Annotated in this window: 73 protein-coding genes, 1 rRNA gene and 2 pseudogenes; 53 read left to right on the forward strand and 23 right to left on the reverse strand. The window is 37.0% G+C overall.

Translation table 11 applies throughout. The annotated features are described in order from the left end of the window. A pseudogene (locus EZ449_RS22735) lies at nt 1-471 on the forward strand (IS4-like element ISBthe3 family transposase); the annotation flags it as partial. A gap of 740 nt (nt 472-1,211) precedes the next feature. Here EZ449_RS22735 and fcl read toward each other — a convergent pair. Beyond that, nucleotides 1,212-2,138 (reverse strand): GDP-L-fucose synthase, encoded by a 927-nt coding sequence (fcl, locus tag EZ449_RS19280; protein ID WP_131561994.1) that lies wholly within the window; start codon nt 2,136-2,138, stop codon nt 1,212-1,214. Nucleotides 2,139-2,459: 321 nt separating this feature from the next. Here fcl and EZ449_RS19285 point away from each other — a divergent pair, with 321 nt between their 5' ends. Beyond that, the gene (locus EZ449_RS19285; RefSeq protein WP_131561996.1) at nt 2,460-3,743 is read left to right on the forward strand and encodes a nucleotide sugar dehydrogenase; all 1,284 of its coding nucleotides are present in this window, start codon (nt 2,460-2,462) and stop codon (nt 3,741-3,743) included. Between the two features lie 144 nt (nt 3,744-3,887). Here the strand turns inward: EZ449_RS19285 and EZ449_RS19290 are convergent, their stop codons facing one another. Both EZ449_RS19290 and EZ449_RS22740 read right to left on the reverse strand, forming a co-directional pair. After that, on the reverse strand, nt 3,888-4,772 hold the full coding sequence (locus EZ449_RS19290; RefSeq protein WP_131561998.1) for a transposase: 885 nt from the start codon (nt 4,770-4,772) through the stop codon (nt 3,888-3,890). A gap of 201 nt (nt 4,773-4,973) precedes the next feature. Further along, a complete protein-coding gene (locus EZ449_RS22740; protein WP_165499813.1) occupies nt 4,974-5,120 on the reverse strand; it encodes a hypothetical protein in 147 nt (48 codons plus the stop codon). A gap of 880 nt (nt 5,121-6,000) precedes the next feature. Here EZ449_RS22740 and gmd point away from each other — a divergent pair. From gmd to EZ449_RS19410, 24 genes and pseudogenes are all read left to right on the forward strand, one after another. Then, nucleotides 6,001-7,137 (forward strand): GDP-mannose 4,6-dehydratase, encoded by a 1,137-nt coding sequence (gmd, locus tag EZ449_RS19295; RefSeq protein ID WP_131562000.1) that lies wholly within the window; start codon nt 6,001-6,003, stop codon nt 7,135-7,137. A gap of 293 nt (nt 7,138-7,430) precedes the next feature. Then, nucleotides 7,431-8,171 carry a tyrosine-protein phosphatase gene (locus tag EZ449_RS19300; RefSeq protein ID WP_131562002.1) on the forward strand — a complete coding sequence of 247 codons (741 nt, stop codon included), beginning with the start codon at nt 7,431-7,433 and terminating at the stop codon, nt 8,169-8,171. 144 nt (nt 8,172-8,315) lie between these two features. Continuing rightward, the gene (locus EZ449_RS19305) at nt 8,316-9,155 is read left to right on the forward strand and encodes a polysaccharide biosynthesis/export family protein (protein ID WP_225872376.1); all 840 of its coding nucleotides are present in this window, start codon (nt 8,316-8,318) and stop codon (nt 9,153-9,155) included. Between the two features lie 12 nt (nt 9,156-9,167). After that, entirely contained in the window at nt 9,168-11,519 is a 2,352-nt protein-coding gene (locus EZ449_RS19310) for a GumC family protein (RefSeq protein WP_225872377.1), read from the forward strand. Between the two features lie 2 nt (nt 11,520-11,521). Continuing rightward, nucleotides 11,522-12,553 carry a ferredoxin--NADP reductase gene (locus tag EZ449_RS19315; protein ID WP_131562004.1) on the forward strand — a complete coding sequence of 344 codons (1,032 nt, stop codon included), beginning with the start codon at nt 11,522-11,524 and terminating at the stop codon, nt 12,551-12,553. A gap of 9 nt (nt 12,554-12,562) precedes the next feature. Further along, nucleotides 12,563-13,339: a glucose-1-phosphate cytidylyltransferase gene (gene rfbF, locus EZ449_RS19320; protein WP_131562006.1), complete on the forward strand. Its 777-nt coding sequence runs from the start codon at nt 12,563-12,565 to the stop codon at nt 13,337-13,339. A gap of 1 nt (nt 13,340) precedes the next feature. Next, entirely contained in the window at nt 13,341-14,423 is a 1,083-nt protein-coding gene (gene rfbG, locus EZ449_RS19325; protein WP_131562008.1) for a CDP-glucose 4,6-dehydratase, read from the forward strand. After that, on the forward strand, nt 14,423-15,466 hold the full coding sequence (locus tag EZ449_RS19330) for an NAD-dependent epimerase/dehydratase family protein (protein WP_131562010.1): 1,044 nt from the start codon (nt 14,423-14,425) through the stop codon (nt 15,464-15,466). The genes rfbG and EZ449_RS19330 overlap by 1 nt, the downstream gene beginning before the upstream one ends. 7 nt (nt 15,467-15,473) lie before the next feature. Beyond that, nucleotides 15,474-17,309, forward strand: coding sequence for a thiamine pyrophosphate-binding protein (locus EZ449_RS19335; protein WP_131562012.1), 1,836 nt, complete (start codon nt 15,474-15,476; stop codon nt 17,307-17,309). 10 nt (nt 17,310-17,319) lie between these two features. Then, nucleotides 17,320-18,195: an acetaldehyde dehydrogenase (acetylating) gene (locus EZ449_RS19340; RefSeq protein ID WP_131562014.1), complete on the forward strand. Its 876-nt coding sequence runs from the start codon at nt 17,320-17,322 to the stop codon at nt 18,193-18,195. An 8-nt stretch (nt 18,196-18,203) separates the two neighbouring features. After that, nucleotides 18,204-19,214, forward strand: a complete 1,011-nt coding sequence (gene dmpG, locus EZ449_RS19345; protein WP_131562016.1) for a 4-hydroxy-2-oxovalerate aldolase — start codon at nt 18,204-18,206, stop codon at nt 19,212-19,214. Continuing rightward, nucleotides 19,214-20,266 (forward strand): NAD-dependent epimerase/dehydratase family protein, encoded by a 1,053-nt coding sequence (locus EZ449_RS19350; protein WP_131562018.1) that lies wholly within the window; start codon nt 19,214-19,216, stop codon nt 20,264-20,266. Before dmpG ends, EZ449_RS19350 begins: the two co-directional genes overlap by 1 nt. Nucleotides 20,267-20,278: 12 nt before the next feature. Next, the gene (gene rfbH / locus EZ449_RS19355) at nt 20,279-21,580 is read left to right on the forward strand and encodes a lipopolysaccharide biosynthesis protein RfbH (RefSeq protein WP_131562020.1); all 1,302 of its coding nucleotides are present in this window, start codon (nt 20,279-20,281) and stop codon (nt 21,578-21,580) included. An 11-nt stretch (nt 21,581-21,591) separates the two neighbouring features. Then, nucleotides 21,592-22,941 (forward strand): lipopolysaccharide biosynthesis protein, encoded by a 1,350-nt coding sequence (locus EZ449_RS19360; protein WP_131562022.1) that lies wholly within the window; start codon nt 21,592-21,594, stop codon nt 22,939-22,941. After that, complete coding sequence (locus tag EZ449_RS19365) at nt 22,942-23,862, forward strand: glycosyltransferase family 2 protein (protein ID WP_131562024.1); 921 nt, start codon at nt 22,942-22,944, stop codon at nt 23,860-23,862. Nucleotides 23,863-24,303: 441 nt separating this feature from the next. Beyond that, nucleotides 24,304-24,462: pseudogene (locus EZ449_RS23215) on the forward strand (DapH/DapD/GlmU-related protein); the annotation flags it as partial. Nucleotides 24,463-24,469: 7 nt separating this feature from the next. Beyond that, the gene (locus tag EZ449_RS19375; RefSeq protein WP_131562026.1) at nt 24,470-25,642 is read left to right on the forward strand and encodes a glycosyltransferase family 4 protein; all 1,173 of its coding nucleotides are present in this window, start codon (nt 24,470-24,472) and stop codon (nt 25,640-25,642) included. Continuing rightward, on the forward strand, nt 25,639-26,835 hold the full coding sequence (locus EZ449_RS19380; protein WP_131562029.1) for a hypothetical protein: 1,197 nt from the start codon (nt 25,639-25,641) through the stop codon (nt 26,833-26,835). Before EZ449_RS19375 ends, EZ449_RS19380 begins: the two co-directional genes overlap by 4 nt. Before the next feature lie 23 nt (nt 26,836-26,858). Continuing rightward, nucleotides 26,859-28,160 carry a right-handed parallel beta-helix repeat-containing protein gene (locus EZ449_RS19385; protein WP_131562031.1) on the forward strand — a complete coding sequence of 434 codons (1,302 nt, stop codon included), beginning with the start codon at nt 26,859-26,861 and terminating at the stop codon, nt 28,158-28,160. Next, entirely contained in the window at nt 28,157-29,143 is a 987-nt protein-coding gene (locus EZ449_RS19390; protein WP_131562033.1) for a glycosyltransferase family 4 protein, read from the forward strand. The genes EZ449_RS19385 and EZ449_RS19390 overlap by 4 nt, the downstream gene beginning before the upstream one ends. Nucleotides 29,144-29,151: 8 nt before the next feature. Then, a complete protein-coding gene (locus tag EZ449_RS19395) occupies nt 29,152-30,072 on the forward strand; it encodes a glycosyltransferase (protein ID WP_131562132.1) in 921 nt (306 codons plus the stop codon). Nucleotides 30,073-30,077: 5 nt separating this feature from the next. Then, nucleotides 30,078-31,052, forward strand: a complete 975-nt coding sequence (locus EZ449_RS19400) for an NAD-dependent epimerase/dehydratase family protein (protein WP_131562035.1) — start codon at nt 30,078-30,080, stop codon at nt 31,050-31,052. A gap of 340 nt (nt 31,053-31,392) precedes the next feature. Further along, on the forward strand, nt 31,393-32,784 hold the full coding sequence (locus EZ449_RS19405) for an undecaprenyl-phosphate glucose phosphotransferase (protein WP_131562037.1): 1,392 nt from the start codon (nt 31,393-31,395) through the stop codon (nt 32,782-32,784). A 1,694-nt stretch (nt 32,785-34,478) separates the two neighbouring features. Beyond that, nucleotides 34,479-36,107: a gliding motility protein RemB gene (locus EZ449_RS19410; protein WP_131562039.1), complete on the forward strand. Its 1,629-nt coding sequence runs from the start codon at nt 34,479-34,481 to the stop codon at nt 36,105-36,107. Between the two features lie 640 nt (nt 36,108-36,747). On the opposite strand, the gene pssE is transcribed toward EZ449_RS19410, so the two are convergent. The 3 genes from pssE to EZ449_RS19425 all read right to left on the reverse strand — a co-directional run bounded on the left by pssE (nt 36,748) and on the right by EZ449_RS19425 (nt 38,724). Continuing rightward, nucleotides 36,748-37,230 (reverse strand): PssE/Cps14G family polysaccharide biosynthesis glycosyltransferase, encoded by a 483-nt coding sequence (gene pssE, locus EZ449_RS19415; RefSeq protein WP_131562041.1) that lies wholly within the window; start codon nt 37,228-37,230, stop codon nt 36,748-36,750. Further along, entirely contained in the window at nt 37,230-37,706 is a 477-nt protein-coding gene (gene pssD, locus EZ449_RS19420; protein WP_131562043.1) for a PssD/Cps14F family polysaccharide biosynthesis glycosyltransferase, read from the reverse strand. Before pssD ends, pssE begins: the two co-directional genes overlap by 1 nt. A 223-nt stretch (nt 37,707-37,929) precedes the next feature. Beyond that, on the reverse strand, nt 37,930-38,724 hold the full coding sequence (locus tag EZ449_RS19425; protein ID WP_131562045.1) for a sensor histidine kinase: 795 nt from the start codon (nt 38,722-38,724) through the stop codon (nt 37,930-37,932). Between the two features lie 370 nt (nt 38,725-39,094). On the opposite strand from EZ449_RS19425, the gene EZ449_RS19430 reads away from it, so the two are divergent. From EZ449_RS19430 to EZ449_RS19480, 11 genes are all read left to right on the forward strand, one after another. Beyond that, on the forward strand, nt 39,095-39,742 hold the full coding sequence (locus EZ449_RS19430) for a response regulator transcription factor (protein ID WP_131562047.1): 648 nt from the start codon (nt 39,095-39,097) through the stop codon (nt 39,740-39,742). A gap of 134 nt (nt 39,743-39,876) precedes the next feature. Continuing rightward, the gene (locus EZ449_RS19435) at nt 39,877-41,286 is read left to right on the forward strand and encodes an exopolysaccharide biosynthesis polyprenyl glycosylphosphotransferase (protein ID WP_131562049.1); all 1,410 of its coding nucleotides are present in this window, start codon (nt 39,877-39,879) and stop codon (nt 41,284-41,286) included. Nucleotides 41,287-41,424: 138 nt separating this feature from the next. Next, nucleotides 41,425-42,204 (forward strand): polysaccharide biosynthesis/export family protein, encoded by a 780-nt coding sequence (locus EZ449_RS19440; protein ID WP_131562051.1) that lies wholly within the window; start codon nt 41,425-41,427, stop codon nt 42,202-42,204. Nucleotides 42,205-42,210: 6 nt separating this feature from the next. Further along, nucleotides 42,211-44,577 (forward strand): GumC family protein, encoded by a 2,367-nt coding sequence (locus EZ449_RS19445; RefSeq protein WP_131562053.1) that lies wholly within the window; start codon nt 42,211-42,213, stop codon nt 44,575-44,577. Between the two features lie 55 nt (nt 44,578-44,632). Beyond that, nucleotides 44,633-45,928 (forward strand): O-antigen ligase family protein, encoded by a 1,296-nt coding sequence (locus tag EZ449_RS19450; RefSeq protein ID WP_131562055.1) that lies wholly within the window; start codon nt 44,633-44,635, stop codon nt 45,926-45,928. Further along, on the forward strand, nt 45,918-47,399 hold the full coding sequence (locus tag EZ449_RS19455; protein ID WP_131562057.1) for a lipopolysaccharide biosynthesis protein: 1,482 nt from the start codon (nt 45,918-45,920) through the stop codon (nt 47,397-47,399). Before EZ449_RS19450 ends, EZ449_RS19455 begins: the two co-directional genes overlap by 11 nt. A gap of 110 nt (nt 47,400-47,509) precedes the next feature. Continuing rightward, nucleotides 47,510-48,061 (forward strand): serine O-acetyltransferase, encoded by a 552-nt coding sequence (locus tag EZ449_RS19460; protein WP_131562059.1) that lies wholly within the window; start codon nt 47,510-47,512, stop codon nt 48,059-48,061. Between the two features lie 88 nt (nt 48,062-48,149). Beyond that, nucleotides 48,150-49,214 carry an acyltransferase family protein gene (locus tag EZ449_RS19465; RefSeq protein ID WP_131562061.1) on the forward strand — a complete coding sequence of 355 codons (1,065 nt, stop codon included), beginning with the start codon at nt 48,150-48,152 and terminating at the stop codon, nt 49,212-49,214. Nucleotides 49,215-49,266: 52 nt separating this feature from the next. Further along, on the forward strand, nt 49,267-50,331 hold the full coding sequence (locus tag EZ449_RS19470; protein WP_131562063.1) for a glycosyltransferase family 4 protein: 1,065 nt from the start codon (nt 49,267-49,269) through the stop codon (nt 50,329-50,331). 41 nt (nt 50,332-50,372) lie between these two features. Further along, entirely contained in the window at nt 50,373-51,479 is a 1,107-nt protein-coding gene (locus EZ449_RS19475; protein WP_131562065.1) for a glycosyltransferase family 4 protein, read from the forward strand. A gap of 16 nt (nt 51,480-51,495) precedes the next feature. Further along, on the forward strand, nt 51,496-52,563 hold the full coding sequence (locus EZ449_RS19480; protein ID WP_131562067.1) for an endo-1,4-beta-xylanase: 1,068 nt from the start codon (nt 51,496-51,498) through the stop codon (nt 52,561-52,563). A 9-nt stretch (nt 52,564-52,572) separates the two neighbouring features. Here EZ449_RS19480 and dxs read toward each other — a convergent pair whose 3' ends face one another. Both dxs and EZ449_RS19490 read right to left on the reverse strand, forming a co-directional pair. Further along, a complete protein-coding gene (gene dxs, locus EZ449_RS19485; protein WP_131562069.1) occupies nt 52,573-54,501 on the reverse strand; it encodes a 1-deoxy-D-xylulose-5-phosphate synthase in 1,929 nt (642 codons plus the stop codon). Between the two features lie 179 nt (nt 54,502-54,680). Then, on the reverse strand, nt 54,681-55,487 hold the full coding sequence (locus EZ449_RS19490) for a sensor histidine kinase (RefSeq protein ID WP_131562072.1): 807 nt from the start codon (nt 55,485-55,487) through the stop codon (nt 54,681-54,683). Nucleotides 55,488-55,832: 345 nt separating this feature from the next. On the opposite strand from EZ449_RS19490, the gene EZ449_RS19495 reads away from it, so the two are divergent. From EZ449_RS19495 to EZ449_RS19555, 13 genes are all read left to right on the forward strand, one after another. Continuing rightward, nucleotides 55,833-56,486, forward strand: a complete 654-nt coding sequence (locus EZ449_RS19495; RefSeq protein ID WP_131562074.1) for a response regulator transcription factor — start codon at nt 55,833-55,835, stop codon at nt 56,484-56,486. A 290-nt stretch (nt 56,487-56,776) separates the two neighbouring features. Next, a complete protein-coding gene (locus EZ449_RS19500) occupies nt 56,777-56,968 on the forward strand; it encodes a hypothetical protein (protein ID WP_131562076.1) in 192 nt (63 codons plus the stop codon). A gap of 114 nt (nt 56,969-57,082) precedes the next feature. Next, nucleotides 57,083-58,681, forward strand: a complete 1,599-nt coding sequence (locus EZ449_RS19505) for a hypothetical protein (RefSeq protein ID WP_131562078.1) — start codon at nt 57,083-57,085, stop codon at nt 58,679-58,681. Nucleotides 58,682-58,801: 120 nt separating this feature from the next. Beyond that, a complete protein-coding gene (locus EZ449_RS19510; protein WP_225872378.1) occupies nt 58,802-59,416 on the forward strand; it encodes a serine acetyltransferase in 615 nt (204 codons plus the stop codon). A 327-nt stretch (nt 59,417-59,743) separates the two neighbouring features. Further along, nucleotides 59,744-60,109, forward strand: a complete 366-nt coding sequence (locus EZ449_RS19515; protein WP_225872379.1) for a response regulator — start codon at nt 59,744-59,746, stop codon at nt 60,107-60,109. Next, complete coding sequence (locus EZ449_RS19520) at nt 60,109-61,185, forward strand: sugar transferase (protein ID WP_131562082.1); 1,077 nt, start codon at nt 60,109-60,111, stop codon at nt 61,183-61,185. The genes EZ449_RS19515 and EZ449_RS19520 overlap by 1 nt, the downstream gene beginning before the upstream one ends. 25 nt (nt 61,186-61,210) lie before the next feature. Beyond that, nucleotides 61,211-61,888, forward strand: coding sequence for a TolC family protein (locus EZ449_RS19525; RefSeq protein ID WP_131562084.1), 678 nt, complete (start codon nt 61,211-61,213; stop codon nt 61,886-61,888). 9 nt (nt 61,889-61,897) lie between these two features. Beyond that, nucleotides 61,898-64,036, forward strand: a complete 2,139-nt coding sequence (locus tag EZ449_RS19530; protein ID WP_131562086.1) for an exopolysaccharide transport family protein — start codon at nt 61,898-61,900, stop codon at nt 64,034-64,036. A gap of 20 nt (nt 64,037-64,056) precedes the next feature. Then, nucleotides 64,057-65,337 carry an O-antigen ligase family protein gene (locus tag EZ449_RS19535; protein WP_131562088.1) on the forward strand — a complete coding sequence of 427 codons (1,281 nt, stop codon included), beginning with the start codon at nt 64,057-64,059 and terminating at the stop codon, nt 65,335-65,337. A gap of 101 nt (nt 65,338-65,438) precedes the next feature. Next, nucleotides 65,439-66,614, forward strand: a complete 1,176-nt coding sequence (locus EZ449_RS19540) for a glycosyltransferase (protein WP_131562090.1) — start codon at nt 65,439-65,441, stop codon at nt 66,612-66,614. Between the two features lie 11 nt (nt 66,615-66,625). Continuing rightward, nucleotides 66,626-67,822, forward strand: coding sequence for a glycosyltransferase (locus tag EZ449_RS19545; protein WP_225872380.1), 1,197 nt, complete (start codon nt 66,626-66,628; stop codon nt 67,820-67,822). Next, nucleotides 67,819-68,673, forward strand: coding sequence for a beta-1,6-N-acetylglucosaminyltransferase (locus tag EZ449_RS19550; RefSeq protein ID WP_131562094.1), 855 nt, complete (start codon nt 67,819-67,821; stop codon nt 68,671-68,673). Before EZ449_RS19545 ends, EZ449_RS19550 begins: the two co-directional genes overlap by 4 nt. Nucleotides 68,674-68,687: 14 nt before the next feature. Next, complete coding sequence (locus EZ449_RS19555) at nt 68,688-69,779, forward strand: acyltransferase family protein (RefSeq protein WP_131562096.1); 1,092 nt, start codon at nt 68,688-68,690, stop codon at nt 69,777-69,779. Here EZ449_RS19555 and EZ449_RS19560 read toward each other — a convergent pair whose 3' ends face one another. The 12 genes from EZ449_RS19560 to EZ449_RS19615 form a co-directional block, all read right to left on the reverse strand. Next, nucleotides 69,780-70,559, reverse strand: a complete 780-nt coding sequence (locus tag EZ449_RS19560; RefSeq protein ID WP_131562098.1) for a glycosyltransferase — start codon at nt 70,557-70,559, stop codon at nt 69,780-69,782. Nucleotides 70,560-70,576: 17 nt separating this feature from the next. Further along, nucleotides 70,577-71,440, reverse strand: a complete 864-nt coding sequence (locus EZ449_RS19565; protein ID WP_131562100.1) for a glycosyltransferase family 2 protein — start codon at nt 71,438-71,440, stop codon at nt 70,577-70,579. Nucleotides 71,441-71,462: 22 nt separating this feature from the next. Continuing rightward, nucleotides 71,463-72,812: a lipopolysaccharide biosynthesis protein gene (locus EZ449_RS19570; protein ID WP_165499814.1), complete on the reverse strand. Its 1,350-nt coding sequence runs from the start codon at nt 72,810-72,812 to the stop codon at nt 71,463-71,465. A 70-nt stretch (nt 72,813-72,882) separates the two neighbouring features. Further along, nucleotides 72,883-73,908 carry a CgeB family protein gene (locus EZ449_RS19575; protein ID WP_131562104.1) on the reverse strand — a complete coding sequence of 342 codons (1,026 nt, stop codon included), beginning with the start codon at nt 73,906-73,908 and terminating at the stop codon, nt 72,883-72,885. Nucleotides 73,909-74,125: 217 nt separating this feature from the next. Further along, entirely contained in the window at nt 74,126-74,980 is an 855-nt protein-coding gene (locus tag EZ449_RS19580) for a cupin-like domain-containing protein (protein ID WP_165499815.1), read from the reverse strand. Nucleotide 74,981: 1 nt separating this feature from the next. Further along, nucleotides 74,982-75,710, reverse strand: coding sequence for a 4'-phosphopantetheinyl transferase family protein (locus EZ449_RS19585; protein WP_131562108.1), 729 nt, complete (start codon nt 75,708-75,710; stop codon nt 74,982-74,984). Next, nucleotides 75,703-79,773: a non-ribosomal peptide synthetase gene (locus tag EZ449_RS19590; RefSeq protein WP_131562110.1), complete on the reverse strand. Its 4,071-nt coding sequence runs from the start codon at nt 79,771-79,773 to the stop codon at nt 75,703-75,705. Before EZ449_RS19590 ends, EZ449_RS19585 begins: the two co-directional genes overlap by 8 nt. 3 nt (nt 79,774-79,776) lie before the next feature. After that, nucleotides 79,777-86,310 carry a polyketide synthase gene (locus EZ449_RS19595; protein ID WP_131562112.1) on the reverse strand — a complete coding sequence of 2,178 codons (6,534 nt, stop codon included), beginning with the start codon at nt 86,308-86,310 and terminating at the stop codon, nt 79,777-79,779. A gap of 292 nt (nt 86,311-86,602) precedes the next feature. After that, complete coding sequence (locus tag EZ449_RS19600; RefSeq protein ID WP_225872381.1) at nt 86,603-87,634, reverse strand: UDP-glucuronic acid decarboxylase family protein; 1,032 nt, start codon at nt 87,632-87,634, stop codon at nt 86,603-86,605. Between the two features lie 6 nt (nt 87,635-87,640). Further along, entirely contained in the window at nt 87,641-88,984 is a 1,344-nt protein-coding gene (locus tag EZ449_RS19605) for a UDP-glucose dehydrogenase family protein (RefSeq protein WP_131562114.1), read from the reverse strand. A gap of 167 nt (nt 88,985-89,151) precedes the next feature. Then, complete coding sequence (locus EZ449_RS19610) at nt 89,152-90,318, reverse strand: glycosyltransferase family 2 protein (protein WP_131562116.1); 1,167 nt, start codon at nt 90,316-90,318, stop codon at nt 89,152-89,154. 132 nt (nt 90,319-90,450) lie between these two features. Further along, nucleotides 90,451-91,368 carry a glycosyltransferase family 2 protein gene (locus EZ449_RS19615; RefSeq protein WP_131562118.1) on the reverse strand — a complete coding sequence of 306 codons (918 nt, stop codon included), beginning with the start codon at nt 91,366-91,368 and terminating at the stop codon, nt 90,451-90,453. A 134-nt stretch (nt 91,369-91,502) separates the two neighbouring features. Here EZ449_RS19615 and EZ449_RS19620 point away from each other — a divergent pair, with 134 nt between their 5' ends. After that, the gene (locus tag EZ449_RS19620) at nt 91,503-92,246 is read left to right on the forward strand and encodes a segregation and condensation protein A (RefSeq protein WP_131562120.1); all 744 of its coding nucleotides are present in this window, start codon (nt 91,503-91,505) and stop codon (nt 92,244-92,246) included. Nucleotides 92,247-92,806: 560 nt separating this feature from the next. Further along, a complete protein-coding gene (glyA, locus tag EZ449_RS19625) occupies nt 92,807-94,078 on the forward strand; it encodes a serine hydroxymethyltransferase (RefSeq protein ID WP_131562122.1) in 1,272 nt (423 codons plus the stop codon). A 414-nt stretch (nt 94,079-94,492) separates the two neighbouring features. Here glyA and EZ449_RS19630 read toward each other — a convergent pair whose 3' ends face one another. The 3 genes from EZ449_RS19630 to EZ449_RS23220 form a co-directional block, all read right to left on the reverse strand. Beyond that, a complete protein-coding gene (locus EZ449_RS19630; RefSeq protein ID WP_131562124.1) occupies nt 94,493-95,866 on the reverse strand; it encodes a hypothetical protein in 1,374 nt (457 codons plus the stop codon). A gap of 52 nt (nt 95,867-95,918) precedes the next feature. Then, nucleotides 95,919-96,035 carry a ComF family protein gene (locus EZ449_RS23555; RefSeq protein WP_394347147.1) on the reverse strand — a complete coding sequence of 39 codons (117 nt, stop codon included), beginning with the start codon at nt 96,033-96,035 and terminating at the stop codon, nt 95,919-95,921. A 159-nt stretch (nt 96,036-96,194) separates the two neighbouring features. Further along, nucleotides 96,195-96,614: a ComF family protein gene (locus EZ449_RS23220; RefSeq protein ID WP_225872382.1), complete on the reverse strand. Its 420-nt coding sequence runs from the start codon at nt 96,612-96,614 to the stop codon at nt 96,195-96,197. A gap of 885 nt (nt 96,615-97,499) precedes the next feature. On the opposite strand from EZ449_RS23220, the gene EZ449_RS19640 reads away from it, so the two are divergent. Then, nucleotides 97,500-97,622, forward strand: a 16S ribosomal RNA gene (locus tag EZ449_RS19640); the annotation flags it as partial.

A 97,622-nucleotide genomic window follows, 5' to 3' on the forward strand; every position in this document is an offset into this window, starting at 1 on the left:
CAAGCTAACCAGTGTATTGGATGGTACAAGAAAAGATGGTTAATAGAAGAACTATTTAGGGTTATAAAAACAAAGGGTTTTGGGGTAGAATCTAGCCAACTGGGCACTGGTGCCGGTTTAAAGAAAATAATCGCCATGACCTTACAGGTTGCACTGAAGATAATGCAGCTAAAACTTGCGCTAAACGACCAGATGATGCAGGTGGAAGAAGTATTCACACCTCACCAATTGGATTATCTAGACGTAGTAAGGCAGCGGGTAGAAGGCGCAACCGAGTTGCAGAAAAACCCCTACAAAAARCATACGCTTGCCTGGGGAACTTGGTTATTAGCCAGATTGGCGGGATGGAGCGGATACAAATCTCACGGTCCACCTGGATACATTACCATCAAAGATGGCTTCGATAAATTCAACCTACAATTTGTAGTGTATGCCGAAATAATGAAATATAAAGATGTGTGTAAAGATTAGCTCCTTAAGAGAGGGGATGAAAGGGTGCAGGCTTAGCAAGGCGCCAAAAGGTATTTGATGGGTAAGTGCAGTAGTTGGTGGTCCAACCACCAATCGTCATTCCCTTGTAGACGAGAATATTAATACTTTAGCTGTTTTTGAAACGGGTGCTATGCCCTTCTTTGGAGGGAGTGAGTTGGGATTGAGTGATGGGAGGGGGGAGGAATTTAAATTTCGCATTTCTCATCGCTGTATGTTTGTTTAAATAATAGCACAAGCGGTATTGCATCAATCGATGAAAAATCGATTTCGCAATTACGGAAAATAAGAACATCAATTGTCGGATAACGACCTTATGAAACACTCGTAATAAGACTAAGCGAGAGCTGACATAGTCATTTCAACTGTTTTAATGTTGCAATTCCAAGAGGGGCAAGGTGCATAACTAACAAATTGCCATAAGGTGTTTTATTTGCACATGACCTGGTCAGTGGTACATCCACTATTCGTTATTCCGTGCAGAAATGAATATTAATGCTTTGGTTATTTTGAAAAGATCACTATATCCCTCTTTGGAGGGGTGAGTTGGGATCAAGTGATGGTAAGGGGAGGAATTAGAATTTCATGTTCTTATCCCTGATTGATGGCTTACCAATCCTTTCGATGCTCTGAATTCTAATTATGCTTTTACAGCCAACAAAAATGGCTTAAAATCTGATTTTGATCAATTTTAGGCCCTTATTATTTAATAGAATACCCTATTAATACCTGCTTTCGAAATCTTGATAAGCCAGTGCAATGCCTTCAGGTAATTCTATCTTGTGTTTCCAACCAAGGTTGTGCAATTTGGTTACATCCATTAATTTTCTTGGTGTTCCATCAGGTTTGCTGGCATCGAATACCAATTCGCCCTCAAAACCTAAAACATCCTTAATTAATAAGGCCAGGTCTTTAATGGTTAAATCTGTTCCAGTACCAATGTTGATTAAATTAGGCTCATTATAGGTTTGCATTAAGAAATAACAAGCCTCAGCCAAATCGTCAGCAAAAAGAAACTCACGCATTGGCGATCCTGATCCCCAAACCACTACTTCCTTTTCGTTATTCACTTTTGCTTCATGCACCTTGCGGATTAAGGCTGGTAACACATGAGAATTTTGTGGGTGGTAATTGTCGTTAAAACCATATAAATTGGTTGGCATTACCGATATGAAATTACAGCCATATTGATCGCGATAAGCATCGCACATTTTGATGCCTGCAATTTTGGCAATGGCATAAGGCTCATTAGTATGCTCCAAGGTTCCGGTTAATAAATAATCTTCTCTTAGGGGTTGGGCAGCCATTTTTGGATAAATGCAACTCGAACCCAAAAACATTAATTTTTTAACATCATATAAATAGGCATTGTGGATCACGTTGTTCTGAATTGTTAGGTTTTCATAAAGAAAATCTGCCCTATAGGTATTGTTTGCTACAATACCACCCACTTTAGCGGCGGCTAAAAATACATAGTCAGGTTTTTCTGTAGCAAAAAAATCAGCAACAGTCTGCTGGTTGCGTAGATCCAATTCGGCTGATGTTTTTGTTAGCAGATTAGTGTAACCCTCTTTCTGTAGTTTACGATAAATGGCAGAACCCACCATACCCCTATGACCAGCAATATAAATTTTAGCGCTTTTTTCCAATGATTAAAGATTTGTATTACAAAAGTACGATAGATTTAACAAAGGACTGGAAACGAGATGAAAAAACTTGTTTAGTAACATGGAATGCTTTTTCGTTTGTTACTTTATAGTGCGACAAATTGAACTTTATATTAGCTTTATGCGTCACTTGAAGCTATGGGTCGTAAATTCTTTTCTATTTGGGAGGGCAAGAGGAGGTAAAGTGGTAATGCCATCTTAAATGAACAACTTGTAATCATGTGCATGCTATAACAATGATTATTTCTTCACAGCCAAGAGTGATATCCATTTTATATATCTTTGCCCATCAAGCATTCAAAGATGAATATAGAAAGGCAAATTGCGATTATTGGTTTAGGTTATGTAGGTTTACCATTAGCCATAGAATTTGCCAAATACTATCAGGTGATTGGATTTGATACCGATGAGGATCGAATCGCTGAACTCGATCAGTTAAAAGACGCTACACAGGAAGCTGACTTGGAAGCGCTTGCTTTAGTTACACAAAAGACGAGTCAAGAAAAAGGACTAAGGCTCAGTGCAAACCTGCCTGATATTGCAAATTGCAACATTTACATCGTTACGGTACCCACACCAATAGACCAACAAAAAAGCCCAGATTTAAGGCCTTTGCTGGAGGCTAGCAGAATGCTCGGCATCGTGTTGAAAAAAGGCGATACGGTAATTTATGAATCTACTGTATACCCGGGTTGTACTGAAGAGGATTGTGTGCCCGTGCTCGAAAAAATATCGGGCTTAAAATACAACGTTGATTTTTTCTGTGGCTATTCTCCAGAGCGCATTAATCCTGGCGATAAAATCAATACCTTAACGAAAATTAAAAAAGTCACTTCGGGTTCTACCCCAGAAATTGCAATGCAAATAGATGAACTTTATGCCTCCATCATCACCGCGGGTACGCATCTAGCGCCTAGCATCAAGGTAGCTGAAGCTTCGAAAGCTATCGAAAATGCCCAGCGGGATGTTAACATCTCCTTTGTAAATGAATTGGCACTCATTTTCGATCGGATGGAAATCGATACAACTGATGTATTGGCAGCCGCCGCTACCAAATGGAATTTTTTAAATTATAAACCGGGTTTGGTGGGTGGTCATTGCATTGGTGTTGATCCCTATTATTTGGCGCATAAATCAGAAGCTTTGGGTTATAAGCCTGAAGTCATATTATCAGGCCGCCGAGTAAACGACAACATGGGCATGTTTGTGGCCAATAAGGTCATTAAAATGATGGTTGCAAAAGGCAAGGCGATCAATGGTGCTAGGGTTTTAATCCTTGGTTTTGCTTTTAAAGAAAACTGCCCCGATACTAGGAATACGCGTGTCATCGATATTTATAAAGAACTCAAATCTTTTAGTCTCCAAGTAGATGTGTACGATCCTTGGGCAAATAAAGATGAGGTAGTAAAAGAGTACGGGTTTCAATTAGTTCAAGATCATGATTCTGAGGTTTATGACGCTGTGATATTGGCAGTAGCGCATCAGCAGTTTCTAACCCTAGATTATGCGAAATTTAAGCACAACGGCGCAATTATTTTTGATACCAAATCTTTTATAGATCGGACTTTGGTTGATGCAAGGTTGTAGTATAATCGAAATCCTCCATATATCGTCGTCCTACCATTGACGTTATTTTTAACTGGCTATACCTCAATTATTGCATTTTGAGTTCATTTGCTTTTTTATTAAGAAACATGATTTGTTGCTGCTTGATTTTTTCTTCATATTTTGCTATTCCTGTCTCAACTCCACCATACCCTTATCAAATATTCTGTAGTATAGTTCAGCCAATTTTCGTGCCGTTGCCTTCATCGCGATGCCTGAGCCCTTTCTAGCTTTTAACCTTCGGGAAAACGCGCCTAACCTAGGCTGCTTACTAAGGATGAGGCTCTGTGCAACTTGTTTGGATATTTGCCCGGCTCTTGTGGCAGCCTTTTCCCTGCTCCTCTTGTTCATCTTACCGGATTGGTGTTTTCCGGGCGAAAGCCCAAGCCAGGGAACGTAATTTTTAACAGATGGCCACTGTTTGATATTGTTCCCTAATTCGGCAGTGAGTCGCATGAGATTATAATCGGTTAGGCCGGGTAGAGTGGTTGGATTGGCGCCATGAATACCCAAAAGCAGATCATGCAAGTGATCTATTTTAGGTTTGTTATGGCGAATTGGTTTTATTGGATGGTTGTCGCTGTAATTCTTGTTGGATGAGCTACTATATTCCTCAAGTATTTTCTGGGTCTCGGTATCACATTTGGAGACTTGGCTGAGGTAAAACATATAACTCTCATAAGACTGCAGAAGTTCGAAGATATATTCCTCCCTGTAATTACCTTCCAGGGCCAATAATATATCCCTGCCCTTGTTTTTGATCAAACTTGTTGTACAATAGCCTAAAAGCCTTTCAGGATTTCGCTCTCCTGCCAGAATAGCCTCTATCATGGCCAGGCCACTGGCTCCGTGGGTTTGTGAAAGCACTTCTGGCATGCGCATATTCATGAGGATCAACGCTTTTTGCATATGCTGAACATGAGTGGATGCCACTTGTAGTTTATCCTCCCTCATCCGCGTATAGACCCTTAGTTTTCGTGCAATATCCTCGGGGACAAAACTCTCACGCAATAGGCCTTAACTAAATAGCTGCTGAATCCCTTGACAGTCTTGGACATCGGTCTTTCTAACGGGAAGGTTCTTGCCGTCAGAGGGATTTACGAGTGTTACATCAAGGCCATCGGCTTCCAAGACATCATAAAGGGTGATCCAATAGCACCCCGTGGCCTCCATCGCTACATGGGTTATCGAACATTCCCTTAGATATGCACTTTAATGCTTATAACTTGCAGTAAAGGTGCGAAAGTTCCTGACCGATTGGTTCTCTACGGAAACATAAACTTTTTCACTGCCAATATCGATACCGGCACTGTTGGGATAAATTTTGCTTAGAATATCGATAATAACAAACGAGTACATTTTTAGAATGAGCTTAGGGTATATAAGATAAAGATATTACTACCATACGGGATATCTTTCGATTCACCAATATTGATTAATAAAATACCCTAAAACAAGACTCAGATTCAGGTTGAAACACTAATGATACGACTGTTATGATGCTCATTTAATACTCAACATAAAGGTAACGTCATTTATATTGATTTTTATGAAATAAATTAACCCTCAGCTTGACTGGGGATCTTAATTGCTCTTTCGCCTCATTGGTGGCGGCCTAGTCCTTTTGGCTTGGCCCAAAATGGACCAAAAGTCCAAGGCTTCCCGAAGACTCGGGACAGGTGGATTTGATGGCGGATAAATTCGTCAAAGCTTCATTTCGGCAACACAAGTGCCGATGAAAAATCGGGCGCTTGTGTTGCCTTGGGCTGTGGTTGCTTGATCGATCGTTCAAAAGCTTTAACGTTTTCTCCTTCCATCATTTCCTATGCCGGATGCAGGGTGACTATAGCGAGGGTAATAGCGTGTCATCCTCATTGCGAGGCTGGACAGGAGCGAGCAGCTTAGCGAACTGCTATACTTACAGAAACAATTATTGATTATTATCGATCGATTGTGCTGAAAAATTGAGGTAGAGGATGAATGGTTGGATAACCATGATCTTTGCCGACTCTTTAAAGTTATGGATAAGACAAGTTACCGTTGGCTCAAGCCAGGATTACTAAAGTCCTATGTGATTGTTTGTAAATGTTACTATTCTAAGAACAAAATTGCTGAGCTATTTGATAAACAGACAATTTGGCTTTTGAGAAATATTTTTAGGTCTAATTTATCTAATGTGATCCTTTATTAATCAAATAAATTATTCTGTATGTTTGTGGCTTAGAAAATTTAGTACGATATGAAAGTTGCTTTAATTACAGGGGTTACAGGCCAGGATGGTGCTTACTTAGCAGAATTTTTGTTAAAGAAAGGATATTTTGTTCATGGAATTAAGAGGCGTTCTTCTTCTTTCAATACCGATCGTATTGATCACTTATACCAAGATCAACATGAAAAGGATGTTCAGTTCAAATTGCACTATGGCGATTTGACTGATTCTACCAATTTGATTCGAATTATCCAGGAAACACAGCCCGACGAAATATATAATTTGGCGGCAATGAGCCATGTCCATGTAAGTTTCGAGATGCCTGAATATACAGCTAATGCTGATGGGATAGGTACTTTAAGGTTACTAGAAGCGGTAAGGATATTGGGTTTAACTCAAAAAACCAAGGTTTATCAAGCCAGTACCTCTGAGCTTTATGGTTTGGTCCAGGCCGTTCCGCAAAGTGAGTCTACACCATTTTATCCACGTTCTCCTTATGCTGCGGCAAAGATGTATGCCTACTGGATTACTGTAAATTACCGCGAAGCTTATAGCATGTTTGCTTGCAATGGTATTTTGTTTAACCATGAAAGCCCTTTACGTGGCGAAACTTTCGTTACCCGAAAGATCACAAGAGCAGCGGCTAAAATTGCTTTGGGCTTACAGAAGTGTTTGTACTTAGGAAACCTATCTGCGCAAAGGGATTGGGGTCATGCAAAAGATTATATAGAAGCAATGTGGCTCATTTTGCAACAAGAAAAAGCAGAGGACTATGTAATTGCCACCGGCGTAACCACTACCGTTCGCGAATTTGTGCGAATGAGCTTTTTAGAACTGGGCATTGAGATAGAATTTTCAGGTAAGGATGAAAATGAAAAAGGCGTGATCATTGGTTTAGATGAGGAAACCCTAACTTCTTTAGGCTTAAATAGTGAACAACTATTTTTAGGTAGTACCATAGTACAAGTAGATGCAAAGTATTTCAGGCCAACAGAAGTTGATTTATTATTGGGTGATCCAACAAAGTCGAAAACACAATTGGGTTGGGAGCCTAAATTTGATTTACTAGCGCTAGTGAAAGATATGGTGATCTCCGATCTTCATTTGATGAAAAAAAACGAGTACCTTAAAAATGGAGGTTTTAAAACATTAAACTATTTTGAATAGTTACAGCATAATTGGTATCGAATATTTTAAATGCTCCGAGATGTGTTAAGCTAAAATTTAATCTTTAGAAACGATCTACTTTTTGCCTGTTTTGATCAACTATTTTAATCTAAAACCCTATCTTTAGATTTTATTAGCTTAATAGATTACATATTGTAGCTAATTTTATTTGAATTACCTAATTAAAGTGTCTATCCTTATTGAAAAATGATCGAGTTACTATTGCTTGATTAAAATTAAATTATTTATCAAAACTTATTTAATAATCATTTCTTATTGTTCATTAAATTTTTATGTTGAATTTTTTTAGTAAAAAACAAAAAGTAACCGATATCGCTTGGTTAGGTATAGATATGCATTCACATATCCTACCGGGCATAGATGATGGCTCGCCCGATTTAGCCACCTCTATTCGTTTTGTTAAAGCCCTACAGGAATTAGGTTATGATCAATTGATTGCTACATCACATATCTTCAAGGAACTCTATCCTAATACCTACGAAACCATAAATGCTGCAAAAGATTTGCTGCAAGTTGAGATGGATAAACAAAATATTTCCCTTAAACTAAGCGCTGCGGCTGAATACATGGTGGATCCGGATTTCAATTTAAATGAATCAATGTGTACCCTAAATAATAAACACCTATTAATTGAAATGTCATATCTAACTGAAACACCTAATTTCAGTAAAACGATATTTGATATTGAAATTAACGGATACCAACCCATATTGGCCCACCCAGAACGTTATACATTTTATTTTAAGGATCGAAGCCGTTTAAAAAGATTTAAAGAAAAAGGTTGTCTTTTGCAATTGAATTTGTTGTCTGTACTAGGCTACTACGGAAAGGATGTGAAACAATTAGCGGATGTTTTGATAAAAGAAAAAATGTACGATTTGGCTGGTACCGATCTGCACCACGATAAACATTTGAGAACACTAACTGATTCAGTGCAGTCTGGAAAACTTTACGATTTGATCGGAAACTATAATTTTAAGAATCAAGAGATTTTTGGTGCGGTTATGGCGTAGGGGCAGGGAGTTATTATACCGAAGTTGATTAGTTATGAGGGCAGTAACATTTAACATACTCTTATCAGCCTAAGTTTTTTACAAATCCGCATTTTTGACTTTTCTATTTTACAATTAAATGATTAAGTTTGCAAGCTGTTCAAAATGCTCAATTTCATTTTAGACAGATATACTCCTATGAATAAACGAAACAATGTGATTAAAGGGATTGGTGTTTTAGCCATTTTTATTACAATATCCCTAACCTCTTCTTGTGTAAGCAACAAGAAAATAGCTTACTTTCAAGATATACAAACTGTTAATCAAGCCCAACTTGAAAATGCGGTGAAATTTACAGAACCAACTATCCAGCCAGATGATATTTTAAGTATTAATATATTTACGCTCAATCCTCAGAGTGGTGCGATTGTCAATCAGGCTGCTTCGACTCCGACACTTGGTGGTAACACAAATGCTAGCTTAGCGGCACAAAATACTGGCTTTCTAGTGGATAAAAATGGGGAAGTTGAACTTTCCTTAATAGGTAAAGTGAAAGTAGCTGGCTTAACGACTTATCAGGCCCGCGAATTAATTAGAGATAAGACAAGCGAAGTTTATAAACAGCCTAATGTACAACTTCGCTTTGCGAATTTTAAGGTAAGCGTTTTAGGTGAGGTAAATGCCCCGTCTGCCTATACTTTGCCAAATGAAAAAGTAAGTATTTTGGATGCCTTAAGTTTGGCAGGTGATTTGACTATTTATGGAAAACGTGACAATGTTTTAATTGTTCGAGATAATAATGGTAAGAAAGAGTTTGCACGGTTGGATTTAAATTCTTCAAATATCTTTAACAATCCGTTCTATTATTTGAAACAAAATGATGTGATTTATGTGGAACCGAATAAACGTAAAGTTTCCGCATCCAATTCGGCTCAAATCCAAACCATTGGTGTAATCGCATCTGTCATCTCTGTAATTGTCTTGGCCATTTCTAGTTTTAAATAGTACACAAACCAAATGAATAACTTACCGGAAATAAATATGGTAAATCATACTGATGAAGAGGATAGCATTAATCTAAAAGAGATTTTTAATAAATTAATAGATAAATGGCTATTTTTTGCCTTAAGCCTGTTTATATGTTTATTGATATCATTTGTTTATATTAGGTACACTCCACCAACGTATCAAATTAAAGCCAAACTTCTTGTTAATGACGATGAAAAAGGTGGAGGACTTGGTAAGCAAGCTGGAGCGCTGATGGATCTTGGTAGTTTAATGGGCGCTAAAAATTCTGTTGATAATGAGGTTGAGATCTTGAGGACAAGGTTTTTAATGGAGCAGGTGGTTCGTCAAATGCAATTAAACATTGTATATACCAAAAAGATTGATTTTGTTAGCAGAGAACTTTATCAGCCCCCTTTTAGATTCAATATCATAAAAGGGGTTGATACCATCAAGGCAACCAAGTTTGATGTGCATAAGATCTCCAACCTCAAATTTAGAGTGACTACTAAGGGCTTTACAAAAGAGGTAACTTGGGGTGATCAATTCGTTGTGAATGGTGTTGGTGTGATTCAAATGGAACCCAATCAAATTGGGCTAGTGGACTCCGGTGAATATTTTGTTACTATTAGCTCAGTTGATGAACGGGTAGCTAACCTTATGGGTAAGCTTTCTGTTGGGGTTTCAAATAAACAAGTTTCCATAATAGACATAGGATTATCATACACACTGCAACAAAAAGGCGAAGATATACTGAACACTTTGATTAGAAAATATACAGAAGCTAATATGAGCGATAAAAATGCAATTGCTGATAGTACCTACCAATTTATCAAAGAGCGCTTGAACGTTATTGCTTCTGAACTTGGAGATGTAGAAGATAAAGTAGAAACTTTTAAGCAAAAGAATCAATTGGCTGATATGAGTGAGCAAGGCAAATTGCTTGTTCAAAACACGGGTGAATTTAGTGCAGATTTAGCTAAAGCCGAAACTCAAGTAAGTGTGCTCACAGACTTGGAAAAATACCTTAAAGATGAAAGCAATAATACGCGAGTTTTTCCTTCAGCACTTGTCCCTTCAGATTTGGTTTTTTCTAACCTAATGAGCCAATACAATGCTCTCTTGATTGAACGCGAGAAACAACTATTAAGTGATACTGAAGAAAGCCCTTTTGTTAAAAACATTGATAATCAGATTAAGGGTTTAAAAAGCGATATCTTATCGAATGTTCAAAGTTCAAAAAGCTCAGCACTTTTTACAAGAAATAAATTACGAGCTCAATTAAGTCAAGCTGAAGGACAAATTTCTGGGGTACCACAAATTGAGAAAAATTACCTGAAACTCGCTAGAAATCAGCAGATCAAACAAGAGCTATATATCTTTTTAATGCAAAAGGCAGAAGAAACCGCTATCTCAAAAACTTCAAATATTTCCATTGCAAAGACTATTGATCCTCCTAAGGCCGATGTATTACCAATTAGCCCCAAGAAAAGCATTATTTATCTTATGGGTTTAATAGCTGGCCTTATCATACCAATAGTTTTCATTTTTGTCGTTGAGCTCTTTAATAATACTATTAAAACCAAGGAAGAAATAAATGCACTTACGCAAGTCCCTGTAATAGGAGAAATCAGTCATAATGATAGTGATGATAACTTAGTTGTCGCAAACCAAAGTCGTTCTGCTATCTCTGAACAATTTCGAGCGCTGCGCACCAATCTCTCTTTCTATCTAAAAAACAAAGACGAAAAGGTTATCTTATTAACTTCTAGTATGAGCGGTGAGGGCAAGTCTTTCACTGCTATTAATCTTGGCAATATTTTGGCATTAGCAGGCAAAAAGGTTTTATTAATGGAGTTAGATTTACGCAAGCCGGGCTTATCAGCTAAATTAAGTGTTGACAACTCTGTTGGTTTTAGTAACTACACTATAACACCTAATTTAAAGGTTGAAGACATTATACAACCCTTATTGATTAATAAAAACATTTTCATTATATCGTCTGGTCCGTTGCCTCCAAATCCAGCAGAAACCTTAATGAGTGAGCATATGCCCAAATTGATGAAAGACCTTAAAGAGGAATTCGATTATATCATTATGGATGCACCACCCATAGGCGTTATTGCTGATGCACAGCTTTTGTCTGTATATGCTGATGTAACGCTCTATCTAGTACGACAAAAAGTAACCCAGAAGAATCAGATCACTACTGTTGAAGATCTTTATCGCAGTGGTAAAATGAAAAATTTAGGTATAGTGGTCAACGACATCATAAGTAAATATTATGGATATGGCTATGGCTATGGTACTTATGGTGAGGAAGCGAATACCAAATGGTATAGTAAACTTTTAAGGAGGTCATAATAATGAATTATACTCTAAAGGTTGCAGAAATTAGAAAGGAAACTGCAGATACAGTTACCTTGTGCTTTAAGCAACCTGGTCTTAAGAAAATTAAGTACTTAGCTGGTCAGTACCTCACCTTAATCTTTAGGATAAATGGTAGGCGTTATATTCGCCCATACTCTTTTTCCTCCTGCCCAGGCTTTGATGCTTTCTTAGAAATTACGGTTAAAAGAGTAAAAAATGGTATCGTCTCTAACCACATCAATGATATGGTTAGTGTTGGTGATTCGATTGAGGTAATGCCACCAATGGGAGATTTTATTTTTGAGGAAGAAAGTTTATTTACGGATGTATATTTTTGGGGAGTAGGTAGCGGTATTACGCCACTTATCTCGATCATGAAATATATCCTTTCTACGAAGCCAAATATAAGGGTGCACTTGAATTATGGAAACAAAAACCACGAGACTACTATTTTTAAAGACCAAATACAGCAATTAATTGCTCAATACCCAGTACATTTACTTGTTAGGCATTTTCACACTAAACTATTTGTCGATGAAAGTCATCCGCATTTAATCCAAGGAAGAATAGATCAAGACAAGGCTTTACAAATACTCGACGATAAACTAGATCCCAAAACATGTGCTCATTACATTTGCGGACCAGCAGGATTAAAAGAATCTGTAAAAAAGGCTATTGTAGTCAAATATGGATTTCTGGCTAATGTTTTTTCAGAGGATTTTGAATTGATTAAAGACCCAAAAGATTTTGAAGATGTACACACTCAAAATATCTTGATTAATTTCGAGGGCATTGAACATCGACTTGAAATTTCAAAAGGTAAAAGTATTTTAGAAGCCGCATTAAATGCTGATATTGAATTGCCTTATTCTTGCCAAACTGGCAATTGCAGTACCTGCAAAGGTAAATTGACGGTTGGGCAGGCCAAAATGATTGGATTAAGCAAAGAACGTGATGATCTTGCAGCAGATGAGTTTTTATTATGTTGCACACATCCTTTAACAGAAAATGTACAAATAAGCATATAACGTAAAAATATGAAAGTAGTAATACTTGCAGGTGGTTTAGGTACCCGATTAATGGAAGAGACAGAAGCTCGCCCAAAGCCTATGGTAGAAATTGGTGGCAAACCAATTTTATGGCACATCATGAAAATCTACGAAGCCTATGGCTACAACGATTTTGTATTGTGTTTGGGCTACAAAGCTCAAAGTATTAAAGAATATTTCTTAAACTACTATTTGTATAATTCTGACGTATCCATTGATATTGAGAAAAACAAGGTTGATGTACATTTTTCTAATTCAGAATCCTTTAAGGTAACTTTAGTGGATACTGGATTAAGGACCAATACGGCAGGCCGAATAAAAAAAATTCAAAAATACGTAGAGGGCGAAACATTTATGTTGACTTATGGTGACGGCGTTGCCGATATTAACATTACAAAACTACTTGAGTTTCACAACGGTCATGGTAAATTGGCTACGCTTACGAGCATCCAGACTCCCGGACGCTTTGGTAACATCGAGATGGATGAAGATGGAAGTGTAAATCATTTTGTAGAGAAACCACAAGGAGATGGGATGTGGATTAACGGAGGTTTCTTTGTATTAGAACCTGGCATATTCAAATATCTTGAAAGTGATATGGATGACATTCAATGGGAAAATGTGCCCTTAAAAGAGATAGCCAATGATGGGCAGTTAGCGGCGTACAAACATCCAGGTTTTTGGAAACCCATGGATGCTTTAAGAGATAGAATAGAATTAGAACAAATGTGGGCTAGTGGAGATGCTAAATGGAAAATCTGGTAACATGTTAAATAAGCTTAAACAAACATATTCTGGGAAGAAGATTTTTTTAACTGGTCATACGGGTTTCAAAGGGTCTTGGATGCTTAAAACACTTCATTTACTTGGAGCTGAGGTAAAGGGATATGCTCTTGAACCACAAACTCCTCATGATCTTTACCATCTGATTAATGGCGATCAAATTTGTGATTCAGTTATTGCAGATTTGCGTGATCGTGAAACCTTAAAAAACGCCCTATTGGATTTTCAACCCGATTTTGTTTTTCACTTGGCGGCTCAACCACTAGTAAGGTTATCTTATGAAATCCCATCTGAAACTTTTGAGGTTAATGCGATTGGCACAGCTAATTTGTTGGATGCTGTTAGGTTATTGGAAAAAAAGTGTTCAATTGTATTGATTACAACAGATAAGGTTTACCATAATAATGAGTGGGAATATCCTTATCGTGAAAATGATAGATTGGGTGGTTATGATCCATACAGCGCTAGTAAAGCTTGTACAGAATTGGTGATCGATTCCTATAAGAATTCATTTTTTAATAAGGAAAAAATAAGTGAACATCAAAAAGGAATAGCCATTGGAAGAGCAGGCAATGTTATAGGGGGTGGAGATTGGTCAAAAGATCGATTGATACCGGACATTGCAAAAGCTTTATCTAAAAATGAGGAAATTATCGTTCGAAATCCTAAATCTGTACGGCCTTGGCAGCATGTATTAGAACCAGTAATTGCTTATTTATTGTTGGGTATGAATCTGGATGTAGAACCAATTAAATTTGGTAAAGCTTATAACTTCGGGCCATATGCAACTGATGCTCTACCTGTAGAAAATATGCTAGGCTTAGCCATAAAATGTTGGGGATCTGGAAATTTTAAGGTAGAACAATCAAAAGATCAGCCACATGAGGCTGGTTTGTTGAAACTAGATATTAGTAAGGCAATTGCTGATCTAAAATGGCAGCCGAAATTAAATGCAGGCCTAGCGGTTCAAACTACCATTGATTGGTATAAAGCCTTTTCTGTAGATCCACATAATATGGATGAATTCACTGCTAAGCAGATTTTAAGTTATTTAAAATTGGCGTAATGATAAGCTATTTTGAAGATGATCTTTCTACCGTACTAAGTAATACTAAGGATTGCTGGGGTGAGTTTAGGGGTAAGACTTTATTTATAACAGGTGGTACTGGTTTTTTTGGAATATGGCTTCAAATGAGCTTTATTTACATCAATAGGGAACTGAATTTGAATGCTAAGCTTATTGTATTAACTAGAAATGAAGAAAGTTTCTTAAATAAATATGCTTGGCTAAAAGAGTATAAAGAGGTTACATTTTTAAAAGGGGATATTTTAGACTTTACTTTTATCGAGGAGAAGGTAGATTATATTATACACGCCGCTACAGAAGCAAGCGTTAAACTGAATTTAGAAGAGCCATTAACGATGTTCGAAACTGTTGTTAATGGAACAAAAAGGGTTTTAGAGTTTGCTAGAATTAAAAAAGTTAAATCTTTTTTATTAACTAGCTCTGGAGCGGTTTATGGAAAACAACCAGCAGATATCGAAAATATAAAAGAAGATTATCAAGGCGCCCCTAATCCCTCAGATGCAGCAGCGGTTTATGGCGAAGGCAAAAGGATGGCAGAAGTGTTGTGTGCTGTTTACCACAAACATTTCAATTTGCCTGTAAAAATTGCTAGATGTTATGCCTTTATTGGACCCTATTTGCCTTTAGATTCTCATTTTGCAGCAGGGAATTTTATTAGCAATGTAATTAAACAGGAAGACATAGTGATTCAAGGTGATGGTACACCTTTCAGATCTTATATGTATTCAGCAGATCTCGTAACATGGCTGTGGAAGATATTATTTAATGGTGAAGATAATAGGCCATACAACGTCGGTTCAGATCAGTCCATTTCTATAGCTGATTTGGCACAACTTATTGCTACAAGTGAAACTGAAATAAAAATAATGACACCTAAATCGAACCAACCTGTACTCAGGTATGTTCCAAATGTAGATAATGCGAAAAGAGAATTAGGGTTAAAAATTTATACAAATTTAGAATCCGCAGTATATAAAACCATTCGGTTTAATCAAAACACCTTAAATTTAAGCAAGAAATAAATATAGCATGAGTAACCTAATTAAAGTAAGTGATTTAATTGCAGATTTCTTGGCAGAAAAAGAAATCAAACATGTTTTTGGAATAATTGGAGCAGGTAATGCTCATATTTTTGATTCTATACACAAAAAAGGATATACAGAAATAATTTGTGTTCATCATGAGCAGGCTGCTTGTATGGCGATGCAGACTTACTATAGAACCTCGGGTAAGGTAACAGCTGCTTTACTAACGACTGGGGCAGGCTCTACGAATGGAGTTACCGGAGTAGTTAGTGCCTGGGCGGACTCAATTCCAGGTATTATTATATCCGGAAATGAACATTCAAAATATGTTGACATACATAAAAATTTAAGAATGTGGGGTGTGCAGGGATATGATAGTCCTGCTATGGTAGAGAAAGTAACCAAATATTCCAAACAGGTTTTAGAAACAGAAAATGTTAAATATGAATTGGATAAGGCATATTCAATTGCAACCCATGGCCGCCCTGGTCCCTGTTGGATTGATGTGCCGATGAATATCCAATCTGCTAATATTGAATTATCAGAAATAAATGATTTCAAACAAAGTGAGTTGGCTGAACTCCACCTAGACACTCCTGAACAACTAGAAGCTTCAGTGGAAAAGTTGACTAGTGCTTTAAAAAATGCCAAAAGACCTGTGTTTTGGTTAGGACATGGGATAAAACTAGCTGGAGCAGATCATTTGATACAAAGGCTAATTGAAAAATATCAAGTGCCATCACTTGTTACTTGGGCAGGAATTGATATGATAGATTCATATCATCCCTTAGTCTATGGCAGAGCTGGTACCTATGGACAGAGATGCGGTAATTTTGTAGTGCAGAACTGTGATTTGTTGATCTGCATTGGAACACGCATGGCGATTTCTCAAATTGGTTATGAAATTAATGAGCTGGCTAGAGAAGCGGATATTGCTGTTGTAGATATCGATAAATACGAATTGGAAAAATACACAGATCGTTACAAATATTCAATAAATGCAGATGCCAAAGATTTTATAACTGAACTATTGGCTCAACCTCTTGAGGGTGAATCTAAAAATGTTGAATGGGTTGCACAGTGTGATGCTTATAGGGTGAATTATCCATGGGTAAACGAAAATGATCATCCTGATCAAGATGGTTTCATTAATTCCTATCCTTTCATGGAAAAATTGAATAAACACTTTAAACCTGATCAGCATGTAACAACTGACATGGGTACAGCGTTATTAAGTGGACATCAGGTATTGAAGTTTACAAAGGGGCAAAGATTGATGACTTCAACGGGCTTAGGTGAAATGGGGTATGGTTTACCTGCTGCAATCGGCGTATCTATTGCAAGAAATAAAGGGGAGGTAATATGTTTAAACTGCGATGGGGGAATGATGATGAATTTGCAAGAACTGCAAACCATGGTACATTACAAGCTTCCAATTAAATTATTCATATTCAACAACGATGGTTATCTGATGATCAAACATACACAAAATGCTCTTTTCAATGGTAGAAGGGCAGGAGTGGATAGTAAATCTGGTGTTACCTGCCCAGATTTTAGCGCCTTGGCAAATGCTTTTGGTATCCCTGCATTTCAGATTAAAACGTGGGAAGATTTTGATCGGGTTATTCCACAAGTACAAGAATTGGAAGGACCAGTGATCTGTGAGGTGTTTATGCACCCAAATCAATTATTTGTACCAAAATTATCGCTATCAATTCAAAAGGATGGTACTTTAATATCGCCACCTTTAGAAGATCTGTCTCCATTATTATCAAGAGCAGAACTTAAGGCTAATATGGTTGCTGGCTTACATGCTAAGTCTGCAATGATGGATAATTAATGAAATTGATATGAAAAAATTAAGAGTAGCAATATTAGGTAGTGGAAATATCGGTACTGACCTATTGATAAAAATACAACGATCTGAACTTCTGGAATGTGTTCTATTCATTGGAAGAAATTTATCCTCTCCTGGTATGGCCAAAGCCATAGCGCTAGGGGTGAAGGTTTCTGATGAAAGTATCCATGCCATTGAAAAAGACCCGGATGCTGTTGATCTTGTTTTTGATGCAACTTCCGCCAAAGATGCTGCTCATCACTGGAGTATCTTAGACAAATTAGGTAAAATTGTGGTAGACATGACGCCTGCTAAGTTAGGTGGTTTATGTATTCCTGCAGTGAATCTTGATGAAGCGGTTAAACAGCGGAATGTTAATATGATTACTTGTGGTGGCCAGGCATCAATACCAATGGCTTATGTAATTGGAAAGACTCAAAAAGATGTGAAATATATTGAAGTGGTATCAAGTATTGCTTCAAGAAGTGCTGGTCCTGCAACTCGCTTAAATTTGGATGAATATGTTGATACCACAGAAATGGGCTTAAGCATATTCTCTAAAGTAGAAAAGACAAAAGCGATTTTAAACTTAAACCCTGCAGATCCATGTATTGATATGCAAACTACAATTTTTGCTCAAGTTGAAAATCCAGACATGGATGCCTTGAAAATTGAAGTTGATCTAATGATTGAATCAATTAGAGGGTATGTTCCAGGGTATAGTCTATTGGTTGCGCCAATTTATGAAAATGGTAGAATCGTGATTATGGTAAAAGCGCAAGGCTTAGGAGATTACCTACCTAAATACGCGGGTAATTTAGATATTATTAATTGTGCTGCGATTGCAGTTGCGGAACAATATTCAAAAGTTCAAAATCAGATTAATTAATCATTAAAATGTTAAAACATATTCTAATCACTGATTCGACCTTAAGAGATGGGAACCATGCTGTTGCTCATCAATTGAATGCGCATCAAATAGCTGTTTATGCAGAAGCTGCCGATAAAGCAGGCGTACCTATTGTAGAAGTTGGGCATGGTAACGGTCTTGGTGCATCTTCTATGCAAGTGGGTTTATCTTTGGTAGATGATGTAACCATGTTGGAGACAGCAAGGAAGCATTTGTCAAAAAGTAAGCTTGGCATACACGTTATCCCAGGTTTTGCCACAATTAAAAGAGATTTAATAAGGGCTTTGGATATTGGCGTTGATGTAGTAAGGGTTGCTTCGCATTGTACTGAAGCGGACATCACGCAGCGACACCTGGGTTTTGTAAGAGAACGAGGTAAAGAGGCTTATGGCGTATTGATGATGAGCCACATGGCATCAGCATCTGTTTTAGTAGAGGAAGCCCAAAAAATGGAACTTTATGGAGCTGAAGGCATTATTATAATGGATTCAGCAGGTGCGTATCTACCGAGCGATGTTGAAGAAAAAATTACAGCGCTTGTAAATGGATTAAAGGTTCCTGTAGGATTTCATGCCCATAACAATTTGGGCATGGCCATAGCCAACTCGATGACCGCAATAGCATCAGGCGCTAAATTACTTGATGCAACTGCTCGGGGTTTTGGAGCAGGTGCTGGTAATGCTCAAATCGAAGTTTTAATTGCTGTTCTGGAGAGGACAGGCTACATTACTGGTATTGATTTCTATGGCATTTTGGATGCCTCTGATCTTGCAGAAAAAGAAGTAATGCCAGTTGTACCCACTATTAAATCAGAAAGTATCGTTAGCGGGCTATCAGGTGTTTTTTCTGGGTTTGCTAAACATGTTACGCGTATATCGAAAGAATACGGAGTTGATCAAAGAGATGTATATCGGGAGCTTGGAAAAAGAAAAGTAGTAGGTGGACAAGAAGATATTATTATAGAGGTTGTGATGGATTTAGTTAAAAACAGGAAATAATGAGCGATGCAATTAAACACTTAATTACAGAAGACTGTAAAAAGTCATGTAATGATATTTCTATTTTTAGCGAATTAGCTAACCAGGTTATCCTTGTTACTGGCGGAACTGGTTTCATGGGAAAATGGATTGCTGAAATCGTATCATTTTTAAACGAAACGGAAAATTTAAATATTTCCTTGTATTTATTGGCAAGAGATACCGAAAAATTTAAAGATGAAGTACCGCATTTGGCAGCCAAGCAATTTATAAAACTCATTAATCAAGATGTTAGGAATCTACATGATTTGCCAGAAGAGGTCAATCATATTATTCATGCAGCAGGAACGCCTGACAATAGAGATCACGTGTCACAGCCACTTAGAACATTAGAAACTTTTTACAAGGGCACTAATAACGTGCTTGATGCTGCAACAAGATTGCCAGCATTAAGAAAAATTCTACATGTCAGTTCTCATACAGTTTACGGTAAAAATACCGATGAGGCGTATATAAAGGAAACTTATCTTGGCACGCTCGAGGTAAATAATGTGAACCATATATATGGAGAATCTAAAATTGTGGCAGAGACCCTTTGTTCTATTTTTAGAAACCAGTTCAAATTACCCATTACCATATTAAGGCCCTTTGCTTTTATTGGCCCTTACCATGACCTTGAAAAACCGTGGGCAATCAATAATTTTATACGTGATGGAATATTAGGCGGGCCGATCCGAATTTTGGGTAACGGCAGTACCATCAGGAGTTATCTTTATGCAAGCGACATGGCTGTTTGGGTTTTAAAAGCATTAGTAAACGGACAGGTAGGAGATGTTTATAATTTGGGCAGTAATGTGCCAATTTCCTTAAATGACTTAGCCACGAAAATACAAACCTCCATCAATCCAAACATTGAGATTTTGTCTAAATCTTCAAAGGAGAATTATTCTAATGTTTCAAGGTTAGTACCTGAAACCTCGAAAACGATAAAGGCTTTAGATGTGCAAGAAACCCACACTCTCGATGATGCAATAAGTAGGACCATTGTTTGGAATCAATTAAATAAGAAGTAACAAAACATAATAATGAATTTTAATAATATCACCCCGGAATTGAAGACCTTGTTGCAAGCAAGTATTCAAAAAAATATTAATAAGCCAATCATTGCAGGTGAAAACTACATTCCAGTTACTGGAAAAGTAATCGATGAAGAAGATGTACTGCTTGGCGTGGATGCTACTTTAGATGCATGGCTAACCGCAGGAAGATTTGCAAGTCAATTTGAGCATGAATTTGCACAATACTTCGGAGCCACTAAAGCCCTTTTGGTAAATTCTGGTTCATCTGCAAATCTTGTGGCTTTTTATGCGCTTACTTCTCCAAAATTAGGGGATAGGGCCATCAAGCCTGGTGATGAGGTGATCACAGTGGCTGCTGGTTTCCCCACAACAGTAAATCCAATAGTACAATTCGGTGCAATACCTGTATTTGTAGATGTGGATATTGCAACACACAATGTATTAGCTGAAGACATAGAGAAAGCAGTGTCTCCAAAAACAAAGGCCATTATGATTGCCCATTCATTGGGAAACCCATTTGATTTGGATGAGGTAATGCGTGTGGCTAAAAAATATAACCTTTGGGTTGTTGAAGATGATTGCGATTCTTTAGGCGCGACCTATAAAGGAAAGAAGACAGGTACATTCGGAGATATTTCTACATTTTCATTCTATCCTGCTCATCACATGACAATGGGCGAAGGCGGTGCAGTAGTTGTGAATAATCCTGAATTAGCAAAAATCGCGGAAAGTTTTAGAGATTGGGGTAGGGATTGTTATTGTTTGCCAGGGAAAGATGACACCTGCGGATGTCGTTTTGGGCAACAATTGGGATCATTACCTTATGGGTACGACCATAAATACACTTATTCCCATATCGGCTTCAATTTAAAAGTAACAGATATGCAGGCTGCATTTGGCGTATCACAATTTAAAAAATTAGATTACTTTATCCAAAGAAGACGTGAAAACTATGCGGCTTTGTATTCGAGAATGAAAGAATTAGAGGAGATTTTTATACTTCCAGAAGCCACTCCAAATTCTGATCCATCATGGTTCGGATTTTTATTGACGTTGCGTGAAGGTGATTCCAACGATCGCCACATGCTCGTACAACATTTAGAAGAGAAAAAAATTGGAACTCGCTTACTATTTGCTGGTAACTTATTAAGACAACCGGCTTATGCAAATATTGAGCACCGGAAAATTGGGGATCTTAAAAATACAGATATCATTATGAATCAATCATTCTGGCTAGGCGTGTGGCCTGGCCTAAATGAGAGCCACTATGATTATATGCTTGAAGTTATTAAAAACTATATAAAGTAGTGAACTATTTTATGAAGATGAAAGAGTTGGTCATATCCAAAGTAGGGATTGATAGAGCCATCGCATACACAATATTCAGTCGGATTATCCAAGCTGGTGGAGGAGTTTTTTCTGTAGTATTTATTGCTAAATTCTTGAGTGCTACAGAACAAGGGTATTATTATACTTTTTCTAGCATCATTGCTCTTCAGATTTTTTTTGAGCTTGGTCTTTCAAGTATTATTACTCAATATGCCAGTCATGAATTTGCACACCTATCAATAAGTGAGGGAAAAATAATTGGCGATGTGGAACATCTTTCGAGGTTATCATCTCTATTGCGATTTTCCTTAAAATGGTTTTCTTTGATCTCGTTAGGTTTATTTTCAGTTCTTTTATTTTGTGGCACCTACTTTTTTGATTCTTTTAATAACAATGAAAACGTCAATTGGCAAGCCCCTTGGATGATCTTATGTATTGCCACTGCTATTAATTTAATTGTTGATCCAATACTTGCTTTCTTGGATGGAATTGGATTCATTGGCGACATGTCCAGGACCCGCTTGATACAAAAAACTATTAATATAGTTTTGCTATTTATTCTATTATTTGGCGGGTTCGGACTTTATTCTGCTGCGATAGCATCCCTCGTAGCTATTACTTTCAATGCATTTCAAATAATATTTTCTAGTAAACTTTCTCTATTAAGAAAGCTTTGGCATTCGCTAGATAAAGCAGTCATCAAATATTCTACCGAAATCTTTCCATACCAATGGAAAGTGGCGATAAGTTGGATAAGTGGTTACTTTATTTTTTATTTTTTTAATCCAGTTTTATTTGCCACGGAGGGACCTGTAGTTGCTGGTCAAATGGGCATGACATTAGCTGTTTTAGCAGGGATCTCTTCAATTTCAATGAGTTGGATAAACACGAAAGTGCCACTATTTTCAACTTTGATCGCCAAGAAGCAGTTTAATGAGTTAGACTCAGTTTTCAAAAGTGTTTTAGTACAGCTTTCAACTATAAACCTCTTAGGTTTGGTTGCGTTCATTTTTGGTATAGTCATGTTAAGCAATTTTGGAAATAGCTATTCCATTAGATTTCTTCCCATCACGGCAACTATATTATTATCTCTCGTAACTTTTATTAATCAATTCATTGGCTCTTGGGCTACATACTTACGTTGTTTTAAAAAAGAACCATTTTTGGTGGCATCAGTTGTTGTCGCCGCATTGTGCGTAGCCTCGACGCTTGTTTTCGGCAAAATTTTTGGAGCTTGGGGAATGGTAGTTGGTTACACTTCAATCGTTGTCGTAGTAAGCTTGCCATGGGCATATATTATATTCAAAAACAAGTCGGTAGAATTTAAAATCAATAACTAAATGACTTTTAAACCTGAAGATATTACCATCGCGATTCCTGTATTTGAAAGATACGATTTTTTCGAAGATGCTGTCAATAGTGCAATATATCAAACTGTTGCTTGCAATATAATAATCGTTGATAATTGTTCTACCCATACTCTCTTTGAAGATTTTGTCGAACGCCAGAATCTACCTAATTTAAAATATTACAAGAACTCCACAAACCTTGGCGCAATCGGTAATTGGAATAAATGTATTGACTTAAGTGCGACTAATTGGGTAACTATACTTCATTCTGATGATACGCTTTCGAAAGTTTATATTGAAATGATGCTTGAAGTTATCAATGACAATGTAAGTGAAGTCGCAATTCTTTGCAAAGATGAGGCAGGTAAAAAACCAACGCTAATTTTAGATGGCGCGGAAAAGATTCGGTATCGAGGGCATTTAACTCCTATTCATTTTTTGTTTGGAAATCTTGCAGGATTTCCCGGTAATATCTTTAACAAAGATAGGATACAAAATATAAGATTTAGAAATTTACAAGGAGCTTCAGATTATGCATTTTGGTACGAACTTTCTTTAAAAAGGCCATTACTTCAAATTGATAATATTTTAGCCTTTTACAGGCAATCGAATGATCAAGACTCAGCATCAATGGACATCGAGGAAATTGTAATCAAACCTGCTTATATATTGCGTAAGGAAGAAATTGGCTTTAGAAATAAGTATCTCAAACTTTTGTCGATGTATGAACTCTATAAGTTAAATCAACATTATGTTGATACATATGGGAGGAAAAAAAATGACATCAATAATTTCTCTGTTGATGATATTAATGTCTACTTTAATTTTTTTAACAAAAAGATTTCCAAGATAATAATCCAGCCCTCGTTAAGAGTATTAATTTTTCTTACCAAGAAAATGTTTAATTTTTGATATATGGTTAAAAAAAAACATGCAATCAATTTAATTTGGTCATTATTGCTAGGGTTCATAAAATACCTGTTCAAGAGATGGAGGAATATATTTTCGAATCTTTATTTACAAAGTATATTTGATTGCACGATAGCTGAAACTGTTATCATAGAATATAATGAACTTGCTTCCTTAAAAATTGGGCGCTCTGTTAACATTGGTGCCAATACTGTTATTTATTGTACTAATGAAGATGCCAAAGATGGGCAATGTTCGTCAATTGAAATTGGATATAAAACATATATTGGCGAGATGAATAATATTCGTGCAGCAGGTGGTAAAATTTTAATTGGGGAAAAATGTTTAATTGCTCAGAATGTTAATCTTATCGGCAGCAATCATTCAATAGCAAAAGAACACAATATATTAGATCAGTCTTGGGACGATTCAAAACTGAACGTTATTATCGGCAACGATGTTTGGATCGGTTGCGGTGCTACTATACTACCTGGTGTTAAGATAGGAAATGGTGCAATTATCGCTGCAGGTTCTGTCGTTGTGCGTGATGTTGAAGAGTATGCAATTCATGGTGGCATCCCAGCAAAGTTCATAAAATTCAGAAGCTGAAATGAGGAAAAAAAAAGTGCTTTATGTTTTCGGTGGCGAATTTGCTTCAGGAGGAGAGTATGTGATTGAACGTTTAATGATCAATAATCAAGATGTAGAACCCACTCTTTTTATTGCGCCAGGTGCCTATTCTAATAGTCTCAAACAAAAATATAGTTTTGAGATTGTGGAATTGAATGCACTGAAAAAATTGAACAGATCTAGGGTAAACATTTTTCTTTTTTGTATGAGAGCAATATTTAATTATCTCATAGTTTCTAAAAAAGTTTTGTCTTACTCCTTTAGTAACGAAATTTCAATTGTACATGCTAACACCCTTGGGCCGGCATCATACTTACTTCCTGCAATTCTACTATCAAAATTATTTCGATTTAAAATATTCTGGTTGTGGTCTGATCATGACTTAATCCATCATTCGGCATTGGATAAGTTTTTACTTAAATTGTGTAGCAAATTTTATAATCTTACGCTGGTTGTTTCATATGCTGTCAAATCTAAATACAGTCCTAGTAATGATAAGGTAAAGGTCTTATATAATGGCTTAGATACTCGTAATTTTAAGCGTGACGATATAGCTAGGGAACGACTTAGGGATCTTTACTCTTTAGAAAAGGATTGTTTAGTTATTGGTATAGCGGGGTTTATCGCTCCAAGAAAAGGTCAAATACAATTAATAGAAGCAATTCAATCTCTTAATCTTTCCTCTTTGAGGCTAAAATTACTTATAACTGGTTTGCCTTTGGATGCAAACTCCTCATATTATAACGAATTTTTAGCTAAAGTAAACCAAAATAGTAACACTATTTATGTTGGCTCGAGTGAAGATATGGTTGCTTTTTATAATTGCTGCGATGTAGTTGTTAACAACAGTAGTATTAATGGAAGTGAACCTCTAGGTACAACTATTTATGAAGGCATGGCGTGTGAAAGAATTGTCGTTGCTGCAAGCGTAGGTGGAACACCAGAAATTATCTCTGACGGTATTGATGGATTCCTTTATCATGCAGAAAATATGACAATATTTCTTTCAATTGTAAATACCATACTTGACAGGAACTCTGATTTTAATATTATAAAAAATAATGCTAGACGAAAAGTGATTGAAAAATTTGATGTGAATGTTATGTCTAAATCTTATAATATTATCTTAAATCAATTAATCCAAAAACAATGATTGATGTAATCCTTATCATTGGTATATCATTTGTTATCCATATTGGATTTTATTTTTATGCCGTAAAAAAAGAGAAAAATTACATAAATGTTTTTTTTCCTTTTATGCTAAGCGTTATTCCAGTTAATTTTATTTTTGAACCACTTTGGTTATATTACTATGGCACTGCTGGTACTACATATGCGTATTTTTATGTATATTTTTGTAGCAATGTAACAATCAGTACTATGGTTTGGGCTTACATAAAATTTCCAAAAGGAATTATAATAGACTTACCATTCTCTCGTGTTTTACCAAAGGCCCGTCTACTCAGCTATTTCTTGATTATAGTCGCATCATTAGTGTATCTTCCTGTACTACTTGAATTCAAAGAATTTATTTTTGAGCCAAGGGAAATATACACCAGAACTAGAACAGGCTATGGGCTGTATTTCTTTGTTTCATCGTTCCTCGCAATGATTGGCTTTGTATTACTGTTATTTTCAAAGAACTTAACAAGATCTAACATCATTATAGTAACTATTTTTGAAGCGGTCTTTCTTTTCTTACATGGAAGTAAAGGTCAAGTGTTGATTTTGCTGTTAATACTTGCAATTTTTTTTACATATGTTAAAGATTGGAAAGTCAATGTAAAAAAAATGGTAGTTATGTTAGTTTCTGCCGGGGGATTAGTGGTAACTTTATTTATATTAACGACATCATATGAATATGATAATATTTTTAAAGTAATGCTGGGATATTCAGATTACAATCGAAATGCGATGATCGTTGTGGACAGGGATGATTCAAATTATCATGGACAAATAACTTATGAGTCTAATTTTTATTCACGGATACCACGGGCATTAATGCCTGACAAGCCAAAAGATTATGGGGTTTTTAAGTTAGCGAAAAAATATTTTCCAGAGTGGTATTATGCAGATACTGGTTCGCCTGCATTTGGATATGGCATTCAATACGCTGATTTTGGTATATTTGCTTTATTTTATTTGGCATTTTGGGGATGTTTGACTGGCGCTTTGTTAAAGATTTTTATAAATCGGCTACAGAAATTTAAGACACCTGGTGATTTTATAGTTGTGTTATTTCTGTGTGGGATCGTTCTTATTCCATTAGGGGATGGATATTTATTGCCAGAGCACCTACTGACAGCCCTTATTATTAACATGCTATTGAGTCTGAAATTTAAGTAGTCTTCAACAAATAATTTAATTATATGTATAATGCTTTTAGGTATTGTCTCATAATTCTTCTAAGTTTTTCAAACATTCTTAATTGTGAGCTAGCGCCTGAAAAAGATTTTGTTAATGTTAGGTCATATGGTGCAAAAGGTAATGCCTTAATTGATGATTATTTAGCGATACAACGAGCTATAAATACTGGTAAAAAGGTTTATTTTCCGAAAGGTAGATATAAAGTATCTAAAACAATAAGATATAAGGGGCGGATTTATTTGTATGGAGAAGGAATAGATTCTGTCATTATGGGAGATGGATTAGTTCTATCAATCTCTAACGGTAGTTATTCACAAATTAAAAATATTTCGTTCGAGAACATTAAAATACCAACCTTGCTTATCAGAAATGTGAGTAATTTACATAGTTTTGTAATTAAAGCTGCTTATAGTGGAAAAGGTTATCAGCCTACAATTAATGATCTTGATGCTTGGGATAGATTAGATTCATCGATTAAAAACCAAAAAATTGGACCGCATATATTTTTTGAAAAAGACTCTAAAAGAATTGTTATTAGCAATATTAATGGAAAATTTTTATCAATTCAAATAAATAATTCATGCGATTCTAAAATCCAAAATTGTATAATCAGGGGGAACAATAATGTGTTTGGTGCGATAGTGTTTTGTAACCTTGGCAATTATGGTTTGAGAAATGTTTCCGAAAACAATATTGTTGAAAATTCAAGTTATTCTGGAATAGTTTTTATTGGCAATAAGGCGGGGCTTATTAAAGCTAATCAATCGAATATGAATGGTGAATCAGGTATCAAATTGTATCAGAATACGTTGGATGGATTCGACGCTAGTTGCTATGGAATGACGATTGTAAATAACACATGCAATTACAACTTCTATGATGGATTTGATTTGCAAAGTAATTATCCTAGAAACGGCAAGGGTAAAATTTTCCATATAGTAAAAAAAAATTCAGCAAATTTTAATTTCCGTACTGGTTATATAACTGAAGGTATAGGTTTGCGATTTGAATTTAATTCAGCAAAAGGAAATTTTGACTCAGGTTTAAATGCTTTTAATAGTCAATCTTATTTTAGAAGTAATTATTTTAAGAATAATAATAGATCAAATACTACCATAGGTGTTCATCAAATGGCATTTAATATAGGTGAAAAGAACGTTATTGAAAATAATTACATTGAGCAGATATCTAAAGTAGGCTATTCTATTTATGATGAATCAGGTAAAAGTGTTATAAGAAATAATAGAATACCAAATGGTACAGCTTTCTCTGGTGGTAAAGTTATTAATCAAAAAAAGGAATGAATATATTAGCTGATAGTAGGTGGATGGGAAACACTGGTATAGGACGTGTTTACGCAGAACTAATAAGTAGGGTTCCAGAGGAATTAAGCATTGTAGGTATAGATAATAGCTTCCCACTTGGAAACCCTTTAAGTCCGATGTTTTTAACAAGGGAAATTGCATCTCGTAGTAAATTAGATGCCTTTTATTCCCCTTCATACATGCCACCTCTTTATAGTAAGGTGCCATTTGTTATAACGATTCATGATTTAAATCACCTTTATTTCTATAGTGCTTTTCATAAGTTTTATTTAAAAAATATTATTGGTTCATTAGCGAAGAAAGCAAGCAAGGTAATTACGGTCTCAAATTTCACAAAAAGGGAATTAGTTGAAAAGTTAGAACTAGATGCTAATAAAATTGAAGTAATTTATAATGGTGTTGATGGTGCATTTATTAATAATCAAGAAAGTTATAATTTAGCAAAGCCATATTTTTTATATGTGGGTAATAGACGTTCTTATAAAAACCTTGTAAGGACCATAGAGGCTTTCGCTATTGCAAAAATATCGAATGACTTTATATTTGCCATAACTGGCACGGAAGATTTGCTTTTAAAAGAGACTATAAATAGACTAGGCTTAGAAAAGCGGGTGGTTTTCCTCGGTTTTATATCAGAAGCTGATTTACCCAAGCTTTATAGGGGTGCTTATGCTTTATTGTTTGTTTCCTTGATGGAGGGTTTTGGTCTTCCAATATTGGAATCAATGGCATCTGGAACACCAGTGCTTACTTCAAATGTGTCGTCATTGCCTGAAATCGGTGGTGATGCGGTATTGGTAGTTGATCCATATTCCGTTAGTGAAATTGTGAGTGGGATTGAAACATTAGTAGATAAAGGCGATTTATATTTTAAGCTTGTACAAAAAGGCTATGAAAGAGTTAAGACGTTTGATTGGGCTGTAACTGCAAATAAAACATGGAATGTTATTAAAAATCAATAAGTTTGAAAATGTTTAAATTGGCAATTTTAATACCAACTTTGAATGCAGGTTCTACCTGGGCAAGTTTGTTAAAAAGTATTAGTGAACAAGATTATGCGGCATCACGGAAAATCATCCTTGATTCTGGTTCTTCAGATGATACTGTTGCGCTAGCAATAACGAATGGTTTCGAAGTGTTAAATATTCATAAAAAGGATTTTGATCATGGATATGCAAGGCAGGTTTTAGCGGATGCCGCAGATGACTGTGAAATCTTAGTTTACTTAACACAAGATTGCATCATTGCAACCAGCTCATCTCTTAAAAACTTGGTTAATTCTTTCTTCAATAAACATATTGGTCTTGCTTATGGTAGGCAGTTGCCTCATAAAGGCGCTACAGTATTGGAAACACATGCGAGACTATTTAACTATACCGATCAATCACGAGTTAAGCTGTTAAGCGATAAAGATGAGCTGGGAATTAAAACGGCATCTTGTTCAAATTCTTATGCTGCTTACCGAAGAGAGGCATTATACTCAGTAGGTGGCTTTCCCAGTCACACTATTTTTGCCGAAGATGTAATTGTTGGCGGTCAAATGCTATTAAAGGATTGGCAAATTGCCTATGTTGCTGAGGCTGAAGCTTATCATTCTCATGATTATAAAGTTTCAGAAGAATTCAAACGATATTTTGATATCGGTGTTTTTCATTCAACAAATCAGTGGTTGTTAAATGAGTTTGGAACTGCTGGAGGAGAAGGGTTAAAATATCTAAAATCGGAATTGAAATATGTGCTGAAACATAATGCATTAGTACTTCCTAAAATGATAATGTCTATTGGCGCCAAGTTTATAGGATATAAATTGGGTATGATGCATAAAAAACTATCGCCCAAACAAAGAAAAAGTTTTTCTATGCACAAAAGTTATTGGGACAAAAATAAATAAAATATATGAATCATTTAATATTTGGTGGAGCTGGCTTTATTGGTACTCATTTAAAACGATATATAAAGGACACATTATTACTTTCTGATGTAGTTTATAGTTATGACATCAAAAAAAAGGTTAGTGAAGATTTCACAGTAATTGATATACGCCAACCAATAGTATTGGCCCTACCAAAATTAGAAGATAGCGTAATTTATAATTTAGCCGCGGTACATACCACACCTGGTCATCCCGATCACGAATATTTTGAGGCTAATATTTTTGGCGCACAAAATGTATGTGATTTTGCTCGTAAGCATCACATTAAAACCATAGTTTTTACCAGCTCAATAGCACCTTATGGCGCATCAGAAGATTTTAAGACTGAAGAGACTTTGCCAATGCCCAATACACCTTATGGAATTTCGAAGTTAACGGCAGAATACATACACAAGTTATGGCAATCGGAAGATCCTCTAAATAGGAAATTAGTAATTGTTCGTCCGGGTGTAGTGTTCGGAAAACAAGAAGGGGGCAATTTTACGCGGTTATACAATTCGATGGCTAAAGGTTTCTTTTTTTACCCAGGTAGAAAAGATACCATAAAGGCAAGTGTGTATGTGAAAGATGTAGCAAGGATTTTGTATGAGGCAGGGCAGAAGGAATTGCCTGGACTCGTAACTTACAACCTAACCTATTTTCCCGCACCTACCATTGAGGAAATTTGCGTAACCATGGCAGAAGCGACCCACATTAAGCCGCCAAAGGTTTTAATTCCAGGCTGGGCCTTAAAATCAGCTGCGGGGTCTGCTTATTTTGGTGCAAGGGTATTAGGAAAAAATATTAGTGGCATCCATCCTGATCGGGTAAAAAAATTGATGATCTCGACTAATATTTCAGGTGAAAAATTGAGCTTATCCCCATATAAACTGCAATTTACTTTAAAAGATGCATTAAAAGATTGGTATTTGGATTGTGACACAAAAGGGTTATATTAGAATTGCTTTCAAAAGAAAAAAGCAATGATATCACTCTCTTACAATGAAGTTGGAACTTTTTCGAAATAGAGTTAGAGAAATTTAAAGTATTTTGGGCTTAAATTTATGTAAGCCTTTTTTGTGTCTATAAATTTATTACTGTCATCTACTAATTGTTAGTAAAACCATACTAAATTTAAGTTTATCGATTTATAGAATTATATTGAGCACTGGTTAGCAATTTTTATTTCGATAATGTTTCCTTAACTTTGAAATAACATTTTGGGCACTAATTTTGTGCATGGAGTGTGGTCTTTAAACAAAAGAATTTAAAAAAGTTCATGCCGCCCATTATAAGCCTATGCAAACACGTTACTTATTCATCCTAAAATATATCTTACCCATTACTGACCTGATCATGGTCAATATTGTGTACTTCTTCGCCTACGAATTTACAGCATATATGGGTAGGACTGTAAGTTTAGAATTACAATGGCATTACATTGTAGTCTGTAATTTGATTTGGATTGTAAGTACCACCTCTTTCAGTCTATATACAGAATATGGCTCTCGTAGAATTGAGCGAATTTATAGAGGTACTTGGAAAAGTGTGGTATTGCATGGTGTATTATTTGCAATTTATCTTTTCTTCTCTAAACAAAATGAATTCTCGAGATCTTTCTTGGTAATTTTTTATGGCATGCTGGCCATTCTATTTTTGGTGAATCGCTTTATTGGTACTTCATTTCAGTTCCTATTGTTTAATCATCTAAGGGGAGTGAAGTCGGTAGCCATTATGGGCAATAATCCAACTGGTTTACAATTGGCTACTTATTTTGAGAAACAACGGTACATAGAGTTCCATGGTTTTATTAATGATGTACCCCAAGATTATTTAGACCGCAATGGGCAGATTGCTGACGCAGTTGGACATCAATTTAAATTGGCAGTTGATAAAGGCATCAAAGACATTTATGTGACCATTGCACCGGAGCGCATGGCGGATATGACGCTTTTGACTGAAGAGGCAGAGCGACAGTGTGTAAGGTTAAAATTTATACCTGATATCAGTGGCGCATTATTGTCACCTTATACGGTAAGTTATTTAGGAAATGAATTTCCGGTAATATCTCTTAGATCAGAACCACTAGAAAAGATTAATAACCGTTTTAAAAAACGTGCGCTCGATGTGGTTTTTAGTGGTTTGGTGATTCTTTTTGTGTTAAGCTGGTTGTATCCAATTATCGCGATTCTAATCAAGATGCAAAGTAAAGGGCCCGTATTGTTCAAACAATTGAGAAGCGGGCGTGATGATGAACCTTTTTGGTGTTTTAAATTTAGGAGTATGCGCATGAATGCCGATAGTGATAAAAAACAGGCAAGCAAGGGCGATTCCCGCATTACACCAATTGGTCAGTTTTTACGCAAATCGAGCTTAGATGAATTGCCGCAGTTTTTTAATGTATTTATGGGGCACATGAGCGTTGTTGGGCCTAGGCCACACATGTTAATCCATACCGAACAATATAAAGGCATTGTAGATCAGTTTATGGTACGCCACTTTTTAAAGCCTGGGATTACCGGTTGGGCGCAAGTAAATGGCTTTAGAGGGGAAACTAAGGAAGATTACAAAATGGTTAAACGGGTAGAGTATGATATTTGGTATTTAGAGCATTGGACAGCGATGTTGGATGTGAAGATCATTTTTATGACGGTGATTAATATGGTGAAGGGTGAAGAGAACGCTTTTTAATAACAATTGAATATTTAGTATAATGCTCTTAGTTGGGCTTTTTTTAGGGCTCAATATTTTTCGGCTCTAGGGTTTCGAAAGTTATCTGTTATAAGCCTTTCTCTTTAAGGATAACTTGTGCCGATTTTACATCGGCAAAGATGCCGATAGGCGGATTGAGGTTTTGATTCGTTCTGATTTGCCCTAGTTTGTAAAAAGTGGTTTTTTTGTTGCGAAAAGGATGTTTTGTAGCGGCTCATTGCCGCCGGGCTAGTCCTTTTTCCTTGATGAAAAAGGGACCAAAAAATCAAGGCTTGGATCTTTTGTTGCATAAAGCTAGCGTAATCCTTTTTGCGGCAATTTGATGCCTGGACACGCTCAGTCTCTGCGGCTGCAAAATTTCCTTGGTCTATAGAAACTTGAAAGCTAGTGGATTTATTCCACTGCTTTCTACTGCCAAAATCTCCTTGGCCTGATAGCATGGTGGCTATAGCGAGGAGCCCGGTTACAAGTTCAATTTCTGCACTCGGCTTTTACAAATGTTTGTCACAAGCCTTTCTCTTTAAGGATAACTTGTGCCGATTTTACATCGGCAAAGGTGGCGATAGGCGGATAGAGGTTTTCCAAGACGCTCTATCTTGCCTCGGCTAGCCGCCGGTAGGCTTTTACTTTTTTTTCAGTTGTGTTTATGTTAAAGTTGGTCTTCAAGCTTGCTTCGCAGGTTGCTTGAGGAAAAAAGTAACAAAAAAACCGAGACCGATATTTCAATCGGGAGAGCTCATGAATGCCATTAAAACAACAAAAACTAATGAATAATCAGGCTTGGATCTTTTGTTGCATAACGCTAGGGGAATCCTTATTGCGGCAATTTGAGGTCAGGCCAAATCTCAGGCTCCTACGGCTACAATTTTCCTTGGTCTTTAGAAACTTGAAAGCTAATGGTTGGATTCCACTGCTTTCTACTGCCAAAATCTCCTAGGCCGGATAGCAGGGCGGCTATAGCAAATGAGCTCGGTTACAAATTTAATTTCTACACCATGCTTTTACAAATGTTTGTTACACCCCTTTCTTTGTAAGGATAAAAGTGCCGATAGGCGGATAGAGGTTTCTCTAGACGCTCAACCTGACCTCGGCTAGCCGCCGATGAGCTTTTACTTTTTTTTCAGTTGTGTTATATTAAAGTTGGTCTTCAAGCTGGCTTCGCAGGTCGCTTGATCAAAAAAGTAACAAAGAAAGCAAGGCTTAGACTAAATCTTGAATAAGCCTATCGAAGCTTTCTACGGCAACACAAGGCCCGATAAAAAATTGGGAAAATACGTACTGCCGCTATTTCGTTTAAAAGGGAAGTATCTTGAAAAGCTTATGGTGGTTCTTCGGCGATCATCCCCTAGGCCGGATAGCAAGATGACTATAGCGTGGAGCCTAGATACAAGTTTAATTTCTGCACTATGCTTTTATTAATTCTTGTTACAATCCTTTCTCTTTAAGGATAATCTTTGCCGATTTTACATCGGCAAAGGTGCAGGTAGGCGGATAGAGGTTACCTAGCACAAAGCAATAAGATTCCCTCCTGCGAGGGAATGACGATTGGTGGAGGCAATTCGTACTAAAGGTTAAATGGCCAAGTGTTACAGCACTTTACACTATTTCCCCATACCTTAGCGTTTTAAATATAATTTACGTTCTTTTGTAAGAATTTACGTCACATGTCCTATATGAAAAAACTAATACTCTTTCTTTTTTTAGTGGTCGCAATAACAAAGTTGAATGCCCAGGCGGTTTATCAACCTTATTCTTATCATTTCTATCAAAAACTAAGTGGAGAAATCTATAATCCCAATACTCGTTTTCACAGTTCTTTAAAGCCATTCTTTATAGATGACAGCTTAATCGTGAATAAGAGTGATAGTTTGTTAAATATGGGTGCAGACTCTAGTCGCAAATCATGGGGTGCAAGGAAACTATTTCAAGAGCATTTACTGGATGTAAGAAAGGATGATTTTACCGTGTATGCTGATTTTCTTCCTGATTTTCAGATTGGAAGAGATTTTACAGGAAAGAAGAATACCTATTTGAATACCCGCGGTTATCAAATTGGGGGTACCGTTGGTAAGAAATTCTCTTTTTATACAAGTGGTTATGAGAATCAAGGTCGTTTTGCAGATTACTACAGAAATTATATAGACAATACGGGAATTGTACCCGGTCAGTCTTACAATAGAATTGGTGGAAAATATGGGCAAGGTTATAATCCCGACATTAGCCCACTAACTGCAGATTGGTCTTACGTCACAGCGACTATCTCTTATACTCCAATAAAGTATCTAAACGTTACTGCCGGTTATGATAAAACTTTTATCGGGGATGGTTATCGTTCGATGTTATTGTCAGACTTTTCATCACCAGCGCCCTTTTTGAGGTTGACAGGAAATTTAGGGAATGTTCAATATATGGCCATGTGGACGATGATGGAAGATCCGGGTGCAAACAAGTTATCTTATGACGCAGGTTTTAGAAAAAAGGGCGGCGTTTTTCATTATCTAGATTGGAATGTGAATAACCGTTTGTCCATAGGTTTTTTTGATTCAATAATTTGGTCGCAATTCGATGATGCGGGTAATAGAAGAGGCTTTGATTGGGGTTATGCCAGTCCAATTATCTTTTTGCGTCCTGTTGAAGCTTCAAGTGGTTCTCCGGATAATGCCCTTTTGGGTTTTACAGGAAAATATAAATTCACCAAAGAACTAGTGGCTTATGGTCAATTCTCTTTAGATGAGTTTCAGGCAAAAGAATTTTTTTCTTCGCAAGGAAGCTCCCGAAACAAATATGGTTGGCAATTGGGGGTGAGGGGTGCTGATGTATTTAAGGTTGAGGGTTTGAACTATTTGTTGGAATATAATACCGCAAAACCTTATACCTATTCGTCAAGAACTCGTATTGGAAACTATGCCAATTATAATGAGCCCTTGGCGCATCCATTTGGTGCAAACTTCCGTGAGGTGGTTGGTTTGATAAACTATACATATAAACGTTTTGATTTCAGTGGAGAGTTATTGTATTCGAAATATGGATTGGATGTAGCAGGCCAAAACTATGGTAAGAATATATTCGAGCCTTATACGGATGCGGTAAAACCTGATGGTAACTTTACCACTCAGGGAATTAGAACCGATCTGGTTTATTTAGAGGGTAAGGTTGCTTATGTGATCAATCCGAAATATAATTTACGTTTGGAGTTGGGTGGAATTGTAAGAAGAGAAAGCAATACTTTGGGAACGAATAATTCCGGTCTGATTACATTCGGACTACGCAGTTCATTTAGAAATTTATATTCAGATTTTTAGTCGATTAAAAGATTTTTGAAGTTCAATTGTGTAAACAGTTGGGCTTTTTTATTGATAGATAAATGCGGGCTGGCCAATCGCCTGTTTAGATTTCATGGTTGTTGTTATTTAGATGTTTGGTTTTCTAGATATGGTTGACGAGCCACCGACCATGGGTATAGCGCCCTGGTCTAAAAGTATTAATTTCTGCACCATGTTTCTATGAATGTTACAAATGTTTTTTTAAGGATAACTTGTTCCGATTTTATATCTGTAAAACTGGCGATAGGCGGATAGAGGGTAATGCGAAAACGGTAGAGATGATGGATAAATTGTTTAATGTTTTATAGAGACCCCAACAATGGATGCATTAAAATGCGAAATTGTATTGTAATCAATTCTGTTCTAACATGGATTGTAACCCTGTTAGCCTTGGGCTTTTCTAAGCGTGGTTTAGGGTAATTTATTCTTAGACCTAGTTTTAACCCAGGGATAAATTGTTTAACGAGTAACCAACCATGGATTTCGTGCCGATAGGCAGATGGCGGTTACATAATTAAGCCCCAGTTAATTCAATAACGAGGGCTTTTTCTATTTGGTTAGAATAAATAATATGGGTAAAATAAATTACCGGGAAGAATAAATTATCAAATAGGTAAGATTAAGAGATCTGTTCGATGTAACTGATCAGGTATTGCTCTAAGTCTTGTTTGTTCGAGGCGTATGGAACTGGTGTAAAGCTTTTTGCCCGTTCCACCAATTCATTGAAGTTATCGTGCTCGTTCCAGGGAATGAGGTAATTGTGCTTAGCAAATTCTTCCAGGATATCGAGTTGATGATCATCAACATGCTCATGGTATTTATATAAACGTGGTATAGCGATTACCTTTTTCTTCATTTTAAAGGCTTTCAATATCGAGCCCACACCTGCATGAGTAACAATAATTTCCGCATCTTGATAGAGGTTATTTAATTCATCTGAATCTATAAATGTTCTGATGTTGAGTACATCAGATTTGAATGCCGTATGGCCAGCCTGTACAATTACCGCCTGATCATATTGATAGTCTATCGCAGCCTTTTCAATTGCAAACAAAGGCCTTGAAAAGTTAATTTTGAATGTTCCGAGTAAGACTAAAATCATTAGAATAAACTCCCCCTGTAGATCGATTTGTTATATAAACGCTGTGCAGATTCCCATTGCACTAAAAATAAGTTGGCAAATGGGTATATAAATGTAGCCGACTTCGCTTTTGAATTCACCCTTGCATAAGATAGAATGTATACCACCTTTATCCTTAGCATGTAAGCCAGCACGCACATTGGAAAAGCTGTGTGACTCCCAGTTGTGATGATAATGGTTGGCCTAAACTTCCATAAAATAGGAATGGAAAGATAGAAATTAAGCAGTATATTAATATAGTATGAAAACCCCCGGCCTTCCATATCTGGCTTGAGGTATTTCATGTTGTATTTATGCCCTAAAGACCTAGTGGTTTCCACGTCTTCTGTTACAATAAGGTGCTCATACTTTTCCCTAAGTTCTTTCATTTCTAGAACTTCAGCCAAATGCCCACCGGCAGAACTGATAAATAGGATGCGTTTGTTTGTCTTCTTCATTTTTTGAACGTTAAAAATGATTTGCAATAGCTAATGGTTGTAAGCGATTACAATAACGAATATCTGAATAAAGTTGAGCTAGGGCAATAGCCCTTTTACACTACAAACCTGTATAATTGTGTATAAATCGAGGTTTGCAGCGCCTGAATTAAGATCAGTAAATAGAAAAATGATGGAAAAGGTTATTGTTATGGATTGCGTTTAGGGTGATCTTTTGATGTGCTTAGTCTTTAAGGTTTCCGAGTGGAATGGTTAAGGTTACTCGGGTGCCATTATGATTTTCAATCAGTAGATCGCCATTAATTCGTTTGGCCCTCATTCGTAAATTGTCTAAGCCCATCCCTGTCTTTTTTATTAATTTTTCATCGAAACCTATTCCGTTGTCGGAAAAAGAAATGGTCATACAGTCATTTTCAAAAGAAACCAACAGGGTAACTTCTGTAGCTTTTGCGTGTTTTAGGGCGTTATGTGCAATTTCCTTTAATAATAAATAGCATTCTTTCTTGAAATCGCTACTTATTTCATGTTTTTGGATAAAAATTGGAATATTAGAGGTTAATTTTATGTTAGAATGTTGTAAAAGTTGTGTTAATTGTTCCTCAATATGGTAAATTAATTGCTCTAAACTATTTTTTTCTGAGTTTGTGGTCCAAATAATATCATTTATTTTCTCTGAAATTGCTTTAATCATGAGATTTAATTGTGATAATTCTGAAATATCCTGCCTTTTTTCTGTAATTAATTCTGCAAAAAGTTTGATAGCAGTAAGGCCCGATCCTACTTCATCATGTATTTCTGAACTAATGCGTTGTCTTTCTAGTTCTACAAGTTGTGCGTTCGCATTCAATTGGACGATTTGTTTGCTGGCAATGATCAGTCTTTTATATAAAAAAGCAATCAAAATTAAACTTAAGAGCAATAAACCAATACTAATTTTTGCAAGCATAAAGTTAGATTGATCATCGAGTTTGATGGCGCTAATGTGAAAAGTAGATGGGAGAGACGTTAAGTTTTTCATAGGGATGGCAATTTTGTTTGTATCCTATTTAATACCGATGTATTAAAATGTATTGTAATGTTATACTACTCATTTTTAATTTATTTATGTAGTATTTGATCGCTTCATATTGCCCTCCAATATACACTAACTATGTGATTTAAAAGGTCATGCAAAAATTTTTTATCTGATAAATTTCAATATATATTTGCAGCAGATCAAATAATCGTCCCAGAATTATTTATTCAATTGTTTTAGTTTTTGCAGGATTCCAGAATTGCAAACCGATTTAAAGATATAAAATTGGTTGACATTTCGGAATAATTTTTCTCCTCTTCGGAAGAGACTTTGATACTTGTAATTATAAATTAACATCCCAAACCAATTGATTATGATCTCCGTTTCTATTGTTGAGGACCATCCTCACTACCGCCAGTCTCTGGCGAAGGCTATTAATGATAATAGCATCTTTACACTGCTCGGTGTATATGCATCAGCAGAAGAGGCACTGGCCTATTTACCTACCAGCTCTCCAGACATTTTAATCGTCGACATCAAGTTAAAAACCAAATCTGGAATAGAGCTTGTGAGGCAGATTAAGAACACGCTTTTATTCACGCAGTTTTTAATGTGCAGCAGCTACCAGAACGATGAGTATGTTTTCGATGCACTTAAGGCGGGTGCTGCAGGCTATATTCTAAAAGGCGCTTCATTCTCAGAAATTCATAACGCTATTATCGATCTGCACAATGGTGGCTCACCCATGAGTCCGTTTATTGCCCGTAAGGTTATTGGCGCATTGTATCAAGATAAGAAAAGTGTAAACAGCATGGGATTAAGTGAGCGTGAAATTGAGGTACTCTCGCTTTTGGGTAGGGGTCATCTGTACAAGGAAATTTCACACATGCTAGAAATTAGCCCGAATACGGTTAAGAACCATTGCAAGAACATTTATAAACGTTTACATGTGCAGAATAAGGTGGAGGCGCTGAACAAGTTCGGGGGCTATCAATTCAAGGGACAAAGCCTTGTTAATTAATCTGTAAGGGGGCCGTAGTCCTAAGGGGCTATTGATTATGATCCCTTAAGTCAGCAATTTAGCCCTGTCGCTTTTAGGATTAAAGCGGTAAATGTCAATTATCTAATTTATGTTTTTTAAGTTATCTCAAGCTTATGAAAAGTCGCCACGTTCTAATTCTCATCTCGTTCCTGATCATCTTTGATGCATTGGCCATTAACATCGCATTTGGAGTTATTTTTTTAGCTGATATTGTAAATGGAAGTGGCATAGGTGTACACGCCGCCTTGATGATTTTAGTAAATGCCACCTGGTTTGCCTCTGCATTGGTAAATAAAACCTATGCCTACCGCAATGTTCAGTTTACGGAATTGCTCTACAGGAAAAGTGCCTTTACCTTTATCGGCCAGATTTTAATGTTAGGCGCCATCTTTAGCCTTTTCTCACAAAAAATTGCCTTTAATGAATCATTCTTTTATTTACTCATCACCGAGTTCGTTGCGGTAACCATAGTAAGGTATGTTACTTATCTTTCTGAACGCTTTTACATCAAAATGGATGGCTATAAGAAGAACGTTGCTTTTATTGGTGGTGATGATATTGGCTTAAAACTGGAGCAGTTCTTTTTAAACAACAGGCTTTCGGTAAAATTTGCAGGTTCTTTTCAGGAACTGCCAACGCCATCAACCTCTATTGGTACCACACAGGTAGATGAGTTAAGAAAAGACATCAGCTATGCAATAGAGAACCATTTGGATGAAGTATATACTACTCAGTTTCCTGGTCATAGCAAGGCAATGGATCAATTGCTCGAACTTGCAGAACGCAATTGCGTAAGGGTAAAATTTGTAGCCTCGCCAGCAAGCTACTTACAGGATAGTGATAATTTCGCCAGTGCAAACTACTTGCTAAGCAATTTTTACGATGGCATCCCAATATTAACCAACAGACCAGAACCCCTTAATTTATTGAGCAATAGGGTGGTAAAAAGAGCATTCGACATTGCCTTTAGCCTTTTTGTGATTGTATTTATTCTTTCTTGGTTTGTACCCTTAATGACGATCCTCATCCGTTTAGAATCTAGGGGATCAGCCATTTTTCGTCAACTGAGATCTGGTCGCGATAACAAGCCCTTTTACTGTTATAAGTTTAGAAGTATGAGGATAAACGACCAAAGCCATCACAAGCAGGCCTCGAAAGGTGATCCTCGGATTACCAGAATTGGCGCCTTTATAAGAAAAACCAGTATTGATGAATTGCCTCAGTTTTTTAATGTATTGAAAGGCAACATGAGTATAGTTGGCCCAAGGCCTCACATGCTGAAACATACAGAGGAGTACAGTAAAATCATCAATAAATACATGGTGCGTCATTTCCTAAAACCTGGAATTACCGGTTGGGCTCAGGTGAATGGCTTTAGGGGTGAAACTAAAGAACCGGCACAAATGCTTGGAAGGGTTAACCACGACATTTGGTACATGGAAAACTGGTCGCTTTTTACAGATATTAAGATCATCTACAAAACAGTTAGAAACGCACTAAAAGGTGAAGACAACGCCTTTTAATACCTATTATAATATCCTAACCATCAACTTATTAACAATTTATTTAAATGCGTAGCCCCATTGGGCTATTGGTGAAGCTTGCCATTAAAATGATCTTTGAGCAATCAAAAGCGTCGAACATATTTGTCCCAAATTTATATGAAGAAAACTTTACAAACCCTACTATCCGTTTACGCCGTTACGTTAATTTTCTCTTGTGGTTCTTATAAAAAGATACCTTATTTTCAAGATTTAAATCCAACAACGCCCTTAAACGAACAAATTAGCAACTACGTTCCATTACTGGTTCAGCCAGGTGATAACCTTGGAATTAACGTAAGTAGCAGAAACCCAGAATCGAGTTCGGTATTCAATTACAACCTGAACCGGGCGAATGGAAACAATTTTGATAACTCTGCGGAGAATCCGGTTACGGGTTATTTGGTTGATGAAAAAGGCGATATCCATCTTCCACTTTTGGGCAACCAGAAAGCCGCAGGCCTAACTACCTCTCAGCTAAGGGAGCAGATCAGCAAAAAACTGGAAACCTTTTATAAGGATCCTGTAGTAAATATCAGAATCCTAAATTTCAAGGTAGCCATATTTGGTGATGTACAGCGCCCTGGTGTGTACGCGGTTCAAAATGAGCGGGCAACCATTACCCAGGCCTTAACCTTGGCGGGCGATTTAAATATCACTGCGGTAAGGAACATCACCTTGATTAGGGAAGAAAACGGTAAAAGAAGTTTTATTCCCATCGATTTGAAATCAAAGAAGATTTTCGAATCGCCATATTATTATTTAAAGAATAATGATGAGATATACGTACAGCCCGACAGAACAAAATACGCAACTGTTGATCGGGGTTACAGAACTGCAACCCTGGTGCTTTCAGGATTATCTATCATCGCAATTGTGCTGTCCAATTTATACCGATAAAAAACTATGATCGCTCAATCTATCCATTATAAAGAAAGCAGACCTCGAGCAAAAGTGCTTGAGTTTGTTAACCTGAAAGATTTATTCTCGAAATATCTTTTTCATTGGCCACTTTTTTTCATTGTTTTATCTATGGCGCTTCTGGCCGCAATCTTTTATACCAAAGTAAGCAAGCCGACTTACGAGATAAAGGCTACCTTATTAATCAAGGATCAAAAAAAGGCACCTGATCAGCAATCAGCACTACACGAGATCGACATGTACAACTCTTCAAAGATTGTAGAGAATGAGATTGAGATCTTGAGTTCGAAAAAGTTGAGTCAAGAGGTGGTAAACGATCTTCGCCTGTGGATCGGTTATGAAAAAGTAAATGGTTTTATGTCGAGCACTGATCTTTATAAGGCTAGTCCGGTTAATTTCAACTTGTTAGGTGCATCGGGTAACTATGCGCCAGAAGGTTTGGATATTGTAATCAAGAACGATAAAACCTTTCTTTTAAAAATGCCTAGTGGTGAGCTGAAAGAGATGGGTTTTTCCAAAAACTACACCACCGAACTTGGTGAATGGCGATTGGATGCTACGAACAATCTTAACCAGTATATTAACAGTACGATTAAGATTAAGGTGATGGATCCCGATCAGGTGGCAATACAATACCAAAAAGGCATTAATGTTATTTTGCCAAATAAGCTGGCCGCCGCTATCGATCTTTCGCTAAATGATACAAATGCCGAACGTGGAAAGGATGTATTGAATCGTTTAATTTACCACTATAACCTTGCTGAGGCTGTAGAGAAAAATAGGGAAACGAAATCTACGCTCGATTTCTTAGATAGGCGTTTGGCTTCGCTTACTGGTGATTTAACCAATGCAGAGAAAGGAATTGAGGATTTTAAGAGTACACGCGGTTTAACTGATTTAAGTTCTGATTCGAAGATTAGCCTAGAGAATATGCAGGCTAATGACCTAAAACTGATGGAAGTAAACATTCAGTTAAACGTTATTGAGGGCGTAGAAAGGTATGTAAATTCGCCTCAAAACCAGGGTAAGGCGCCTGCAACATCTGGCATAACCGATGCTGCGTTGAGCAGTTCTATTGAAAAGCTTTCGGTTTTACAACTACAAAGAGAGAAACTACTGGCCACAACGCCTGAAACCAATCCAGATTTTGAGGCCATTAACAGACAGATCTCCAGCACAAAAATGGCCATAAAGGAAATTGTGGAGAATATTAAATCTGCCTTATTGATTACCCGCTCGAAACTACAAACCTTCAATTCACGTTTCGAATCATCGATCAAAAATGTTCCTGTAGATGAACGCCAATTCATTAGCATTAAAAGGCAACAGGCCATAAAGGAAAGTTCGTATAACTATCTGCTTCAAAAGAAAGAGGAAGTTTCCTTGAAATATGCGGCTACCTTAACTGATGATCGCATTGTTGATCAGGCTTATGCCAATCAGGCAAAATTTCCTCAAAAACCAATTGCATTTGCCTTGGCCTTATTTATCGGCCTTGCTTTGCCTACCGGATTAATTTACGGGCGTGATGTTTTAAAGAATAAGATTACCACTATAAAGCAAATTAAAGATGAGGTTAATGTACCTGTGATTGGTGAGATCCCTTATTACAGATCGAAAAATGCCATTGCCATAAACGATTTTGATATCAACTCTACCACGGAACAGTTTCGGGCATTGAGAACCAAATTACATTATTTGTTTGCAGAACAGAAAAAAGGCAGAGTAACAATGGTAACCTCGAGTATTGGGGGCGAAGGAAAAAGTTTCATCAGTGCTAACTTGGCCTTATCACTTGCGCATATTGGCAAGAAAACCGTTGTGCTGGAGCTTGATTTACGTAAGCCAAAAATTGCGGATATATTTTCCATCGATAAGCAAAGCATAGGTATTACCGATTTTTTAACGGGCAATGTACCACTAAAGAATATTATCAAAACCTCTGGAACCAACACCAATCTGGATGTGATTACCTGTGGTACCGAAGTTAAAAGCCCCGCAGAAATGCTGGAGAAAGAGGAACTGAAAGACCTTATCGATCAATTGAAGTTAATGTATGATGATATTATCATCGATACGGCGCCAGCACATTTGGTGCCCGATGCGATGATATTAGGCCGTGTAACCGACATTACTTTGTATGTGATTAGACAGGGTTTCACCGGAAAATCTGAATTAAGTTTTATCAGCACCCTCGCCGAAGAAAAGCAATTACCAGAATTACACATTCTCTTTAACGGTATTAACAAGGCTAAGTATGGCTATGGTTACGATTATAGCAACAACTATTACAACACGGAAAAAGGAGCTGGTGTATTGTCGATTTTTCAGGATTTTAAAAGCAGGTTTTAATGCGAAGTCGTTTTAATCACTGGCTTTTTAATACAAACGACCCGCAAATTTAAACATGAAGATTGAACACATACTTTCCTTAATTACCTTATTTTCTTTTTTTGCGTACCTCGTTAAGCGTGGAGCAACAAGGAAAGATTACCTGCTTTTTGTATTGTATGTTATCCCTTTCATGGATTTGCCGGTAACGCCAGTAGAATATGGGAGGCTAAGGATTTTTGATATCATCACCTACATCAGTCTCTTCATTATGTTTAGGGATGTGGTATTGGTAAAGATAAAAAATGCCTACAATGTGTATTACGTTCTTTTCTGTTGCTTAATTGCAGCAGTTTTCTTTAGTGCCTTAAATGCCCTTTTCATTCGGCAGTCGCTAATGGCCATCATTTCTATTTTGCCCATTTTTATTTATGCAAAATCTTTGATAACAGAATGTACGGCAGATGATGGTTTTCAAAAAGAGGTTATTAAAAGCTTAAAGGTTGGCGCACTAATTTCTATTGGCTTCTTGGTTGTGCAGCTTGTTATTGGCTTAAAGTTTAATTTCTATCCAGCACTGAATATCAATACTACCTTGTATGGTGCAAATCGATATCCAAGCTTTTTCCACGATCCACAGAAATATGGGCAGTATTTAATGATGCTGAGCTTTCTTTTTCTGGTGAACTATAAAAACGATAAGCGACCTGAATTGGTTAATTATCTGTTTTTTGCCCTTATCCTTTTTGGGATACTTCAAACTGGCGGACGAACTGCGTTAATTGGCTTATGTGCCGGAATGGTAATCTTATTCTTTGTATTGGGCACGAAGTATCGAGTAATTTTTTTATCCCTTTCCTTAGCTGGCGTTTTGGTTATCGCTTTTTTCTCTGATTCGCTTTTGGTGTTTAACCGGGCAAAAAATATTGATGACGATTACCTTTTTAGGGCAGCGCTTTGGGAAGAGGCCTACAAATACTGGGCAGATAAACCTATGTTGGGCATCGGCTTGGGGAACTATGAAAAATATGCCGTTTCCTTTTCCAATAACTATTACAAGGATCCAGATAACGAGATTATATTCTTTGATCAGCCAGAAAGCGGCCCATTAATGATCTTATCAGAAATGGGTGTTTTGGGCGCAACCATTATTGCCTTGTTTTTTCTTATTCCTGTGTTCAGTGGAATAAGGAATTACATTTTCAACAATCGTAACGTGATCATATTCTTATTTATCGCCGGAATTTTGGGTTGGCTTTTAACATTTGTGCCCATTTATTCTTTAGGCGATCGAAGGATCATGATCGTAGTCGTCTCTTTGTTAAGTATGCTCATCGTAGAAAGCAATAGAAAGGAAGAATATGAAGTTTAAATCCTATGTAAATAAGGTTAACAGTTCGAGTTTTATTAGAAATAGCTTATGGGGTCTTGTGGCTACTTTCTTTCAAACGGTTTTTCTCAGTCTTTTCTTCATCATTCTTTCTAGAAATTACAACATAGTCGATTTTGCAAATTTTTTAGTTTCCAATACCATTTACCAACTGTTGGTAGGCATATCATCAATGGGCCTTGGGCATTGGTTTATTCGGGAATATGAGCACACGGAGAAGGGTCGATCGGAGTTGATCTACAGGTTTCTAAAAATCCAGATTATTATGGGTGTGGTTTTCTATATCGCAAACATTTTTTTCGCCTACCTACTTTACAGTGAGGATCAGATTCGATTGCTGGCCATTATATTGGGTACGAATATTATATTCGATAACATTATTTATGCTATCAAACACTTAAATATTGCGCAGTTCGAGCAAAAGAAATCTGCCTTAATTATGGCTTTGGATGGTTTTTTAAGACTATTAATCGCAGGGTTATTATACCTTTCCCCATTTTCGCTCATTGTAGTGTCGCTGCTTTTAGTTGCCGTTAGGTTAGTTACGGTAAATATTTTCATCACCATGGGTTCTAGCGGGTCGGTAAACCTGATGAAACTTTTGCGATTTAAAATCACTTGGGATGACCTTAATAAGAATGTATTTCAGAATTGGAAGTTTATACTAATTGTAGGCTCCTCCATTCTTTTTTGGCGAAGTGCTACGCTGATCATCTCCAAAACATTATCGCCAGCCGATATTGCAAACTATGAGGTTTGCTATAAGATATTTTCCATTTTTACCATGGTGGTGGTGGTGGCATCAACTACGGTGTATCCAAAATTTGTTCAGTTTTTCGTTAAGAAAGACATGAAAAAGATCAGAAAGTTCTATAAGCTTACTTTTTTGGTTTATACCGTTTTTGGTGCGGTATCTTATGCCATTGTTCAATCGTATGCAAGTGAGATCATCTTTATCATATTCGGAAATAAATTTCAATTTGCAGCCGACTGTCTTAAGGAAATGTACCTCACCTTATTAATTTTCCCAACCATTCTTTTACAGGCCAATTTAATTGTGGCCATGAAAATGGAAAAGGTAGATATGTACCTTAACTTTCTGGCGCTAATCATTAATTTGTTGGGCTGTATGATCGGCCTTTACTTCTATAAATCGTTATCTGTAATCAATTACTCTATATTTGGATCGTTTTTGATCTTCCACATCTCTCAGAGTTACATGCTGGTTAGGTTGAAGGTTAGTACCGTTTTGAGTACCTTAAGTTTTTATTTATTGATAGGATTGCTCGTATTTGGTTACCACTATGGGCTTAGCAAATTTAACCCTACTGCAGTATTTATCTTGTTTTTAGCGTTAAGCATGCCACCATTAATACTCACGCTCTTAAAGGATATTAAAAGTTACGGCTTAAACAAGGAAGAGGAGTTTCCTGCTGGCGTTGGGCTAGAGTAATAATTTACCAAGCATATTTATTTATAATATTTCGACTATTTACAAATATATATTTTAGTCGCAAACCACCTAGTTAACTGAATGATAATCTACAATATAACAAATTAAGTATGGGTTTTTTTAGATTTATCTTTCAGGATTGGAAAGCCAATAAACAGAACCTGAAAGGGAAAATATTTCTGATGTTATTTCGGATTGCAAATTTTTTTGCACGAAACCGATCTTATTATATTCTCGGCATTCCGTATCTAATTTTTTATAAGGTTTTTATTCAATGGATATTTACCCTCGAAATTCCATGGACGGTTACTATTGGTAAAAACTTTTCGCTTTACCACGGGCAACTGGTGATTATGAATAATGATGTAGTAATCGGCGATAACTGTACCATACGGCATTGTACCACCATTGGCGTGAAGCAAAATGCAGATGGAACAAGCGGCAGGGCTCCTATTCTGGGGAATAATGTTGATGTAGGAAGCAATGTGTGCATTATTGGGGCAATAACCATTAACGATAATGTTAAGATTGGAAGTGGTGCAGTGGTGGTTAAGGATGTAGATGAGGACTGTATCGCTGTCGGAAATCCTGCCGCGGCGAAGAAGATAAATCACAAGATGAACATGAAAGTAATGGTAGGCATGTTTAGCGTAGCCTTATAGGGCTATTGCTAAGTAGCGCTTATAATGGCATTTTAGCGTTGTCTCTTTCTCTCCAAAAGATGGAGGCCTTTTAACGCTATCATGGTTTATGAACACAGCATTTAAACTCAACAATTTTGATCTATTAAGGCTTTTTGCGGCGACTGAAGTATTACTCTTGCATTCATTTCTAAGGCTAAATATCAACTTTCCTGTCTTCTTTAAGGTAATGTCTTGTTTCCCTGGGGTAAACATGTTTTTTGTAATGAGTGGGTTCTTAATTTCCGCCTCGTTAGAAAGAAATAAAAACTTACCTGAATATGCAAAGAATAGGGCAATCAGGATCTTTCCAGGGCTTTGGGTTTGTTTAATTGTTACGGTAATTGCCATTCCTATATTTTCTGATATTAGTTTTTTTAACCGGGAGTTTTTCCCTTGGTTGTTGGCGCAGTGCGTAGGCTTAATTTATACTCCAAACTTTTTAAGTGGCTTTGGCTTTGGCTCATATAACGGCAGTTTGTGGACAATTCCCCTGGAACTTCAATTTTACATTTGTTTACCCATCATTTACTATGTTATATCCAAATTAGCCAAAAGTGAGCGCAGTAAAACCGTCCTCATTGCAGTACTTTTTTTATTCTTTTGTTTTTTATCCTATTACATCAAGATTAATTATTCGCCCGTGGGTACAGCGGCAGAAACCACTTTGGAAAAAGTACTTCGTTATACCTTTATACCTAATATCTACCTCTTTCTTTTTGGGGTGTTATTACAACGCTTAAAAATCTATAAACTTAGCTTATTTGTTGGTAAGGGCATTGTATGGGTTGGTTTGTATTTGGTTGTATGTTATTTCTTTCCAACAGATTCTTCTGCCTACCTGTTCAAGTTTCTCCTATTAGGCCTTACAACCATATCAATGGCCTATACTTTCCCAAATCTTTCGAATAAGTTGCTAAAAGGGAACGATATTTCTTACGGCGTTTACATTTATCATGGATTGGTATTGGGCATATTTATGGAAACCAAACAGTTTAATAATCCATTTGGTGTTTTTCTAATTCTTGTGATTAGTTACTCATTGGCAGCCGTATCGTGGAATTATATCGAAAAGCCGTTCTTAAAACGAAAGAAACAAAGCATCCACAAGTTAAGCGAGCTGGCTGCTGTGTAGTTTAAAATATTAGTGATAGTTAATTTGATATTTAAATTTAAACCATAGGATTTTGAAAAAAGTAGTCATAATTGGACCCAGCATTTCAAGAACAAAAGGAGGAATGGCATCTGTACTTAAGGGATTTATGGATAGGGCGGATGATTTTCGCGGATTCGAACTTACACTTTTAACTTCTCATGTTGAGGGATCGGCAGGGGAAAAGCTTCAGTTCTTTTTTAAATGTTTAATTAAGTTAATGTTTACCAAGAGCGTTAGTTTAGTTCATGTACACACCGCCTGCGATGCCAGCTTTTACCGAAAAGCCATATTTACCTTTGTTTGTAAGTTGAGGAAAATCCCCGTATTTATTCATATTCATGGTGCAGATTTTGATTCTTTTTACCTAAACTCTAATAAGTTTATTCAAGGCATCATTAGCAAAACCCTAAAAAGTGCTACCCGTGTTATTGTACTCTCCAAATATTGGCAAGATTTCTTCTATGAGAACATGAAGCTCGAAAATGTAGTGGTACTCTTTAATGCCGTTAATTGCGAACTTTTTAATACCTGCGTAACCGTTCCCAAAAATATTTCCAGCTTTTTGTTTTTAGGCAGGCTGGGAGAACGAAAGGGAACTTACGATTTAATCAACGCGATAGATAAACTTTCAAAGGATATAGAATGTGAAAACCTAAGCTTTGTTTTTGCTGGCGATGGTGAAATTGATAAGGTTAAGGAAATCATCTCTGATAAAAACTTGGGCAAATACATCGATGTATTGGGATGGATTGACGAAAAAATGAAGTTAGAAGCTTTATCAAAATCAGATACTGTTGTGCTGCCATCTTATAATGAGGGTTTGCCGGTTGCTTTGTTAGAAGCCATGGCGGCGGGCAAGGTAGTGCTAAGTACACCTGTTGGCGGCATTCCCGATCTTGTTTATGAGGATGTCAATGGGTTTTTGATTAAGCCTGGAGATGTTGATGCCTTGGCGAGTCGGATCAAATATATTGCACACAACCCTGATCAAATGCGGATTATTTCGGAAAAGAATATGCTGAAGATTAAGGAGAATTTTGATGCCGTTGCCATTAATGGGCAGCTTTTGGAACTGTACAATTTAGAGGCAAGGTAACAAGAAGCCCCATAAAGAATAACAAAACATAATTAACGAGTATGACAATTTATTTTCTCTCCACAACCTTTTTTAGTGATGTTGATATTAATTTACTAAAGCACTTGGCCAAGGAGCACAAAATAATTTATGGAGTAATTTTCTCAAAATTAGATAGCAATTATACCATTGAGGAACTGGAAGACCTTTGTGGAAGATACAATATCGAATTTGTACCAATAAACTTAAAATACAGGCACCGAAACCCCAGGAACCTCATTACCTTTTATAAGGTTTTAAGATCGATAAAAAAAAGCAAGGCAGATTTACTATACACGCTAGATTTTAATGAACTGTACCTAAATACGATGATGTTCTTTTTACGCAGTGCGAAAAGCACCATTGTAGGCTTTCATGATGTAGAGAATCACAGTGGCACAAAGAATGCTTTTTTTGCAAATTTTGCGAAACACCTGCTGTTTAAGAAGTTTAGGTTTCTGCAAACTTTTTCCAATGTACAGAACAATCTGTTAAGGGATATGTATCCTAAAAAAAATATCTTCTCTATCCCAATGACGTTAAAGGATTTCGGAGAAAAACCACTCATAGAACCTACCAAACAAGTTTGTTTCTTGTTCTTTGGCAATATCTTGCCTTACAAAGGGTTAGATAACCTAATGAAATGCGTAAACCGATTAGCAGAAAAACGTTCGAATTTTAAGCTGATCATAGCTGGAAGATCCAACGATTGGAATGAGGTTTATGAGCCCTTGATCGAACACCCAGAAGTGCTCGAAACACACATTGGTTTTATTGAGAATAAGGAGATTCCTGAATATTTTACAAGGGCAAACTATTTGGTTCTACCTTATCGGGATGTAACGCAAAGCGGCCCGATGTCTATTGCGTACCATTATAATGTGCCCATAATCGCAACAGATTTGGAGGGTTTTAGAGAGTTTATTGCAGAAGACGTTTCTGGATATTTATTTGATGGCTCGGATGTAAATGGGCTTTACGCCGTATTGGAAAATGCCATTATGCGAAGCGATGAAGAATATTCAGCCTTAAAAGACAGGTTAGCCAGCTTTGTGGCAACCGAATTTTCTAGTGAAAGTGTAGTAGAAAAGTATAACCGAATGTTTGATTTTGTTAAGGAACATGCTTAAATAAAACACCAGCAAGATGAAATTTTATTCATTATCCATAGTTTTTGTTCTCTTTGTATTTTTGGCTTGTACAAAAGGAATCTCCGATGGGGAAGTTGCAACGACTACTGCTGATAGCTCTTTGAAACAACTTCCTTTCCCATTTGGTGCAGCAATAAGCGCAGAATTACTCCGAACTGATCCACGATATAAAGCCTTAATCATTCGTGAATTTAAAAGTATATCTACCGAAAACGCAATGAAGTTTGGGATCATCCATCCATTGGAAAATACGTATAATTGGACAGATGGAGATGAAATTGTAGCCTTTGCGCAAGCCAATTGCATTCGTGTACATGGCCATACCTTAAACTGGTACCAGGATGCACCAGACTGGCTTAAAAATTTCGACGGGGATAAGAATGCTTGGGAAAATCTTTTGAAAACACATATCCAAACCATTGTCAAGCATTATAAGGGTAAGGTAACTTCTTGGGATGTTGTGAATGAGGCTTTTGAGGATGATGGTCGTTATAGAAATTCGATATGGGTACAAAAACTTGGTACAGACTATATTGCAAGGGCTTTCCAGTATGCACACGAGGCAGATCCTGTTGCCTTATTGTTTTACAATGATTATGGGCAGGAATACGGATATGAGTACAAAGGCTTGAAAAGAAATGCAATATTGGCGTTGGTGAACGAACTCAAATCTAGAGGTGTACCCATTAATGGCATTGGTTTACAAATGCATACCAAATATACCCAATCTGATTTCGATATTTCCCTAGCCATTTCTACGGCTGCAGAAACCGGACTAAAAGTTCACATTTCTGAACTTGATGTAGCGCTTAACCCTAATTTTGATGCTACGCTTACTTTTTCACCTAGTTTGGATGAGATGCAAGCCTCTAAATACAAGGCCATTGTTAAACTTTATAATGCAATTCCAAAGGCACAACAGTTTGGTATCACCACTTGGAATGTAACCGATAAAGACAGTTGGGTTCCCGTATTTTTTAAAAGGCCCGATTGGCCATTGCCCTTTAATGCCGATTACCACCGCAAGGCTGCTTACCGTGGCATTTTTGATGGATTAAAATAAATATAAATCTTAGCCAACCATTGTGTTGGTTACCCGCTTAACCGCTACCTTTCTTACCGCCTCAATAATCGATTGTTTATCATAACCACATTCAGCCCAAAGTTCTGCCTGTTCGCCATGCTCAATAAATTGATCGGGAATACCTAAGCGAATTACATTAGCCGTATAACCATGATCTGCCATAAACTCTAATATTGCAGAACCTACTCCACCTTGCAGCGATCCATCCTCAACAGTTAGGATATATTTATACTTGGAGAAAACCTCATGTAGTAATTCTTCATCTAGGGGCTTAACAAAACGAAGATCATAATGTGCAGGGTAAATGCCTTCGCTATTCAATTCTGAACGGGATTCAACAGCAAAGTTGCCTACATGGCCAATCGTTAGAATGGCTACATCCTCTCCATCGCAAATTTTTCGGCCCTTGCCAATCTCTAAAGCCTTAAAAGGTCTTTTCCAATCGGCCATTACACCGTTGCCACGAGGATAGCGAATCACGAAAGGCCCTATGTTTTCCTGCTGGGCGGTAAACATCAGGTTACGCAATTCTTCCTCATTCATTGGTGAAGAGATCACCAGATTCGGAATACAGCGCATGTACGCAATATCGTAGGCACCATGATGGGTTGCACCATCAGCACCTGCTAAACCAGCCCGATCTAAACAAAAAACAACATTTAACTTTTGAATGGCCACATCGTGGATAACCTGATCGTAAGCCCTTTGCATAAAGCTAGAATAAATGTTGCAGAAAGGTACCAATCCTTGAGTAGCCAAACCAGCCGAAAATGTTACGGCATGTTGTTCAGCAATACCCACATCTAAAGCACGTGTTGGCATAGCTTTCATCATGATGTTTAAGGATGACCCTGAAGGCATTGCAGGAGTTATGCCCACAATTTTATCATTTGCCTCAGCCAATTCGACCATGGTATGCCCGAAAACATCTTGGTATTTTGGTGGCTGCGGTTTATCGGGAATACTTTTTTTAATTTCTCCAGTAATCTTATCAAAAAGACCAGGCGCATGCCACTTGGTTTGATCTTTTTCTGCCAATGCAAAACCCTTACCTTTTACCGTAATGCAATGCAATAGTTTAGGGCCTGGAATGGCCGATAAATCTTTTATGGTTTGTGCTAAACGTTTAACATCATGGCCATCAACCGGACCGAAATACCTAAAGTTTAATGCCTCGAATAGGTTACTTTGTTTAAGGAGTGTCCCCTTTATGCTTTTCTCAATCTTCTTAACATATTTATGCGCATTTGGGCCTAATTTAGAAAGGCTAGCCAATACACTGGAAATATCATCACGAAAACGGTTGTACGATTTTGAAATGGTAATGCTGGTTAAATACTCTTTTAATGCACCAACATTTGGGTCGATAGACATACAATTATCGTTCAGTATTACGAGAACATTACTGTTTTCAATGCCTGCATGGTTTAAGCCCTCAAAGGCTAGTCCGGCTGTCATTGCACCATCGCCAATTACCGCCACATGTTGCCTATTTACCTCGCCTTTTAGTTGAGAGGCTACAGCCATACCCAATGCAGCAGAAATAGAGGTAGAGGAGTGGCCTACGCCAAAGGTATCATACTCGCTTTCTGTAATTTTTGGAAAGCCACTAATTCCCTTATAAACGCGGTTGGTGTGAAACAATTCCCTACGTCCGGTTAAGATCTTATGTCCGTAGGCTTGATGACCAACATCCCACACTAATTTATCATAAGGGGTATTTAATGCATAATGTAAGGCAACAGTTAGCTCTACAACGCCCAAGCTTGCGCCGAAGTGGCCGCCATTTACGCTCACTACATCAATTATGTATTGACGTAACTCTTTGCTTATTTGCTCTAAATCATCTTCGTTATATTGCTTTAAATCAGCAGGATAGTTGATGTTAGATAATAGGGGGCCAGCTTTAACTTGCATTAATTAATTGAGTAAAAAACAAGATACAAAGTAAGGTATTTTTGTTTTAAAAGCGAAGAGAATAACAGCATCATTATAAAAATATTACTTTTCGCATTATTCGTGAAAGGCAGGTTAAAAATTTAATGCTGAATAGGATGGTAAAGCGACCTGATTCTTAATCAAAGTTTGTGAATTCGTTAACTCATGCGAACCATAAGGTTTACCTTTAAGGGAATTTTGATGTTTACCAATGTGCCCTTATAACTCTCAATAATTAATGTTCCTTTCAGGCGATCTGTACGTTGCCTTATATTATGTAGACCTTTTCCCAACCCCTCGCTTTTATCCGGATCGAAGCCAATGCCGTCATCCTTGATACTGATTAAAAGATTGTCGTTATCAATATCAATGGTTAATTTAACCTTTGTTGCGGCTGCATGCTTGAGTATATTGTGTGCTATTTCCTTAACCAGTAGGTAACATTCCTTACGGCTTTGACTGTTGATTACGTAATTGGGAATTAATTCAGGCAGTTCGGAACTAAAGGAGATTGTAGTAAGCTCAAAAAGTTTTCTAATTTGCCCTTCAATGTAATATAAAAGGTCCTCAAGCTCATCGCTCTGCGCATTTGTGCTCCAAATAATTTCGTTTATCTTTTCTGAGACCTCATTTACCATGCCCCTTATTTTTTGCATTTCCTCAACATCTGGTCTGGTTCTGCTTGCAAGCTCGGTGTACAACTTTAATGCCGTAAGCCCTGAGCCAATCTCATCATGAATCTCGCCGCTGATACGTTCTCTTTCGCTTTTGATAAACTCGTTCTGAAAATTTAATTTGTCTTTATAAGTGGAAAGATTTTTTTTGTTAATGTAAAGGATGGCCCCAAAACTGATTGCAACAATGGCACAAACCGCTACATTTATGGCCCCTAAGTTCGAAAAAAAGTTAATATGCCCAGCTTCGGAAAACACTAAGTGGAATATGGTTAAACACAGTTTGTTCATCAAAAAACTTAAATTTTGTAAAATTAATACTACATTATTTATCCTTTTTTGTTTTTTCTTGTAGATTTTTATGATTAAATTCTTGTCGGCATTTAGCGATTAAAATCTTACAATATCATAGGACAAGGGTAAAACTACATATTATTTTCTTTATATCTAGATTTGTAGCGTCCCAGTGGTTTACTAGTATATAGTCTCTATCTTTATGTTATTTGTGCAATGGCCAAAATTTTGGGTATTATGGTATATCCTAATGCTCCATCGATTTTGTCTTATCGCCTTGTTCTCAATAACTGATTTAGAGACGTACTAATATTTTCTATCACGTCACTAAAAAAAGATTAAATGATTTCAATTTCAATCGTTGAGGACCACGAGCAGTACCGACACAATTTAGTTAAAGCTATTGAGCAAAATAAATCCTTTGTAATTAAAGGGGTATATTCTTCTGCAGAAGATGCCATGAAAAAGTTGGCAATAGATTCTCCAGATATCGCCATTGTAGACATTAAACTTAAAAGCAAATCGGGTATCGATTTAATTTTAGAAACTAAGGACGGCCTAAAAAACACGCAGTTTTTAATGTGTACGGGATTTCAAGACGACGAAAAAATATTTAGCGCACTTAAGGCCGGTGCATCCGGTTATATTATAAAGGGATCTTCTACTACCGAAATTCACGATGCCCTTTTGGAACTTCATGATGGTGGCTCACCAATGAGCCCGTTTATAGCCCGAAAAGTGATAAGTCATTTACATAAAAGTAAGCAAGAGCCAAAGGCTGATGTGCTTGGTCTTAGTAAAAGAGAAATTGATGTTCTAATACTTTTAAGTAAGGGACTGCAGTATAAAGAGATATCAGAAAAGCTATTTATTAGCGCTAATACGGTTAAAAACCATTGCAAGAATATCTACAAGAGGCTTCATGTACAAAATAAGGTAGAAGCATTGAATAAATTTAAGTTTTTCAACTATCAATCGCCAACTTACGTGAGTTAATTCCCTTATTAATTCATTAATATAAAGATAAGTGTTAAAAGTTATTCCATTTTATCACTTTTTTCTCATATTTAAGAAAATACTTCCAAAAATTTCTATTATATCGAAAATTTTTAGAGCTTAATGCTATAATTTAAATTCTATAATTTTTTTGGCTTAAATTTTGTTTTATCGACCATATTAACACACTTCCTCATTCTATTGGTACTTGTCGACATAAATCCCTATCTAGACTACTCGCTAACCTTTATATCAATATAATGAGGAAATTTAAAGAATATGAAAAGTTTATGATAAGAGTTGCATACACTACGCCAGTAGTTAAATTAGAAAAAATCAAAATTGGTGATGAGGTAATTGATGAGTATCAATCTACCGGTAAAGTAGTAAAAATAAACAAAAGAATAAATAATGGAGCCCTGGAATTTACTTTCCATCTGGATAACAAGCAGACCATTTATATTATGAGCCGTGCGGTTTAATTGCATCTCCTATTCTTTTATCTTGCTTTCCAATTCTCAATTATTCAAATAAGACGACCTATGGATTTCTAGATAATCTTGTCTAGATTTACCATTTGACTAGTAATCCCATATATGAAAAACCATTCCTTGAAGAGGATAGCGGCTCTTTCCTTTTTAGCAATTTTTATACTTTTTGCATGCAAAACAAAAAATATTGATGGCGAGGAGTTGGGTAAAGCTAACTTAAACAGCGGTTGGCCAACAAATAGCACGTTTAAAGATTACCTTGGGATAAACGCCTTTGAATGGAATTTCGCATCAGATAATGTTCATGAGCAGGTTGATGAAAGTAGGTTTAACGTTATAAAATCATTTTCTGGGATAAGACATTATTTAGATTGGGAGCGAATTGAATCTATAGAAAACAAGTTTACCTACAGCGTTACGCATTCTGGAGGCTGGGATTACGATGAGATTTATAGGCGGATGAAACTGGCCAATAAATTTGTACTGATCGATTTGAAAGGTTGCCCCGCATGGCTTTTGGCTACTTATCCCGAAGGACAGCGAGATGCGGAGAATGTACCTGCACCTTTTGGGTTGGACAGAAAATTACCTGAAAGTTATATTAAACAAGCTAGAATTGCTTTTCAAATTGCGGCAAGATATGGCGCAAATAAAAAAGTAGACAAAGGGTTGCTTAGTGTAGATACCACAGTTAGATGGCCTCAAGACAAAAAAAACGAGGTTAAGGTTGGTCTGGATTATGTAAATTATATTGAGTGTGATAATGAAAGGGATAAGTGGTGGAAAGGTGCAAATGCTCAACAATCTGCAGAGGAATATGCTGCCAACCTTTCTGCATTTTACGATGGCCATAAGGGCAAACTCGGGAAAAATGTTGGTGTAAAAAATGCAGATCCCAACATGTTGGTTGTAATGGGTGGTATTGCCAATGCAACCCCCGAATTTGTAACCAAAATGATTGAATGGTGTAGAAAGAACCGAGGCAGTAAAGCCGATGGTTCTATTGATCTATGTTTCGATGTGATTAACTACCATTTATATTCCAATGATGCTTTTCAGCACGATGGTAAGGCTAGTGTGGGTATGGCACCAGAACTTTCAAATCTAAGGGCTGTTGCGCAACAATTTAGAGCCATGTCTAAAGCTGCGGCAAACAATATACCTGTTTGGGTTACCGAAACTGGTTATGATGTTGGTTCGCAAACTCCGCAAAGAGCAATTCCGGTAGGAGAAAAAAGTTCACTTGTAACGCAGGCAGATTGGAATCTTCGAACGGCTTTGTTGTATGCTCGCTCTGGTATAGATAAATGCATTTTTTACATGCTGGATGATGTAAATTTAAATAGTAATGTTCAGTATAGTTCTTCAGGGTTTATCAATGCCAATTTCTCTAAACGGCCATCTGCAGATTATTTTCTTCAGGCAAATGCGCTTATGGGCGAATACCGTTACGATGTTAGCTTAAGTGCGGATCCAATTGTTGATGTTTATCGACTAAAGGATAAGAAAATGTATGTACTTGCCGTACCTGATCAAATTGGGAGAAGTGCAAGTTATACACTTGATCTTGGCGCAATGAAGCATGCTATTGTACATGCGCTGCAAATTGGGCACAATGAAATGGCAAACAAAACGGTAGATACTATTAATGGTAAATTAAAACTCGATGTAACCGAAACGCCTGTTTTTGTAGAGGGCTACTAGCATTCCAATTCAATCTTGATAATAATAAATTTCTTTAATTTTCTTGAAAAGATGATCATTAAGGGCTATTTAACCATGCTAGTTTTACCCTTATTTTTGTAGGGTAAATTAAATTTAGTGGTGTTTAAGAAGAGGGCTGTAAGATTAAGTATTAACGCAAAGGAATGTTTGGCTACAATGAGGCTTGGCCGTGTTAGCGAACAACCAAATTCCGTATCTATTTTTCAGGATTGGAGAGAAAACAAGGGTAATTTCAAATCGAGACTAGTAATGGTTTTTTATAGGTTAGCTTTTCTCATTCAAGGGAATAAGATATTATCCATTTTGTTCTTTTGGTATCTATTAATCTATAAATTTATTATTGGCTGGGTACTAAATATTGGAATTAGTTCGAAATCTGTTATTGGTAAGGGCTTGCGAATTCAGTATGGTTTTGGAACCGTTATTGGAGGCCAGACAGTAATAGGTAATTCTTGCAACATTAGCCAGCTTACCACTATAGGAAATAAAATTATTGAAAACGGCACTTTTAGCAAATCGCCAATTATTGGTAACAATGTAGATATTGGGGTTAATGTAACCATTATAGGCGATGTGCGCATCGGGAATAATGTAGTAATTGGCGCAGGTGCCGTTATTACCAAAGATATAGAGAACAACTGTGTAGTGGTGGGTAATCCTGCTGTACTCCTAAAGAAAAAATACGACCTCACTTCAAGTTACGATATCGGGTAGAACTGCTTCATCCATCTTAAATTCAGAATTATGGTAGCTCAAAAAGCCTCACATATCACTCAATTGTACATCGAATTTTAGTTTATTTGGCGTACACAAAAATCTATAATTCAGAATTTTAAGCAATATTAAATACCGTTATAAAATAATTAGCCCTAACGGGCTATTTTCCTTTGAGGCCTTTAGCGGGAACTTTACATCGAAATCAAAAGCACATTTATTCTTACTAATAAGTTATACAGAAAGTGGTTTTGATGATCAAATCTTGAAAGAGATAATTAACAAATTATGAATTACATCAATATTAAGAATGGAGGTCTGCAAACTATGAAAAAACATATACTACTGGTAGATGGAGGATTGAATCTCTCTAAGTTAATGCACTTTATCCTATCGTCTGATTACAAACTTACCATTATGACGAGTGGAATTGAAGCGTTAAGTTGGCTGGAGGAAGGTAACGATCCCGACTTAATTATTACTAGTCTTCGAATGCCTTATTTTGATGGTGGTTTGTTTATCCAAAATCTAAAATTAAGTGGATTTTATCGCAACACACCTGTAATGTTGTTATCAGGAGAAGAAAATCTTCATGAAAAGGTAGAGCAGATGTCGTTCAAGATAGATGGCTATATGGAAAAGCCATTTAACCCAACAATATTAAAAAATCATATTAACAGATTAATTGCCTAATGACTACAATAGCCATTGAGGAGTCAACAGCCAATATTAAGATCGCTTATTTTGGCACTATACTAAGCAGCAATTTAGCGCTCCAACTTGAAAATAATTTCAGGTATATTTCTTTCTCTGATAATTTAAGTGCCTATTTAGCTGAGCAAAGCCTGTTAACTTTGCCAGATGTAATTATAATGGAAGTTGGCGGTAATGATGAAAGCTTAAAACAGGTTGCCTACATTAAGCAACATCCTGTGCTTAAAAACCTTATCACAATCCTCATTGGGCTTGATGGTAATGAGGAGCTTAGAAAAAAATCATTAAACCTTAAGGTAAATGATTATTATGCCTATCCATTCCCGATGGAGGATTTTTTTGCCAGAATTAACTTCTTGGTAAAATTTAAATCTATAAAACCAAGGATGCTTGAATTGCCGAGAGTAATGGAGCAGCGTTATCGGATGCCTGTAAGCAAAAGAATATTTGATGTAATTGCCTCGGGTTTTGCATTGTTATTGCTTTCTCCATTGTTCATCGTTATTGCCATTTTAATCAAGTTAGAATCGAAAGGGAAAGTTATCTATAAAAGCAAGCGTGTAGGTGCAGCCTATAAAATATTCGATTTTTATAAGTTCAGATCGATGCGTAGCGATGCGGATAAAATGTTGAATGACTTGGCCGCCCTTAACCAATATGCCAATGAGGGCGATAACAAAAATGGTAAATCTGCTTTTGTTAAGTTTAATAACGACCCACGGATTACTCGCCTTGGTAAAATACTTCGAAAAACCAGTATTGATGAATTGCCGCAATTGATTAATGTATTTATTGGTGATATGTCTTTAGTGGGTAATAGGCCACTTCCGCTTTACGAGGCAGAGCAGCTGACTACAGATCGTTGGTCTACAAGATTTAACGGCCCCGCAGGCCTTACAGGTTTATGGCAAATTAGCCGAAGAGGACACAAGAACATGTCTGAGAGCGAACGCAAAGAGCTAGATAATTACTATGCGAATCATTATTCTATTTTCCTTGATATGAAAATTATCATTAAAACCATACCCGCACTTATTCAAAAAGAACAAGTTTAGATTACAAAACAGTATTAAAAATATCATGAAATATTTCTTCCTATTATTCTCAATGCTAGTTATTGCTACTAGTGTAAGCGCTCAAGAATCAATCATCCCTAAAATCAATTATGCCGATTTGGAGAAGTACGTTGAACTGGCAAAATTAAATTATGCTAAACGTAAGGTTCAATTTACCAAAGGAGAAAGTCTTAAAACCAGTGTTACTGTTGCTAAAATGTCTTATTTTGATATCTTCAATGGCTCGTATATTTATAGACCTAATGGCCAATCGGTTGTTGATCCAGTTAACCCTTACAATGTAAATGGTCTTCAATTTGGAATAAGTGTAAGTCTTGGAACTATTTTGCAGAAACCTTTTTTAATTAAAAAAGCTAAGCAAGATTATAAGGTTGCTCAATTGGAGCTGGAAGATTTTGATGCGGAGCTTTCTGTTGAGGTAAAGAAACGATACTACGACTATATCGAACAATTGGGGAAATTAAAAATATATACCCAAAGTGCACAAGATAGCAAAGGCATATCTGATAGCATGAGAAGCAAGTTTGAAAAAGGGCAAATTACCCTTGATCTTTATAACCAAGCCCGTATAGAGTTAACCTCAGCTTTCAGTCTTCAAATTCAAACGGAATCATTGTTCTTAAAATCAAAAGATTTACTAGAACAAATCATCGGTCAGAAAATCTCCACAGTTAATCAATAGCTTTTCGTAATGGATAAGAAATCCCTAGTCACCCAGTTCATGAGATTTAAATGGTATTTTATTGCGATACCAATTGTTGCTGTATTAATAACCTTTTTTCTTGTAAAGAAAATGGCCAAGCAATACATATCTGAGGTTCAGATATCGACTGGTCTTTTAGATCCATCAAAGAAGGTAGTTAGCAACGAAACTGTTGATTTTTTCGCTGTGAATCAACAATTTGCAAATATTATTGAGAAATTTAGTAGGAAACGAATGATTAACATTCTAACCTATAACTTAATGATACACGATTTATCTGATCCGAAAAAATCGTTCAGAGATCATGCTGATCCATTAAAAAAATTAAACGATTCAGATAAGACAAAAATCGTTTCGATATTGCAAAGTAAACTTGCAACAAAGGCATTGCTTACACTTGATGATAATAAGGGAACTTATAAACTGTACGATCTTGCAGAAAGTATGGGTTATGGAGAAGAAACTTTGAGAAAAAAACTCGATATCTCTCATGCAAATAATAGCGATTTGATTACGGTTGGCTTTATTTCTGAGAATCCAAATCTATCGGCTTATGTTGTTAATACCCTCTCGAACGAGTTTTTGAACATTTATAGTTTGGATGTTTCTACTAACCAGAGTAATTCTGCCATGCTTTTAGATTCGCTACTTAAATCTAAGGAGCTTGTAATGAACAGGAAAAACGAATCGCTTTCAACTTTTAAAAGAACTAAGGGCGTACTTAATTTAAATGAGCAATCGGCCACTGTCTATAACGAGATTTCGAAATATGAAAGCCAGCGGGCCGACATGTTGCGTACAATCGTATCAAACCAAGGCGCCATTAACACAATTGTTGGAAAATTAAGGGGTAGCGATGCCTACGTTAATGGAAGCAGCAGAGCTGATAATAGAGAGATTGTTAATTTAAAAAGACAATTGCAAGCCGCCAATAATGCCTTTATAGATGGTGGTTTTAAGCCATCAGACCAGCGCAAGATTGATTCACTAAATAAATTAATTACCATAAAGAGTGATATTAATGCTGATGAGAATGTTTTGGATCCAAGAACATCAAAGCAAAGTCTTGTACAGCAGAAACTTGATTTGGAAATAGCGCTACAACAAGCCAAAAGCGGGATAAAATCTATTGATACTGAACTAAGTACCTTGAGAGGAAGATATGCTGGGATGGTACCTTTTGATGCGGATATTCAGAATTATGAGCGTGACGCCGATATTGCGACAAAGGATTATATGGCTGCGCTTGATCGTTATAACCAAAGTAAAACCAGCCAAAGCTTAGGTTTACACCTTAAGATTGAGCAAGCAGGTTTGCCAGGAAACCCTCAGCCATCAAAAAAGGTTCTTTATGTAGCAGGGGCCGGCTTTGTAAGTATTGCACTCTGCCTTGGCGCATTATTTTTATTGGTTTTATTAGATGAAACGATAAAGGATGCAGACCGATTGCGTAAGCTTACCAAATCGAACGTAATTGCAAGTGTTTGCAAAATTAACACCAACGAACGTAATCCCAGCGTAATTTGGAAAGAGAATGGTGGTGATTTAGCACTAGAGCAGTATAGAAATGATATTCGATCTTGTAGGTTTGAGTTACTTAAACAGCTAGACCATGACGATGACCAAATTTTAGGTATAACCAGTTTGGAACCAAATGATGGGAAAACACAATTGGCCTATAGCCTTGCTTATTCTTTTGCTATGGTTGGTAGAAAAACACTCCTTATTGCAGATAATTTACCTTTAGTGGAGACAAATAGTAAACAAATTTCGGTTAATCAAAGTTTCCAAAATTTTATAGTAAAGAGAAAATTGCAGACAGAGGATTTAATTACTGTGATGACCAAGAATGCGGCAAAAAACTCTTTGCTAGAATCACAAAGCTTCCATAACCTTAAAAGTGGTTTCGAAATTTTAAAGAATGAATTCGATAATATCATCATTGATATCAATAGTTTGCAAGATCTTAACTTGGCTAAGGAGTGGTTGCTTTTTACCGATAAAAGTATTACAGTATTTAAATCGGGCAATAAAATTTCAAGTGATCAGCATAAGCTTGTAGAATATATACAGCAGCAAGAAAACTTTGCGGGATGGGTGTTTAACCAAACAAGCACAGCAACCTAACCGAAAAAAAGGCTTAAGAAATGCAGAGAAGCATATTTATCGTTTTATTACTCTATTGTTTTTTATATGGTATTTTATTCCGTGAGGTTGGCGGCATCCCTTATGGCCTTTTTGTAGAGGGATTAATTATCATAACCATTATTGCGGTAATTATTATTACCCCAAAGTTCGATTGGAAAATCATTAATAACGATCTTTTCTTTTGCGTGCTGATTTGGTTGGTAGTAAGTATACTGGAGGTTATCAATCCTGCGGCAAGTGTTCTTGGTTGGATTGCCGAATTGAGAAGCATAGCTTTATATCCTTTTGTTATGGTATGGCTTGGCTTTTTAATCTTTAAAACACAAAAGGATTTAGATCTTTTCTTAATGATTATTATCGGATTATCTGTTCTGGCAGCCTTAAATGGGATTAAGCAATTATTTTTTGGATTAACAAAGGGCGAAGCGGCTTTTTTGGAGGCGAATGCCTCTACCCATTTATTGTGGGGTAGGTTAAGGGTATTTTCATTTTATACAGATGCTGGTCAGTTTGGGGCCTCTCAGGCTCAGGTAGGTTTAATTGCCCTTATACTCGCTTTCGGAAAAATGTCTGGCCTAAAAAGAATACTAATGCTTGCTTGTGCGGGATTGTGCATTTATGGTATGCTTATCTCGGGAACAAGAGGAGCTCTTTTTGCGTTAATAGCAGGTGGAATTGTTGCCATTATTTTGAGCAAGAATATAACCACTATTGTATTGGGGAGCCTATTGGCCATATCATTTCTTGGAATTTTAAAGTTCACGCACATAGGCGATCAGAATTATCAAATCTACCGATTGAGAACCGCATTAAACCCAGAGGATGCATCACTAAACGTGAGGTTGATTAACCAACAAAACTTAAGTGCGTTTATGGAAACCATGCCATTCGGTGGTGGCCTTGGATCATTAGGTTACAACGGGTTGCTTTACAATTCGGGCACTTACCTTTCAACTGTACCACCAGATAGCCTTTTTGTTAAGATATGGGCGATGTATGGGGTAGTAGGTTTAACAATTTGGTTTTCGATTATGATGTTTATTTTAGGTAAGTGCTGCGGCATTACCTGGTCTATTCAGGATCGCGAACTTCGAATAAAACTCATTGCATTAACCGCTGGTTTTGCTGGCATTTTATTTTGTAGTTATGGTAATGAAGTGCTAAATACCATGCCTACAGCAATTGTAGTTTATCTCTCGTGGGTGTTTATATACCTAGGGCCAAAGTTGGAAGCACAAAAGAAAAACATAATTAGGATTAAAAACCCATCCTTAAACTAACAACATGCCATTCGAATACTTTATTTTACCTGGTCTAATCTGTTTTGTAATTGCTTTTTTTAAGGCGATAAAACATTATAAACAATCACAAGAACAAGCCAATGATTTCTGATATCCTTAATATATGCTGGCTAATTATTCAATTGCTAATTGGATATAACTTGGTTTTGCCATTATTAATGGCCGTTATTTCAGGGTTTTTCAAAAACGCTTACTTGTCTACTGGAAATCAGCCAAAATATGATTATGCCATTGTGGTTACGGCCTATGAGCAAACTGGATTGTTGCCACAGGTAATTGCATCTTTACTAAAATTAAATTATAGCAACTATATTATTTACTTGGTTGCAGATAAGTGCGATACCAGTAATTTGTTTTTTGATGATGATAAGGTAATCTTGTTGAAGCCAGAAACCGTGCTAGCAAGCAATATTAAATCTCATCAATATGCTATAGAAAATTTCATCCGTCCGCACGATATTATTACCATTATCGATAGCGATAATTTAACTGATCCAGAATATATCAACGAGCTAAATGTTTTTTTCGATAATGGATTTGAAGCGGTTCAAGGATTAAGGAAAGCAAAAAACCTAAACACTACATTTGCTTGTTTAGATGCTGCTAGAGATTTGTACTACCATTATTATGATGGAGAGATACTGTTTAAATTAGGATCTTCAGCTACATTAGCCGGATCGGGTATGGCTTTTAAAACCAACCTGTACCAAGCCTGCATAACTGATTTAGCGTATTCGGGTGCTGGGTTCGATAAGGTTGTGCAAGCAAAGATTCTTTTGGCTGGAAAGCGAATTGCTTTCGCTAAAAAAGCCATTGTGTACGATGAAAAAACCACCAATGCTGCACAACTTGTTAATCAGCGATCGAGATGGATAAATACCTGGTTTCGATTTTCTAAATTTGGGCTAGATATCCTTGCTCAGGGCATTAAGAAAGGCAATATTAATCAATCATTATTTGGCTTAATTGTGATCAGGCCACCACTGTTTATCTTTCTTATCTTATCTGTACTTTTTTTGGGCATTAGTTTGATAATAGGCTCTTCAGTTTATTTATTTTGGATAATGGGCCTGTTGAGCTTTGTAATTGGCTTTGCAATTTCCTTGGTAAGGCAGCCAACCGATCCCAAGATTTATAAATCACTTATCAATATTCCAAAATTCATTTTCTTTCAGGTGGTTTCCTTAATCCATGCAAAAGGTGCGAACAAGAGATCTGTAGCAACAAAGCATATTATTAATACACAAAACAGTTAATTCTAATCATTTTGGAAAATCAAGACATTATAATTGTCGGTCAGCAGGGGTGGGACACAGAAATTGGAAGCAATTGTAAAAATATTGCCTTAGAATTCTCTAAAAAGAATCGGGTTATATATGTTAATCCCCCGTTAGATCGAATTAGCAAATGGAGGGGAAAAAATGAACAGCGTATCCAGAAACGTTTAGCTGTAATTTCAGGCGCTACGAATGGCTTTGTAATGGTTGAGAAAAATCTTTATGTCCTAGATCCTGATTGTTTAATAGAATCGATTAATTGGCTACCCGTTGGGAAGGTCTATAATTATTTAAACAAAATTAATAACGAGCGATTTTTTGCCTCAATTAAAAAAGCCGTTGATCAAATTCATTTTAAGAGTGATATGCTGTTTAACGATAGTGATATGCTCCGAAGTTTTCATCTAAAAAAGTTATTAAACCCAAAAATAAGCGTTTACTATTCTCGAGATAATATGTTGGCCACCTCATATTATAAAAAGCATGGATCGGTAATGGAGCCAAAAATTATTGCCCAGAGCGACTTATGCTTTACCAATTCTGGTTACTTGGAAAATTACTGCAAAAAATACAATATAAACGCCTACAATGTTGGGCAAGGTTGTGATTTTAGCCTTTTCGATGAGCCTGCAAATTATTCTGTTGAAAAGGAACTTGAGCATATTCAAAAACCACGTATAGGCTACATTGGAGTTTTAACATCAGCCAGGTTGGATATCGATATTATTGAACATATCGCCTTAGCCAAACCAGATTGGAATATTGTTTTAGTTGGGCCTGAAGATGATTTATTTAAAAAGAGTGTACTGCATACCTTACCCAATGTGCATTTTCTTGGGGCAAAACCTGTAGATGCGCTACCCAATTATATTGATGCATTCGATGTTTGTTTTAATCCGCAGCTTTTAAATGATCTAACGATAGGAAATTATCCAAGGAAGATTGATGAGTATTTGGCGCTTGGTAAGCCTACTATCGCTACCAAAACAGAAGCTATGGAGGCTTTTAAGGATCACGTTTTTTTAGCAGATGGTAAGGACGATTATGTTTCTGGAATTGCTAGCCTTTTAAGCGAGGACAGCAAGGTCTTGAACGATAACAGACGCACATTTGCAAGGTCGCACACATGGACAAACTCAGTAGATTTAATGTATCAATTAATCAAAAAGTTTAAAAAATCTTTATGAGAATTGCTAATATCATTATGGCATACAAAAACCCGAGGCAGGTGGAGCGTATGATTTTAGCAATGGACCACCCTGATTTTGATTTTTATATCCACTTAGATAAAAAAATAGACATGGCGCCGTTCCTGTTTCTTAAAGATTTGCCAAGGGTTAACTTTATCCAGAAAAGAACGGTTTGTAATTGGGGTGGGTTCCAATTTGTACGGGCCGTGTTCGAATCGTTAACAGCGGTTTTGAACAATGGAATTCGTTATGATTTTTATAATCTCCTAAGTGCTCAAGACTATCCAATAAAGCCAATGCCAGAAATTGCTAAATTCTTCGAAGATAATATTGGTAAAAGCTTTATGTCTTACGATATGGAAAATGGCGAAGCTTGGTGGGCGCATGCAAAATCGAGGTATGAAACCTATCATTTCACCGATTTTAGCTTTAAGGGTAGATATTTGTTGCAACGATTGGTAAACTCTGTACTTCCTAAAAGGAAATTTCCCTTAAAGGTTAAGCTCTACGGCACTTGTGTTTCTAGCTGGTGGTCTATTTCTAGCGCTAGCGCAATTTACCTTAGCAATTTTGTTAAAAATAATGCCAAATTAATGCGATTTATGAAATATACCTGGGCTGCCGATGAATTTTTAATGGCAACATTAATTATGAATTCTATTCACAAAGACAGTGTGGTAAATGATAATTTAAGGCTAATTACTTGGCAGGATGATCTTCCAAATCCAATAATATTTAAGGCTGGAGACTATGATAAAATTTTAAAGTCAGACAAATTATTTGCACGAAAATTTGATGTTGAAGTAGATGAAACTATACTTGATCTGATTGATCAAAACGTGCTTTAAAATATTATAGAAGAATGAAACATAGGTTTTTGGTGTTGGATATGTTTAGGGGGATTTTCGCAAGCTTGGTTGTGTTTTATCACATGAGTGCGTTTTCTGATACACCAATTTTAAATAACGATTTTATACGCAATAGCGATATGTTTGTCGATTTCTTTTTCGTTTTAAGTGGTTTTGTAATCTGTTACTCTTATCAACAAATCGATAGTACGGCTAACCTTAAGCTGTTCCTTAAAAAAAGATTGATGCGTTTGTATCCATTACACCTCATTATGCTCCTTGCTTTTTTAGGTATTGAGGGGATAAAACTTGTTTTACAAAATCATGTTCAAATCAATAACTCGTTAGATAATTCCATTATCACTTTTTTTTCCTCACTTTTCCTCATCAATTCTATAAAATTACCGGGCGTTCATGATATCGGTTGGAATATGGTTAGCTGGTCTATAAGTGCAGAGCTTATAAGTTATGTTGTTTTCTCCATCACGTGTTTCTACTTAAGTCTTAAAAATAAGAACTTATTAAAACCGATTACTTACGTGGTTATAGCCTTAGTCGCCTTTTTGCTATTATATGTATTTACCAATAACATCAAGCTAGATTATACTTATGATTTTGGTTTTTTAAGGGGAATGATTGGCTTTTTCTTAGGTGCCTTTTGCTTCTATTGTTTTAGTGCTTCCTACACAAAACTGAGTGTGCTTAAGTCTACCTATTTTACGATAGCTGAAGTTATTATGGTGGGCATTATTATTATGGCCATAATTAATGGAAGGCAGTTTAAAGAATTTGGAGCAATTTACGAGGCCATTTTCTTTCTCTCGATTATGGTTTTTTCATTCGAGAAAGGCTTGTTGTCGCAATGGCTTACAGGTGTAAAGCCATTAAAAAACCTGGGTAAGTTTTCTTACTCCATTTATATGGTACATACCTTATTCATTAGTTTGTTTAACGTAATATTTATCAGGCTGTTGAAATTGCCAACTACTGCTTATTCCTTTTTGTTTATTATAAACTTTATTGTTATTTATATCGTGGCAAGCTGGACTTATAAACACATCGAAATGAGGTTCCAGTTAAAATCGGCGAATAGAAAGGTAGATTAATTAGCTTAAGGGTTTCATGGTTAAAATATCATAATTATACTTTAACTGTCTGTACGTGTCTCTAATTACTTTTACAAATACATTCGGCCTTTGCTTCCAGTTTGTTCTAGTCATTGTACTGGGTTCCTCGGCTGAGTTTTTTTGCAATATTAGGTTTTGATAATCCTTATAGAATAATCCTTTGCCTTTATTTTGGATAAACGAAATACACATTTTATATTCAGTTGTATCGCCTTTTAAACCTACGGGATACTTACCAAACTTCTCTGCAAAAGTAGATCGTCTCAGGTGTGGGTGATCCGTATAAAAATAGATCTTATCGTAATCCAAAGCCAATGTCGGAATATACATTTCATCGAAATCCTGATTGTAAGGCTTTAAATACGGATAAGGATAATAGGCGTAATATTTTACTATATCCAAGGCCGGATTGTTTAACATGCATTTTAAGCCGTTATAGAGCTTTTCTGGAAATAGGTTGCTGGGTTCGAAGTCTTCTTGAATGTAAAGCGTAAATGGTTTAGTAACGATGGCCTGCCCTTTATTAATATTATTGCCAAGTCCTTGATTTGTTTCGCCTCCCACCAACTGAAAATCATACGCCAAGCTCATGTTTTTTAATTGTTGCTGATAAATAGGCTTGCTACAATCATCAGAAACAATAATTTCTCCAAAGGTGCATCCCATCTTTCGAAAAGTGCTCAAGAGGTTTTCTAAAGATTCAGGTCGATTGTAATGCGTAACGAGTAAAGAAATATCAGGAAAATTATAGGAAGTCATGGCTTAGCTTTTGGCAGTTATTCGTTTTTACTGGTTTTGGTATCGTGAGATGGATGTGGCGTAAATAGGCTAATTACGTTGCCAAATTCTAGTTTTAATCTTGAAAAAAGTGCAGTAGTAAAGCTTCCATCGCGTTGTAGTGTTCTTGGAGCAGTCCAAACCCTTGCCTCGTTTGATCTTACTGGCATTATTTTGCCAAACTGCATCAAGTCGAAACATAATCTACCATCATCACCCCTGGTATTATGCATAATATAGCCAGCTTTCAATCCAAATTCTTTTACGTAACCCATACTAATTCCATAAGCATTTAAATAGGGCCGCTTAAGTTGTCTTAGTTCTGCAGCAACGTCTTTTAGTTTTTCCAATAGATAAAGTTTCCAGCGTGGAAATCCTGCTTCAGGGATAAAAGAATATCTACCGTATACACAGGCTACATTAGGTTTTGTAAGTTCAGCCATCATTTCATCTACCCATATAGGTGGATAAACGCAGTCTGCATCGGCCAATAAAATGTATTTACCTTTCGCCCGTTCCATTCCCAATTGTCTCGCTGGCCCACAGCCCTGTATTTTTTGGAAATAATTGGTTACGTTTAGTTTATCTAAAGTTTGTTGCGTTCTATCGGTAGAGTTATTATTTACCACAATAATCTCAATTGGGTATTTTGTATTGAGATCAGCTAGACTGGCAATATTTCGAATGATGTTCAATTCTTCATTCCAGGCCGCAATTAATATGGTTACTAATGGCGCCTTATTTTGTAATGCATTCAATTTTATATTAACCTCAGCAAAGAAAGAAGATGGAACTTCATCAATACTTTTATAATCGAGATGATAATTATTTACCCAACTTGGGGCTTTTAAGATCGTTTTCATGTGTTGAAGAATTCTTTGTGCATTATGTTGTTTTAGACCATTTAAATCCATTAAGAACCAGTCTTTTAATTTCTCTAAAGCTCACTAAATAACTGTCGAAAATGGAAAAGGTCTGGTAGCCTTTACTGATATGATAATAGGATATTAAAATTGCAACTAGCGTTGGAAAAAATGTACCAACCACTAGGCCGTATATATTGCCAAAGAAATATATACCAGCGAAATCTGTTATAACATTGATTATTACCATAATAATTACCTTATAAAGATTAATTTGTGGCTTGTGGATGGCATCTAAAGTTACGCTCATAAAGCGATCGGCAGGGGAAAGTAATGCAATAGTTGCGCTAATGCGAAAAATATTTACAGCAATATTCCCGGCTTCTGTGCCGCTATATTTTCCTCCGCCAATTATGCCTAACGCAAAACCGGCAAATATGTAAGTTCCAATTAGAAAGGGAATAAGGCAGATGGTAATTATTCCAATATACTTGTGCATAATGGTTATTAAATTGTTTTTATCGCCCTTATTATATGCGCTCGAAAGCGATGGCATGGCGGTGGCAACAAAACTTCGCAATGGAATTTCAACAACTTCCATTAGCCTCCTACCAAGATTATACACCGCCAATGATGATGGACCAAGCATAAAATTGATCACAAAAGTATCGGTTACGCCAAATAAACTAGAACTAATGGAAGTGCCCACTGTGTACTTGCCAAAATCGAAAAGCTCTTTAATGCAGCTTTTGGTTCTTTTTGCTAAAAGGCGTATTCCCGACCATCCCAATGCCATACACAAAATACTCGTAATGGCACCAGCAGCAATATTTGCGAACATTAGATTATTTAAGTTGGCCTGCTTTGTAAAAATTAGAAATGCCAAGGAGAAAATAAGGAAACTCACTTGAAATAGCCTTATGTAGAGCAGTCGCCCAAATTTTAAATCGCCCTGTGCTATGCACATTGTAACAATCATCGGTAGCGATGCCAATAAATTTAACGAATAGTATCTTGAAAAATATTCTAAACTTTCATCGCCCACGAAATGAACAATTACCAATAATGGAATATTTAAGAGCAAGAGTATGCCTGTTGTGGTGCTGGCAATAAACCATGTAGATCCAATAATCTCTTGGCACCTCTCTAAAGATGATCCTGAATAGAATTTTACAAATGCCGTAGATAAAAACCCCTGTCTAAATGTATCCAGAAAGGAAAGCATGGCTTGAAAGAAAAACCAAATTCCTATATCTCTAATGGAAAGCGAACGGTAGAGAATTGCCGTAAGCAGAAATGTGAGCACAGACATACCACCAGTTCCCATTAAAGAGAGAAAATGTATATTCTTAAATTTGCTAATGAGTTTCATGTGGTGGAAATTTGACAGCCTTTTTGTAGTCACCATAACGGTGGCGATTTTTTTATCTGAATATTTGGGTTTAGTTTTTCATTTTTTCGAAACTCTCGATAAATACTCTCTCTATCCAGTTGTCCATTGTAAAGCCATTTTTGGGTGCAAATTTGGTGTTGTCTTCAATGAAATTTATTGGTACTTCGATTTTATTTAAGTTGATTATCGCAATTTGGCTGGCATCAAAAACAGGATCACTAGCTACCCATTTATTTGTTGTTATTACTTTTTTTCCTGATCCCAGTGCATCAAGTACCCTCATCGCCAATCCCGATTGTTTGGTGTTACTAACATCTATAATGGTTTTGGATTTTTCCAGATTTGCAATGTATTGGCCCCTCGACATTGTGCTTAGCTTTATTAACTTCCAATCGATATCCACACCTTTTAATCTTTCAATGATATAATATCGGATAGGCATATAAAAATGCATTTTGAGTGAATAGTTATTAACCTTTGCAAACTCAATAAAATCCAACAAGCCCTTGTATCTTTCGGGAAGATAGGAGCCAAAGTAAAAAAGGTCGTATTCAAAATCCTTACTTGCCGTTTTTTCGCCCATTGCCTTAATTTCATCAGTGTAAAATGTTGGGCTATATTGTATTTCTGGATGGTTTTGTACATCCTGATAATCAAACGATAGCTTTACATCAAACTCTGGTAAGATATTGTAGTCATCGTTCAGATTTAAAAATGGGCTATTGGTATTAGAATCCCATTGAAAATTAATTGCCTTAATGCCTGGATTTAGTTCCTTAACTGTTTTAACAAACCACAGCGGCATTTTAAACCCCCGAATTACTAAAAAGTAGTCGAATTTTTTATTGCTAATCTGTTTTAAAATCTTTTTATAGTGTTTTTCCTGATAAGCCTCTAGGTGCGATGGTAGCAAGCGATTTACAATTCCATATTTTATACTGGTATCTCTCTCAGGGAAATAAGTAACGTTTCCACCATAGTTTTTTTCTAGCTTTTCTATCAATTGTAAATGATAGTAGTAGAATTTTACACCAATGTATAGTATGTTCTTGTTTTGTAATTCAGGTCGGGACATCAATGCTAATTATCTTATTATGCTCATTTCAATTTCAGCTATTTTTTTAACACAAATTTTATATGAAAGTGTTGTTTGTAAAGCCTAAATGAGCCTTAAATTTACTTAACGAAATTACAGGATAAGCACCTCTATGCCCATAGCCCTTTAATACCAATTTACTGCGAACAGCTTACTTCTCATGATATTAAGATGCTGGTAGCTTGATACTTCATTATTAGGATTTGAAATATTCTTTCAATCTGCAGGTTGTTCCTGCGGCAACTGCAAAGCCATAATTTAAAACTGCCTTACCAAGGTTTTCATTCCTTTTAATGTGGAACATATCCTTTCTCCACGCACCATAATTGGAGCGGTTGAGTTGATCGAATATTAAGGATATATTTGCCTCCTCGGCAACTGTTGTGTGCCATATTCCATTTGGTATAAAAAGTGTCTCTCCTGGCGATAATATCACTTCAAGCGCTTTTGCATGCCTAAATTTTGGATATTTCTCATAGTCGGGTTTCATGATGTTTACCGGGGAAAGAAAATTTGAATACCCATTTTTACCTGCATATAAAAACTCATCTTGATCGCCTGGAAATAAAACAAATTTTTTCTTCCCATGCAATTGCGTAATCCATGCATTGGTGTGGTAAAAATCCTTATGTAATGAATATTGATTTCCTTGACCACCAAAGAACAAATTGATGTTCTTCCCAAATTTGCCATACGGAAAAATGTCTGATTGAAACCAATTTGGTGTGGCATAATTCATGTGAATTGGATTAATGTGTTCCAAGAAGTCGGGCAAGTCTTCTGGCAACTCGAAAGAGATGGGATATGGAGCTGGATTTTCAGGCGTGCTGTTTTTTATTAACTCAAGAATTTCCTTAATGTTATATGTTCTGCCCTCAAAATTTATCGTTCTATCGCCAAAATTCTGCTCAAAAAATGCAGGATCAAAGCTTTTTTTCGGCCATGCACTCGATGCATTTTTAAATACCACAGGTATGCCCTTTTTTAAGTGTTCTTCTATAAATTCCTGATATGATATTGAGGATCTTTTTTCTACAGCTTGTATGCTCATGTTAGTCGGGTTGATAGTTCCAAAATTTAAGCCTAACATCACTATCTGTAGTGGCCAGACTAAAAATATATTCTTTATTAATGCTGCCACTTTCCAAGTAGTAGCGCTTGGTATTTCTTATAATTGTTTTATCCTCACAATTAATGCTTAACAAATCGTCAATTAATCCCTCACCAGTTGCTTTCAGAATGGCTTCTTTCCTAGTCCAGAATCTGTAAAACATTTCCATTTTATTTTTTGAGCCCGATATGGTCTCTGCCTCGCTTTCATCAAAACATACTGGAATGAGTGGCGCATAATCAAAAGCTCCATTCATAAATTCTACATCGAGGCCAATGGGCAATTTACTTATGCCAATTAAAATGCAGTTGTGGCTATGGCTAATGTTAAAGGCTAAACCTTGTACGGTTGGCTTTTTGTTGGCCGTTTTGTTAAATTCTATACTGGCCGGAACCGTTGCTGTAAATGCGGAAACGATATGGCGTATGGAATGTCGGGTGGCGATGAAACGTTTTTTATCGTTATGCTTTAAAAATTTTTGCGATTGAATTAACTCCTCCTCACTCAAGATATATTGATATTGATTGTCAATTTTTTGATAATAGTTTGCCACATGTACCTTAAACAAATGGCATTCTTTCGAGTTTAGTCCGCCTATCGAAGAAATTTTTTTCCAATCTACCCACATTGGGCTTTCCATTAACTTTGGCTCGATTGCTTGGTTAATCATTTAAGCTTGCTTGTAGAATTTTTGCAAATTTTTCGTTGTTTGGTGCTAATAGAAATGTGGCATGATCTCCTGGAATTTCATATACTTCGACGCCCTTTTTAGCAAACCTGTCCCATCCTAAATGCTCTAAATCATCGAGATAATAAAGCCTTTCCGTTACCCGATACAAGGTTACTTTCAAATCAGATGGTTTCAAAAAGTAGTTCTCATAGGCATGATCATACTTTTTGTAAATTTCCTTTTCTTGTGCTGTCATTAACGCCCATTCAAAGCCATCTTCAGCATTAAATAAACTAAATATTCGGTTCTTGGTCGTTTTAAGTTGATATTTCAATGTATCCACGGGTGCTTTTTTAAAGGACTGTGCAATAAAGGGAACTTTTTTAAACTGTCTTTTTAGGAAGTAGCCCAGGTTATTATTCGTATCCTCTGCTAACACATTTCTACCAGTATCGGTATCTACAACGCCCAAGGTATCAATGGTTTTACCCATATTTTGCAGCTGCCGAGCAATTTCAAATGCAATGAAACCGCCTAGGGAGTAGCCTACAATGTTATAGGGTCCATGGGGATTGGTTTCTAATATTTCATCAATATAGCGTGAGGCAATTTCTTCGATGCTGTTCGGAATTTCTTCCCACTGATCTAGACCTAAAGCCTGAATGCCATAAACCGGTTGATCATCATCAAGGAAAGGAATAATGGATTTGAACAATAAAACATTTAAACCACTTCCATGAATAAGGTAAATAGGGGTTTTGTTTCCTTGTTGGCGAATGGGCAAAACCGTTGTCGACCTTTTAGTTTCTTGATTTGCATTTAGCACGCTCGCCAGCTTTTCGAGCGTTGGATTGGTTAGGAGCGTGGTTAAAGGAAGCCGGATGCCGATCTTTTTCTCCAATGCGACCATCATTCTAACTGCCATAATCGAGTTTCCACCTAAATCGAAGAAATCATCATTAATACCTATTGTTTTTACGCCAAGGCAATCTGACCAGATTTCGGTTAACATCGCCTCGGTTGTTGTTTTAAGCCGATAATTTTTAGGTGGATTAAGTTCCCCAATCAACGGAATGGGCAAGAATTTTTTATCAATCTTTCCATTAGGCATTTTTGGGAATGCTTTCAAGGCGACAATATGATCTGGCACCATATAACTTGGAAGCAATTTTGCTAGATTCTTCTTAACATTGTCGATATATTCCCGTGGTAGCTTAACCAGTTCAATTGCCCCGATTTTTTCGCTATTTGATGGTATATCGAAAAGGTCTTCCAAAGGGGTTTTAATTTCGGCTAAAAACTGATCGGTAAGTATAATGTAGGCAACCAAATATTTTTCTCTTCCAGCATCTTCTCGTTGCATCACTATTGCCTTGCTAATTTCTAGCTGATTAGCCAAAACTGATTCTATTTCGCCAAGTTCTATCCTATGCCCCCTAATTTTAACCTGATCATCCAATCGGCCAAGGCATTGGATTTCTCCGTCTTCGAGCATTTTGCCCAAGTCCCCGGTTTTGTAAAGCGTAGAACTTAGTGGGTAGCCTCGGTTTATAAATTTCTCGTTGCTAAGCTTTTCATTATTTAAGTAACCAAAACCTACACCTTTACCGCTGATGCAGATTTCTCCTATTTCACCTATTTCTACTGGTTGCCCAAATTGATCATTAATCTGTACTTCGGTACTGTGAATTGGCTTGCCAATGGTAATTAACTCATCAGTCGCAAGAATTTGTTTTCCGATTGAATATATTGTTGTTTCGGTTGGGCCATACATATTCCAAAGCTTGGCGCCAGTGGCCAATATTCGCCTTGCGAGCGCTAGGTTTAGTTGTTCGCCTCCAACAATAACCTTGAGCTGATCCATTTTTTCCATCCCGCAATCTAGAATCATTGCCAAAGTTGATGGTGTTCCCTGAAGCAGGGTTATTCCTTGTTCCTTAAGTGCCTGATTGATTAATCGACCATCTTTTACAACTTCTGATTCGGCTATTACAACCTCCGCACCCACGATAAGCGGTAGAAAAAGTTCTAAAATGGCGATATCAAAGGAGATTGTGGTAATGGCCAGCAATCGATCGGATACAGAGATGCCCGGCATTTTTTGTGTACTGAGTAAAAGATTAGCCAAATTTTGGTGACTGATTTTTACACCCTTTGGATTTCCTGTTGAACCTGAAGTATACAATACATAAGCGGCATCTTCCAAGCTGGTTTCGACTGGCTGGGAGGTATTTTCTTGATATATCGTTTGAAAAATAACCTCATTCAAGGCCAAAATTTCGATCTCTGGATTTAGGTCAAACTCATTTGCGGCGCTGTGTAAAAGTAACGTTGCACCAGAATCTTGTAACATAAACTTGATTCGATCTTCTGGCAAAGCTAAATCAATGGGTAAATAAGCTGCGCCTGTTTTCAATATTCCAATAATACCAACCAGCATTTCCGCTGAACGGTCTACTGCGATGGCTATGATATCGCCCTTCTTTATTCCCTTGTTCAACAATACTGAGGCAAATGCATCTGAGTTTGCCTTAAGCATGTTATAGGTTAGGTGTTTCTGCTTAAATGTTATGGCTACACGTTGCTGATGAAGAAGCGTTGATGCCGATAATAAATCTAGAAAAGATTTGCTATTCGTTAATGCCTCACCCTTCACTATCGATTTTTTCGATCCGATTGCAATTGCATCACAAATCTTAGTACTTGGATCTGTTATAAAAGTTGTGAGTATCACTTCCAGATCAATGATCATTTTCTCAATAGATTTTGAAGAGAAAAGTTGGGTATTAAAATTCCATTCCAGTGTTAATCCTTCGCTTGTATCTGTAGCGTTTACAAAAAGTTCGAAAGTTTCTGCAACTCTGGCATTCGAAATAATTTGATGTTGCAGGTCGTCGAATATTACAGCGCTATCCATACCCATATCGATATTGAATACTACAGGTACAAGTGGAATCCGAGAATTGTCTCTTTTAAGTTTTAGAGCGCTTACCAACTGGCTAAAACTATATTGTTGGTGCTCATAAACTTCCATTAAGGATTCTTTTCGTTTCCTCAAGTAATCATTTAAAGGGGTTGATGGATTAACGCTACTAATAAGTGGCAGGATATTAACGCAATGCCCCACGGCGTTAAAGGCCTCGGTAACAGATTGGCCTGCCGATGGAAGACCAATAATTATTTCCTTTTGCCTGGTTTTTTTATAAATGAGCACCTCAAATAAACCCAACATGGTGGTTACCAAGCTGCAGCCCAGCTTTGCCCCAAACTTCCTTAAATCATCAACCAACTCCTTACTTAGCAACTGATCTATCCGATTTGATTTATAGGTCCGTTCATTAGCGCTAACAAAGTCTGTAGGTAAATTCATCTCGGGGATCTCCCCAGCGTAAGTTTTTAACCAGAAATCGGCAGTAGCTGAAAAAGCCTCACTCTTAAGAAATTTATCTTGCTCTAAGGCGTACCTGCTCATTTGAAATGGCTCGGGCAATAAGGCTTGTTGGCCGCGGCAGTAAGATGTGTAAAGTTTACTAACTTCCTCTAGAATAATTCCCATAGACCATCCATCGCAGATAATGTGATGAATAATTAAGGTTATCAAATGTTTTTCTTCCCCAAGTTTATTGATGAAAACACGAAAAAGTGGACCGGCTTGTAAATCAAATGGCAAGGCCATTTCTTTGGCAATGAACTGATTTAAGTTATGTTGCTGAATCTCTGGTTCTTGGCTTGATAAATCGTTGTAGACGGGATTCCATGAAAGATTTTGATAAACGATTAATTTCTCTCCATCGCCGCTAATTATGCTCCGTAAAGATTCATGCCTTTCTACCACGTGTAGGAAAGCTTTTTTAAGATAATCAATTGCTAAACCACCCGTAAGTGAAATGGAAATAGACTCATTATAGGCCAAGTTTGCCTGCTCTCCACCAATGAGGCACGACATTAATATTTCGGATTGGGAAGTGTTAATCGATATTATCTTTTCTATAAATTGATCCTGATCAAAAGGGTTAAAATCTACAGGGACTAATGTCGGCTCATTTTCTAATATTATCATCATTTTCTATTTGGCCTTAATCTGTAGAAAAAGCTGCGCATCGTTCGGATCGGCAATAAACCACTCCGGATTACCAAATTTATCTTTCCCTAATCTAGCGCCTGGAAGGGGAGGGTTGCTATTGTCGATAACAATTGCATTTTGATCATAGCGGCCAAAGCCAGGAATAGTGCCTTTAAAAAATCCAGCATCGATCATTCTATCCATCGACCATACGAATGCATTGATGATTTTATCAATATCGTGGTAGCTTGTAGCCTCGGTCATGAAGCATGGAAACCCATCCAAAATGTGTATTCCACGTTCTCGAAGCAATACAAACAAAAGTTCGCTGTATGGAATTTCCTCTTCGAACTTGAGTTTCCACATCGAACCATAATTCACAATAATTATTGGAAGTTGTCTGATCGAGAACTCATGATTTAGCGCTTTGCTAATGAAATTGCCTTTGTCGTTCAGTTTTTGTTGCAAGCTTGCGCCCTGACTTTTCATATAGTTTAGCGAAGCTTTTGCTGCTGCAAGGGCTAAAGGATGGCGGACAAATGTGCCAGCAAAATAAGTAATGCCAACTTCTGGTGTAGATTGATCGCCATAGTTCCAGCTTCCTCCATCAAGGGCATCCATTAAAAACCTTTTGCCTGCAATTACACCGATAGGAATTCCAGCACCTACCACTTTTCCGTATGCGGCAAGGTCTGCCTTAATTCCAAATAACTCCTGTGCGCCTCCAGGTGCCATTCGAAATCCGGTGATTACCTCGTCGAAAATTAAGGGTATAGCTGTTTCATTTGTTAGCGTACGTAATTCTTTAAGAAATTGTAATGGAATAAATTCGGGTCTTCTACTTTGAATAGGCTCTACCAATACCCCTGCAATTTCATTGGCCCTTTCCTTAATAATCGCAAGCGTTTCATCGGTACCATAATCCAATATAAGAATATTTTGCACTGCTTCAGCCATAATGCCTGCTGCAGCTGGGTACGATTTGAGTTTTTTGGTTCCACGAACCAATACTTCATCAAAAATACCATGATAAGAACCCGTAAATGCAACAATTAACGATTTGCCTGTCACCGTTCTCGCTAATCTGATACAGCCTAATACAGCTTCCGAGCCTGTGCTACAAAGACCAACGCGGTCGAATTTTGTAAAGTCGCAGATTAATTGGCTTACCTCTGCTGCAAGTTGGTGCTGTGGACCAACCTCAAAGCCCTTTTCAATTTGTTGATGAAGTGCTTCCTTAACACATGCAGGCTGATATCCAAGCATGTTAGAACCAAAACCATTCAAGGCATCGATGTATTCGTTGCCATCTAAATCCCACATTTTACTGCCGGCCGATTGCGAAATTACGATCGGATAAACCAGTTCTTTTGTTGCCGGTTTAAAGCCATTCACCACCCGCGGGTCGGCCATAAATGAACGGCTTTGATCGGTATAGGTTTTACTCTTAATCGTTTTTTTATTGTAACTGGAGATGAGATCCTTTAAAAAGATATCCTGTTTTTCAGTTAAATCTCCATTTGTTTTCTCTATTTTAGGTGTAGCACCAAACGGCTTGCTCAGAATCGCCTTATCGGCTGCCGTTAACTCATCATTGTTGTTTTCTTGAGCAGGTTTTTTGTTAATAATTGGAGCTTTTGCTGGAAAACTATTTCCCGGTAATGGTATCGGTGAAATGTTGGTTTGGGTATTGTTGATCAGCTGGATTTGCTTTGCCAATAACTCTAACTGTGCAGAAACTAATGATAATGCAGTGTAACTTCCATCACTTGCAATGGTCACCGTTGGCGTAGCAATTGGTGTTGCAATGGCTATTACCTCAGGTTCTGGTAAAATTGAACACAAATAATTAACCAGTAGTGTTATTGATCCACAATCATCATTTAGCTGCCTGAAGGTAATTGGAACCTGAAATTCTTTTTTTAATGATGCTGCAACTTGTGTAAGCAACAACGAATCTAACCCAATTTCGATGAAATGTTTATTGAGGTCGATTTGGTCTAATTCGATTCCTGAGGCGTCTTCGATCACTTTTTTTACACTAGCGATCAGGTTATTTTTTCTCATTTCTATATTTTCATTGTCTGGTATTCCTGCCGGATTCTGTGCGTTTTTTGCTCCATGCACTGGAGCAATAAGGTTATTGTTTACTGCATCTACCCAATATTTTTGGCGATCGAAACGGTAGGTTGGTAATTCGATAAAATTCAGTTGGTGGGTTTTATAAAATAGATCCCAGTTTGTAGTCACGCCCGCATTCCACATATTTCCTATAGCAGTTAGCGTACTTTGGCTTCCATTTGCATGGAGTGGGAGGCTTGCTACAGCTGTTACGGCTATTTTTTTAGCCATACTTATTTGCTTAATTAAGGTGGTAAGCGTTTGCCCAGGACCAACTTCTAGGAAAGTAGGATTATAATTTTCGATTATATTTTCTATGGCTGCAGAAAATTTTACTGTTTGCCTTAAATGGTTTGCCCAATAATCTGTACTTAGGGCTTCTTCATCGCTTAATAATTGGCCTGTAACGCTCGAAATAATTGGAATTTGGGGTGTTGAACAAATTACCTGAGCAACCAATTCTCTAAACGCTGGGATAACAGGATCCATCATTGCAGAATGAAAGGCGTGGCTCGTAAATAAGGCTTTATTAGGAATCTCAAGCTGATCTAACACGTTTTTGAAAGCGTCAATTTCTGCGTGAGGGCCAGCAACAACGCACAAATTATCGGTATTTATTGCAGCAATCGACAAACCTGAAGTTAATAAATCTGCTATTTTTTTATGTTCATAACGAACAGAAAGCATGCTTCCCTCGGGTAATTTACTAATCATTAAGCCCCTGAAAGCCACTAACATTAAGGCATCTTTTAAGGTAAAAATTCCTGCAAAATGTGCAGCAACATACTCACCAACACTATGCCCGCAGAATAAGTCGGGCTTATAGCCCCAGCTCATCCACAGTTTTGCCATGGCATATTCCGTAGCAAAAAGTGCTGGTTGTGTAAATTGCGTATTCTTTAATAAATTTGGAGAACCGTTAGTGGATCTAACAAAAATGATTTCCCTAATATCTGTTGATATAAATTCCTTTAGCAGCTCACCACACTCATCAATCGCCGCTTTGTAAACGAGTTCGTTTTCATAAAGGTCGATCCCCATGGTTTCAAACTGAGCGCCTTGGCCAGGAAATGCAAACACAAGTTCATCTGGAGACCTTAACAGTTGGCTAACTGTTGACCGCTGTGTTCTATGAGCAGCCATTTGTTGGGCGATTGATTGTTTATTGTCGATTACTAAAAATTCCCGATGATTGAAATCGTGTCTTGATTTTCCTAATGAATAGGCAAGGTCTTGAGCATTTACTTCATGATTATTAAGTACATGCTCTTCCATTATCTTTCCATATTCCTGTAGGCTTGTATCGGTTGCCGCCGACCAGGTAAGTAAGGAGTATGGTTGATCGGCTACGGGATATTTTGCTTGGTTCTGATATTCAGAAACAATTAGGTGGACGTTGGTTCCACCCACACCAAAAGAACTTACCCCAGCAATCCTGTTTTCGCTTTCCCAATTACTAAGCTTGGTGTTTACAAAAAACGGGCTGTTATTAAAATTGATATTCTTGTTTGGTACTTCAAAACCAATAGATGGTAAAAGTTTCTGGTGATGAAGGGAAAGGCATGTTTTAATAAAACTCGCTACGCCAGCAGCTTCAGTAAGGTGTCCGAAATTACTTTTTATTGAGCCAATTGCGCAATACTGTTGTTTTTCTTGGTTTCCAAATGCATCAACCAATCCATCAAATTCTATCGGATCTCCGATTGGTGTTCCTGTGCCGTGGGTTTCAATGTAGCTAATCTCACTTGCCTCAATGCCTGCGTCTATAATGGCACTGCTGATTGCTTCGGCCTGACCTTGTGCACTTGGCGCTGTAAAACTAGCCTTATCGGCACCATCGTTACTCACGCCAACACCCTTAATAACGGCATAAATCTTATCGCCATCTCGCTCTGCATCTGCCAACATTTTTAAAAGAACAATTCCTGAGCCATCACTAAAAACCGTACCTGTTGCCTGATCGTCGAAAGGTCTGCAATGGCCATCCCTACTTAAAATACTGCCCTCTTGGTAGAGGTGGCCGCTATTTATTGAGGCATTAATGCTCGATCCTCCAGCTATGGCCAGTTCGCATTGACCAGCTCGGAGGCTATTTACTGCTTCTAAAATTGCCAGTAGCGACGTAGAACAAGCCGAATTAATATTAATTGCCGGGCCTTTCAAATTTAAATGGTAGGCCGTTCGAGAGGCTATATAATCTTTATCGTTTACGGTGGTTACCTGTAATTTTCCTAAGTTTTCAATTTTATCTGGATGGGCAAGGATATTATTTTCGTAATAAAAATTAGGTCCACAACCTGCAAAAACACCTGTTTTGTAAGCAGATTTCGATGGCAGGTGACCAGCTTTTTCTAATACTTCCCAAGCAATTTCCAGAAATATCCGCTGCTGCGGATCCATAAGTTCAGCCAGTTTCTTGTTTATCCCAAAAAATGAGGGATCAAACATCGTTGGGTTTTTGATTACACCTCGGGCTTTTACATAAAGTTCATCCGTTGTTAGGTGTTTAGGCAGGTCAGCTTCTAATTCATCATCCCTGAAAAAGGTAGTTGTTTCTTTACCTTCGCACAACAGTGCCCAAAGTTCATCAATCGTTTCGGCGCCAGGAAATCTGCCTGCCATCCCAATCACCGCAACCTCTGATTTTAATTCTTTTTTTGTCTGATTCTGGTTTCGCTTGATTGATTGCTTAAGGCTTGCAATATATTTTAAGATTCCACTAATGGATGGGAATTGGTAAAGCTTGCTGATGGGTACAGTGAATTGTTCAGCATCCATAGCGATAATTACCCGCTGTGAGGAAAGTGAATTGCCTCCCAAATCGAAAAAATTATCAGTAACACCAACTCTCCTTACACCTAGTACCTGCTTCCAAATATTAGCGAGTATTTTTTCTTGGGCTGTTTTTGGAGCCACATAGGTGTTGGTTAGCAATTCTGCACTATCCGGAATTAATAATAGATTCTTATCAATTTTTCCGTTTACAGTTAATGGGACGCTTTTTAGCTCAACCCAAAGTCTAGGCACCATATATTCTGGTAATCTCCCAGCTAAATAACCTTCTATTTCCTTTTTATTTATTGTAGTATCTGATACGATAAAGGCAACAAGCTGCTTAACCAAATCGGGCGTTTCTTTTGCTAAGACAACACACTGCCGAATTTGTGGAAACGTAGAAATCACGTTTTCAATTTCACCGAGCTCTACTCGGTAGCCACGAATCTTTACCTGATCATCAATCCTGCCAATAAACTCCAAATTATTTCCTTCAAGCCACTTACCAGTATCTCCGGTTCTATAGAGGCGCTCATCACTAATGTTGGGGATGCTGATAAAGCGCTCTTGAGTAATGGCATTTTGGTTTAAATATCCCTTTGCAAGTTGATTGCCTCCAAGGTAAATTTCTCCAACTTCGCCGTGAGCAACTAATTTTTGCTCCTTATTTAACAGAAATATTGATACGCCCTTTAATGATTTCCCGATTGGGATGGTATGTAGGCCATGCTCATCATCGGCATTACATTTATAGCTTATTGCCGTTACACAGGCCTCTGTTGGGCCATATACGTTATAAAATTCTACTTGATCTTTCCATTTTAAGAAGAGACTTTTCCTACATACATCACCTCCAGCAATAATTCTTTTTACAGCTGTAAACCGCTTTGGATCAAGATTTTCGAGAAAGCCTGGGGTACCATCTAAATGATTAACTTTTTTATTTTCTATGTAAGTAGAAAACCTTTCAACATCGAGTAGCAGTTCATCATCAAGCAGGATTAAGCAAGCACCATTCGTGAGGGCTAAAAAGAGTTGTTCTACAGATGCATCAAATGAATAACTGGAAAACATTAAAATCCTGTCCGAATCCTTGATGCCATAATAATCGCCTTGATTACCTATAAAACTGGTTAATGCTTTATTTTGAATCATTACGCCTTTTGGATTTCCGGTTGAGCCCGAAGTAAAAATGATATAGCTCAAATCATCTTCACTTTTAGCTATGATAGGTGCGGAATCTGGCATCTGGTCAATCAATTCAGCATCTTGATCTAGTAAGATACTTGTTCCCTCAAAATCCATTTTACTTTTAATGGTAGTAAGTAGTACTGTTGCATTCAACTCATCAATAATGTATGTTTTACGAATAGTTGGGGAGGCTGGATCAATCGGTACATAGGCAGCGCCCACTTTTAGGATGGCCAATATTCCAATGATCATCTCAAATGAACGCTCAGCCAGAATTGGAACAAGGGTTTTTGGTTTTATGCCACATTTGATCAGATAATTGGCGAGCTGATTTGACTTTCTCTCCAATTCTGCGTAGGATAAAGATTGCTCGTAAAATTCTAGCGCAATATTGTTAGGGTAGGCTTTGCTCTTGATTGAAAACAGGTCTGTAACTGTAGTAGGGGACATACACGAAACTGGTTTATTGTGAGAGGTATTAAAATTGAACTAATATAAAAGGCTAGCTATCAAGATTATATAGTTAATTTCTTGTTCCTCTTCTATGTCTCAAATATAAGCCTGACATTGGTCGATAACTATAGTCTATATGGGCTATTTTTGGTTTTCATATATCTATTCAATACATCAATATCACTAATGGCTATAAAACTTTCTGTAGTTAAATAATCAATTCGTCTTGATATTGCAAAAAAAAGAGCAACTGAATGAGTTGCTCCTTAATATATTTGGTTAGTGTATTTTATTTATTGTAGTGAACAAAATTCTTATGTTCTGTTTGCTCAAGTAAAGCTGCTGGAAGCGACCTGAAATATTCGTAAGTGATTTTTAGTCCTTCAGCTCGGTTCACTTTTGGTTCCCAACCCAACAAAGCTCTTGCTTTGGTTATGTCTGGTCGTCTTTGTTTAGGATCATCTGTTGGTAACTCCTTACAGATAATCTTTTGTGTAGTTCCAGTTAGCCTAATAATTTCTTCAGCGAAATCCATCATCGTAATCTCTTCAGGATTACCAATGTTTACGGGTTGTGCATAATCGCTAAACAACAATCTATATATTCCTTCAATTAAGTCATCTACATAACAGAATGACCTGGTTTGAGTTCCATCTCCGAAAACCGTTAAATCCTCACCTCGAAGTGCTTGGCCAATAAAGGCAGGCAAAACGCGGCCGTCATTCAATCGCATTCTTGGCCCGTAGGTATTAAAAATCCTCACAATTCTCGTTTCAAGCCCGTGAAAGGTATGGTATGCCATGGTCATGGCCTCTTGGAAACGCTTTGCTTCGTCGTAAACACCTCTTGGGCCCACAGGGTTTACATTTCCCCAATATTCTTCGGGTTGAGGATTAACCGATGGATCGCCATAAACTTCGGAAGTTGAGGCTATTAACATTCTAGCACCCTTAGCCTTTGCCAAGCCCAATAAGTTATGCGTTCCTAATGAACCAACCTTAAGGGTTTGTATTGGGATTTTTAAATAATCGATTGGGCTTGCTGGTGATGCAAAATGCAGTATATAATCTATTTTGCCAGGAACGTGTACGAATTTTGAAACATCGTTATGATAAAACTCAAAGTTTTCCAAATGAAATAAGTGAGAAATATTCTGTAAATCGCCAGTTATAAGGTTATCCATCGCCACCACATGGAAATCCTCTTTGATAAAACGATCGCATAGATGGGAGCCAAGAAACCCGGCTGCACCTGTAATCAATATTCGTTTTCTCTGCTGGCTTGAAACCAATTGATCAGCATTCATATTTGTATAGTTCATTTGATATTACTTTTGCTGAAGAAGCATTTCATCTTCCTTAACTTCAATAAGCGCTCTTCCAATGCTGTTGTAGTAGTAGCCCAATTCTATCATTTTTGCGAGTTCAAATAGGTTTCGCCCGTCGAAAATTACCCTATCTGCTATTATTGCCGACATTTTTTCGAAATCGGGATTTCTAAAAACAGACCATTCCGTTGCAATAAGTAATGCGTTTGCACCCTCTAATACTGAATATTGGTCTGTGGCGTAATTAATTTTATCTTCAAATATCGATTTAACATTTTCCATTCCCTCTGGATCAAAAACACTAACGCTGGCGCCATTATCCAACAAGGCTTTAATGATATATAACGCAGGGGCTTCTCTAACATCATCGGTTTCTGGTTTAAAGGCCAGTCCCCAAATTGCAAAATGCTTACCGCTAATGTTTTGATTGAAATAGGTAATTACCTTATCCACCAATATAGTTTTCTGCAATTCATTAACCTCCATTACGGATTTAAGGATCTTGAAATCGTAAACATTTTCGTCTGAAGCTTTAACAAGTGCCTGAACGTCTTTTGGAAAACACGAGCCACCATATCCTATACCAGGAAAGAGAAATCTTTTGCCGATGCGTTCATCTGAGCCCATTCCTTTTCGAACCGCATCAACATCTGCACCAAGAAGTTCGCAAAGGTTAGCGATTTCGTTCATAAACGTAATCTTAGTTGCCAAAAATGAATTTGCTGCATATTTGGTTAGTTCAGATGAGCGCTCATCCATAAACAAAATCGGGTTACCCTGACGTACATATGGTGCATAAAGCTCGGTCATAATCTTTTTTGCATGTTCACTTGTGGTACCCAGCACTACGCGATCTGGCTTCATAAAGTCGTCTACAGCAACTCCTTCTCTTAAAAATTCTGGGTTGGAAACTACATCAACCTTTATATCGGTATAGGTTTTGAAAATTGCGCTTACCTTATCCGCTGTTCCAACGGGTACAGTTGATTTATTAACGATGATTTTATAATCCGTAATTAAGTGCGCAATGTCTTTTGCTGCCCCTAAAATGTAAGAAAGATCTGCAGCACCATCTCCACCTGGGGGAGTTGGTAGCGCCATAAAAATAATCTGCGCATCTTTTACAGCAAGTGCAAGATCTGTGGTAAATGTTAATCTTTTCTGACTAATATTACGATGAAAAAGAAGATCGAGGCCTGGCTCATATATCGGCAGTTCACCTGCTTGCATTTTTTGGATCTTTGCCACGTTAATATCTACACATGTGACATCGTTTCCTGTTTCGGCAAGGCATGTGCCTGTTACTAGCCCAACATAACCGGTACCAATTACTGCTATTTTCATATTTATTTTTTAGTAGAAGTGTTTTATTTATCTCAAAATTAGTATTGCGAAATTAGATCCCCAGTCGAAATTGACATATAGCCCTTTCCTACCAAATTATTAACTCCTATATTATCTGATTGTGAATAAGTGAGTTGCAGTATGTATAGCCATTTCGTACAAATGCACTATTTGCGTTTCGATCGCTCCCATGCAGCACTTTGATTCTTATTGAGGTAACGAAAAATCCCTGCAACAACTGCATAATTCATTACGCAAAAGTAGTATGGAATAAAAAAAGATTTAATCCTGATATTCTTGCGCTCAAATAAGGCACCAAGTAGGCTACAGCCATAAAATATGACCTGAAAAATTAACATTGTAATATAAAAAGGTTTAGGTTGATGGAGTGCGATCAGAATATTTAGTCCAAGTATAAGCACCAAAAGAAATGGGGTAATAGTCCACCTTAGTACTCGATGAGAAATGTATTGGAAAGTAAGTAATGGATAATGAAATGGGTTGGCAGCTTTTTTAAGTCTTAAAATAGATTGTAAGCCACCCGCTGCAATCCTAATTTTACGCTTTAGTTCTTCTGCGGTATTTGCTGATGCTGTTTCCATGGCGTAGGCGTTTGGCTCATAGGCAATAACGTAGCCCTGTTCCGCAATCCTCATTGCAATCATGTGATCGTCGATAATGGTATCAGCCTCCACCGGCTGGTATAAATTGGTTCGTATACTGAATAGTTCTCCAGCAGCTCCTACGTTAGAATATAATTCATAATCCCATTTTTTGAGTGCAGATTCATACTTCCAATAAAATCCCTCACCCGCAGAACTGGCATCAGCATGTTCATTTACTAGTATTCGTTTTTCTCCTGCCACTGCGCCAACTTTTGGATGTTGATAGTGTTTAACCAACTCTCTCACTGCATCTTTATTTAGAAAAGTATTGGCATCAGTAAATATCAGGATCTCACCCTGAACATAAGGAATTGCTCTTTTGATAGCGGCCATTTTTCCATTACGATCATTGTTATGGAGAAGCAATATACTGTTGAAAGTGTTAATTAGTGCTGGAGTACGGTCTGTAGATCCATCGGTAATAAAAATAACCTGTGTTAATTGCTTTGGATAGTTTAGGGTGAGGGTATTCTTGATCTTCTCAAAAATCATTTCCTCCTCATTCCAAGCGGCTACAAGAATGGTTACAGTTGGTAAACTAACATTTGCATCAACAGTCTTATTGTCCTTAAAAAGTCTTTTTATTCTGATGATGATATAGAGTAGTATGGCATAACCAACATAAGTGTATATAACCAAAAATAATGCAATCCAAAAAAGTGTAATCATAAGATTTAGCGATTTACCAACTTGGCGGTATTAATTTTTTTTGATAAACGCCAATGTTTAGGTATGCTGCGAAGGTATTGATGATGTTTAGGGCGTTCAATAGTACTTTACTACCATTTTATTTTGAGGCTATTAATTGGGAGGTTTATAGCCTATATCCCTGCTTTCTTTTGAGTGGTTTAAGTTCCATCTTAAACCTTTAATTACTTGTGCAGCCAGCTCTTTCTTGCCTTTTAGCAAATACCTAAATATTTCTCTTGGCGCAACAATTAAAAGGTAATAGCATGTAAAGATAGCTGTGTTAAATGCTCCAGTGTTCCTTCTGATAAAAAGCATTCTATTACGTGTCATAAAAAAGGTTTTGATGCTGCTTTCCTTTCCCACGCTCATAGATTCCTTATGAAAAATATGGGTTTTGCCAGTAAACCAAATCTTTTTTCCAGCTCTTTTAAATTGCTCGCACCAATCTAATTCCTCATAATAAAGAAAATACTGTTCTGCCATAGCACCAATGGCCAAAAGATCTGCCTTTTTGCACATCATCGCAGCGCCGTGGCAATAACCTGTTTCCCCGCTTATTTGGTTGTACTGTTGATCGTTTTCTTCCATAAATCCAATTGCCTTGTTTCTGCAAGTGAGGTAATTCATTTCTGTAAAACCAGCATATTGTATAACAGACGGATTATCAAAATAATATATCAATGGCGAAATAATGCCTATTTCAGGGTTTTCTTTCATCTCCTTAACAAGCTGATCGATCAATCCAGGAATTACTTCTGTGTCATTGTTGAGCATCAAGATATATTCGCCACCTGCTTCTTTTACACCTAGGTTATTGCCACCGGCAAAGCCGAGATTACTCTCCGATCGAATATATTTAAGTCCGGGATAACATTTTTTAAAGTCATCTCCATAATCCTCTACACTTCCATTATCAACCAATATCACTTCGGTAAATGCTGCTGGTAAGTGTGCCCGAACCGACCTTAAAAACTCGAGTGTTACCAAGGGTTGATTGTAGTTTACGGAGATGATTGAAGTTAATGCCATTATTCCTGCAAAAGTACTAGATGATATCTTGCTTGTGTATAGCTCTTTTGTGTAGTTTTAAATCGCCAAACTTCAGCTTCAACTAGCATAATCCGTATCCTTTTTTTTGTTAAAACCTACTATATTTGCCGTTAATGCAATCAGAAAATTTTGAGATAAAACTTCCGGTATTCGAAGGACCATTCGATTTGTTGCTGTTCTTTATAGAACGAGATGAACTGAATATTCAGGATATAGAGATTGCAAAGATTACCAACGATTTTTTGGCTTATATTCACCAACTCCTGGCCTTAAATGTAGAAGTAGCAAGCGAGTTTATTTTGGTTGCCGCTACTTTAATGCGGATAAAATCCAAAATGCTTTTACCAAGAATAGAGGTAGACGAGGCTGGAAATGAAATTAATCCAGAGCAAGACCTGATTGCCCGATTAATTGCCTACAAGCAATTTAAATCGGCTGCAGAGGAAATGAAAGTTTTTGAAGATGCCAGATTGAAGCAGGAGCGAAGAGGTAACATCGAATACGATTTAAACCTTGCCGCAGAATCCTCCACCCATCAAGATGAACTTCTATCTTTAGATCTGTATAAATTGCTCACAGTTTACCAGCGTACCATGCAGAAATATGATTTGCGTAGTGAAGAGGTAAAACATACGGTTATCCAATACCCTTATACCATAGAGCAGCAAAAACATTTTATCGCCAACCTTTTAAATATTAATGAGCAGATTGACTTTGCGCTTGTACTTAAAAACTCAGATAACAAAGTGCATTTTGTGTATAATTTTCTCGCCATCTTAGAGATGCTGCAGCAACAAATTGTCGAGATTACCATTGGAAGTGGGTTTAACAATTTTAAGGTAAAAGCCGTTAATTAAGTAATTGCCAAGTTGGAAGACTATTATTTATTTAAAAGTTTGATTGCCTGTTTTTTGAAAAGCAAAACCTATAGCGCTGTTAATGTTCGCCGGGCTTTACATTAAATCTTTTTGTGAAAGCGATCATTGAACTTAGTGCATTGCATCAAAAAGGATATCATTCCAATCCCGTTTAATAATATAGGCTTTTATCGCTATTTGGGGTTGCAAGGCGCCAATTTTAAATTCTATATCAAAAATAGCTTTGGGTTTTTTCCTACTTCAAAATAGCGATTTACCTTGCTTTCTCAACCTCCTATAAGCGTAAAGCTCCCAATTCTAAGCAGATGTATTTGGGTTTTTATTTGCATGCCTTATTATCTACAAAAGTTCTTCGGGTATGAAAAGTTAGCAGAACTATCGGCCACCACAATGGGTAAATCTTTCATTTCCAAAACCTATAAAACCGAGGGCTAGCGTTCTTAATGTTTAAATTGATCAATGGCGCTAATTAACTCATATTCACCTAGGCTTTAACGATTAATTTCTTACTTTTGCCAAAAAAATACAAACCTATAACGATGAAACGCGACAACCAAATTTTTGAACTTATTGATAAGGAACTAGATCGCCAAGAGCACGGTTTAGAACTTATTGCATCAGAAAACTTTGTAAGTAAGCAGGTAATGGAAGCTGCTGGTTCGGTATTAACCAATAAATATGCTGAAGGTTTGCCCGGAAAACGTTATTATGGTGGCTGCCAAGTAGTAGATGTTGTAGAACAAATTGCTATAGATAGGGCTAAGGAATTGTTCAGTGCTGCGTGGGTTAACGTTCAGCCGCACTCTGGCGCACAGGCAAATGCTGCGGTAATGTTGGCGGTTTTGCAACCTGGTGATAAAATTTTAGGTTTCGATCTTTCTCACGGTGGTCACTTAACTCATGGTTCTCCGGTAAATTTTTCAGGTAAGTTATATCAACCATTTTTTTATGGTGTTGAAAGAGAAACCGGATTGATCGACTATAAAAAATTAGAAGAAGTTGCGTTGGCAGAAAAACCAAAGTTAATCATCTGCGGTGCATCTGCCTATTCACGTGAGTGGGATTATGCTTTTATCCGTTCTGTTGCCGATAAGGTTGGCGCATTGGTATTGGCCGATATTTCTCATCCTGCAGGTTTAATTGCAAAAGGATTGCTGGCTAACCCACTTCCGCATTGCCATATTGTAACTACTACAACACATAAAACCTTACGTGGTCCTCGTGGTGGTATGATTATGATGGGTAAGGATTTCGAAAACCCATGGGGATTAAAAACGCCAAAGGGTGAAACACGCATGATGAGTAACTTACTGGATATGGCTGTTTTCCCAGGCACTCAAGGTGGTCCGTTAGAACATATTATTGCAGCAAAAGCAATTGCTTTTGGCGAAGCTTTGACTGATGAGTATGGTGATTATATTAAACAAGTAGCAGCAAATGCACAGGCAATGGCCAAGGCTTTTGTTGAAAAAGGATATGGAATTATTTCTGGTGGAACGGATAACCATTTAATGTTGATCGATCTTCGTAATAAGAACATTACCGGTAAAGTTGCCGAAAATGCCTTAGAAAAGGCCGAGATAACCGTAAATAAAAACATGGTTCCTTTCGATGATAAATCACCATTCGTAACATCAGGAATTCGTGTAGGTACAGCCGCAATTACAACTCGTGGTTTAAAGGAAACTGAGATGCAGCAAATTGTAGATTTGATCGATCAGGTTTTAACTAACCCAGAAGATGAGGCAAACCTTAACGCCGTTAAAGCTGAAGTTTATAAATTGGTAAGCGCATTTCCACTATATAAATAATATTGCTAGTATTGGCTTTGGAAACATTAGCCTAAAGCAGTTACATTCATTTGTAGCTGCTTTTTTGTTTACTATATGTTGTCAATGAATTAATCTTGATCAATTTGTGGGCTATAGTTTTGTAAATCCCATAATCCATTAATCTTGGTCATTTCGTAGGCTATTATCTTATCATCCCAAAATCCTTAAATTCCTAGTCAAATTTGTAGACTATAGTTTTGTAAATCCCATAATCCATTAATCTTGGTCATTTCGTAGGCTATTATCTTATCATCCCAAAATCCTTAAAATCTTGCTTATAAAGTAAAGGGCCGATATTCTTTATCAGAAATATCGACCCTTACCATCTAAATTAACGCTCTCGAATATATAAACGTCTTTCAGCTAAAATTGTTTTAGAGGAAGTGAAAAAAATTAATATTTCTCATAACAGCCTAATGAAGAAGGGAAATTCCTTGTTTTATCCTTTATATCTTTGTTTAGATGAGTGCCGAAATATGGATCTGAGCTTAGGTTGTAGCCTTTCTTCAAAGCCATACTGTTATCCTGCAATTCAAAATTATCTAAACTACTAGCAACAAAGGCAGGCTCAATATTTAATATATTCCCGTTAGTGTTATAAGTTGTTGTAGAGGTTTTTATCAAGTTGTTAAAAATCTTTGTTTCAATAATAGCCGAAGTCTTTCTTTGAATATCCAGTTCATTTTCAAGGTTTCCCCAAATAATGTTATTTGTTAAATCCAGTTCTAGCTTGTTATAGGCCTTGGCCGATAAATAATCAGAGAAACTCAATGCTGCGGTTTTTCGTGGAAAATCCAGATTATATCCTGCGAAAGTATTCTGTTTCAAATTATATTTTCCGCCACCTGTTGCATAAATCAGGTAATTTCCACAGTTGTACATTAAATTGTTAAAGGCAAGCAACTCTGTATGGTAACCTATATAGGCAGCAACCTGCATATTCTTAATTACACTATTGCTTAAAATTAACTTCGGATTAGTGTTTGGAGACAGTGAATCGGCAGTAATGCCAACAGATGCATTTTTAATAACCGCATTCTTAATAATGCCACTGCCATTTCGTTTTAAAAAGATACCTTTCCATTGACCTGGCTCGTCGCTGTAAGAACTCTCAAGCCGATCGCTACAAAACAATATCGGGTTCACGGCCGATCCGGCGGCAATCAGGTTTCCTTCGATATTTAAAGTCGCATCCTTATGGAAATAAATCTTTGCCCCAGGTTGAATCGTTAATGAAAAACCATTTCGGAGCGTTGCAGAGCCATAAATAATATACGGCAGGTTGTTCGTCCAAGTCGTGTTGCTATTAATCGATAGGCCATTAATAAAAACAGCATTTTGCCCATAAGCCAACAACTTTATTACTTGTCTATTCCCATTCGTATTTAAGATAATGGAATCCTGAACAATAAAGGGCAAGCTTTTATCATCAGGATTAATGTTAACCTTTACAAAAATATTTAGCGAGTCCTGTCCATTAATAATCAAATTGTGCTCAACAGCTGAGTTTTCGCCATTTATATTTATACTGAAAGCCGAAGCATTCCCACCAGCCAATTCAACTTGAGATACAATTACCGCATCACTATTCCTGTTCGAAATTTTTATTCGTTTGGTTACAGAACCTACAGATGTAAAAACAGTATCAAAAAAAATGCTGTCCTTAGATAAAGTTAGCTTTGCACTCGGGTCATCGGTTATACTTTCATCTTTCCTGCAAGCCGAAAAAATAATACCTATTAAAATGAAGCCAATAAATATGCGCATACTCAAACTTAGATATTTGTTCGAGTTTCTACAATAGAAAATCTATAATCCTTTATTCTGCAAAGGCCAGAGCGGCGATGCTAACCTTTCCAGCACCATTTGTCAGAAGTTCATTGGCACAGGCCTCTAAAGTTGCCCCAGTGGTAATTACGTCATCAATTAATAAGATGTTTTCCTAAAATTAAATCAGGTGAGATCACCTTAAAAACCTCCTGCATGTTCTCATAACGATTATACCTGCTTTTTTTCGTTTGACTTTCCGTCGAAACCATGCGAATTAAATTATCTTCACTAAAAGTAATACCCATTTTCTCTGCAATGCCCTCTGCTATATAAGTATCTGGTTATATCCCCTAAGCCTCAGTTTTTTACGGTGCAGAGGCACAGGGATCACTAAATCGATACCATTGTAAAGTGGGCTAGCTTTCAACCTTTCACCAAGCAAGCTACCTAAGGCAATGCCTACCGCTGTTTTTCCGTTATACTTTAAATTGTGTATTAGGTTTTGAACCTTAGCGCCTTTCCTAAAATTAAGCATAGCCATTGCTGCATTTAACGGTAATCGGCCCCACAATTGTTTCGCTACCCTATTCTCCGCATGTAAGTGGTAATCCGTAAAAGGCATATCATATAAGCATTTGGTACAGATCACGTTTTCGCTATGAAACAATGAAGTTCCGCAAGCATTGCATAAATTTGGAAACAATAACCCAAGTAAATCAACACCCCAACGCTTTATTGCTATCATGTAACTAATCTATAAAATTTCCATATAAATAGAATAGCTATTAAATCATTTGTTAGGAGATCACGTTCCAGCTATATATATATAAGGATAGTCCCGCCCTCCATTCCAAATCCTCGCCCCGAAAAAGGATCGGGGCTGCGGGTTTTCCATTGTGGTCGGATATAGGTGGCACGGACGCTGCAGGGAACCATGACCGGGCGCAGAACCGAAAGATCCCCATAAAAATGAGATCCCTTAGATCAGCTCCCCTTATATCTTAAATCAGCGGGAAAGGCCTGCGCCCATGCCCCAAACACCTCGATGGGGAAAAGGTTTGCCTCCCCGCCTGATTTTTTTTCCCTATCGCAGAGCGACTTATGGAAATGCCGTAAGTTTTTCGCCTCTACTATTTGGAAACTGCCGGATTATTCCTACTTTTGCATCCCGCTTCGGAGGAGACGGTTGGCCGGTAAGAGGGCCATATTGAAAGGGTAGAGGGAAAGGGGACCACGAAAAAAAATAAGTTATTATTTTATTTGGAGGTTCGGAAAAGTTTCCTACCTTTGCACTCCCAACCGAGAGGAAGCGGAAAAGAGGTCAGGTGGCGGATGCCACAGCGACCAACAGAAACAAGATTGAAACGAGCCTAAACACAGGATGGACGAACAAGACCAACCGAAACTGAGGAGCGAAGATATATAAATAGGCAGCCGCGAGGTTTATGCCGATAAAGTTCTTAAAAGAGATGTCAATGTATGCGAGAGCGAGTTTAATTGGGTACTGATCAAAGTACATGATTTTAGTAGCCTGGTTTTAGAGGTGGTGTCTAACAGACAACATTAATACAAAAAAAGAGGACTATTTTTAACAATAGTTAAAACTGGTCAGTTTTGGACAACACATTTTACAATGGAGAGTTTGATCCTGGCTCAGGATGAACGCTAGCGGCAGGCCTAATACATGCAAGTCGAACGATAGTTGGGGCTTGCCCCAACGAAAAGTGGCGCACGGGTGCGTAACGCGTATGCA

The sequence above is a fragment of the Pedobacter frigidisoli genome, from assembly GCF_004331675.1.
Classification (GTDB): Bacteria; Bacteroidota; Bacteroidia; order Sphingobacteriales; family Sphingobacteriaceae; genus Pedobacter; species Pedobacter frigidisoli.

Excerpts from the sequence above, each read along its gene's own strand:
- EZ449_RS19525 (WP_131562084.1), top strand. The coding sequence starts at position 61,211 with ATGAAATATTTCTTCCTATTATTCTCAATGCTAGTTATTGCTACTAGT.
- EZ449_RS19340 (WP_131562014.1), top strand. The coding sequence starts at position 17,320 with ATGAAAAAATTAAGAGTAGCAATATTAGGTAGTGGAAATATCGGTACT.
- EZ449_RS19350 (WP_131562018.1), top strand. The coding sequence starts at position 19,214 with ATGAGCGATGCAATTAAACACTTAATTACAGAAGACTGTAAAAAGTCA.
- EZ449_RS19400 (WP_131562035.1), top strand. The coding sequence starts at position 30,078 with ATGAATCATTTAATATTTGGTGGAGCTGGCTTTATTGGTACTCATTTA.
- pssE (WP_131562041.1), bottom strand. The coding sequence starts at position 37,230 with ATGATTTTAGTCTTACTCGGAACATTCAAAATTAACTTTTCAAGGCCT.
- EZ449_RS19410 (WP_131562039.1), top strand. The coding sequence starts at position 34,479 with ATGAAAAAACTAATACTCTTTCTTTTTTTAGTGGTCGCAATAACAAAG.
- pssD (WP_131562043.1), bottom strand. The coding sequence starts at position 37,706 with ATGAAGAAGACAAACAAACGCATCCTATTTATCAGTTCTGCCGGTGGG.
- EZ449_RS19610 (WP_131562116.1), bottom strand. The coding sequence starts at position 90,318 with ATGATTACACTTTTTTGGATTGCATTATTTTTGGTTATATACACTTAT.
- EZ449_RS19480 (WP_131562067.1), top strand. The coding sequence starts at position 51,496 with ATGAAATTTTATTCATTATCCATAGTTTTTGTTCTCTTTGTATTTTTG.
- EZ449_RS19385 (WP_131562031.1), top strand. The coding sequence starts at position 26,859 with ATGTATAATGCTTTTAGGTATTGTCTCATAATTCTTCTAAGTTTTTCA.
- EZ449_RS19630 (WP_131562124.1), bottom strand. The coding sequence starts at position 95,866 with ATGCGCATATTTATTGGCTTCATTTTAATAGGTATTATTTTTTCGGCT.
- EZ449_RS19515 (WP_225872379.1), top strand. The coding sequence starts at position 59,744 with ATGAAAAAACATATACTACTGGTAGATGGAGGATTGAATCTCTCTAAG.
- EZ449_RS19570 (WP_165499814.1), bottom strand. The coding sequence starts at position 72,812 with ATGAAACTCATTAGCAAATTTAAGAATATACATTTTCTCTCTTTAATG.
- EZ449_RS19595 (WP_131562112.1), bottom strand. The coding sequence starts at position 86,310 with ATGTCCCCTACTACAGTTACAGACCTGTTTTCAATCAAGAGCAAAGCC.
- EZ449_RS19450 (WP_131562055.1), top strand. The coding sequence starts at position 44,633 with ATGAAGATTGAACACATACTTTCCTTAATTACCTTATTTTCTTTTTTT.
- EZ449_RS19390 (WP_131562033.1), top strand. The coding sequence starts at position 28,157 with ATGAATATATTAGCTGATAGTAGGTGGATGGGAAACACTGGTATAGGA.
- EZ449_RS19605 (WP_131562114.1), bottom strand. The coding sequence starts at position 88,984 with ATGAAAATAGCAGTAATTGGTACCGGTTATGTTGGGCTAGTAACAGGC.
- EZ449_RS19465 (WP_131562061.1), top strand. The coding sequence starts at position 48,150 with ATGAACACAGCATTTAAACTCAACAATTTTGATCTATTAAGGCTTTTT.
- EZ449_RS23220 (WP_225872382.1), bottom strand. The coding sequence starts at position 96,614 with ATGATAGCAATAAAGCGTTGGGGTGTTGATTTACTTGGGTTATTGTTT.
- EZ449_RS19440 (WP_131562051.1), top strand. The coding sequence starts at position 41,425 with ATGAAGAAAACTTTACAAACCCTACTATCCGTTTACGCCGTTACGTTA.
- EZ449_RS19560 (WP_131562098.1), bottom strand. The coding sequence starts at position 70,559 with ATGACTTCCTATAATTTTCCTGATATTTCTTTACTCGTTACGCATTAC.
- EZ449_RS19500 (WP_131562076.1), top strand. The coding sequence starts at position 56,777 with ATGATAAGAGTTGCATACACTACGCCAGTAGTTAAATTAGAAAAAATC.
- dmpG (WP_131562016.1), top strand. The coding sequence starts at position 18,204 with ATGTTAAAACATATTCTAATCACTGATTCGACCTTAAGAGATGGGAAC.
- EZ449_RS19530 (WP_131562086.1), top strand. The coding sequence starts at position 61,898 with ATGGATAAGAAATCCCTAGTCACCCAGTTCATGAGATTTAAATGGTAT.
- EZ449_RS19380 (WP_131562029.1), top strand. The coding sequence starts at position 25,639 with ATGATTGATGTAATCCTTATCATTGGTATATCATTTGTTATCCATATT.
- EZ449_RS19505 (WP_131562078.1), top strand. The coding sequence starts at position 57,083 with ATGAAAAACCATTCCTTGAAGAGGATAGCGGCTCTTTCCTTTTTAGCA.
- rfbF (WP_131562006.1), top strand. The coding sequence starts at position 12,563 with ATGAAAGTAGTAATACTTGCAGGTGGTTTAGGTACCCGATTAATGGAA.
- EZ449_RS19360 (WP_131562022.1), top strand. The coding sequence starts at position 21,592 with ATGAAGATGAAAGAGTTGGTCATATCCAAAGTAGGGATTGATAGAGCC.
- EZ449_RS19620 (WP_131562120.1), top strand. The coding sequence starts at position 91,503 with ATGCAATCAGAAAATTTTGAGATAAAACTTCCGGTATTCGAAGGACCA.
- rfbG (WP_131562008.1), top strand. The coding sequence starts at position 13,341 with ATGTTAAATAAGCTTAAACAAACATATTCTGGGAAGAAGATTTTTTTA.
- EZ449_RS19555 (WP_131562096.1), top strand. The coding sequence starts at position 68,688 with ATGAAACATAGGTTTTTGGTGTTGGATATGTTTAGGGGGATTTTCGCA.
- EZ449_RS19520 (WP_131562082.1), top strand. The coding sequence starts at position 60,109 with ATGACTACAATAGCCATTGAGGAGTCAACAGCCAATATTAAGATCGCT.
- EZ449_RS19430 (WP_131562047.1), top strand. The coding sequence starts at position 39,095 with ATGATCTCCGTTTCTATTGTTGAGGACCATCCTCACTACCGCCAGTCT.
- EZ449_RS19435 (WP_131562049.1), top strand. The coding sequence starts at position 39,877 with ATGAAAAGTCGCCACGTTCTAATTCTCATCTCGTTCCTGATCATCTTT.
- EZ449_RS19310 (WP_225872377.1), top strand. The coding sequence starts at position 9,168 with ATGAATAACTTACCGGAAATAAATATGGTAAATCATACTGATGAAGAG.
- EZ449_RS19495 (WP_131562074.1), top strand. The coding sequence starts at position 55,833 with ATGATTTCAATTTCAATCGTTGAGGACCACGAGCAGTACCGACACAAT.
- EZ449_RS19335 (WP_131562012.1), top strand. The coding sequence starts at position 15,474 with ATGAGTAACCTAATTAAAGTAAGTGATTTAATTGCAGATTTCTTGGCA.
- EZ449_RS19580 (WP_165499815.1), bottom strand. The coding sequence starts at position 74,980 with ATGAGCATACAAGCTGTAGAAAAAAGATCCTCAATATCATATCAGGAA.
- EZ449_RS19445 (WP_131562053.1), top strand. The coding sequence starts at position 42,211 with ATGATCGCTCAATCTATCCATTATAAAGAAAGCAGACCTCGAGCAAAA.
- dxs (WP_131562069.1), bottom strand. The coding sequence starts at position 54,501 with ATGCAAGTTAAAGCTGGCCCCCTATTATCTAACATCAACTATCCTGCT.
- EZ449_RS19375 (WP_131562026.1), top strand. The coding sequence starts at position 24,470 with ATGAGGAAAAAAAAAGTGCTTTATGTTTTCGGTGGCGAATTTGCTTCA.
- EZ449_RS19460 (WP_131562059.1), top strand. The coding sequence starts at position 47,510 with ATGGGTTTTTTTAGATTTATCTTTCAGGATTGGAAAGCCAATAAACAG.
- EZ449_RS19565 (WP_131562100.1), bottom strand. The coding sequence starts at position 71,440 with ATGAAAACGATCTTAAAAGCCCCAAGTTGGGTAAATAATTATCATCTC.
- EZ449_RS19305 (WP_225872376.1), top strand. The coding sequence starts at position 8,316 with ATGCTCAATTTCATTTTAGACAGATATACTCCTATGAATAAACGAAAC.
- EZ449_RS19490 (WP_131562072.1), bottom strand. The coding sequence starts at position 55,487 with ATGAACAAACTGTGTTTAACCATATTCCACTTAGTGTTTTCCGAAGCT.
- EZ449_RS19405 (WP_131562037.1), top strand. The coding sequence starts at position 31,393 with ATGCAAACACGTTACTTATTCATCCTAAAATATATCTTACCCATTACT.
- EZ449_RS19600 (WP_225872381.1), bottom strand. The coding sequence starts at position 87,634 with ATGAACTATACAAATATGAATGCTGATCAATTGGTTTCAAGCCAGCAG.
- EZ449_RS19540 (WP_131562090.1), top strand. The coding sequence starts at position 65,439 with ATGATTTCTGATATCCTTAATATATGCTGGCTAATTATTCAATTGCTA.
- glyA (WP_131562122.1), top strand. The coding sequence starts at position 92,807 with ATGAAACGCGACAACCAAATTTTTGAACTTATTGATAAGGAACTAGAT.
- EZ449_RS19315 (WP_131562004.1), top strand. The coding sequence starts at position 11,522 with ATGAATTATACTCTAAAGGTTGCAGAAATTAGAAAGGAAACTGCAGAT.
- EZ449_RS19590 (WP_131562110.1), bottom strand. The coding sequence starts at position 79,773 with ATGATGATAATATTAGAAAATGAGCCGACATTAGTCCCTGTAGATTTT.
- EZ449_RS19550 (WP_131562094.1), top strand. The coding sequence starts at position 67,819 with ATGAGAATTGCTAATATCATTATGGCATACAAAAACCCGAGGCAGGTG.
- EZ449_RS19455 (WP_131562057.1), top strand. The coding sequence starts at position 45,918 with ATGAAGTTTAAATCCTATGTAAATAAGGTTAACAGTTCGAGTTTTATT.
- EZ449_RS22740 (WP_165499813.1), bottom strand. The coding sequence starts at position 5,120 with ATGTACTCGTTTGTTATTATCGATATTCTAAGCAAAATTTATCCCAAC.
- EZ449_RS19615 (WP_131562118.1), bottom strand. The coding sequence starts at position 91,368 with ATGGCATTAACTTCAATCATCTCCGTAAACTACAATCAACCCTTGGTA.
- EZ449_RS19575 (WP_131562104.1), bottom strand. The coding sequence starts at position 73,908 with ATGTCCCGACCTGAATTACAAAACAAGAACATACTATACATTGGTGTA.
- EZ449_RS19475 (WP_131562065.1), top strand. The coding sequence starts at position 50,373 with ATGACAATTTATTTTCTCTCCACAACCTTTTTTAGTGATGTTGATATT.
- EZ449_RS19395 (WP_131562132.1), top strand. The coding sequence starts at position 29,152 with ATGTTTAAATTGGCAATTTTAATACCAACTTTGAATGCAGGTTCTACC.
- EZ449_RS19585 (WP_131562108.1), bottom strand. The coding sequence starts at position 75,710 with ATGATTAACCAAGCAATCGAGCCAAAGTTAATGGAAAGCCCAATGTGG.
- EZ449_RS19285 (WP_131561996.1), top strand. The coding sequence starts at position 2,460 with ATGAATATAGAAAGGCAAATTGCGATTATTGGTTTAGGTTATGTAGGT.
- EZ449_RS19300 (WP_131562002.1), top strand. The coding sequence starts at position 7,431 with ATGTTGAATTTTTTTAGTAAAAAACAAAAAGTAACCGATATCGCTTGG.
- EZ449_RS19425 (WP_131562045.1), bottom strand. The coding sequence starts at position 38,724 with ATGAAAAACTTAACGTCTCTCCCATCTACTTTTCACATTAGCGCCATC.
- rfbH (WP_131562020.1), top strand. The coding sequence starts at position 20,279 with ATGAATTTTAATAATATCACCCCGGAATTGAAGACCTTGTTGCAAGCA.
- gmd (WP_131562000.1), top strand. The coding sequence starts at position 6,001 with ATGAAAGTTGCTTTAATTACAGGGGTTACAGGCCAGGATGGTGCTTAC.
- EZ449_RS19365 (WP_131562024.1), top strand. The coding sequence starts at position 22,942 with ATGACTTTTAAACCTGAAGATATTACCATCGCGATTCCTGTATTTGAA.
- EZ449_RS19535 (WP_131562088.1), top strand. The coding sequence starts at position 64,057 with ATGCAGAGAAGCATATTTATCGTTTTATTACTCTATTGTTTTTTATAT.
- EZ449_RS19330 (WP_131562010.1), top strand. The coding sequence starts at position 14,423 with ATGATAAGCTATTTTGAAGATGATCTTTCTACCGTACTAAGTAATACT.